The organism is Lysinibacillus sp. Ag94 (genome assembly GCF_023242215.1).
Lineage (GTDB): Bacteria > Bacillota > Bacilli > Bacillales_A > Planococcaceae > Lysinibacillus.
Genome location: NZ_CP096780.1, coordinates 3811059 through 3926401, shown reverse-complemented (window position 1 = coordinate 3926401; position 115343 = coordinate 3811059). Strand labels below are relative to the sequence as shown.

Annotated in this window: 99 protein-coding genes, 1 tRNA gene, 1 other RNA gene, 3 pseudogenes and 1 riboswitch (2 of these 105 cut by a window edge); of the genes and pseudogenes, 78 read left to right on the top strand and 26 right to left on the bottom strand. The window is 36.6% G+C overall.

Translation table 11 applies throughout. The features are described 5' to 3' along the window. Together MY533_RS18410 and MY533_RS18405 are read right to left on the bottom strand one after the other, a co-directional pair. A protein-coding gene (locus MY533_RS18410) for an alkaline phosphatase (protein ID WP_248717087.1) crosses the window boundary here: on the bottom strand, nt 1-1376 show its 5' portion. 265 nt of this gene lie to the left of the window's left edge; the window shows 1376 of its 1641 coding nt (coding positions 1-1376); its start codon is at nt 1374-1376; the stop codon falls past the left edge of the window. Between the two features lie 243 nt (nt 1377-1619). Further along, nucleotides 1620-2864, bottom strand: a complete 1245-nt coding sequence (locus MY533_RS18405; protein WP_248717086.1) for a transglutaminase domain-containing protein — start codon at nt 2862-2864, stop codon at nt 1620-1622. Nucleotides 2865-3429: 565 nt separating this feature from the next. Between MY533_RS18405 and secG the strand changes: the two genes are divergently transcribed. From secG to MY533_RS18375, 6 genes are all read left to right on the top strand, one after another. Continuing rightward, a complete protein-coding gene (gene secG, locus MY533_RS18400) occupies nt 3430-3657 on the top strand; it encodes a preprotein translocase subunit SecG (protein WP_132361958.1) in 228 nt (75 codons plus the stop codon). 807 nt (nt 3658-4464) lie between these two features. Then, nucleotides 4465-5211 (top strand): alpha/beta hydrolase, encoded by a 747-nt coding sequence (locus tag MY533_RS18395; RefSeq protein WP_132361954.1) that lies wholly within the window; start codon nt 4465-4467, stop codon nt 5209-5211. 37 nt (nt 5212-5248) lie between these two features. Beyond that, entirely contained in the window at nt 5249-7783 is a 2535-nt protein-coding gene (rnr, locus tag MY533_RS18390; protein WP_248717085.1) for a ribonuclease R, read from the top strand. 99 nt (nt 7784-7882) lie between these two features. Then, nucleotides 7883-8350, top strand: a complete 468-nt coding sequence (gene smpB, locus MY533_RS18385; protein ID WP_248717084.1) for an SsrA-binding protein SmpB — start codon at nt 7883-7885, stop codon at nt 8348-8350. Between the two features lie 279 nt (nt 8351-8629). After that, nucleotides 8630-8985, top strand: a transfer-messenger RNA (tmRNA) gene (ssrA, locus tag MY533_RS18380). A 1355-nt stretch (nt 8986-10340) separates the two neighbouring features. Continuing rightward, the gene (locus MY533_RS18375; protein ID WP_248717083.1) at nt 10341-11129 is read left to right on the top strand and encodes a hypothetical protein; all 789 of its coding nucleotides are present in this window, start codon (nt 10341-10343) and stop codon (nt 11127-11129) included. 174 nt (nt 11130-11303) lie between these two features. Here MY533_RS18375 and MY533_RS18370 read toward each other — a convergent pair whose 3' ends face one another. The 3 genes from MY533_RS18370 to MY533_RS18360 form a co-directional block, all read right to left on the bottom strand. After that, nucleotides 11304-11780, bottom strand: a complete 477-nt coding sequence (locus MY533_RS18370; protein ID WP_248717082.1) for a DUF3987 domain-containing protein — start codon at nt 11778-11780, stop codon at nt 11304-11306. Between the two features lie 43 nt (nt 11781-11823). Next, a complete protein-coding gene (locus MY533_RS18365; protein WP_248717081.1) occupies nt 11824-12219 on the bottom strand; it encodes a hypothetical protein in 396 nt (131 codons plus the stop codon). 411 nt (nt 12220-12630) lie between these two features. Next, nucleotides 12631-13746 carry a competence protein CoiA family protein gene (locus MY533_RS18360; protein WP_248717080.1) on the bottom strand — a complete coding sequence of 372 codons (1116 nt, stop codon included), beginning with the start codon at nt 13744-13746 and terminating at the stop codon, nt 12631-12633. 291 nt (nt 13747-14037) lie between these two features. Here MY533_RS18360 and MY533_RS18355 point away from each other — a divergent pair, with 291 nt between their 5' ends. The 13 genes and pseudogenes from MY533_RS18355 to MY533_RS18295 all read left to right on the top strand — a co-directional run bounded on the left by MY533_RS18355 (nt 14038) and on the right by MY533_RS18295 (nt 31244). After that, nucleotides 14038-14271 carry a TIGR04540 family protein gene (locus MY533_RS18355; protein WP_248719241.1) on the top strand — a complete coding sequence of 78 codons (234 nt, stop codon included), beginning with the start codon at nt 14038-14040 and terminating at the stop codon, nt 14269-14271. Between the two features lie 28 nt (nt 14272-14299). After that, entirely contained in the window at nt 14300-14896 is a 597-nt protein-coding gene (locus MY533_RS18350; RefSeq protein WP_248717079.1) for a DUF1819 family protein, read from the top strand. Nucleotides 14897-14903: 7 nt separating this feature from the next. After that, nucleotides 14904-15464, top strand: coding sequence for a DUF1788 domain-containing protein (locus tag MY533_RS18345; RefSeq protein ID WP_248717078.1), 561 nt, complete (start codon nt 14904-14906; stop codon nt 15462-15464). A 14-nt stretch (nt 15465-15478) separates the two neighbouring features. Further along, a complete protein-coding gene (brxC, locus tag MY533_RS18340; RefSeq protein WP_248717077.1) occupies nt 15479-19063 on the top strand; it encodes a BREX system P-loop protein BrxC in 3585 nt (1194 codons plus the stop codon). Nucleotides 19064-19074: 11 nt separating this feature from the next. Continuing rightward, nucleotides 19075-22572: a BREX-1 system adenine-specific DNA-methyltransferase PglX gene (gene pglX / locus MY533_RS18335; protein WP_248717076.1), complete on the top strand. Its 3498-nt coding sequence runs from the start codon at nt 19075-19077 to the stop codon at nt 22570-22572. Between the two features lie 97 nt (nt 22573-22669). Beyond that, nucleotides 22670-25228, top strand: a complete 2559-nt coding sequence (pglZ, locus tag MY533_RS18330; RefSeq protein WP_248717075.1) for a BREX-1 system phosphatase PglZ type A — start codon at nt 22670-22672, stop codon at nt 25226-25228. A gap of 15 nt (nt 25229-25243) precedes the next feature. After that, nucleotides 25244-27289 (top strand): protease Lon-related BREX system protein BrxL, encoded by a 2046-nt coding sequence (gene brxL, locus MY533_RS18325; RefSeq protein WP_248717074.1) that lies wholly within the window; start codon nt 25244-25246, stop codon nt 27287-27289. Nucleotides 27290-27446: 157 nt separating this feature from the next. Beyond that, nucleotides 27447-29020, top strand: a protein-coding gene (locus MY533_RS18320; protein WP_248717073.1) for an IS3 family transposase whose coding sequence is annotated in 2 segments (ribosomal slippage) — nt 27447-28089 and nt 28089-29020 — 1575 coding nt in all. Because the reading frame shifts where the segments join, the coding sequence is not laid out codon by codon here. A 69-nt stretch (nt 29021-29089) separates the two neighbouring features. Then, on the top strand, nt 29090-29284 hold the full coding sequence (locus MY533_RS18315) for a hypothetical protein (RefSeq protein WP_248717072.1): 195 nt from the start codon (nt 29090-29092) through the stop codon (nt 29282-29284). Beyond that, complete coding sequence (gene tnpB / locus MY533_RS18310) at nt 29281-29634, top strand: IS66 family insertion sequence element accessory protein TnpB (RefSeq protein WP_248717071.1); 354 nt, start codon at nt 29281-29283, stop codon at nt 29632-29634. The genes MY533_RS18315 and tnpB overlap by 4 nt, the downstream gene beginning before the upstream one ends. 54 nt (nt 29635-29688) lie before the next feature. Then, nucleotides 29689-30048 (top strand): transposase, encoded by a 360-nt coding sequence (locus MY533_RS18305; protein ID WP_248717070.1) that lies wholly within the window; start codon nt 29689-29691, stop codon nt 30046-30048. A 128-nt stretch (nt 30049-30176) separates the two neighbouring features. Continuing rightward, nucleotides 30177-31094: pseudogene (locus MY533_RS18300) on the top strand (IS66 family transposase); the annotation flags it as partial. Between the two features lie 42 nt (nt 31095-31136). Continuing rightward, nucleotides 31137-31244 (top strand): hypothetical protein, encoded by a 108-nt coding sequence (locus MY533_RS18295; protein ID WP_248719240.1) that lies wholly within the window; start codon nt 31137-31139, stop codon nt 31242-31244. Between the two features lie 490 nt (nt 31245-31734). On the opposite strand, the gene MY533_RS18290 is transcribed toward MY533_RS18295, so the two are convergent. Continuing rightward, nucleotides 31735-32643: a GIY-YIG nuclease family protein gene (locus tag MY533_RS18290; protein WP_248717069.1), complete on the bottom strand. Its 909-nt coding sequence runs from the start codon at nt 32641-32643 to the stop codon at nt 31735-31737. A gap of 281 nt (nt 32644-32924) precedes the next feature. Then, nucleotides 32925-34568 carry a competence protein CoiA gene (locus MY533_RS18285; protein ID WP_248717068.1) on the bottom strand — a complete coding sequence of 548 codons (1644 nt, stop codon included), beginning with the start codon at nt 34566-34568 and terminating at the stop codon, nt 32925-32927. Nucleotides 34569-35265: 697 nt separating this feature from the next. Here MY533_RS18285 and MY533_RS18280 point away from each other — a divergent pair. The 3 genes and pseudogenes from MY533_RS18280 to MY533_RS18270 form a co-directional block, all read left to right on the top strand. After that, the gene (locus MY533_RS18280; RefSeq protein WP_248717067.1) at nt 35266-36153 is read left to right on the top strand and encodes a dsDNA nuclease domain-containing protein; all 888 of its coding nucleotides are present in this window, start codon (nt 35266-35268) and stop codon (nt 36151-36153) included. 41 nt (nt 36154-36194) lie between these two features. Then, nucleotides 36195-37085: an alpha/beta fold hydrolase gene (locus tag MY533_RS18275; protein WP_248717066.1), complete on the top strand. Its 891-nt coding sequence runs from the start codon at nt 36195-36197 to the stop codon at nt 37083-37085. Nucleotides 37086-37209: 124 nt separating this feature from the next. Next, nucleotides 37210-37311: pseudogene (locus tag MY533_RS18270) on the top strand (CPBP family intramembrane glutamate endopeptidase); the annotation flags it as partial. Between the two features lie 764 nt (nt 37312-38075). On the opposite strand, the gene MY533_RS18265 reads toward MY533_RS18270, so the two are convergent. Next, nucleotides 38076-38393 carry a helix-turn-helix domain-containing protein gene (locus tag MY533_RS18265; protein WP_248717065.1) on the bottom strand — a complete coding sequence of 106 codons (318 nt, stop codon included), beginning with the start codon at nt 38391-38393 and terminating at the stop codon, nt 38076-38078. Here MY533_RS18265 and MY533_RS22390 point away from each other — a divergent pair. Further along, nucleotides 38368-39022 (top strand): annotated as a pseudogene (locus tag MY533_RS22390) (DNA (cytosine-5-)-methyltransferase); the annotation flags it as partial. The gene MY533_RS18265 and the pseudogene MY533_RS22390 sit on opposite strands and share 26 nt — an antisense overlap. 426 nt (nt 39023-39448) lie before the next feature. On the opposite strand, the gene MY533_RS18250 reads toward MY533_RS22390, so the two are convergent. Continuing rightward, a complete protein-coding gene (locus MY533_RS18250) occupies nt 39449-39925 on the bottom strand; it encodes a hypothetical protein (protein ID WP_248717062.1) in 477 nt (158 codons plus the stop codon). Between the two features lie 154 nt (nt 39926-40079). Then, entirely contained in the window at nt 40080-40679 is a 600-nt protein-coding gene (locus MY533_RS18245) for a hypothetical protein (protein ID WP_248717061.1), read from the bottom strand. Nucleotides 40680-41315: 636 nt separating this feature from the next. Here MY533_RS18245 and MY533_RS18240 point away from each other — a divergent pair. After that, complete coding sequence (locus MY533_RS18240) at nt 41316-42782, top strand: plasmid pRiA4b ORF-3 family protein (RefSeq protein WP_248717060.1); 1467 nt, start codon at nt 41316-41318, stop codon at nt 42780-42782. 58 nt (nt 42783-42840) lie between these two features. Here MY533_RS18240 and MY533_RS18235 read toward each other — a convergent pair whose 3' ends face one another. Together MY533_RS18235 and MY533_RS18230 are read right to left on the bottom strand one after the other, a co-directional pair. Then, nucleotides 42841-43281: a cell wall hydrolase gene (locus tag MY533_RS18235; protein ID WP_248717059.1), complete on the bottom strand. Its 441-nt coding sequence runs from the start codon at nt 43279-43281 to the stop codon at nt 42841-42843. A 130-nt stretch (nt 43282-43411) separates the two neighbouring features. Then, nucleotides 43412-43963 carry an ECF transporter S component gene (locus MY533_RS18230; protein ID WP_248717058.1) on the bottom strand — a complete coding sequence of 184 codons (552 nt, stop codon included), beginning with the start codon at nt 43961-43963 and terminating at the stop codon, nt 43412-43414. A 188-nt stretch (nt 43964-44151) separates the two neighbouring features. Here MY533_RS18230 and MY533_RS18225 point away from each other — a divergent pair, with 188 nt between their 5' ends. From MY533_RS18225 to MY533_RS18215, 3 genes are all read left to right on the top strand, one after another. Then, nucleotides 44152-45000 carry a pyridoxamine kinase gene (locus MY533_RS18225; RefSeq protein ID WP_248719239.1) on the top strand — a complete coding sequence of 283 codons (849 nt, stop codon included), beginning with the start codon at nt 44152-44154 and terminating at the stop codon, nt 44998-45000. A 122-nt stretch (nt 45001-45122) separates the two neighbouring features. Continuing rightward, complete coding sequence (locus tag MY533_RS18220) at nt 45123-45416, top strand: hypothetical protein (RefSeq protein ID WP_248717057.1); 294 nt, start codon at nt 45123-45125, stop codon at nt 45414-45416. A 310-nt stretch (nt 45417-45726) separates the two neighbouring features. Then, nucleotides 45727-46920, top strand: coding sequence for an alpha/beta hydrolase (locus MY533_RS18215; RefSeq protein ID WP_248717056.1), 1194 nt, complete (start codon nt 45727-45729; stop codon nt 46918-46920). Nucleotides 46921-46996: 76 nt separating this feature from the next. On the opposite strand, the gene MY533_RS18210 is transcribed toward MY533_RS18215, so the two are convergent. Together MY533_RS18210 and MY533_RS18205 are read right to left on the bottom strand one after the other, a co-directional pair. Further along, nucleotides 46997-47335, bottom strand: coding sequence for a CHY zinc finger protein (locus tag MY533_RS18210; protein WP_248717055.1), 339 nt, complete (start codon nt 47333-47335; stop codon nt 46997-46999). Between the two features lie 15 nt (nt 47336-47350). Next, the gene (locus MY533_RS18205; RefSeq protein WP_248717054.1) at nt 47351-47929 is read right to left on the bottom strand and encodes a DinB family protein; all 579 of its coding nucleotides are present in this window, start codon (nt 47927-47929) and stop codon (nt 47351-47353) included. Nucleotides 47930-48046: 117 nt separating this feature from the next. Between MY533_RS18205 and MY533_RS18200 the strand changes: the two genes are divergently transcribed. Next, nucleotides 48047-48544, top strand: a complete 498-nt coding sequence (locus tag MY533_RS18200; protein WP_248717053.1) for a GNAT family N-acetyltransferase — start codon at nt 48047-48049, stop codon at nt 48542-48544. Between the two features lie 75 nt (nt 48545-48619). Here MY533_RS18200 and MY533_RS18195 read toward each other — a convergent pair whose 3' ends face one another. The 4 genes from MY533_RS18195 to MY533_RS18180 form a co-directional block, all read right to left on the bottom strand. Next, the gene (locus MY533_RS18195) at nt 48620-48904 is read right to left on the bottom strand and encodes a hypothetical protein (RefSeq protein ID WP_248717052.1); all 285 of its coding nucleotides are present in this window, start codon (nt 48902-48904) and stop codon (nt 48620-48622) included. 561 nt (nt 48905-49465) lie between these two features. After that, nucleotides 49466-49768 (bottom strand): hypothetical protein, encoded by a 303-nt coding sequence (locus MY533_RS18190; protein WP_248717051.1) that lies wholly within the window; start codon nt 49766-49768, stop codon nt 49466-49468. Between the two features lie 78 nt (nt 49769-49846). After that, nucleotides 49847-50020, bottom strand: coding sequence for a YvrJ family protein (locus MY533_RS18185; protein ID WP_016993736.1), 174 nt, complete (start codon nt 50018-50020; stop codon nt 49847-49849). Between the two features lie 41 nt (nt 50021-50061). Continuing rightward, a tRNA-Cys gene (locus tag MY533_RS18180) sits at nt 50062-50132 on the bottom strand. Between the two features lie 76 nt (nt 50133-50208). Between MY533_RS18180 and MY533_RS22385 the strand changes: the two genes are divergently transcribed. From MY533_RS22385 to MY533_RS18170, 3 genes are all read left to right on the top strand, one after another. After that, complete coding sequence (locus MY533_RS22385; protein ID WP_371873270.1) at nt 50209-50484, top strand: glutaredoxin domain-containing protein; 276 nt, start codon at nt 50209-50211, stop codon at nt 50482-50484. A 130-nt stretch (nt 50485-50614) separates the two neighbouring features. Continuing rightward, complete coding sequence (locus tag MY533_RS18175; protein ID WP_248717050.1) at nt 50615-51199, top strand: sigma factor-like helix-turn-helix DNA-binding protein; 585 nt, start codon at nt 50615-50617, stop codon at nt 51197-51199. 3 nt (nt 51200-51202) lie between these two features. Then, complete coding sequence (locus MY533_RS18170; protein WP_248717049.1) at nt 51203-51403, top strand: hypothetical protein; 201 nt, start codon at nt 51203-51205, stop codon at nt 51401-51403. Between the two features lie 105 nt (nt 51404-51508). Here MY533_RS18170 and MY533_RS18165 read toward each other — a convergent pair whose 3' ends face one another. Next, a complete protein-coding gene (locus MY533_RS18165) occupies nt 51509-52408 on the bottom strand; it encodes a 3-hydroxyacyl-CoA dehydrogenase (RefSeq protein ID WP_134022549.1) in 900 nt (299 codons plus the stop codon). 610 nt (nt 52409-53018) lie between these two features. Here MY533_RS18165 and MY533_RS18160 point away from each other — a divergent pair. Further along, a complete protein-coding gene (locus tag MY533_RS18160; protein ID WP_248717048.1) occupies nt 53019-54047 on the top strand; it encodes an S-layer homology domain-containing protein in 1029 nt (342 codons plus the stop codon). A 41-nt stretch (nt 54048-54088) separates the two neighbouring features. Here the strand turns inward: MY533_RS18160 and MY533_RS18155 are convergent, their stop codons facing one another. Next, the gene (locus tag MY533_RS18155) at nt 54089-54775 is read right to left on the bottom strand and encodes a ZIP family metal transporter (RefSeq protein ID WP_248719238.1); all 687 of its coding nucleotides are present in this window, start codon (nt 54773-54775) and stop codon (nt 54089-54091) included. A 330-nt stretch (nt 54776-55105) separates the two neighbouring features. Next, nucleotides 55106-55777: an NUMOD4 domain-containing protein gene (locus tag MY533_RS18150; RefSeq protein WP_248717047.1), complete on the bottom strand. Its 672-nt coding sequence runs from the start codon at nt 55775-55777 to the stop codon at nt 55106-55108. 349 nt (nt 55778-56126) lie between these two features. Between MY533_RS18150 and MY533_RS18145 the strand changes: the two genes are divergently transcribed. From MY533_RS18145 to MY533_RS18105, 9 genes are all read left to right on the top strand, one after another. Further along, nucleotides 56127-56570 (top strand): SACOL1771 family peroxiredoxin, encoded by a 444-nt coding sequence (locus MY533_RS18145; protein WP_248717046.1) that lies wholly within the window; start codon nt 56127-56129, stop codon nt 56568-56570. 578 nt (nt 56571-57148) lie between these two features. Beyond that, entirely contained in the window at nt 57149-57730 is a 582-nt protein-coding gene (locus tag MY533_RS18140; protein ID WP_256469538.1) for a sugar transferase, read from the top strand. Between the two features lie 332 nt (nt 57731-58062). After that, on the top strand, nt 58063-58245 hold the full coding sequence (locus MY533_RS18135; protein ID WP_248717045.1) for a hypothetical protein: 183 nt from the start codon (nt 58063-58065) through the stop codon (nt 58243-58245). Between the two features lie 224 nt (nt 58246-58469). After that, on the top strand, nt 58470-60143 hold the full coding sequence (locus MY533_RS18130; protein WP_248717044.1) for a GNAT family N-acetyltransferase: 1674 nt from the start codon (nt 58470-58472) through the stop codon (nt 60141-60143). Further along, complete coding sequence (locus tag MY533_RS18125; protein ID WP_248717043.1) at nt 60124-60870, top strand: hypothetical protein; 747 nt, start codon at nt 60124-60126, stop codon at nt 60868-60870. The genes MY533_RS18130 and MY533_RS18125 overlap by 20 nt, the downstream gene beginning before the upstream one ends. Continuing rightward, nucleotides 60858-61883, top strand: a complete 1026-nt coding sequence (locus tag MY533_RS18120) for a polysaccharide deacetylase family protein (protein WP_248717042.1) — start codon at nt 60858-60860, stop codon at nt 61881-61883. The genes MY533_RS18125 and MY533_RS18120 overlap by 13 nt, the downstream gene beginning before the upstream one ends. A 326-nt stretch (nt 61884-62209) precedes the next feature. After that, a complete protein-coding gene (locus MY533_RS18115) occupies nt 62210-63202 on the top strand; it encodes an agmatinase family protein (RefSeq protein WP_248717041.1) in 993 nt (330 codons plus the stop codon). 142 nt (nt 63203-63344) lie between these two features. After that, the gene (locus tag MY533_RS18110; RefSeq protein WP_248717040.1) at nt 63345-63890 is read left to right on the top strand and encodes a GNAT family N-acetyltransferase; all 546 of its coding nucleotides are present in this window, start codon (nt 63345-63347) and stop codon (nt 63888-63890) included. Between the two features lie 171 nt (nt 63891-64061). After that, entirely contained in the window at nt 64062-64949 is an 888-nt protein-coding gene (locus tag MY533_RS18105; protein WP_248717039.1) for a 5'-3' exonuclease, read from the top strand. A gap of 152 nt (nt 64950-65101) precedes the next feature. Here MY533_RS18105 and MY533_RS18100 read toward each other — a convergent pair whose 3' ends face one another. Continuing rightward, nucleotides 65102-65323 (bottom strand): hypothetical protein, encoded by a 222-nt coding sequence (locus MY533_RS18100; RefSeq protein WP_248717038.1) that lies wholly within the window; start codon nt 65321-65323, stop codon nt 65102-65104. 175 nt (nt 65324-65498) lie between these two features. On the opposite strand from MY533_RS18100, the gene MY533_RS18095 reads away from it, so the two are divergent. Both MY533_RS18095 and spoIIP read left to right on the top strand, forming a co-directional pair. Beyond that, nucleotides 65499-66038 carry an RNA polymerase sigma factor gene (locus tag MY533_RS18095; RefSeq protein WP_248717037.1) on the top strand — a complete coding sequence of 180 codons (540 nt, stop codon included), beginning with the start codon at nt 65499-65501 and terminating at the stop codon, nt 66036-66038. After that, complete coding sequence (gene spoIIP / locus MY533_RS18090; RefSeq protein ID WP_248717036.1) at nt 66028-66939, top strand: stage II sporulation protein P; 912 nt, start codon at nt 66028-66030, stop codon at nt 66937-66939. The genes MY533_RS18095 and spoIIP overlap by 11 nt, the downstream gene beginning before the upstream one ends. Nucleotides 66940-66993: 54 nt before the next feature. Here the strand turns inward: spoIIP and MY533_RS18085 are convergent, their stop codons facing one another. Together MY533_RS18085 and MY533_RS18080 are read right to left on the bottom strand one after the other, a co-directional pair. Then, on the bottom strand, nt 66994-67497 hold the full coding sequence (locus MY533_RS18085) for a C39 family peptidase (RefSeq protein ID WP_248719236.1): 504 nt from the start codon (nt 67495-67497) through the stop codon (nt 66994-66996). A gap of 152 nt (nt 67498-67649) precedes the next feature. After that, nucleotides 67650-67994 (bottom strand): thioredoxin family protein, encoded by a 345-nt coding sequence (locus MY533_RS18080; RefSeq protein WP_256469537.1) that lies wholly within the window; start codon nt 67992-67994, stop codon nt 67650-67652. A gap of 364 nt (nt 67995-68358) precedes the next feature. Here MY533_RS18080 and MY533_RS18075 point away from each other — a divergent pair, with 364 nt between their 5' ends. From MY533_RS18075 to MY533_RS17980, 20 genes are all read left to right on the top strand, one after another. Next, nucleotides 68359-70743, top strand: a complete 2385-nt coding sequence (locus MY533_RS18075; protein WP_248717034.1) for a 3-hydroxyacyl-CoA dehydrogenase/enoyl-CoA hydratase family protein — start codon at nt 68359-68361, stop codon at nt 70741-70743. Between the two features lie 357 nt (nt 70744-71100). Then, nucleotides 71101-72273, top strand: a complete 1173-nt coding sequence (locus tag MY533_RS18070; RefSeq protein WP_132361843.1) for an acetyl-CoA C-acetyltransferase — start codon at nt 71101-71103, stop codon at nt 72271-72273. Between the two features lie 143 nt (nt 72274-72416). Continuing rightward, the gene (locus MY533_RS18065) at nt 72417-74201 is read left to right on the top strand and encodes an acyl-CoA dehydrogenase FadE (RefSeq protein WP_248717033.1); all 1785 of its coding nucleotides are present in this window, start codon (nt 72417-72419) and stop codon (nt 74199-74201) included. A 343-nt stretch (nt 74202-74544) separates the two neighbouring features. Beyond that, nucleotides 74545-74901, top strand: coding sequence for an arsenate reductase family protein (locus tag MY533_RS18060; RefSeq protein ID WP_132361839.1), 357 nt, complete (start codon nt 74545-74547; stop codon nt 74899-74901). 171 nt (nt 74902-75072) lie between these two features. Next, on the top strand, nt 75073-75453 hold the full coding sequence (gene gcvH, locus MY533_RS18055; protein WP_132361837.1) for a glycine cleavage system protein GcvH: 381 nt from the start codon (nt 75073-75075) through the stop codon (nt 75451-75453). 441 nt (nt 75454-75894) lie between these two features. Next, a complete protein-coding gene (locus tag MY533_RS18050; RefSeq protein WP_132361835.1) occupies nt 75895-76236 on the top strand; it encodes a toprim domain-containing protein in 342 nt (113 codons plus the stop codon). A gap of 15 nt (nt 76237-76251) precedes the next feature. Next, entirely contained in the window at nt 76252-76554 is a 303-nt protein-coding gene (locus MY533_RS18045) for a thioredoxin family protein (protein ID WP_132361833.1), read from the top strand. A gap of 64 nt (nt 76555-76618) precedes the next feature. Further along, nucleotides 76619-76723, top strand: a riboswitch (SAM riboswitch). Nucleotides 76724-76984: 261 nt separating this feature from the next. Beyond that, entirely contained in the window at nt 76985-78013 is a 1029-nt protein-coding gene (locus tag MY533_RS18040; RefSeq protein ID WP_248717032.1) for a methionine ABC transporter ATP-binding protein, read from the top strand. Further along, a complete protein-coding gene (locus MY533_RS18035) occupies nt 78003-78671 on the top strand; it encodes a methionine ABC transporter permease (RefSeq protein ID WP_132361827.1) in 669 nt (222 codons plus the stop codon). The genes MY533_RS18040 and MY533_RS18035 overlap by 11 nt, the downstream gene beginning before the upstream one ends. An 85-nt stretch (nt 78672-78756) precedes the next feature. Next, on the top strand, nt 78757-79605 hold the full coding sequence (locus tag MY533_RS18030; RefSeq protein WP_248717031.1) for a MetQ/NlpA family ABC transporter substrate-binding protein: 849 nt from the start codon (nt 78757-78759) through the stop codon (nt 79603-79605). A 436-nt stretch (nt 79606-80041) separates the two neighbouring features. Next, on the top strand, nt 80042-80926 hold the full coding sequence (locus MY533_RS18025) for a response regulator (RefSeq protein WP_248717030.1): 885 nt from the start codon (nt 80042-80044) through the stop codon (nt 80924-80926). Then, nucleotides 80923-81969, top strand: a complete 1047-nt coding sequence (locus MY533_RS18020) for a HEAT repeat domain-containing protein (RefSeq protein ID WP_248717029.1) — start codon at nt 80923-80925, stop codon at nt 81967-81969. The genes MY533_RS18025 and MY533_RS18020 overlap by 4 nt, the downstream gene beginning before the upstream one ends. Next, the gene (locus MY533_RS18015) at nt 81966-83390 is read left to right on the top strand and encodes a glycosyltransferase family 2 protein (protein WP_248717028.1); all 1425 of its coding nucleotides are present in this window, start codon (nt 81966-81968) and stop codon (nt 83388-83390) included. Before MY533_RS18020 ends, MY533_RS18015 begins: the two co-directional genes overlap by 4 nt. Continuing rightward, complete coding sequence (locus MY533_RS18010) at nt 83387-86566, top strand: hypothetical protein (RefSeq protein WP_248717027.1); 3180 nt, start codon at nt 83387-83389, stop codon at nt 86564-86566. Before MY533_RS18015 ends, MY533_RS18010 begins: the two co-directional genes overlap by 4 nt. A 617-nt stretch (nt 86567-87183) precedes the next feature. Beyond that, nucleotides 87184-88347, top strand: coding sequence for a dicarboxylate/amino acid:cation symporter (locus MY533_RS18005; protein WP_132361809.1), 1164 nt, complete (start codon nt 87184-87186; stop codon nt 88345-88347). 524 nt (nt 88348-88871) lie between these two features. Beyond that, nucleotides 88872-90197 carry a nucleotide sugar dehydrogenase gene (locus tag MY533_RS18000; protein WP_248717026.1) on the top strand — a complete coding sequence of 442 codons (1326 nt, stop codon included), beginning with the start codon at nt 88872-88874 and terminating at the stop codon, nt 90195-90197. 15 nt (nt 90198-90212) lie between these two features. Beyond that, nucleotides 90213-91640 (top strand): polysaccharide deacetylase family protein, encoded by a 1428-nt coding sequence (locus MY533_RS17995; protein ID WP_248717025.1) that lies wholly within the window; start codon nt 90213-90215, stop codon nt 91638-91640. A 5-nt stretch (nt 91641-91645) separates the two neighbouring features. Then, nucleotides 91646-93511: a glycosyltransferase family 2 protein gene (locus tag MY533_RS17990; RefSeq protein ID WP_248717024.1), complete on the top strand. Its 1866-nt coding sequence runs from the start codon at nt 91646-91648 to the stop codon at nt 93509-93511. Beyond that, complete coding sequence (locus MY533_RS17985) at nt 93508-95259, top strand: polysaccharide deacetylase family protein (RefSeq protein WP_248717023.1); 1752 nt, start codon at nt 93508-93510, stop codon at nt 95257-95259. Before MY533_RS17990 ends, MY533_RS17985 begins: the two co-directional genes overlap by 4 nt. 21 nt (nt 95260-95280) lie before the next feature. Further along, nucleotides 95281-96327: a glycosyl hydrolase family 18 protein gene (locus MY533_RS17980; RefSeq protein ID WP_248717022.1), complete on the top strand. Its 1047-nt coding sequence runs from the start codon at nt 95281-95283 to the stop codon at nt 96325-96327. A 1144-nt stretch (nt 96328-97471) separates the two neighbouring features. Here the strand turns inward: MY533_RS17980 and MY533_RS17975 are convergent. Further along, entirely contained in the window at nt 97472-98374 is a 903-nt protein-coding gene (locus MY533_RS17975) for a glutamate biosynthesis transcriptional regulator GltC (protein ID WP_248717021.1), read from the bottom strand. 259 nt (nt 98375-98633) lie between these two features. Between MY533_RS17975 and MY533_RS17970 the strand changes: the two genes are divergently transcribed. From MY533_RS17970 to MY533_RS17940, 7 genes are all read left to right on the top strand, one after another. After that, a complete protein-coding gene (locus tag MY533_RS17970) occupies nt 98634-99170 on the top strand; it encodes a hypothetical protein (RefSeq protein WP_248717020.1) in 537 nt (178 codons plus the stop codon). Between the two features lie 674 nt (nt 99171-99844). Then, on the top strand, nt 99845-100624 hold the full coding sequence (gene sufC, locus MY533_RS17965) for a Fe-S cluster assembly ATPase SufC (protein WP_024362714.1): 780 nt from the start codon (nt 99845-99847) through the stop codon (nt 100622-100624). 18 nt (nt 100625-100642) lie between these two features. After that, nucleotides 100643-101950, top strand: coding sequence for a Fe-S cluster assembly protein SufD (gene sufD / locus MY533_RS17960; protein ID WP_248717019.1), 1308 nt, complete (start codon nt 100643-100645; stop codon nt 101948-101950). Then, nucleotides 101950-103179: a cysteine desulfurase gene (locus tag MY533_RS17955; RefSeq protein WP_248717018.1), complete on the top strand. Its 1230-nt coding sequence runs from the start codon at nt 101950-101952 to the stop codon at nt 103177-103179. The genes sufD and MY533_RS17955 overlap by 1 nt, the downstream gene beginning before the upstream one ends. Next, on the top strand, nt 103169-103597 hold the full coding sequence (gene sufU / locus MY533_RS17950) for a Fe-S cluster assembly sulfur transfer protein SufU (protein ID WP_248717017.1): 429 nt from the start codon (nt 103169-103171) through the stop codon (nt 103595-103597). Before MY533_RS17955 ends, sufU begins: the two co-directional genes overlap by 11 nt. 100 nt (nt 103598-103697) lie before the next feature. Further along, complete coding sequence (gene sufB / locus MY533_RS17945) at nt 103698-105095, top strand: Fe-S cluster assembly protein SufB (RefSeq protein ID WP_068985344.1); 1398 nt, start codon at nt 103698-103700, stop codon at nt 105093-105095. Nucleotides 105096-105501: 406 nt separating this feature from the next. Continuing rightward, nucleotides 105502-106860 carry a lytic polysaccharide monooxygenase gene (locus MY533_RS17940; protein ID WP_248717016.1) on the top strand — a complete coding sequence of 453 codons (1359 nt, stop codon included), beginning with the start codon at nt 105502-105504 and terminating at the stop codon, nt 106858-106860. 505 nt (nt 106861-107365) lie between these two features. On the opposite strand, the gene MY533_RS17935 is transcribed toward MY533_RS17940, so the two are convergent. Beyond that, nucleotides 107366-107839, bottom strand: a complete 474-nt coding sequence (locus tag MY533_RS17935; protein ID WP_132361786.1) for a ferritin-like domain-containing protein — start codon at nt 107837-107839, stop codon at nt 107366-107368. Between the two features lie 503 nt (nt 107840-108342). On the opposite strand from MY533_RS17935, the gene MY533_RS17930 reads away from it, so the two are divergent. The 8 genes from MY533_RS17930 to yunB all read left to right on the top strand — a co-directional run. Then, nucleotides 108343-108780 (top strand): Rrf2 family transcriptional regulator, encoded by a 438-nt coding sequence (locus tag MY533_RS17930; RefSeq protein ID WP_132362088.1) that lies wholly within the window; start codon nt 108343-108345, stop codon nt 108778-108780. A 200-nt stretch (nt 108781-108980) separates the two neighbouring features. After that, on the top strand, nt 108981-109595 hold the full coding sequence (locus MY533_RS17925) for a DsbA family oxidoreductase (RefSeq protein WP_248717015.1): 615 nt from the start codon (nt 108981-108983) through the stop codon (nt 109593-109595). A 76-nt stretch (nt 109596-109671) separates the two neighbouring features. Beyond that, nucleotides 109672-110274 carry a nitroreductase family protein gene (locus MY533_RS17920; protein WP_248717014.1) on the top strand — a complete coding sequence of 201 codons (603 nt, stop codon included), beginning with the start codon at nt 109672-109674 and terminating at the stop codon, nt 110272-110274. Between the two features lie 313 nt (nt 110275-110587). Further along, entirely contained in the window at nt 110588-111445 is an 858-nt protein-coding gene (locus tag MY533_RS17915; RefSeq protein WP_248717013.1) for a DUF72 domain-containing protein, read from the top strand. After that, nucleotides 111445-112266, top strand: coding sequence for a sulfite exporter TauE/SafE family protein (locus tag MY533_RS17910; protein ID WP_248717012.1), 822 nt, complete (start codon nt 111445-111447; stop codon nt 112264-112266). The genes MY533_RS17915 and MY533_RS17910 overlap by 1 nt, the downstream gene beginning before the upstream one ends. 82 nt (nt 112267-112348) lie before the next feature. Continuing rightward, nucleotides 112349-113713, top strand: coding sequence for a bifunctional metallophosphatase/5'-nucleotidase (locus MY533_RS17905; protein WP_248717011.1), 1365 nt, complete (start codon nt 112349-112351; stop codon nt 113711-113713). Between the two features lie 41 nt (nt 113714-113754). Then, nucleotides 113755-114864, top strand: coding sequence for an HD-GYP domain-containing protein (locus MY533_RS17900; protein WP_248717010.1), 1110 nt, complete (start codon nt 113755-113757; stop codon nt 114862-114864). A gap of 43 nt (nt 114865-114907) precedes the next feature. Then, on the top strand, nt 114908-115343 hold the 5' portion of the coding sequence (gene yunB / locus MY533_RS17895) for a sporulation protein YunB (RefSeq protein WP_248717009.1). It continues 353 nt past the right edge of the window; 436 of the gene's 789 nt are visible here — the first part of the coding sequence; the start codon lies at nt 114908-114910; its stop codon lies off the right edge, out of view.

Genomic DNA, 115343 nt, shown 5'->3' with positions numbered 1-115343 from the left:
AAATCGAAGTCCATAAACTTTGCCATCGCATGGGCCAAATCTGTGTTTTCTACAAGGCCTGTAATTATAGATGGCCCGAATGAGTATAAAAATACATCATCACCAGTATGCCCACCGGTTGTAAAGCCAATATTAGCACGGTCGGCAAGCATTTTTACCATTTCTTCGCCGGGGTCTTTAGCTAGCTGTAAGGTTGCAAGCTCGTCCGGAGATAAATCATCCAATCCATAAAGTGCAGCGACTTCTACAATATTTGATTTATCTTCCTTTAATTGGCTTAGTGCACCTTCAACGGTCATTTTAGCTTTCTTTAGAGGGTCGATATAGGCAGAAACAGGTGTGTTGGAATAAGTACTTGTCGTGTTAGCATTACCCATTGTAATCCCACTATTGCCGTGGTCTGTCACAGCAATAACCATAGTATTGCCATCTTTTTTTGCAAAATCAACCGCTTCCTTAACTGCATCATCAAACGATAAAATATCGCTAATCATGCCAATTGTATCATTGGCATGAGCCGCCCAGTCCACTTTACTGCCCTCCACAAATAAGAAGAAGCCATCTTCATCCTTTTTGAGCGTATCAATAGCTTTACTAGTCATCTCAGCAAGACTTGGCTCAGACGCTTTCGTTTTGGCACGATCAAAATCGTAGGCAAGGGCACCTGGAGCAAAGCTTCCCCAAATTTTTGACGAGTTACTATTTAGAAGCTCATCTCGTGTTTTCACGATGTCATAATTTTTTTCTTTAAGGACATCCACTAAATTCTCGCCATCTTTTCGAGCATTTTTAGTTGTACCGGGTGCCAAAGACTCAAAGCCACCACCTAATACGACATCAATGTTTTGATACACCTGCTGCTCAGCAATGTCATCATATTGGCTTCTATTTTTAACATGTGCAGAAAAGCCCGCTGGTGTGGCATGCTGTATTTCCGAAGTAGCAATCAATCCAGTTGCCTTGCCCTGTTGTTTAGCCCCTTCTAAAACATTAGCTACAGGTCTAAAAGCATCCTCTTTAGCAATTTGCTTAAGCCCTGGTGAATTAATAACGGACGGTAATACACCTACATATTTATCATTTGATTTATGGCCAGTTGCTAACGCAGTAGCGGCAGGAGCTGAATCAGTAATAGCTGATTCGGCAGAGTATGTACGCACGCCCCCTGATAAAATTTCATCCATCGCTAAACTTTGACCTTTATACCAACGAGAAAGTGTAACGGCATTATTACTACTCCCATCCATCACGAGCATAATCACATTTGTTGGCTTCTTTACTTGAGCAGCTTCTACTTGCGGCTGAGCGATACTAATCGACGAGAAAGCAATTGCGCTTGCTAGAAACAATGAACTCCATTTTTTTGAATGTTTCATGATTTTCCTCCTTAAGATAAGGTCATTTCACAAGTAAGTGTAAAGGAAGGTTGTAAAGCTACAATGAATTAATTGTTATGATATTGTGTGGATATTGTTATATGTGGTATTTATAACTAACGTGGGGGGTGTTTCCGTTCCGACTGAGCGCTTTCCTCCAGGCTCATCTGTAACCTGATCCCGAGGAGTCGCCCAGTCTTACGAAAACTAAAGGCTGGATATGAAAATAGAATCTAGCATAAGCTATAAATTTTGTGAATGTTTTTCACCATCAATGGTTTCGTATAATAAAACCCCTTTATCATTAATGAACAAATTTTGAACCTCTTCCTCTAACAACACTTCTTCTGAGCCATCTTTAATAAATATCTTTGTTAAAAAGCCGGCATTATCATAATCACTACAATAAATCGAATCGTCAACTGCCGCAAGGAAATAACACGCTGTTTCCGTAACCTGTCTTTTTTGTTTCGTTGCTAAATCATAGGCGTATACCATGTTATCGGCCATGCTATTATAATAAATAACGTTGCCAACAGTATCCGCGTACCACATATCATGCATAAAATCATATGCGTTGCTTGTAGCAGCAAAATAGTTGTCACGTGCCCAAATATGATCTTCACTTAGTTTTTCGTCATTCACTAAAAAATATTCGTAGGAAATAGCATAAGGTTCATCAGGATTAACATCATTCCAAGTCGTATCAACATGATACCAATCACCATTAACACTTACTAAATTCCATGCATGAAGCTGATTATCACTAAAGCCATAAACATATTTAGCATCAAGACCAGCCGCCAAAAATAAACGGTAGGCTAAAAGTGTATAAGCTTGGCAAACACCAGTTTCTTGACTAATTAATTCATAAACAGATTGACCTTCTGACGCATCTTCACCAGAATAAGTGGCTAATTGTACTACAAAGTCATTAACAGCTTTAGCACGATGAAAATCATCCATGTCATTCGTAATATACTTCGTTGCAAATTTCTCTACATAATCATCGACTTTCTTTTCCTTTTTGGCATCTGTAAAATATGTAAAATCAAATTTTATCTCATAACCACTATCTACTTCCCATGCTTCCCAGTTGTAATCTTTGATATATCCTGTTGTATAAGGATTAACAAAATTAAGTATGTTATAAAGATCATTCAGTTGTTCTTCAAATGTATCCCAATCTAGTTTTCCCCTATACATTACTGTGAAATTTGGGTCAAACGTGGATATATGCTTCTCAACCTTTTTGGAAAATTGCAACAAAGCAAGATCTTCCTTAAATAATGTCGTTGAAAAAAGGTCTTCCGCAGAAAACTCCACTGATTGAGCCTTACTAGTAGGCTCCTTAAAGTCCATAGAAGCCTCTTCTTCGGATGCAGGTTCCTCTGGTGCTAATACTTCAACAGCCTTGATAGCAGCTGAACAAGCGCTAAGCATGCTTAAAATAATAAGTAAAAAAATCAGCAATAAACTCTTTTTCATAATTCCTCCATTATAATTATATTTTTAACTCATCACTAAAACGTCAGGTTGATCTCAGCACCTTCCAGGGGGCGGTTCGATATGCTACTAAGAGCAACAGATGTTTATGTGCAAAAGCGAAGCGGTAGCAACAGATGTTTTTGTGCGTTGTGCGAAAGCAAAGCGACAGCAACAAATGTTTTTTCTGTGCAAAAGCGAAGTGACAACATGGTGTTTTGTTTGTGCGAAAGCTGCGGGATGTTGGTCCGAAGGCATGATCAGAGTACGTGATGCGCTTATCCTTCGTTCCTCTATTTTGCAGGATCTCTTCTGTGTCGCTAATCCTCAAAAGTCGTCTGACCTCCACGTCAATTAACTTATATGAATGACGTTTTTTGGAATTTTTGTGATGACTATGCTTTTAACTATTATAGGATAATATGATAGCAAGATGGTATGTTGATTTTTAGAAAAACTAACCGAAAGAGGGAAAATGAGGATATTTATTAATCTCAGTTTGTCAAGAGAACCTTTTTTTGTTATAATATATTACGTTGTGATGTTCGAAGTTCGGGAGGTGCAGTGAATGCATACAGTAGTATTAGTTTCATTAATTATCGTTTCAGTAGCGTTGATCGTTGTAGTATTACTTCAATCTAGTAAAAGTGCAGGCTTGTCAGGTGCCATCTCGGGTGGAGCTGAACAACTATTTGGAAAGCAAAAAGCACGTGGTATGGATTTAATCCTTCACCGTGTTACAATTGTGTTAGCAATATTATTCTTTATTTTAGCACTCGCTATTACAAAAATCTAATAGTTGAAGATATATCGCCTAACCTTTACTGGTTGGGCGTTTTCTTTTATCGTACTAATTATTTGGATGTCATCAATACATAGTTAGTTCAGCATTGTGAATACCCGTGTATGGGGCAGGAAGCGAAGAATGCTCGCGTGAGGCAATGAAATACTCATGGAAGCGCAGTGAATACCCGCGTAAGGGTGTAAATACTGCGAATCGCAAAATGATGGATGGAAAAGCTAAAGGGTAGAATCCTTGAAGTGACGGATAGAATCCTCGAAACTCTTTTATCAGCGATGAAAGAGCTGAAGCGGCGGGATTTCGTGTTTTAGCGGCGATCCTCGCTTGGTTAGCGGCGGAATTTCGTGTTTTAGCGGCGTTCTTCCTTTGGTTAGCGGCGCAACTCACACTTTTAGCGGCGAATTCCAACATAAGCTGGACAATTTGACAAAACTAAAGTCAGAGTTGAAGAACATTGTATAGAATTTTACACAATATTAAGGACTTGACTTCGAAGAGTCAAATTGACGGAGAATCCCCGAAGCGACGGATAAAAGAGTCAAAGTGACGGATAGAAGAGTCAAAGTGATGGATAGACACTCCGAAGCGACGGATAGAAGAACCAAAATGCCGGATAGATTCCTCGAAATGCCGAATAGAAATGCCAAATAGAATTGCCAGAAACATCAAAATGCTGAAAAAGACCATCAAATTAACCGATAAAACCTCATAAAAGATGTAACAATCGCCAAAACTTTTTAGGAAGCTTCAGTATGGCTATAATGGTTATAGTATATGTATTTGGATGAAGGAGGGCGCGCAATGAAAAAATCGTTATCACAGCCTTTTTTCTTTCAGGCAGGACCTAGAGCAGTTTTGTTATTGCATGGGTTTACGGGAAGCTCGGCGGATGTGCGAATGCTTGGGAGATTTTTAGAGAAAAAAGGGTATACTACATTAGCACCTCATTATAAAGGTCACGGTGTGGAACCGGAGGAACTTATTACAACAGGTCCTGCTGATTGGTGGCAGGATGTCGTAGCCGCGTACAAACAGCTGCAGGATGCGGGCTATGAGGAGATTGCTGTTGCTGGCTTGTCATTGGGTGGTGTGATGGCATTAAATATTGCGCTTAATAACCCGGTGAAAGGTATAGTGACAATGTGTGCTCCAATGACGATGCGTACAACAGATGTTATGTTTCAAGGTGTACTGAAATATGCGAGGGACTATAAAAAGTTCCAAGGTAAAGATGAGGAGCAAATCGAAGCTGAGGTTGCGTTAATTGCTGAAAAGGGCATGCCATCTTTACAAGAATTGCGCGAGTTTATTGCCCGGACACGTCAAGAAATTGACATGATATATGCACCAATTTTTGTCGTACAGGCGACAAATGATGAGGTAATTGAGACAGAATCTGCCAACATTATATATAATCAAACTGAGTCACTTGAAAAACAGATTAAGTGGTATGAAAACTCAAAACATGTTATTACGTTAGATCAAGAAAAAGATCAGTTACATGAAGATATTTATCGCTTTTTAGAAAGCTTAAATTGGGCACAATAATAATATAATTAGGATTTTCTCATGAAGGAGGGAAATTATGAAAGACCAGAACAATTCACTACAAAGTCGTTTACTCGATTTTTTCGGTGAAGAAGAATATAAACCATTAACCGTTGGCGAAATCGAGGACGTATTTGGCTTTGAAGATGCTGACGAATTTAAAGAATTAGTGAAAACGTTAGTGCGTATGGAGGGGCAAGGCTTAGTTGTACGTTCTCGCTCCAATCGTTATGGCTTGCCAGAGCGTATGAATTTACTTCGAGGTAAATTTATCGGACACGCGAAAGGCTTTGGCTTTGTGACACCTGATATTGAGGGGATGGATGATGTTTTCATTCCACCGCATGAAATAAATGGTGCGATTAACGGCGATATCGTTTTAATACGTGTTTTAAAGGAATCATTCGGTGATCGTCGTGAAGGTACGGTGACAAAGGTAGTAGAGCGTGGACAAACGAGCTTTGTTGGGACGTTCCAAGCAAATCGAGGCTTTGGCTTTGTTGTTTTAGATGACAAAAAACTACCGATGGACATTTTCATTGCTAAGGGCGATACATTAGGAGCTGTTGACGGACACAAGGTTGTCGTTGAGGTAGCTACTTGGCCAGAGGATTTAAAATCGGCAACAGGCTATATTACAAAAATTTTAGGGCACAAAAATGACCCAGGTGTGGATATTCTCTCTATTTTATATAAGCACGACATTCCACCAGAATTCCCTGAAGAAGTGGTTGCTGCTGCGCAACGTGTGCCAGATGAAATTACAGAGGCAGATTTAGAGGGCCGCCGTGATTTACGCCACGAAACGATTGTGACAATCGATGGAGCTGACGCGAAGGACTTGGATGATGCTGTAACCGTAACGAAAAATGTAGACGGTACTTATAAACTTGGCGTACATATTGCAGATGTTAGTTATTATGTAACACAAGGCTCTGTAATAGATGTTGAAGCATACGATCGTGCGACGAGTGTTTATTTAACAGACCGCGTTATTCCAATGATTCCGCATCGATTATCGAATGGGATTTGTTCATTAAATCCACAGGTTGATCGTCTAGTACTGTCTTGTGAAATGATTATTGATGCAAATGGTAATGTGATTTCACATGAAATTTTCCAAAGTGTCATTAAAACGACTGAGCGTATGACATATAGAGACGTTTACAAAATTTTAGAGGAGCAGGATGCAGAGCTAATTGCCCGCTATGAGCCACTAGTGCCAATGTTTAAACATATGGCGGAGCTGTCTAACATTTTACGTACGAAACGTCAAATGCGCGGTGCTATTGACTTTGACTTTAAAGAATCTAAAGTGATTGTGGACGAAGATGGTTGGCCAGTAGATATCGAATTACGTGAACGTACAGTCGCAGAGAAATTAATTGAAGATTTCATGCTAGCGGCCAATGAAACAGTAGCCGAGCATTTCCATTGGATGAATGTACCGTTCCTTTACCGTATTCACGAAGATCCAAAGCCAGAAAAGCTACAACGCTTCTTTGAATTTGTTACGAACTTCGGTATTTTAATCAAAGGTACAGGAAACACAGTCCATCCGAAAGCTTTACAAGATGTATTAAAAGCGATCGAAGGCATGCCAGAGGAGCCTGTTATTTCAACGATGCTTTTACGCTCAATGCAACAGGCAAAATATTATCCTGAAAGCTTAGGCCACTTTGGTTTATCAACTGATTTCTATACACACTTTACGTCACCGATTCGACGTTATCCGGACTTAATCGTCCATCGTTTAATTCGAACGTATTTAATTAATAAAGATACATCGAAAGAAACAGTGGCACAGTGGAGTATGGCGATGGATGAAATTGCGGATCATACGTCAGAACGTGAACGCCGTGCTGTTGATGCAGAACGTGATACAGACGCACTGAAAAAAGCACAATATATGTCCGATAAAATTGGCGAAGAGTTTGAAGGTATCGTTTCATCGATTACAAACTTCGGGATTTTCGTGGAGCTACCAAACACGATCGAAGGACTTGTCCATATTAGCAATATGACAGATGACTACTATCGCTTTGACGACCGTCAAATGATTATGATCGGTGAACGTACAAATCGTCAATTCCGTATTGGCGATGAAGTTACAGTTCGTGTAGCAAATGTTATTATTGAGGAGTCATCGATTGACTTTGAAATCGTCGGAATGGTAACTTCTTATGGACGAACACGAAAAGCAGCACCTACTGTTATTCACGCTCGCAAAAATTATAGCGACAACAAAGATGGTCGAAATGGCCGCAGAGGTGGTCGCAATGAAGAAGAGCGAGGCGGACGTAGCAGTCGCGGTGGTCGCAACGGAGAAGAAAGAGGCGGACGTGGCAGCCGTAGTGGTCGCGAAGAAGAAAGAGGCGGACGTGGCAGTCGCAGTGGACGCAATGAAGAAGGACGAGGCGGACAAGGAGAGCGACGTGAAAACGACCGTGATCCACGAGGACGCCGCAAAGATAGCTCAAGCCCAGGCCCTAAAAAAGGCGTGAAGCAAAAGCAAAAGTTCTACGAGGGCGTTGCCAAGAAAAACAAAAAGAAAAAATCAAAACGTAAATAAAGTAAAAGTAGAGGTGAAGGCACCAATTAGCGCTTTAAAGCAATTTGAAGCGGGGTGCTTTCACTTTATCAATAAACCCTTTAAGTAGAGGTGAATATTATGGCAAAAGGTACTGGGAAAATATTAGCACAAAACAAAAAAGCCGGGCACGACTACTTCATTGAAGACACAATTGAAGCGGGCATGGTGCTTACAGGTACAGAAATTAAATCCATCCGTGCAGGAAGGGTTCAACTAAAAGAATCTTACGTACAAATCCGCAGCGGTGAAGCATGGATCAACAACATGCATGTCAGCTCATTCGAACAAGGCAACCGTTTTAACCATGACCCACTGCGCGCCCGCAAATTACTGCTTCACAAAAAGCAAATCGGCGAGCTAGTCGGTGCCGTAAAACGTGACGGCTATACAATCGTTCCGTTAAAAATGTACATTAAAGACGGCTATGCCAAGCTTTTAATCGGCGTCGGCAAAGGGAAAAAGGATTACGACAAACGTAACGACATGCGCAAAAAAGAAGCAAAACGCGATATGGAACGTGCCTTCAAAGCAAAAAATCAAGATTAATAGGTTGTTAGAAAGCTCACTATTTTGGATGGTGAGCTTTTATTTAGGTGGAGTGAGTCGGAAGAGATTAAAAATGTAAGATGATGAAATAAGAAAATCATTGTGAGCTAGCCAATTTTTTCTATCATTGCGGGACACTTGAACTATAGCTAGATTTGCTTTATAATAAGTATTACTGAATGCCAGATTACATGGAAGCGTACTTTTAGCTCCCACCGTACTAGAAGAAATTCTAGCTCCTTTGCTTGAACGAGGCTACTTGCTTCGATTCATATTCAAGGGGACGTTACGGATTCGACAGGGATGGTTCAAGCTTTGGTCGCGCGTCGGAGGTCTCGGCTCCGTCATCAACGGAAGTTATATAATAACTGGCAAACAACAAAACTTAGCTTTCGCAGCGTAAGCTCTTAAGCGCTCTGCCTCTCTATCGCCCATGTAGAGAACGTGGGGCCCAACTTTAGTGGGATACGGTCGATGGTGCCACCTGAGTCACCGACAAGAGATTTCCAGGTTAGCGTACAGGACGCCTGTTTGTCGGCATAATGCTACGTGAATCGTAAATAGGCAAACTACACGCGTAGAAGCTGAAGTATTGGAGTTTCTGGACGCGGGTTCGACTCCCGCCGTCTCCATTTTATGGAATCAAATGATTTCACAGAGTGTCAAAACCCTTGATAATACAGGGTTTTGACACTTTTTTAATTTCATTCAATTTCACCTGTTTTCATTCATGCTTTCTGAATAGTTTGTAAAATTTATTTTTATAAGCAAATAGATGACTTTAAAATTATTAAAAAGCTAAAACTATTTGATCTATATTTTAAGATAGTTGATGAAGAGATAAATATGGATTTTAAATATCAAAAAAATGAACTATGATAACATAAAAAAATTAATAAAGATTCAGATTTTCTAATATGTAAAGTTGGGAGATATATGAAGAGATATGAGGAGATAAAGCTTTAAACTCAAAATCATTTTACTTATTTCTTTCTTGGGGTTAAAATTTCTTTTGCAATCATTACTAATAATGTTTCTAAATTAAATACATCATTTTTCATGACAATGTACTGCGTTGAAGCAAACTGTTTTTCTTTGGCATTGAGCTAAATATACGCCTATGTTTCTTGCCGTCTGGCCCTGGTCAAAGAAGAAATATGTTTAACCATCATTCGTTCAATGTCTTCCTCACGATCCGAATACACACCGTCATGGTAGATATGCAACACATTCGCTATTTTACAAATGTTATGTTCATTTATTAAGAAATCACCAAATTTATCATGATGGAATACACCCTTAATGAGAAACGGTTCTTTCATAAATGCATCATCACGTAATATGCTAATTAGCTCATTCTTTTCAACTGGTTCCTCTTATATATAGTTATTGAGAATAGCGATAGCTTCTTTAATATCTTTCTTGGGCTGCGACCGCATTTTTAAAATATAAGTGAATAGTTTATCGTTAAGTCCGTCACCATGGGAACTTAGTCAAGATAGGGGATTTTTCTTATTGTATGGATATAACCAGGCTGCATAGGATCATGTTCTTTTATGGAGCCATTACGAACTTGGCCATTTATCTTTAGTGGATCTGCAGTATTTTTATACCTAACTTGTAATCGCAACATATTCCAATGTTGGAATACCACTTGATTTTATTTGCTGTTAAATCGAAGCCTTTAAAATAAAAATGCATGCCGTTGTTCGTTTGTAATACGGAACATTTAATGTCTTTATCTTCTACTATGTTGAGTAATATTTCAGCTTCATCTATATCATCAACATCAACCATAATAAATTCATCTGCTGAAATACCAACATAGGAATCTTCTTTTAAAGCTGTATTGTAGGAAAGTAACTTGCTACTATCTTTGAATGATGTGGCAGCATGCTTACCATTTCCTTTTAAATATCCCTTGTAAATTGTAATTACCTACATTCATTGATAAAATATTACTTTAGTTATAAAAAAGGATGTGTGTTATTTGCTTAATTTATTTGGCACTATTATTGCAATAGTCTCTGGACTTTTATCAAGCATTCAAATCATTACAAAATTCATCAAACCAGATCCAAACGTAAAAATTCATCAACATAATGAAAATGGAAATAATATTAATATTGATAACTCTACACATATAAATGCTTCAAGACGCATTATTGTTAATCCAGACTACAATAATTCAAACAATGATTTAGTTATTCCTGCGATATTTCTTATAGCTTTAGTCGTCCTTGCTACTATGTTGGCATTTTATCCAATGACTTATATGCTAATTCCTTCATTTTGTATACTATTACTTACAATCAATATTTATAGAGATACTAAAGTGTCCTTCGAAAGTGTTACAGCTAAAATTCAATGGGCATTAAAAAATGTAATATTTCTAATTGTAATTTTTATTTTGTTGTTCACTCCTAAATCAATATTAAATATCATTGATCAAATTCCAGAATTCCATTATGAATCTTTTCAAAGTGTATTAGATTCCCTTATAAATAACATAAAATTTATAAATTATTATTTTGGTATATCTAATCTGCTAACTTTAAATTTAGTTGGTCGAATGCTAGTTACGTTCTTACTTTTTATCCATCTCTTTCAATCAAGTATTGCTAAAAGAAGTATTATTAAAACATATAAAACAAATGATTTATTAATATTTGCATTTGTTACTTTATTGATGTTATTTGGATCAAATATCGAGTTTTTTTGGAATTTAGTCGAACCTTATAGAATCAATATTGCAAACTGGTTTAATCCTCCCCAATAAAAGCATTGATTCGTTGAATAGCCAAATCTAAATACCAATAATCAAGTTTTGTGGGTATTTCCATTTCACTTATATCTTTATTAATTAATAAATTTGCATTCCCTTATTGAGTGAGCAGATGTGAATATGGCAGAAGGCACAGCATGGCTTAGCATACAGAGCAAGTCTAAACGTTTAGGATACAATAGAATATGAATAGCAATAAAGCGGGTTAAATGAGGCAAAGGAGTCACCAGAATAAACCTTTAAATACACATCTAGTTTACTTGCTTCTAATTTAATAGACGATTTTAACCGTTCAAATAAATCTCCTTCTAAAGAAGCTATCGCAATACGTTCAGAGTTTTGGGGAATCCTGGAGACGATTACTTCTTCAGTTGAGTTATCTAAAATGGGGGTTGGAGCTGGCTTTGGTTTTAATTTTTCTCCTAAGGCCCACAAATTTCCCAACTCATCTAACAGCTCATTATTACCTGATTTTGCATATTCATTTTCAAGTTTATCTATACGCTTATTTAGTAAAGATAGTTGTTTTTCATTCTTTATTTGCACTACTTGATGCGATTTAATAAGGTTCGATTCATAATCGAATAAAGGTCTCATCATTAATCCAAAGACAGCCGATTTATGATTTGATGCTTGTAATAACACGGCTGTGTATGTGTTTAAAGGTTCTTTCCAGCCTTCGATTGGTTCAACGTGAAACTTTTTTTAAAACAGATGATAGTACACCAATTAAACAAATCACAGCAAGATCTACTGGAGTCTGTGTAAAGCGACTTACTGCTAAAACCATACTTTTTAAAGTGTTAGGAAAAATATTAACGTCAAATTGCTTTAGAGCTGATTCTTCAAATGTTATTGGTGGTTGCCACTCAAATCCATACTCATCAAGACTATTAATGCTTTCATACAACTCTTCAAAGAGATTATTACTTAATTGAAATACGTCGCTTATAACATTAGGTGAGACTTCAATTTCGAAATTTTGTTTTAATTTAGCTTTAGGTAATTTTAGTTCTGAAAAAGCGTCTTCTACTTCTTGATCTTTTTCTTGTTCGAATTCATTACATTCCTGTTTGTTTTGCATATCGCATTTTCCTCCGTTATTACTAATCTTAATGCCTAGATACCTAGACATTAAAAAATGCATTGATAGCAACCCTTTCGGATAGGGTGCTGTTGAATCCTAGAAGGACTAAAAGGCTTATCCTACTAAAATTTGAAGTATTCTACCAGGGCATTTCAATATTCGAATACCTTTGACAATTTTTTTGAAAAAATTTTTAAATGTAAATGTGCAAGTGAATTGTTTCAAATCTGCAAATCAGTATATCTTTAGAATTTTTAAATTCTTATAGGTCTAAAGAACTTTTTGGAAGGTTATAAAACAGTTTTGAAATTAGCAATGAAAAAAGCAAAAAGGGTCACCCGTTAGGACAACCCTTTTCGCTCCTTGATTTATGATTTGGTTTTAATTGAGGAAAAGTAAATTTTGCATTTAATTATTAGATAGGAAAGCTTTCATTACTAGTTCACGCTTTTTATCCTTATCTGATTTTACATAGTTACTTTGACTATATCTTTCTAAATATGTTTGCTGGTTTTCGATAGCTTGTTTTCTGTTTTCTTCCGCCGTTAACTTAGCTAAAAGAGCCTTTTCTTCAAGTTGGCGTTCAAAAGCTTCCTTTGCCTGTAAAAAATGTTCAGCGTATTTTGATTGATTATTAATTTCGATGTCTAGGTCCGCTAGGCTAAGATTTTCATTGTTTATTTTAAATGCTTGAGAAAAGGTTAGTTTATAAGGCATTGCGAAGAAGTGTGCTCTAGGTGGTGAAGTGTTTGGGTGTTCTAAAACATGGAAAGCTTCAATAGAAATGGCTTCATTAGCCGGGGTAATATACATTATACTTTTCACGTTTAAGTCTGTTTTAGGTAACTTTAGTACCGCCTGTAGCTCCTCTAATTCCCCTAATTGTTTTAAAAAATCTTTCCAATGAATATCGGCTTTTTGATTTGTCAACGCTTGTAGCTCTGTACTCCATAAAACGAGTGATTGTCCATCAATATCAATGCCCAAATGGTTGCGCTCAATGAAAAATAGCGGTTCATAACCTAATGATGCATAATAATTTTTTTGATTTTGAATGGATTTTGCAATAGCTTGATCTGTAGATGCGGTAATGTTAGTGACAACTGTAATTGCGTACTTATAATCATTAATTTTTAAAGTGATGTCTGGGATGTGTTTTGAAAAGTCCTGGTTTAGATATCCGGGATTGACTGTAACGTGTGGATAAACTCTTGCTAATACATTTAATTCGTCGTTTATTAGAGCTACTATGTGTGGTTGCCGTGGTGTGTCATTCTTCTTTTGCTTTTCATACTTGCTATAACGTGCTTCGCTTTGTTTAGACGCTTCACAACTCTCCCCGTGCAAATGTGAAAAGAAATTCCCTAAAATTTCTCCGCTTTTTACATATAATTGCGCTTTGCAGTATGGACAAATAAACGTCCCCTTTTTGGCAATTTGCTTATGATTATCGATTTCAGCTGCGGGTAAATTTTGCGGGATTATGTAAAGTCTATCTTCGTTAATATGCCAAGCTTCTCTCATAATGGACCTCCTACTAAAATGGTGTTTAAAGGTTATACGAATATGAGATGAATTAGTTTCAAATATATAAAAAATAGGGGAATTCAGGTGAAACAAGAAGATCAATAATGCTCTTGTTTTTTACTATGAGTCAATAAATATTCTGGTATTTTTTTAAGAGTATTGGATCATTAAGATATCTTCTTTTAATAATACTAAATTATCCTCTTGTACTATTGTAAAAGTAAGAATAAAGTAAGAATAAGATATAAATACTGTACTAATAATGTAATTGAGGTGTTTTAGTTGGCAGTGAAGCTTTTTTATAGAACGCAGCGTGATCTAGCGAAGGCTATAAACGATTTAGTCGATGCTTATTGGCTTGATATAGTAACTGAAGAAGAGCTTATTTCAAGTGTAAAAAGTATGTATTTAAATAACGAAGATAAGTTTATGAAAGATGGTACTTTCACTAAAATTATTCAACAACAATGCGGAAAGAGACGATTGTTATTAATAAAGAAAATTGTGGGAACAAACGAGTAAATTAGTCTTGATAGAAGGAGCGATATGGATGACAATAGAATCAGAGTATTCTTCTGTCCTAACAGGTGCTGGATTTATGCTTTACGAGGTGAAGCAATTAGCAAAATTAAAAGGGCAAGGTTATTCGGATCAGGAGATTCGTTACAAAGTGTTGGAGGAGAATATTTTTCAATATGACAAGTTATCAAGCGTGAAAAGGGCTTTACCATACATTTTAAAACGTGTTGATTTGTTAGATGATTCTTTACGCCAACTACTAATCGAAGAATCTTATGAAGTAGGTAAGGTTATTAACTTATACGCCATTATGAAGTTTGACCGTCTATTTTTCGAATTCATGCAAGAAGTAATTCAAGAAAAGTTAATTAACAACAACTATTACTTAGACAAAGTTGATATAAATGCCTTTTTTGAAGAAAAGATGGAGCAAAGTGAATTCATGAGTTCTTGGTCAGAGAGTACAGTAGCAAAATTGAAGCAAGTGTTCAAAAAAATATTGCTACAAGTAGGAATTTTAAAAGATTTAAAGTCGGGCGAATTAAGTCGCTTATTGATTGATGATCGAATTAGTGACCATATACAACAAATGGGCGATAAAAACTATTTAAGAGCGATGGGTGAGTGAGGAAAGAATGGCTACTTTAAAAGATCGATTACGACTAATTAGTGAGCGTATAAAAGAAGATAAGTTTATTGAAGGACGAGGCTTAGGGAACGAAATTAGCTTTTATATTTTCGACTATGATCCTAAGGACGAGCTGGAAGTGCGTGACCATGTTGCCAGCCTGCATAAAGAGTTCAAAGGAGGATTATACGATCGTAGAGTAATTGAATTCGATTTATATAAAATGCTCATTGACATTGCGAAAGAGAAAAAAATCTTCGATCGAATTCCAGAAATGGAAACAAGACAAGGTAAAGATGCGCTATTTAAGGCAATGACAACCTTTGCGAAACCTGAGATGTTTTTAGATAAGATCAAAATTGCTGACCACAATGTTGTGTTCATTACGGGCGTTGGGAAAGTATACCCATTTGTTCGCTCGCACAACATTTTAAATAATTTGCAAGAAGTGTTAGATAAAACACCCGTTATTATGTTTTTCCCAGGTCAATATGACGGTCAATCATTGCAGTTATTTAATAAGTTCAAAGACGATAATTACTATCGTGCTTTTCGTTTAGTTGATTAATTGGAGGGATACACATGCAGTTAAAGCAAATGTTTGTAAAAGATATTGAGCGCGATATTCGTGGAGTTATTAAAGTAGCACAAACGAATGAAGCGGATATTTACCAAGAGTTAGACGAGTATGTCGTAACGAAAGAGCTACATACGCATTTTTCAAAGTTCTATGAAAACTACTTAAAAGGTATCCATAACAACACAGACAAAATGGGTGTTTGGATTTCAGGTTTCTTCGGTTCGGGTAAATCCCACTTCCTTAAAATACTTGCGTACCTTTTAGAAAATAGTGTAGTACAGGGAAAAAAGCCTGTTGATTTCTTTGAAGATAAAATTAAAGATGCACTTGTTTATGCCAATATGAAACGTACGGCAGATGTTGAAACAGAAGTAATATTATTTAATATTGATTCAAAAAGCTCTTTAGATAATAAATTAAAAGAAGATGCTATTTTGCGCGTTTTTATGAAGGTGTTTTATGAGCATCGTGGATACTATGGTGACATTCCTGGTGTTGCAGAAATGGAGAAATACTTAGACCAACAAGGTGTTTACGATGCGTTTAAAAATGAATTTGAATCGCTTGCAGGCGAGGCTTGGGAACAACGTCGAAACAGCTTCTATTTCGACCGTGATTATGTTATCGGTGCATTAGTGAAAGCAAATAACATGACGGAAGAATCAGCGAGTAACTGGTTTGACAACGGTGTTAATAATTTTGAAATTAGCATTGAAAAGTTTGCAAAAGACGTAAAGGAATATGTCGACAGCAAAGGTTCTAATTTCCATTTAGTGTTCCTTGTTGATGAGATTGGGCAGTATATTGGAGATAACCGAAATCTTATGCTTAACTTGCAAACATTAACGGAAGATTTAGGAACTTATGCGCAAGGTAAAGTATGGGTTATGGTTACTTCACAGGAGAGCATTGATTCTATTATTAAAGTAAAAGGCGATGATTTCTCACGTATTCAAGGCCGTTTTGATACGCGTTTATCATTATCGTCGATTTCTGTCGACGAAGTTATTAAAAAGCGTATTTTAGAAAAACATCCACATATTCATGATCGTTTACGAGCGGATTTCCCAAATAAGAGCGCGGTACTGAAAAATTTAATTAGCTTTAAAGAAAGTACAGCAGATTTACGTGGCTATGCTGACGATGTGGAGTTTGCAGAAGTATACCCATTTGTACCGTATCAATTTAAATTACTACAAAACGTCTTTGAGCAAGTTCGTAAGCATGGTTCATCTGGTAAACATTTATCAGAAGGTGAACGTTCGATGCTTTCGGCATTTAAAGAAGCAGGTTTACAATATAAAGATGCCGAAGAAGGCGCTTTAATTCCTTTCTATGCGTTTTATGACACGATTAAAGAGTTTTTAAATCCATCAATTACACGCGTAATCGAGGGCTCAAAATTAAATCCAGCTTTAAGCGATGATTTATTTAACACAGACCTATTAAAAGTGTTATTCATGATTAAATATATTAAAGAATTACCTTCAAATATTGATAATATCGCTACACTAATGGTGACACATATTGATGAAGATAAGCTTGAGCTAAAAGATAAAATCAAAGCAAGCTTAATCAAGCTAACAGCTCAAACACTAATCGGTAAAAATGGTGATAACTACATTTTCTTAACGGACGATGAGCAAGATATTAACCGTGAAATTAAACAAGTAAGCATTGAAGAAGAAATAGTAAAGCGTGAATTCTCTAACTATGTATTCAACGATTTATATGAAGATAAGCGTTATTCTTATTCGAAACAATACGCTTTTGCCTTCAACCAAATGATGGATGAAAAGAAACATGGAAGTCAATCAGCTTCTATAGGTATCCAAGTGTTATCGCCTCTTTCAGATCATTATCACAAATCAGAGCAAGAGCTGATGATGCTTTCATCAGGTAGCAGTGAAATATTTGTTAAACTTGGTGGTAATGATGCTTATGTGGATGAAATGGAAGAAGCACTACGTATTGAAGAATATCGCAAGAAAAAAAATCCTATCACGCAGTACCCTGAAAATATTCAAAATATCTTGAACAATAAGCAAGTAGAGGCACGTGACAGACGCAGAAGAGTACGTGAGCTTTTAGAAGATGCCATTAAGGATGCTACGTTTTATGTAAATGGGGATAAGCTGGATGTGAAAGGATCATCGGTGAAGGAAAAAATCAATTCGGCTTTCCAACATTTAATAGAAAACGTTTATACAAAATTAGGCTATGTAAAAGAATTTGTTGAGCAAGAACGTGAAATTATTTCAGTTTTATCTATAGATGAACAGCAAGTGTCATTTGATGAACAAATGAATGTTAGCCCGAATGCACTTGCGAAAAGTGAAGTGATGGAATTTATCAATTTCCAAGAGGAATTACAAAAACAAGTTCGTGTAAAGCTTGTATATGATCGTTTCATGGAAAAGCCCTATGGGTGGAAACAGCTTGATATTGCAAGCTTCCTTGCACAGCTATTAAAAGAACAGCGTATTCGCATTCGTTATAACTCCGAATATTTAGAGCCAGGACAAGATACGAATAAGTTAGTGACGGTGTTTGGTAAAACGAGCGAAGCAGATAAAGGCATCATTACGAAAAGAGTAAAAGTAGACGAAGCTTTATTACGGAGAGCTAAAAGCATCTGTCGCGAAATTTTCCCACCGATGGATTTAGCGGACGATGAAGACGGCTTAATTCAAGCTATTCGTAATTCTATTTCCCAACAGGTAGAAGAAATTAATCAATATAAAGCAAACTATGCCACGGGTAAAAAATATCCTGGGCTTAGCTTATTAGATAAAGGCTTAGAGTTTTTTGGACAGTTCACGCAACAACTGGATAATGTTTCGTTCCTAACGAAATTAAAAAACATGGAAGACGATTTAGCGGATTGGAAAGACAATGTTAGCCTTGTAAAAAGCTTCTTTAGTACAAATCAAAAAGACTTATTTGAGCAAGGTGTAAACGGACTTGCAACATACGAGGAGAACAAAGCGTATTTAGTAAGCAATGAAGTAGAAGAAGCAATGAATATGCTTCGTGACATTGTACAAGACCCAATTCCATACAAAAAAATTAAAGACATTTCGAATTATCTGCACGTTTTAAATAGCGAAATGAGAGCTGTTTTAGTAGAGAAAATGGACAATGCTAAAGAGAAGCTAAAAGCCGATTATGATGAATGTGCACTGTATGCAAAACAGTACGGCGTTACGAATGAAACAAAACAACGTATCGAAATGTATTATAAAGACTTAAATGCAAGACTTGTTCACTTTGAAGACATCTTCAAAGTGGATGCAACGATTTCTCAAAGTCATAGCTTTAAGGAAAAAACGCTAAAAGATATTCAGAGAGAAATTACGGATTGGAAACGCAGAAAAGAGGAAGAGCAAGCGACGATTGGTGCAGCAGAAGGACCAGCAGAGCCACAAGTTGTAAATGAAGTTGAAAAACTAGTGGTAGATGTTAAACGATTAGTAAATATAAAGATACTATCTTCTGAAGAGGAAGTAGATCAATACATCAATACGTTATCAAATAAGCTAAAACAAATTATTAAAGCAAATAAGCAAATTGAGTTTATGGATTAGGAGTGAGTTGAGTGAATAAAAGCGCACTAAAAAAGTTCGCAACAGAAGCACGTAAAGAACTTTTAGAACGTGTAGTGCTTCAAGCAAGAAAAATCGGGATTACTGCTGACTCCATTCAAAAAGCAACAGTAGAAAGTTCGGATGCCGTCTTCATTGACGGCAAACAGCTTTCGGATATTGAAAGACGACAAAGGAATAAGTTGATTAAGCGTATCGAGGAAATTGGATTTAATCATGTAATGGAAGAAACAGCATACACATGGTTTAACCGCTTTATTGCATTACGCTTTATGGAAGTAAACGATTACTTACCTACAAAAGTACGTGTATTGTCGTCATACAATGCTGATAGTGCAGAGCCAGATATGATGAAAGAAGCACTATCCCTTGATTTAGAATTGGACAAAGAGTACGTATATGAGTTGAAAATGGCGAATAAAACGGATGAACTGTTTAAGTATTTAATTAAAGTTCATTGTAATGATTTGAACCGCTATATGCCATTTATGTTTGAAACGATTGAAGATTATAAGGAGATCTTATTCCCAGAAGGACTACTTGGGACGGATTCGTTTGTACGTCAGTTAACAGACACTGAATTGATTCCAGAGGACAACTGGGAACAGATTGAAGTTATTGGTTGGCTTTATCAATATTATATTGCAGATGAAAAAGACCGTGTATTTAAAGCGAAATCAAAATATAAAGCGGAAGAAATCCCTTATGCTACACAACTCTTTACACCTGACTGGATTGTACGATATATGGTTCAAAATTCACTTGGACGTTATTGGACAGAGGCACATCCAGAGCATGAAGATTTAATTACGAACTGGGAGTTTTTCTTAAAACATCAGCAAGAAGATTTTCAAGAAAAAATTGCTCCATATGTAAATAAAGAATTGAATGTAGAAGACATTAAATGTTTCGACCCAGCTATGGGAAGTGGACATATTTTAGTTTACATGTTTGATGTTCTTTTTGAAATCTATAGTAAATGTGGATATATGGAAAGAGAAATTCCACGTCTTATTATTGAGAAAAATCTATATGGTTTGGACATTGATGATCGAGCGTACCAATTAGCGAGCTTTTCGATTGTGATGAAAGCACTTCAATATAATCGTAGATTCCTTAGAAGTATTGAGAGAGACCGTTTAATTATGAATTTAGCTTCTATTCAGGAAACGAATGGATGGTCAGATGAAGCGATAGCATATGTAGCTGGTGTGGATAAAGGAGGAAAGTTTGAGTCTACAAAAAATTTCTTTAATCAATTTATAAATGCTAAAACTTTTGGATCTCTTATTAAACTAAAAGAAGCTAATGTTATTGATTTAAGTATTCGATTTGAAGAAATTATAGGGAACCCCGCAAGGGATTTATTCTTTGAAGATAAACGAGAACAAACAATAAATTTACTTCCCAAACTTATTCTACAAACAAAAATAATGAGTCAAAAATTTGATGTTGTAATTATGAACCCACCCTACATGGGGGGAGGAAATATGAATAAAGAGTTATCCTCTTATTTAAAAGCAAATTATCCTGATTCAAAATCTGATTTATTTGCATCCTTTATGGAAGTTGACCATTATTTAAAAGAAAATGGATTTTATTCAGCTATAAATCAACACTCGTGGATGTTTTTAACAAGTTATGAAAAGTTAAGAAAAAAAATAATTGGGAATAAATTTATAGATACTTTGTTACACTTAGGATCAAGAACATTTGAAGAAATTGGTGGAGAAGTTGTACAATCGACTGCTTTTGTTCTAAGAAATACTTTTTTAAATAAAATTAGTGGATGTTATTTACGATTAATTGATACAAAAACTGGGGATGAGAAAAAATTAAAAGCTATAAAGGCAGTACAAAATTCTTCGGCACAATATGTCTATATTTTTAATCAACATGATTTTAATAATATTCCTGGGAGCCCAATTGCATACTGGGTAACTAATGATTTTTCATCGAATTTTGGAAATGAGAATCTCTTAAGAGAAGTTGCCAAGCCAAGAAAAGGGTTAGATACAGCAGATAATGATAGATTTTTAAGAGAATGGTTCGAAGTTAATTTTTTAAATATTGGTTTTAATTTTTCAAGTAGAGAAAAAGCAAAATCAAGCAACTATAAATGGTACCCTTTGAATAGTGGCGGAAAGTTTAGGAAATGGTATGGTAATTTTGATAAAGTTATAAATTGGGAAAATGATGGTATGGAAATAAAAGGGTATGATAAAGCTTATATTAGAAATCAAGATTTTTATTTTAAAGAAGGAATATCCTGGACAAAAATTAGTTCATCTAAATTAGGTGTTAGATTTGCCCCAAAAGGATTTATTTTTGATTCAGCGGGACAAACGTTATTTCCGCAAAGTAATGAAGTTTATTATATTCTTGGGATGCTTTGTTCTAATGTAGCATTTGAAGTTGTAAAAGTACTGAATCCTACAATGAATTATCAAGTTGGCGATATTGAAAGAATACCAATAATAAACTCACAAATCTATAAAGAGAAAGTTCAGCAAATATCTAAAAGTTCTATTGAAATTTCTAAAAAAGATTGGGATGCGTTTGAAACTTCATGGGATTTCAAAAAACATCCTTTGATAAGTGGAAATAGATTAAAGTTAGCTTATGATAATTGGATGAAAATGTGTGAGCATTATTTTAAAGAGTTAAAGAAAAATGAAGTAGAGTTAAACCGTCATTTTATTGAGATCTACGGTTTACAAAATGAATTGACTTCAGAGGTTGATGATAAAGACATTACTATTCGCAAGGCTGATTTAGAACGCGATGTTAAATCATTAATTTCTTACGCTATTGGTTGTTCGTTTGGTCGTTATTCACTTGATGAAGAAGGTTTAATCTATGCTGGGGGTGAATTTGACGCTTCTCATTATAAAACTTTCTCAGTGGACGAAGACAATATTGTTCCAATCTTATCAGGTGCTTATTTCGAAGATGATATTGTAATGAAGTTCGTAGATTTCGTACGCGTAACGTTTAGTGTAGAAACACTGGAAGAAAACCTGAATTTTATTGCGGATGCGATTGGACGTAAAAAGTCTGAAACAGCAAGAGAAGCAATTCGCCGTTATTTCTTAAATGATTTCTTCAAAGATCATGTCCAAACGTATAAGAAACGACCTATATACTGGTTATTTACTTCTGGTAAAGAAAAAGCGTTTAACTGTCTAATTTACATGCATCGTTATGATGAAACTACGCTTTCTCGTATTCGTACAGATTATTTACATGAAGTGCAAATTCGTATGGATGCGGAGAAGAAAGATTTATTGTCGATTATCGAAGGCGACTACACAACAAAAGAAATTAACGATGCGAAAAAAGAGCTAAAATCGCTGGATAAGAAAATTGATGAGCTAAAAGCTTACGATGAATTACTACACCATATGGCAGACCAGAAAATTACAATTGACTTAGATGACGGTGTAAAACATAACTATGACTTATTTAAAGGATTAGTTGCAAAAATATAATCAGAACTGAGGGGCGAAAATTTTTATATTTTGCCTCTCGTTTTCATTAGTAGGTTATAATTGATAGGAAATTAATTAGAAGAGAAGGTGCAGATAAATGAATATCGAACAAGTAACATCTGCATTACAAGACATTTTCAATGAGCCGTTAAAAGACGGAGAACAGCGGAAAATTGTCTTTTGGGTAGATAAGGAACGAGAGTTTATTGAGGAAATTGATCAATTCGTTTTGGATGGAGTTAAAGTCCAAACATTATTGGATAACAATCAATTTTACATGAAATATTTATTAGAGGAAGAGGATAAAGAGTCCCATTATTTAATTTATACGAACGTTGATTTAGGTTTAGAAAATAATTGGTTAGCAGATACAGTGTTATATTCAAAAACGTTTTATGCGGACCGTATTTCGCTTATATTAAATGACCTTCAAATTGATTCAGCATTACGTGGTGTCGTAAAAAAATATGAGCGCTTCTTCCAAAATAAAGAGCGTTACCGTAAATTCCAAGCAATTGATATCGAAGTATATAGTGAAGAGTCTATCGAACTTGCGATTATGAGTGTTTTATGCAACGTGAAGGTGCCAGACTTTGAAGAGATTTTAAAAACGGTATTAACGGATACACTGGAAGATGAATACAATAAATACTTATCACAAATGGACAAGTTCTTTGATGTCGATACGTTTTGGAAATATGTTGCCAATATGTACGGCTATGAACGAGAGAGTAAAACATTAAAGACATTGCTCATTCATTTAGCGGTTACTGCGTTTAGTCATAGCGTGCCAGAGCAATATTTAGCGACTGTGAAAGACTTTGTTGCGGTTCGTAGTAAAACGAATGCGCTTGTCCTCATGGACCACTGGATGCACCATAAAACAGATTTTGAGCTATACGATCAATATGTTGAAATCGTAGAGCAAGAAATCCAACTTTCGAAACTTTTACAACCAATTCCTATCGATGAATTTAAGCAAGCGGATACATTCCCATATGTCGATAAAGCAATCATTATCTATATTGCGAATAGTCTTTTAGAAGGACGCGAGGATTTTGAAGAGTATATTAAGCTCATTAAGCTAAGAAGAGCGAAGCATTTTTATGAGCGTTATTCCTCGATTTACGAAGCGTTGTTTTTTAGCGTGAAAATGCAGGCGTTTTATACTGAGCATCGCCACGGCATTCCTTCAGGTCAAGCATCAGAAATCTATAAAGCATACGAAAGTAAGTATTATGTTATGGATACATATTACCGAAAGTTTTATGTGGCGTATGATGCAGAGAACAATAATGAGATTTTGAAAAAGTTAAAAGATCTGGTGGAACACCTATATACACATTGGTTTATTGGCGAGCTAAGTGTTAACTGGTCACAAGCTGTAAAGGCTGAGATGACAAAAGAGTGGTCATTGCCAGGTGTCATGAATCAGCAATCGTTCTATTCTTCTACAGTGGCACCGCATATGCGCAATGGTGACCGTGTATTTATGATTATTTCGGACGCTTTCCGCTATGAGGTTGGTGTTGAACTATCTGAGCGTTTAAATTCAGAAACAATCGGTTCTTGCGATATTCAAACGATGTTGAGTGTTATTCCTTCGATTACAAAGCTCGGTATGGCATCGTTACTTCCGCATAAGACAGTAGATTTTGATGCATCGACACAAGTTTTAGTAAATGGTAAAGATTCATCTGGCTTAGAAAATCGTAAGGCAATCTTAAAATCAGCAGTTGAGGAGAGCATAGCCGTTCATTTGCAAGAAATTATGGATATGAATAAGGCTGGTAGACGCGAAGTTTTCAAAGGCAAAAAGCTGATTTATATTTATCATGATACGATCGATGCAATGGGTGATAAGGCGTCTACAGAGATTTATACATTTGATGCAGTAGAAAAAGCGATGAACCAGCTTTATGATTTAGTAAAAATTATTCGGGACGACTTAAGTGGAACGAATGTTTATATTACAGCAGACCATGGCTTCTTATATCAACGCGAATCGTTAAAAGAAAGCGATAAGCTGGAAAAAGTTAAAATGGATACACTGGAAGTGAAGCGCCGTTACATTTTATCGAAAGAAGATCAACAAATTGATGGACATATTAACATTGATTTATCATCGGTTGTGCAAAATGAGCAACAGCTTCATGTATATGTACCCAACGGAACAATCCGTAACCGTATGCAAGGCCCAGGCGTGAACTTTGTACATGGTGGAGCAAGTTTGCAAGAAATCACGGTACCGCTTCTGTCGTTTAAAAATAAACGTGCAGGGCAAAAAGGTGTGCAACAAATTTCAAAAGTTGATATTAAGCTTACAAGCACGATACGTAAAATTACAAATCGTATTTTCAATTTGAACTTTTTCCAGACAGAAAAGATTGGCGATAAACTAAAGCCTCGAATAGTAGTAATTTACATGGTTGATGAAGATAACAATGTTTTATCCAATGAGGAAACAGTAATTGGGGATCGTTCATTCGATAATCCAGCTGAGCGCACATTTAAGTTGAGATTTGCGTTGAAAAATATTCCATATGACCGTAGTAAGACGTATTATTTAGTTATTAAAGATACGGAAATTGAGATGGAAATTGAACGTATTCCATTTACGATTAATTTAGGTATCGTAAGTGATTTTGACTTTTAATAGTGAGGTGTGAACATGGAAGAGGTTTCGACACTTAATTTAGATAAAAAATTAAATGAGCATTTTGCCGGTCGTGTTGTCCGCAAAGATTTAACAAAGCTTATTAAAGAAGGGGCAAATGTTCCAATATACGTCTTGGAATATTTGCTTGGAATGTATGCTGCCACGGATGATGAAGTAAGTATAGGCGAAGGTGTAGAACGAGTTAAAAAGATCCTTGCAGAAAATTTTGTACGTCCCGATGAAGCGGAGAAAATTAAATCTCGAATTCGCGAACTTGGTCAATACTCTATCATCGATAAAATTACAGTTGCGCTTAATCCTAAAAACGATACGTATGAGGCGGAGTTTTCTAATCTTGGTTTAAAAGGCGTACCAGTGTCCTCAAGCTATGTAAAAGAATTCGATAAGCTACTTGTTGGTGGTATTTGGTGCATGGTGAAAATAGATTACTTCTTTGATGAGGAAGTACGCAATATGAATCCATTTTGCGTGAGCAATTTAAAGCCAATTCAAATGCCGAATATGGATATTAACGAAGTATTTGAAGGTCGCAAGCGTTTTACAAAGGAGGAATGGATTGATGTATTAATTCGTTCAACAGGTATGGAGTCAACTCAGCTAGAAGAACGTGTGAAGTGGCATTTGCTGCTACGTTTAGTGCCTCTTGTAGAGAATAACTATAATATGTGTGAACTTGGTCCGCGTGGTACTGGTAAGTCACACGTTTATAAAGAAATTTCACCGAACTCGATTTTAGTGTCAGGTGGCCAATCAACAGTAGCAAACCTTTTCTACAATATGTCTACTCGTAAAGTAGGACTTGTTGGTATGTGGGATTGCGTAGCGTTTGATGAAGTTGCTGGGATTCGCTTTAAAGATAAAGATGGCATTCAAATTATGAAAGACTATATGGCATCAGGTTCATTTGCACGTGGTAAAGAGGAAAAGAATGCTTCTGCATCAATGGTATTTGTAGGAAACATTAATCAAAGTGTCGATGTCTTATTGAAAACGTCGCATTTATTTGCACCGTTCCCTGAAGAGATGGCAAATGATACAGCATTCTTTGACCGTATGCATTATTACATGCCAGGCTGGGAAATTCCAAAAATGCGACCAGAGTTCTTTACGGATAGATATGGTTTTATCGTAGATTACGTTGCAGAATTTTTCCGTGAGATGCGTAAACGTTCGTTTGCAGATTCAATTGATCGCTACTTTAAACTAGGTAACAATTTAAATCAACGTGATACGATTGCAGTACGTAAAACAGTTTCAGGCTTAGTGAAGCTATTATATCCACATGGTGAATTTACACGTGAAGATATCGAAGAAATATTAAAATACGCTTTAGAAGGTCGTCGTCGTGTAAAAGAGCAGCTAAAGAAAATCGGCGGCATGGAATTTTACGATGTGATGTTTTCTTATTTGGATAAAGAAACGATGTTAGAAGAGTATGTTTCTGTACCGGAACAAGGCGGAGGTAAACTGATTCCTGAGGGAATGTTAAGACCCGGACACGTTTACTTAGTTGGCCAGTCGCATACAGGTATGATTGGCGTGTACAAGCTTGAAAACCAAGTAGTAAGTGGTACGGGGAAGTTTGATAAATCAGGCGTAGGTTCTTCACGTGATACAAAAGAAAGTTTAGACACAGCTTTCCGTTTCTTTACAGCGAATAGTAAAAGCGTAAGTAATTCGATTAGTACGAAAACGAAGGATTATTTAATGCATATAACAGACTTACAGGGAATTGGATTAACGTCAGAGTTAGCTATTGCAGAATTGATTGGTCTTTGCTCAGGTGCTTTAGAAAAACCTGTGCAGGAAAGTATGGTCATTATCGGTAACATGACGGTTGGTGGAACAATTGCGAAAGTAGAGGAATTCGCGAATGTCCTACAAGTTTGTGTAGATGCTGGTGCGAAGAAAGTATTAATACCAGCAGCTTCTGTTATGGATTTACAAACTGTTCCACCAGATTTATTGGTGAAGGTGCAGCCGGTGTTTTATTCGGATCCGATTGATGCTGTTTTTAAAGCTTTAGGAGTACAATAATATATTAACTTAGGGAATAGTGGGAAAGCCATTATTCCGTAAGCCCGTAATCAAATAACACATATAAACAAACAGGCACCTCCGGTACGATAATATGCTCCCCATTAGGTAGACAGATTAAAAAATAAAATCTGTTTATTAAATGGGGAGTTTTTTTATGACGAAACAACTAATAACACCTGAAATGAAATTGTTAGCTCTTCAATATGTAGAGGAAGAGCTTTATTCTATTCGAGAAATTTGTGAAAAGTACGCTATTTCGACTTACACATTTAAAAGCTGGCGTACTAAATTTAAAACCGGGGGAATTGAAGCATTAACGCCAGCTAAGAAAAATAAGTTTTACTCCAAAGAACTAAAAGAACGAGCAGTAGCAGACTACTTAACAAAAAAGTATTCAATGTACGAAATCCTCTCAACATATGAAATTAGCAGTTGGTCGTTGTTCAAATCATGGTTAAAAACCTATACTAGTCATAGTGAATTAAAAGATTCGGGTAAAGGAATGAGCCAAACTATGACTAAAGGAAGAAAAACAACCGTAGTAGAACGCATTGAAATCGTCAAAGCCTGCCTAGCAAACGCGAAGAATTATCAAGAGACAGCAGCACAATATGAGGTATCTTATCAACAGGTGTATCAATGGGTACGTAAGTTTGAACAAGATGGGGAAAAGGCCCTTCAAGATCAACGAGGTCGTACAAAACCAGCAGAAGAACGCACACCAGAAGATGAATTACGCTTAAAAATTCAACAGATGGAGCGCGAAAATGAACGATTACGTGCAGAAAATTTACTACTAAAAAAGTTAGAGGAAATCGAAAGGAGGTATCGTTAAGTAAAGTTCGCATTCAAAGCCTCTATTTCGCGATCCAAGAGCTAGCGAAGCATGAAAACTTATCGATTATTTTATTATGTAAAATCGCCAAGGTATCCCGTGCAGCTTATTACAAATGGCTCAATCGTCAACCCTCAGCACGGGAATTGGAGAACCAACAGCTAATGGCGTCTATCCAACACTTATATACACAAATAGATGGCATTTATGGCTACCGCCGTATCGCAATGACTATCAACCGCCAACGTGAAAAAGAAAACTTAGCGAAAGTGAATAAGAAGCGTATTTATCGTCTAATGCAAATTTGTGGTTTAGAGGCGGTGATTCGCCGTCGTCCGAAAAAGTACATAAAGGTGAAACCGGATTACGTAGCAGAAAACGTGTTAGCACGTATGTTTACAGCCGAAAAGCCGAATCAGAAATGGTGTACAGATGTGACGGAGTTCAAGTATGGTAACGGTAAGAAGGCTTATTTAAGTGCGATTATCGATCTTTATGATAAGTCCATTGTGAGTTACGTATTAGGTCATTCAAACAATAATGACCTTGTTTTTGAGACGGTAAGACCAGCTATTCGTCAACTGTCAAAAGATGAGTTTCCGCTTTTACATAGTGATCGTGGGTATCAATATACATCTAAAGAATTTAAGCGAATTATGAAGAAGGCAAAACTAACACATAGTATGTCGAGAGTCGGCCGTTGCATCGATAATGGGCCAATTGAAGCGTTTTGGGGGACACTGAAAGTAGAAAAGTATTATTTACATAAGTTTGAGACGTTTGAGGCATTAAAACACGCCATTGATACGTACATCGAATTCTATAATAACGAACGTTATCAAGAAACATTAAACGGCTTTAGTCCTGTAGAATTCAGGACTAAAGCCGCTTAAAGCATTTTTATTATTTCCACTGTCTACTTGACAGGGAGCAGTTCAAAAGATTAGAGGAGGTGCTTCTTTATGTCAACTACCAAACTAACAATTGTCCCTGTGACACTAAATCCCATCACTGACAACTCATCATCAACAACTCCACCACAAAACTCTCCTGAGCCGAGCTGCATCATTAAAACAACTAGTACTGAAATTTCCTTCTTTAATGGCGTAGATGAGCGCATTATCCAAACGATTATGAAGGGGTTGAATAATCAATGAAGCAAGATTTTACGAGTGTGCAGAACATCTACATTATTTGCGGTAAGACCGATATGCGTAAAAGTATTGACGGTCTCGCAACACTCATTCAGGATGCTTTTAAACTTGATCCATATAGTGATTCCATCTTCTTATTTTCTGGAACGAGTAAAGACCGTTATAAATGTTTGTATTTTGATGGAGATGGATTCGCCATACTTTATAAACGATTAGATAATGGCAAACTGCAATGGCCAAAAGATGAAAAGGAAGTACGTAACCTTTCACAAAAGGAACTTCGCTGGCTTTTAGAAGGTTTATCGCTTCAGCAGCCAAAAGCAATTACGAAATCTACAAAAGGTGTCTTTTAAACTCACCTATTAAGATGTTATAATCATCCATAACTTATACTGAACGGAAATGTGATGAATGATTTGACGAACGTTCCTAAACGAGAAAATCAAAATGAAAGATTAATTCGAATGCTTGAGCAACAATTAGCTCAGTCAAATCGACAAATCGAAGCTTTGACTGAACAAGTTCGCCAATTAACCAAGGCTTTATATGGTTCAAAATCGGAAAAATCAAAGTATCAAGCGCCAGACGGACAAGGCTCTTTATTCGATGACGATCCGTATTTTAACGAATCTGAGCACACAGAAGAACAAAGCACAGCGACGATTACTTATACTGTTAACCGTAAATTACATAAGAAAAAAAGGAATGATTCTTTTCATGATGGGATTGAAATAGAAGAAATTCACCATCATCCCACCAATACATAATACGACTGTTGTCTTGGCCCAATGACCGAAGCCGGTACAACTATTGCGCGTGAAGAAGCCAAATTCATTCCGGCAAAAATGATGCGCATTCAGCATATTGAACATGCCTAAAGTGCAAGCACTGCAAAATGGATGCCACACAAAAAGCACAAATGAAACGTGGGAAAGCCCCACAAGCTGCCATTCAGCGAAGCATTGCGGGACCTACCGTTCTAGCAAAACTCATCTACGATAAGTTCATTCAATACTTGCCTCTTTACCGTCAGATAAAGGAGTGGGAACGATATGGCCTGCTTACGAATGATAAGAACTTATCGAACTAGGTGATCCGTGCAGCTGAAGATTGGCTTCTACCGGTTCATGAACAGTTGAAGCAGACATTAACAGCAAAATCTGTTCTGCATGTAGATGAAACCTACGCGCAAATAATCAAACGTTCAGACGGAAAATCCGGTCAATCAAACGCCTATAATTGGGTGTTCCGAAGCGTGCCAAGTCAAGGACCGATCATCGTTCTTTTTCAAAGCGCTTTATCGAGAAGCCGTTCTGTATTAGAAGATTTTACAGCTGGTTTTCAAGGAACTGTGATTTGTGATGGTTATTCTGCATACGGGAATCTACCTAACGTTACGTTCGCCAACTGTTGGGCGCATGTGCGGCGCTATTGGCTGAAAGCTGATAGTAAAAACGGCAAAATTGGCGTCAATTATTGTGATCAACTATATGATTTAGAACGCCAATTTAAGCATCTGTCACCAGGTAAACGCAGAAAAGCAAGGCAAAAACATTCAAAGCCGATTGTAGAGAGATTCTTAAAATGGGTGGATGAATCACCTTTCTTCGGAAAAAATGCCTTAGCCAAAGCCGCAGAATACACATTAAATCGTATCCACGGATTAAAAGCTTTTCTGTTCGACGGTAGGATTGAAATCGATAATAATCCAGCTGAAAATGCGATTCGTCCAAATGTGATTGGTCGTAAGAACTGGCTTTTCTCTGTTAGTGAAGCAGGCGCTAAAGCAAATGCGATCTGTTTAAGTTTGGCTGAAACGGCAAAAGCAAATGGCATCGATTTCTATCAATACCTGGTGACATTAATGACAGAATTGCCAAATTTACCAATTCACCAACAACCAGAGATTTTAAATAATTACATGCCTTGGTCGGAAAAAATCCAAGTCACATGTGCAAAATAGCCATCTATCCGAAAAAAATAGGATAGATGGCCATTCGTCGTGCGTACCGAGAAGGTGCGCTTATTTTTTATATTTCGGGCTTACCATTAAAATTCTTCAAGTTGATTATTTATAGGATTTAACCTAAAATTCCACCCTTTTATTATATTTACTTATCCAAATATGAAATTGAATAAAGTGAAATAGGAGATTTGTTCCTGTAGGTAGTAAGTTTTTTATTCCTTTCCTCGTTATATCCATCCAACTTGATTTAGAATGGATAGTAAGTCGTCATTTTTGATTCAATAAAATAATTTTATAATTAATATTTAAAATAATTATGCATATTGTGAAGTAGTCGCGTGGTTGGAGTTAAAATAATGATTGAAACCCTTGGAAGTGGCTAATTGACGGAACTTTCAAGGGTTGTTTTTATACTAAGATTTATGGTTGTAGGAGTATACCACATTATTATATTGAAGGGTTGTGGAGGAAAGTTAGAAATATGAAATTATTCTTTGCTTTCATCATTATGTTCTATCTCTTTTAATGTTTTTCCATCTACTGTTTTCCATTCAGTTAAGCCGTTTGCGTGACCACCAATAACAAATGCAGCTGCATAAGAGGGACTGCGGAAAAGAACATCTTCTTGCAAAATACCTTTTTCATCGAATGGAGCTTTGTGACGTTTATCTTTGATTCCAGGTGGTATACTGTCAGAATCGATAGTTTCAATATGGCTGCCTTTGAGTACAACGAACCCTTCTGTAGTTTGTTTGCACTTAGCTTCAATGGTGATACCACTTTTTCTGCTCTTACGCTTCAAGTATAGTAATAACTCATCATTGCTAAAGGTATCTGATATTTCACTTTGCGATTTTATCTCAGTTAATTTTTCAAAAATCTTGTGACCGAGCGTACCCATAACTAGTTTGGCGTAATCAATGAATTCCTCAAGTTCACTCTCTTTTTCCTCTGTGATGTTCCCAGAGGTAGGATCATTTCCGTTTTTGACAATATACCGTTTGGCATCCATAGCCATTGCACAGAAACGGTTCTCAAGATAACTTATTTCTGTGGGACCGAAAGAGTTATTTGAGGTCGTAAATACTACCGATTCTGTCCAATAATCTTTTTCTGGATTCCGTTTATGTTCCTGTAGGCGGTATAGAATTCCTTCTCCATTTTTTCTCACGCCAGCTTGACCAATATAGATCACATTTTCCCCGGTTTCTTCAGATGTACCAAATAGAAAATATACCCCGCTTTGTGATAGGTCGTTTCGTCCTTTGCATTTGTCAAGGTCTGTGCGAGGAATTTTATACGCGACTCCCGTCCAGTTAGCAAGAGTACATTTGATACGGCCATTTGGAGTGCCATCCATTAAAAATAAATTAATGCTTTTTCCACGTTTAGGCAAGGCTATTCATCTCCTTGAAATGTTGTTGTTAATTAATATCTGAACATAAAACTATGTAAAAATCACTGATCAAAACATTAACTATTATATCATGCAAAGACAAAGGATACTCTGCAATGGTATTCATACTATAGAAGGAAATTATATTTTTTAAATTTATAATTTCAAAACGTTTGTTCGTAGTAGTAAGTTAAGAAATTGAATATTCATTATTAGAATTTTTAACAATATTGAGGATTAATTTAGAAGTTCATAGTGATGAATTACACTAACTCACTACCTTAATTAAATTTTACTTCTAACAGTGCAATAAGTGTATCAAATACTGCCTGTGAAATAAATTCACCCTCTAGCACTAGGCGATTTAAATAATCGATAAACTCTTTTTCATGTGCTTCTAATTGGATAGAATGGTTCAAGGCAGTTTGTTGAAACCATTCGATTAAACCTTCTTCAATATGAAGAGGGGATTCCATTCTATTAATTACGAGATTTTGATAATAGTTCACAGCTTTTTGCAAATCCTTTTGTTCCTCACTGTTAATAAATACACTAATAGTATAGTAGTCACCCCATCCAATCTCTAATAGATTAAATTCAGAAAAATATAAGCCGACATTTACATTAAGTTCTTTATTATTAACGATTGGTAATACATTGTTTTCAATTGTGAATGGATGAGTATACTTTCGATAAAATGTTTTTTTATCCAAAAATCCACTCTTCTCTAGGAGAACAAGATAGCTGTGAATTAAAGTAGCAACTTCTTTACTGTCTGCAATATCATATCTGAGTTGTGCCTTTATATCCTGAAATAAATATTTAGAAAAGATCAATTGTTTTTTACTGTAATTATGCTTAATAGCTTTATGAAATACGAGCAATTGCCACAAAGGATAAGGTGTATGAATAAATTTATAATCTTGCATTTGAATATTGAAGATGCCAGGGAAATTTGAATCGGTCAAACCATATTCCTTTATTAATTGTTTAAATAGAACTTGTTCCCTATGTGACATCCGCTGCAATACTTTTTCTATACTAAAGTTATTCAAATACTTTTTATATAGATTGAATCTCTTTCGCTGCTCTTGTCTTTGCTGGATTCTTTGCATTGTTATGGCGTTTTGCTTCTTACGTTCATGCCATAGTTCTGCTGCTTCCTTGGTTCTAGCTATAAAATATTCTTGAAGCTTTTCATATGAAAGTTTATTTCCTAAAACGTATTTGCAAGGTGATGGGATCTTATAAATTTTCATTTCATTAATAGGGATTTGCTGCATTTTTATAGAAGCTCTTGTTTCGGTGCGATAGGAAATACCGAAAAATTTTCCTATATGTTTTACGAGATTATTTTTCACATCAATAAAGTAAACACTACGCTCTTTTTCATTAACAGTTTGCTGTAAGTACTTTAATCGGAGAACAATTTCGCCTTCCTCAATATCTTCAGAATCAATTTCTTTATAATAATTAGCACCAAATAGCCATATGTCTGTTATACCCGCTATTGCATAGAGTTTACGACGTTCTAGCCACTTTTCAGCTGTTTGCTCTGCGCACTGTACCTCAAATGCAAACCTGTGATCATTACCAAAATCCGCATATACATCCGCAATTTGATTTGTCTTAGTGATTCGTTCTTCTAATGCGACATAGGCATTTGGATATTGCTCTTTTAACCAATTATAAATTGCTAATTTACCTCCAAGATGTTCCTGTGTTTCAGGCTCCCCAACAAAACTACATTTAACATGAGCTTCATGGTAAAAGTGATGTATACGCTTTGGCCCTCCACGAAAGAAGACTTGCTTTTGGCAGTTTGGACAATAAAGTTTTTTTGTAGCGGATAAAGACTTTAAGCGTACCTTATCATCATGAAAGGCAAATTGTTTTTCCCTGTTTTGATCGATTGCTACGAACATTTGCTCACCTCAAATAATAAGACAAATTAGGTTCTTCTAATATGAAAAATGGTGCATGATTAAACTAAATGGGATTATCTACTTGTATCTTGTAAGTACGTGTTATAGCGAAAGTAATTAATAGAAAACCTAAGAGGGCTAAGACTTGAATTATGCTTTTATTATATATTAAGTATAAATATGGTAAAATATAATTATGAATTTATGTCTATTTGAAAGTAACTTTGCCTAAATCCATTTTATAAACTTGGAGTGATATTATTGAAAGCCAATGAAACAAATCTACAAGAAATAATTGAAGGCTCGAAACAATATATAATACCGATGTTTTAAAGTACATATATTTGGGATAAAAAACAATGGCTGACATTTTGGGAAGATTTAATGGAACTAGTTGAATGACATTTTTCGTGTAAACTTGTCCATGCGATTGTCCGTTATTTTGGATTTGGATGGATTATTACCACCCAGCCATTATAAAGGATTTTTTTATGCGCTAAACACTTTACAGAAAATTAGGTTAAATATACGATGTTAAATTCTTTTAATGCGACACTAATGAATTTAGTTAAAATTATTAAACGTTTGTTCGGAGGTGAAAAATAAAAAATACTGATAATTCGAAAGCGGTATAGTGTCTTGTTTTATAGCTGCATTTATTTGGCCAACAAATTTTTAATTCTTGGAGGAATTGCTCATGCAGACGATATTGAATAGTAGCTTAAGAGAAAAAGCTGGCTCTGATAGCTATAACAGGTTTGAATATCAAGCTCATTGGATTGTATATCATATGATACAAGAATATAAAAATGGAAATGATTATATTATATTTTGTGAATTTCATGATGATATGGCTAAATCGAAACAAGGTGAAAGTTGTGCGGGATTTTTTCAAATAAAGACATCTGCGAAATATAAAGAATGGTCTTTTTCACGTTTATTTAATAGGACAAAAAAACAAGATGGAAGTTATAAACACTCATTTCTAGGGTTTATATTTTATAATTTTTTAAACTTTAAAAATGAATGTAACAAATGCCACTTTGTTTCTAATATAGGAATGGATACTGAAGTTTCTACGTGGCAATCCGTAATTGAGGACAATAAAGAATTGAAAGTAGTAAATCCAGATTTATATAAAAAGATTCGAGAGTTGCTTTTATTAGAGTATGCGAATATAGAACCAGATATTTTTAATGTATGCTTTGAAAGTTTTGTTCAAAATACTTTTTTATATCAAGGTGATTTATCTTTGGACAACTATGAAAAAATAGTTGCTGGAGAATTTTTTCAAGCATTAGATAACAAGGATATATACACTTCAAACAGTAATAAAATTTTGAGAGATATAATAGATGAAGTTAGAAAGAAAAGTAAAACTCTCATTAAAATGCCCATTAGCTATACAAGTCTCGTAAGGAAAAAAGGGGTTTCCTCAGAGGTTTTTTCTAAACTGAAACAAGTTATGTCAAGTTCGGCCAGAGCAGCGCGGAGTCGTTTCTTGCTTTTTCAAGTCATCAAGAGTACATGGCCGGTATCGGGCATCGTACTGCAGCGATCGAAGATTCACGCCTTCTGCCTATAACAGAACTTCCGATATCGAAATAAAAGGAGAAGAACATAATTATGAACATTCTGAAAATAAACGACGTTGAATTGGCCTATGACAGTTTCGGTAACGAAAATGACGAGGCTATTATCCTAATCTCCGGGCTTGGAAGCCAGATGATCCGATGGACGGATTCGTTTTGTCGGATATTAGCAGCGCGGGGCTTTCGCGTAATCCGCTTTGACAATCGCGATGTAGGTTGCTCGACGCACTTTAGCCATTATCCGACACTGGATTTTAACGCACTGGCTACTGCTCTCATGTCGGGACAGCGACCAGACATCCCTTACACTCTCTATGACATTTCCAAAGACGCTATCGGACTGCTCGACGCACTATCAATTGACCGAGCACATTTCGTTGGCAGGTCGATGGGCGGAATGATCGCTCAGATTGTAGCCTGTGAGTACCCTGAACGGGTTTTATCACTCACGTCCATTATGTCCAGTACCGGTAATCCCGCTCTTCCGCAAACTTCCCCAGAAGTCATGGCGATGATGACTAAACCTGCGCCGAACCCATTTGAGGATGAAGAAGGATTTTTGGCGCACAAGCTCTCTTTTGCCAAACGCATCGCCGGCACCGGATATCCGTTTGAAGAGGATGCTCATCGGGCGCTCATTCTAGAGGAAGTTCAGCGAGACTACGATCCAGGCAGTGTCGGACGACAAATTGCTGCTATGGCTGTCGCCGGTGACCGTCGTCCGCGGCTTGCAACCATAAAAGTACCAGTACTTGTCATTCATGGGGTGGATGATCCCCTAATCGACCCGGCGTGTGGCGAGGACACGGCTTCTGCCATCCCTGGTGCCGAGCTAATGTTGGTTGACGGTATGGGACACGATCTGCCGCCCCAACTGTACAAAGTAATCGTTGATGGTATAGAGCGAACGGCTCGTCGCAATTGACACGCGCTTCCTGAATAGCAACTAGCCAGAGTTTTGTGGTGTCCAAGGGGGCTGAGCAGGCTGAGGGACGCAGCATTATATGGATGGCTTACGAGGGCTTTGCTAGAAGATCGTTGAGCTGTTCATTTTTGCTTTAGCGTATGAACGAACTAATTGGATCCAGTCATCAGTTATTATTCATGGATTAACTAATGGAATTATGGTTTTGTTGTTTAGTTTAGTATAAAGATATTGTTACAAGTAGCCGGAACATACAATGCAAACAACCAGATACAAGAGCTGAAAAAGACTGTTACTAGCAGTCTATTCATTTTGCGGCTTTCGGGCAACATTCCTGTAAAATATAATTAATAATATAAAATCAACAAAGTATGATAAGGAATATACTTAAACTAACGGCTCTGCAAATATTAAAGGGCAGATAATCCAAGATAACAGGAATAAAATAACTCGATTAAGATATTCGTGTAATACCACTATGATTGATATCGTTAATTTAATCTTTTAGATGGATTAAACCATAAAATTTCCTAAGGTAAAAAAATAAAGCATAACACTTCCTAAAGTAAAATAAATAAAGCATAAGATTTTCTAACGTTAGGATTTCTTTTGAGATAGTATCTATAATCATATATAATTTCCAACTATTTATTGCTATAAGCCCTTCCTACTCTAAGCTTGGAAGTTTTATGGTTTATTTTTCGGAAATTTTATGCTTTATGTCACAAACGTAAAACCCATGTATTAAGTTTTTTTTATTTTGCCTTATGTCATATAGTTTCATTGAGTATCGATCGAACGAAGTCAAAGCGTAGTCGCTCAACTACATTTTCAATGTGGTTGGCGAACTTCTGTTAGCTTCTTCTTTCGTTTTCTTCGTAAAGTGTGCATAGATGTTCATTGTGGTTTGTACATCGCTATGGCCTAAACGATTGTTGTAGCTGCACCAATACACAATAAATTGCTCTCTTAAAGATTGATACCCAACAACTATTCATTATCTTTCCAAGCAATTAAAGACTCAATAAAATTTAAAACGGCTCTTTGCTCTTTCTTAGAACGACCTTCTAACAGACGTACCATTTCCTCTAATTCAAAGCAAAGCACTTTTTGATGGCTTTCTTTATCATCAAATAGCTCTTCTAATGTAATTTCTAAAGCCATGTATATTTTTGTAAGGCTTTCAATTGTAGCGTTCTTTTCTCCACGTTCAAGTTGTCCAATATATGTGTTATGCAAGGAAGCACTATATGCTAGTTCTTCTTGGCTTACATTGTCTGATAAAGACATCCTAAACGAAGAGTACATCGTAGACATCTCTGATAATTTCACAGGAACTATTTGGAATACTGGTATTATGCGTTACGGTCAATACTTCACGATTGATACGGAAGCTATTAAGGAATCACCAAAGACATTGGGTGAAGTTGTTCGGGAAGCGAAAGAATACTTTGTGCGCGAATTTGGTGAAGAAGAGTACAGCAAATATATCGCAAATTATCAGTTGGACGATGACGATTCAAAGCTTAAGAAATTTGAATATTTACGTGGTCCTAAAAAAATTGAGCGTGTTGCTGATAACGGTCATAAATATGCCTTTAGTAGGTGGGATGAGCCCGTATGATTCTCTCGACTTACCGGGACGCACAATGCTTACAAGTGAAGGTTCTGTAAACCGTTCCACACATTTACTTAAAGTTGATGGAAAGTACCGTATGCTTACACCGATTGAAGCTGAATTATTGCAAGATTTCCTACCAGACTGGACAAAATTCAAAAAGGATAGTCTTGAAAATGTCCATGAGGTTTCAGACCGTATGCGTTTGTTCTTCATGGGAAATGCATTAGTTACAGGAATCGTTGAACGTATAGGAATTGAGTTAGGAGAAATCGTACGTGAGTACAATACAGAAGAAGTTAAGGCTGTGTTAAGTTAATAATGTTTGTTTTTTAAGTAATTAATAAACAAATACAACAAGCAAAAGGACTCATAATCGAGTCCTTTTTGTTATCGAAACAGTTTATTTTCTAAGGTCAAATGGCTTATGGTTCAACTAAAAATCGGTTGTAAACATAAAACATAAGCTGAAGCAACTAAGTTCGCATATCCATTAAGAACGGCAGTCAAATATTCCAAAAATGATTACTGCAATAAGCAGCAACCTTCAAACAAGCTTGGGGCAATAATATTATTTATATAGTTGTAATTATAGCTTTCTAAAATTTACATCTTTTTTCTCTATATTATAGAAAGAAGCCATTCATTATTCTTTTGAATGACTTTTTAAATAATTACACCGAAAAACAATAAAAAATAACAAACCTTATTTGTTCTGTGTTTTACGAATATACTTTGTTAGAATTTAGAAGTCATCCATTTCTTGTTTTAAACTATTTACAAACTCAGTGATTTGTTCCATTTTCACTATTAGACATAATGAAGGACCACATCCTGTTGCACGAAGATGATTTTTATAGCCTGCATCTAATACAAAAATTAATTTAATACGAGGTTCATTTTCTTGTCTTTCCTGCTCCGGAATTTGAAAAAGACCATATCCGGGAAAATGGTAGGTACCATATTCAGGAATATGATAAATGCACAATCCAGGATCAAGAAATTCTAGCATACTTAGATGGATATTATCAATATGCTGTAGATCATCTAATAACTTTAAGAAGTCCCTCTTTAAACAAGCTATTTCCATATGAGCCTCTGGAAAAGCAGGACCGGAGCGTAAATCAATGCGAAATTCAATGCTTTCTTCATTAACTAACTTTAAATTTATTTCAACTTCACAATTACTAGGTACAGTAGAATAGTCTTTTAATATGGCCATAAATTAAACCCCTTTTTACTTTTTAACACTACAGTATAACTAAATCCATGACAACAGCCCACAGTCACTATACTATGGATTGTTGTCGGTCTATGTGAATTTTGGATAGAATCTGTTAATACAATAGAGCTTATACCTAAATATTACATTAAAATTATTTTATATCCCCTATATATTGCCAAGAATTTTTAAACCATTTTAATTTTTGGGAAGTTGTATCATAAACAGTTTCAATTACATCTGAATTTTTATTAAGTAAGACTGCAACTTTATTGCCGTTTGATGCCCAAGCAACCCTTTCACCGCTTAGGATATCTACATATTTTGTACCATTAGCTAAACTCTGATCTATCATTTTTGCAGTAATCTTGCGCTCTACTGCTCGTTCAGCGGCATGTGCTGATACTCTAACTACATTTCCTGTAGAAGTTCTTGCAATAAATGAAACCCCAGACCTAATTACAATACCTGCCAATAACGGAATAACTGGAGCTATACGTGGTTGGATTTCAAATTCATCTTCTAAATTGATTCTTGGATCATTGAAAGAATCTGAAGGCGTATCTAAAATTTGATTTAGACCATCTGTTTCGCCATCTAATTCATTAACTGCAAGTGTTTCTTCTTGATTAATGGAATTATTTATTTGTAAATCCTGCGATTCATTTGCCTTAGCAAGCCTTGGGGAAATGATACTGAAAACTAATGTGAAAAAAATCAATCCTATAATACTTTTAATTAAGTTATTCTTCACAATTAATAACCTCCATTATTCTAGATAAATTTAAAATGTTATAGCAATCCATTACTCTCGAATCATTACTATCCTACGATTACCACTGATACTAATTTAACGGAGAATTTACGCCATTTTTATTTCCACTACTTTTATTACATATTATTTGACATTCAACTAAAGTGAATAACCATTGAACTTTTATTATTCAAATAATAATTTTCGAATAAATTCTCTATTAACATTCACGTACTTTGTTAATCCAGTATTGGACAACAAAATCAAAGAAGACTAGGATGGTCCTTTGCTTTTTCCCCGGGTATGTTAATAACATATCATTAGCTATAAAAGTTTCAAAATCAATCATTGTTGATTATTAAAGCACTGTTACTAGAAAACCCTCAGGGTGTTTTACACAAATTATATGGAAAGTATTAAGTTATTTGATGATTGATGAGGAGTGAATTTTGAAGTGTTGCAGAACGGGTAAGTTGTTAGTAAAGTGAATAGAAAGTGGTTCACTTTGAAAATAGTTACAAAGTAGAAATATTTAATAAAGAGATGGAGTAAGTAATTATTGCTCGTATGCTTTAATAAAGATTAAGTCTTAGCTTCATCAGCATCCTTTAACAAATAAAAGAAGGAGGATAAACAATGATACAGCTGCATATTGAAAGTCAGAAAAACCCAGAGATTTATCGAAAGTTAGTATTACCGAAGAACAGTAGTTTTTCCTTGCTAGATGAAATGATATTACTAAGCTTTGATTTGGATGGGGCGGACTATTTTAATTTTGAAATGGTTAAAAAAGATGGACGGGTATGTAAAGAAAAGATTTGTTTTTTACCTAAAAATGATACGGATTTAGATACAGATGAAGAGTTGGTTGACGAATGGCTTCGAAAATCCGGTGATGAAGCCATTGCCCATATAATTGATAATAGTGAATCGTTTGTTATTCGATTAGAGAACAATGAGGATTTACCGACGAACTCTGAAACTCTTTTATGTATTGCGGGAGCAGGTAATATTCATACGGGTAAAACGGACAAGATTGATTTGGAGGAAATTAATGAACGGATAAGGGAGGATGAAGAGGCAAATAGTTTACTAGAAAACCTAGAGCCAGATTATCTTACTTTATTGGAGCTTACCAATTACCTGAAAAAACTAAAGCCATGGCAATATTTTAGTGATGATGAAGTTGTTGGCATTCATTTTGCAGATGTAGATTACAAAGTACTTGTTTCTGTTATGGGAGCGGGTGGTGAAGAGTTTGGGTTAATGATTTTTGACACGGAGCTTGGCTATCCTAGCTTAGCTAACATTCTTTATGAGAAAAATTTATCGAGCGATTTCTCGTATGGTTTAAATGCTTTAACTGTGAATTTTGTTGATAGGGAAGAGTTAGACCAAGCAGATTATCTATTAATTAAAGATAATGGGCTGTCGTATAGAGGGAAGAAGAACTGGATTCAGTTCCGTAGCTATCTGGAGGGAACGCATCCTGAAAGACCAGATTATTTAGAGGTAGTGCTATTAATTGATGTTATAAGTAGGATGATTAATATTATAGAAGCTCGGAAGGATGGCTGGGAATATCCACAGCTAGCTGCACATCAATATCCAATGTTTAAAGTGCAAATGGATGGTGAGTTACAAGAGATCTATATTTTGCAAATAAATATGCCCAAGCCAACGTTTGAGTGCTATGAGGAAATTTCGATGTTTGAAAAAGCAAAATATAAGAAAAAGCCTAAAAGCGCGCTACAAGTAGAATATGATGTATTTTACATGCCTTTTGGCGTAGAGTCGGAAGAAACGAGCCGCACTGTTTATCCGCTTGCTGGTATGCTTGTTGAACGAGGAAGCAATTTGATTATTGAACATGAATTGTTCCCGATGCCTAAAACGCCACCAATTGCACAAGGTGTGTTATGGGCATTTTTACAGGGCTTAGAAGTAAGACCAAGTAAAATATTTGTCTCTAAAGAGTTAAGACCGATGCTTCAGCCACTTGCAAAAATTGTCGGGGTAGAGCTTGTAGAGAGTGAACTTCCTGGCATTCGAGAAGTTAGAGAATTTATGAAAGACATGTCAATGGATTTAATTGAAGAATAGTGAATAAGAAGACCACAAAAAATCCCACTGAAACTTTCCGTGGGATTTTTTGTTATACCTATCCTCGATAAACACTTTCACATGTATCAGGTGCTGGTTCATAGAAGCAATGATTTTTAAATTGACCAGTAAAAGGTTGATCGTACCATGTTGGCGGACATGGTGCGTATGGATTGAAATACCAAAGTGCGTATTTCGCGGGATGATCTCGCCAATAATCCAGCGTCAGTTTTGCTAATCTTCTTTCATTAGGTCGCGCCCTTTGGTAAAACATATTGCCTTTTTGAACAGCTTCAAAAGAATAATTTCCTCCCTGTACCTGATAAATAACATCATTAATCGTTCTTAAATCTTTAAAGTCTGGACATTCTGCTATCACACGATTCACAATGACATTGCCAACATATAGCATTCCTTGGTTTCCTTCACCTTCTGCTTCTGCTCTCATCATCCTTGCCACTAGGTCAATGTCGGAATTTATATACTTTACTCTTGGCATTTTTTCACCTCCACCATATAGTATGAAAAAAAGCCTTCATTATTGTCATGTGAAATTCTAACAATAGTTTTATAATTAAAAAAAACGCCATCGATGCTGTTGGCAAAACAGGAAGATGGCGTGATTATTATTAGAAATTCTTTTTGAAGTACGGTGTTTTTTTCATCACGATACATACTGGAATTGCGATCATTAATCCAACAACATTTTGGATTAAATCTCCTGGAATGGATGCCATCGGGGCAACCCAGCTTTTGAACATAATCGCTTGCCCGATATAGTAAACGCCCATCATCACGGGCATAGCAACAACGGCTGCTAAAATGTTTAATCGGATGTCGTCGCCTCTATGACCTTTAGACCAAGCGATTTTCCCAACGATGGCGCCTTGTAATGCGCGGGAGATAATTGTGGTTGGCGCCCAAATTAACCAACCACCTACGATATCGAATAAGCCCATTCCGATTGCTCCAGCAAGTGCCCCTTTTTTAGGACCAAATAAAATCGACGTGATCAAAAGCATGGATGTTCCTAAGTGAATAAGTCCACCTTGCCCGAATGGTAGCTTTATATTAATAAACATTGTCGCGACGAAAACTAGTGCTGCAAGAATGGAAGTAATGACTAAATCAAATGTTTTCGTGCGTGGTTTTGTATAGGATTGACTTTGTATATTTTGCATTTGCGTGTCCTCGCTAGGATGAATTTTTTAATAATTTTTACTTTAGCAAAGGACTGACTATCGTAAAAGTGCCAATTTGATAAAAATATTTAAGGTCAGTTTGTTTTTCTATAACGGAGTGCATTTTCGCATCTAGCTAATTATGATACGATGAGAGAACAAGCAGGATTAGTTAGGTGGAGAGTATGATGAAAAAAGTTGCTGTAATTCAGGATATGTCATCCTTTGGGAAGTGCTCGTTAACGGCTGCGATGCCTGTGCTGTCAGTGATGGGTGTTCAGGCGGTGCCATTACCAACGGCAATTTTAACGGCGCAAACAGGGTATTCGAGTTTTTATTGTGAGGATTTAACGTCAAAGATGGACTACTTTGTGGATGAGTGGAGCAAGCTTGGAGCAACCTTTGATGGTATTCACACAGGTTTTGTGACAGGGAAGGAGCAAATCGATAATATCTTTCGGTTTTTAAACGTCTTTCACTCGAGTGAAACAACGCTGCTTGTCGATCCGGTAATGGGCGATTTGGGCGAGGTGTATAAAATGTATACTGGCGAGTTGCTTGATCGTATGAAGGCGCTCGTGAAATGTGCAGATATTATTACGCCAAATATTACAGAATGCTGCTTGCTTACGGGTTTGTCATACGAGAAGCTAAAGAGCTATCAGGACGATTCTGATTATCTTCAGGCGATAGAGGAAGCGGGCCATCAGCTGCAGCAGGAAACTAAAGCGAACGTTATTATTACTGGTTTGAATCCGCCGCCAGCAGATGTAAATAAGCGCTATGTAGGCAATATGTATGTCGATGCACATCGTTCATTTTCTAGCATCCGAGAATACAATGGTGAGAGCTATTCAGGCACGGGTGATTTGTTTGCATCCGTCATTATGGGTGGTATGATGCGTGGACAGGATTTAGTTGAGTCAATGAAACTTGCCGAGACATTTTTGGCTGCTTCAATTGAAGCGACATCAAAGGCGCAAATTCCACGTGAAGCAGGCGTGAACTTTGAAACGTTTTTACGAATGCTGCTTTAAAAAATGTATGACAGGATTTTTATAACTGCGTTGTGACATGAGTATTCATCCATTTATTGATAAGGGATGGATTTTTTATGAAAAGAGGTAATAATAAAAATCATGAATTAGGGAGGTGTATAATGGATTCAATTAGATATTATGTAGTGCAAGTAGATAATCGCTATTACCAGGGGGAAATTGACCTTCTTACATTTACCGATGACGAAGAACAAGCCTTTGCGTTTACAGATATTGTGGCGGCAAACGAATTGGCTAATGAGGTCAATGGAATCGTCCTGACAAGAGAAGTCAGTTATAAGGAGCTAGAAGACTTTTCAGCACAATATCTGGTTGAGTACGAAGCATTGCCAAAAGAAGAGCGTGACACGATAGAATCATTTTGTAGGGAGCTCAGTATAGGAATGTTTGAATAAATGCCGAATCGAATCTTTTCGGCTCTTTTTTATGCAGTTTTTGACTGAGCTTAAGCATTCTACCTTTCTAAAACATGGCACTTTCTCAATTTATTCAATGAAATAGTGAACAGCCCGTAGCCAAGTTTAATGGTTGCGGGCATTTTTTGTAATATCAAGTGTGATTTGTGCGTGTACAATTAACATGTGGTGACAAAATTGCTACTAGATGAACTTGGGCTGCATGTTTAAATGGGAGTGATAATAACATATCGTATGTGTTAAACCATCGTACGGGTGAAGTTCTTTGGAATAGGGGAGGTTTTAAAAAATGAATCAGTCAACAAATTGGCGACCTAGAGGTTTTCTTCAATGGCTACTCACAATCCTCTCTGTGATAGTATGTTTTATTATTATTATAGTGGCCTACTATATTTTTAACCCGAGTAATATGGATAAAATAATGAGTCTCCTTGCATGGGGAGCTTCTATATTTCCGGTTATTCTAGTAGTGACAGCATTAATGATAATCGTTTTGTTAGCTCTTTCTTTTTGGAAGAAAACCTTCATTGCTCTTACAGTGTTATTTCCTATTTTGTTATTATTGATGTTTTTAACTGTGCAGCCAATGAGTAATATGAAAAGCTATGCTAAAAGCGAGAATGTATCGGTTGCTCTTAGCTCACATTTTTTCTATAAACAAACTATCTCAACAAAACCTAGTGTAGATGTGGTGTATGGGAAAACTACGGACGGCATCGAACTAAAGCTTGATGTGTGGACAGCGAAGAAAAAATCAGAGGATGCTTTAACACCGGTCATTGTTCAAGTGCATGGGGGTGGTTGGGTAAGTGGAGATAAAGGCCAAGTGCAAGACTGGAATCAGTGGATGAATGATCAAGGGTATACTGTTTTTGATGTCCGATATCGTATGCCTCCTGAAGCAGGTTGGAAAGATGAAGTAGGGGATGTTAAATCGGCGATTGGTTGGATCGTGCAAAATGCAGATACGTATAAGATTGATCCGAACAGAATCATTTTAATGGGAGAGTCTGCTGGGGGGAATCTAGCTATGCTTGCCGCATATAGTTTGGGAGATAAGTATTTACTGCCATCAACGGATGTTCCGGATGTACCGATCAGGGCAGTAATTAACATGTATGGGCCGTCAGATATGACTGCGTTTTACACGAACAATCCAAGTAAGAATTATGTTCAAGATGTTATGGATAAGTATATCGGAGGTTCACCATCCGATTACCCTGAGCGTTATAAGATACTTTCCCCTATAAGCTATATCCATGAACAAACGCCCCCAACTATTATGTTTTTAGGGACGGGTGATCGTATTGTTCCTGTAGAGCAGGCGAACGTCTTGGATGAGAAACTGACTACAAGCGGTGTAGCGCACGAACTTTATCTTCTTCCAAAGGTCGATCATGGCTTTGATGCAAATCCAGGTAGTTTGAGCACACAATTTGCCAAGGAGAAAGTAAAAGTATTTCTTCAAAAATATAATCAATAATCATTACACGTAGCTCCAGTTATAGTAATAGGAAAAGCCTTTGCAGGAATTAATCATCCTTCAAAGGCCTTTATATTTAGAAAGTACATGTAGGATTATTATTATCCGTCTCAAAATATATATGAAAATGCTTACTGCAATTTGGATTGAAAAGAGTATGACAATGTTTACAGTTTTTGTGATTCATATAGTCATGAATCGTTAATTCACTTTTACATACACCACAAAATATTGCCTTTTCATGAAAGTCTTCTTTCTTCCATGGCTGAATTTTATGATTTGAATTTTCCTCATGACATTTATAGCAAGGATAATACTCCCCACAACATTTAAATTTAATTGAAATGGTATCTTGCTTTTTAAAATAGTGCTTACATCTTCCTTGATCATCAATAATATTTCCTAGAATCTTCATATTTCAAGCCTCTTTTCATTTTAAACTTAAAACTTCACTTGATGCAATCAATCGATTATATTGCGCCGTCATTATTGTAAAATGATGCTTTTCATGGATGGCAAGTAGCTGGATAGATTGAATAAGGTTAGGGTAGTGAGCAATAGGGTCTGGAAAGACAATATGCCCGGCAATATCCTCCTCAATATTTTTTACTAATTTTTGCATTGCGCTCGTTTCGTTTACTAGTAATTGTTCGATGTCGTCGCTACTTAGCGTAAAACGTATTTTGGAGGGAGGCACTAATATTCCTGGTGCTCTCATGCCGCTTCCTTTTTTGTTTTTATATTCCTCGTATATATCATGTATTTCTGTAGCGAAAGGCTTGTTTCTTCGCATTTTTGCGTAAGGCGTCAGTAGTAAGGAAAACTTTGTTGCTGTTTTTAGCATTTTTAAGATTAGATAAAGGTGATAGAAATGTTCACCGATAGACCATTTTTCTTCTTTTTCGCGGTGCCATAGTTGTTCCTCTTGGAGTGAATAAATGCAAGGTACATAGTGAACTCGTTGCTCTTGTAATAGATGAAAATGATGCGCCATGCTGTTCGATTTCATATTTTAACCTTCTCCTTTGTACTGTTATTTCCATTTTAGGAAACTATCTTGTGGAAGTATATAAAAAACGATTAAGAATTGGCGATAAAAATGGAAAGTATCGTAGGAGGGATAAAAATGAATAGTAGACTTTTAATAGCTGCAGATGCTGAAGCCTATCGGAATTTAAGATTAGAAGCGCTACAAAATAATCCTGAAGCATTTGGCTCTAGCTTTGAGGAGGAAAAGGATAATCCGATTGAGCTGTTTGCCAGCAGATTTGAATCACAAGGCTCTTTTACGTTAGGGGTATTTGATCAGGAACAATTAGTGGGCGTTGCGACGCTAGTGCAGGAAAGTAAGCTTAAGTTAAAGCATAAAGCGAGCATCTTTGCGGTGTATGTTTCTCCGAAAAAGCGCGGGTTTGGTATTGGTAAGCGTTTAATGGTCGAAGTAATTAACAAAGCGAGGGAGTTAAAGGGAGTTGAACAGCTTCATCTAACGGTTGTATCAACGAATGCTTCAGCAAAAGGACTGTATTCTTCTTTAGGGTTTGAGGTTTTTGGAACAGAGAAAAGGGCATTAAAAATAGATCAGCAATATTTTGATGAGGATTATATGGCTTTGTTTCTATAACTTATTTCAGTGGATGTTTGAACAGCCATTTAAGCGAAAACTCCAAGAGCTTTTCCCCTTGGAGTTTTTTGATTTTTATGGCGTGGTCCAATGAAACAATAAAAATAAAGCAATGATTAAAAGAATGACAGCAATCGTAAAAGTGACGTAGCTACTAGCATTACTCTTTTTATTTTTCAGTAGTTTTAAGCTCAGTACTATATTGATGATTGATAATGGGAATACTAGCCAAAATCCTAAATTGCCTAAGAGTTCAATTTGAATTGGTGCATTGTTGTAAAAATAATTATAGGTGATACCTAAAGCAAGTAAAATTGCCAGCACAATATTGACCTTTGCAATTTTATTGTTGCTAATCATAATTGCCTCCAATCGATCCCTTTATAGTTGTATAGTATGCTTAAAATAAAAATCTGATAAAGCATGTAAGCTTCCAGGATTTAATCACATTGCTTAGTTTATTCATCTGAATATTCAGTAAAATGAATGTATAAATCTTTAGTTTCTAGGACCTATTCTTCCACCTTTCGTTAACCAATTCCAACATATCTCGAAAAACTTTACCTTTTCTTGTAGTAAATAAGGAAAACCAATAAACAACCAATACAAAAAAGCAAGAACCAATACCCCAGTTAATATACTGTTCACTTGTGTTGCAATAAAAATGCTAAGGAACATAATAAGAAAATATAGTACAGCAATTCTCCTGTAGGCTATCATAAATTTCCCCTCCCATTATTTACAATCATACAGAAGAGATAACCTTTTTAGCAATTAATTATATGCTGGTCAAAATAAAAAGTGAAAGAAAATAATATACCCACCAACGCGAGTTAGTAGGAAATCAAGCGTAAGTCAATTACCTGCACAATAATAAATATAAGCGTTAAATGAAAGTCATATGAAAAGCAATAAAAGCTGTTACGCATCCGTTGGCTTAATAGATTTAGCTTTCCCTTTTTTAAAAATTCCTAAAATAAGAAGCACAAGTCCAGTTAAAAATAGAAGTGGAAACATGACCATCATTAGTGCGACCGCCGCAAACCCCTCACCTTCATATCTCCCATACAGAATAGAAACAACCCCTGAGAATAAAGGAGCAATAACTAACATCATAGTTATTCCCCAAATTATATATTTCTTTTTATTCGATTTACCAAGACTTACCATAAAAACTACTCCTAATACCAATACTAATCCCAAAGCAACTAATCCAATTCCCAATTTAGACCCTCCCACCCTTCATTTAAATTTTAGCAGATGTTTGAACACCCGCCATTAATTTTTCAATTTCCATGTGGTTCACCCTCCTTTTTTGTAATTAAGAGATTTAATAACTTCAGATAACTCCATGATGACCGCTTCTAATTTATCTATTTTCCTTTCAAAGCGAATGAATAGATAGACTGTAATGGCAATAGGGAATCCAAAATTTCCTATTAGGCTAATCCAAATTGGAACATTTTCTGGTGTCATAATGTAAATCAACCTCCCTCTTACTCCAAATTAGTAATATAAGGTGATACTCGGATTCGAACCGAGGATCCAAGTTTTGTAGACCCTTGCCTTACCGCTTGGCTATATCACCGAAATTGTAACTGTACTATGTAAAGAGGATCCTTCTGTAATAAAAACAACCTTCCTGTAAAAAAAATTATTTTGTCATGGTTTCCATTTCTTATGTTTTAGACCTCTTTAAGGTCTCTAAGATGAAATATGATATAACGGAATATTCAAGCGAGGAATGTCACTATTGTGTTAGGTTAAAGGAATGGTTACAAGAAAATAATATTACGTATATTAATAAGGATATTAATGAAGAGCACGTATTAAAGAGTTTAAAGCATTTTAATAGTAGTGCTATCCCATTAATAGTCGCTGATCATAATTCAGCCAGAAAAAATAAAAGCTATTTTAGATATTTGAAAGAGTTGGATTAAATCACCTTTTTTGTATAAAAGGTGTTTTTTTTATTCTTTTTAAGAACATTTGTTCCTATTTTGGTTTATAATATAGATACAACATTCACTTTAAATAGAAAGAAGGCGGAAGTATTGGAGGGATAATTAAATGGAGAAACAAAAAATAGAGGAATTCTTCTATAGAAATAATGCGCAGGTTAACAATCCAATCATAAAAAGCTTTTTGTCGGATTCCAATAATCTTTATTTGGTGCAAAAGGCGATCTTATATCCAACCGAACAAAATAAGAAACTTGTCGATGAATCTTTCCAATCCCACTATATAAATGTTAGGAAAATCAAATATGTCAGTAATTTAATTTATTTTTTTAGCTTAGATTTTGATAAAAAAAGGAGAAGGCTACAAAATCGTGCTTTATTAATATTAGATAAGGGCTTATCAGAAGAAGGTGGCACGACCGCGAAAGAGCAAATAGAAGATGCAAGCGTGGGAATAGAACTGGATCATATAGTTGATGGAGGATTATTTGACAATATTGAAGATGAACTGCTTTTAAAGTCTTTGAAAAAACTAACGGTTAAACAACTTCAAATATTAGAGATGATTTATGTAAAAGAGCTTTCTATAAAAGAAATAGCTCACACATTACAAACTACACCGCAGAATATATCAAACCTTCATAGGAAGGCTTTAAATAAACTCAAAACTACACTCAGTAAAAAGGGGGAATAATATATGGCAATTTTGGAAAATCAATACAATGAAGAGGCGCTAACGATTATTGAAAATTTCATACCGAAAATAAAACAATGTTTGCACAATACAGAATTTCAGGAAAGGGAAGACTTGGAACAAGAAATTAAATTAAAAATTATAGAGAAGCTTGCAACAGTAGAATTTCAGGATGCACCTAGTTTTTGGGATTTTTTCTCGTGAACATTATACCCGGTTGTTTCGGGGCTACCCGGCAACCTAAATTCCAACACCTTGAAATAAAAAACGATGCACATAGTGAAGACACTATGTACATCGTTTTATTAATTAGCCTTTTAGGAAATCAGGCTTTGCGAAGTTTGGGTTTGGATATTTATAGAAGCCTTCGCCTGTTGCACGACCTAGTTTGCCTTTATCGATATACTCTGTTTTTAAGAGATTGGCTAATTTTTTAAAGTTTTCTTCACCAGTAGCAGCGGCTTTTGCCTCAACAATGTTGAAGGCAGTGTTAATGCCGACAATGTCAAGGATGGCGAATGGACCTAGTGGTGCTCCTGTTCCAATCATCCATGTTTTATCGATTGTTTCTGGGTCTGCTACTTCTTTTACTAATAGTGATTCAGCAGCATCTAAAAATGGAACTAGTAATGAATTCAAAATATAGCCTGGTTGTTCTTTATATAATGGAAGTGGAACCATGCCGATTGCACGTGCAAATTCTACGACTTCATCGAAAACTTTCATATCAGTGCCTGGATGCTTCATAATTTCGGCTGTGTTGTTCTTCCAAATCGTATTTGCAAAGTGAAGCGCTATAAACTTCTCTGGACGACCAGTTGCTTCAGCAAATTGGCTTGGTAATAATGTAGATGAGTTTGTCGCAAAGATTGTTTTAGCAGGGGCAACTTTGCCAAGGTTTGTGTAAAATTCCGTTTTAATTTTAACAACTTCAGGTATCGCCTCAATTACAAGATCGGCATTTGCAACCGCTTCTGATAAATCACTTTTAAATGATAATCGTGCATATGCAGCATCAACTTCTTCTTGCGTCGCGCCTAAGTCTTGTTGGTATAACGGTTTTAATTTTGTGATACGATCTTGTGCATTTGTTAAGGCCTCATCATTAATATCGTATACGGTTACATTAAATCCTTTAAAAGCTGATTGATAAGCAATTTGACTACCTAGAACACCGCTACCTGCAACTGTAATATTTTGATAATTCATCCTAAATTCCTCCTTCGATAATGTTACATTAATATAATTGTAAGGGTATGTGTTGTATCCCTTGTTACACCTCCATACTACTTCTTCTAATATTAAAAAATCAAATGAAAGCCTCGATTGTTATAATGATATAATGACTTCATTAATTTCCCCAAAAGTAAAAAACGTCACCCGAGAGAGTGACATTTAATGTTCAATAGCTGCTAATGCTTTGTCCATTTGGCGTTCATTATATTTTATTGCATGACTATTAATGGATTCGAGTCCTTTAAAAGTATAATTTCAACGGCTATCTACTTTATACCTACTAAAGAATAAACTAATTTACTAATTTTTCTGCATAAATAAAAAGAGGCATAAAGCATATTTATGATAGGGTGTTTATTCCAAACGAGGAATAATGGTACATTTCGTTGGATTTATTGAAAAAAGTACTTAATGCATTGTAGAAATTAGGTAATATACTTCCCGATAGTTTTGGAGATTTAGTAATTTTATATTTCTAAGAAAATAGGACTTTTTTATAATTTTGAATAATTTACATATTTTTATAGATTTACTAACAGTTGTTTTAGTACACTGAATTTATGAATGGAAAGGGGCAGGTATAATGAAAAAGACGTTTTTAGCTGGTGCGCTTAGTATTGCATGTTTTACAGGAGGTTTTGGATTACAAGCAAATGCTCAAGAAACTGTAGATGTTTCTAGTATTATCCACCCAAAACAGGCAGTTGCAGCGACTAAACAGGCGCAATCGATGACATACCAAGATCTTTATAAAACACTAGTAATTTCTAAATTATCTTATGAAGATAAAGAGATGACGTTAGTAACGACGAAAAATAATATGACAGTAAAGATTTCGTTACAAGCACTATTGAAAACTACTGAAATGAGTGCACAAGAACAAAAAGAATTTAAAGAGCTTTTCGGTGACTCTATTCAAATGAGATTTACTCCATCTGGAAATGCATTTAAGGCGGAAGTTTATGCTGAAGGGAAATGGCAAGCTTTTGCTGATGAGGATTTGAATGATTTTATTGGATCAATTCAGGAAAATGATCTTGTGTTAAAACCAGGTGGTTACTTTACGGATACTATTGGACATTGGGCAGAGGGCTATATCCAATTATTATTCCAATTAGACATTATTAAAGGTACATCTGCTACAACATTTACCCCAAATGGTCAAGTAACACGCGGACAATTAGTTACTATGATTTTCCGTGCTTCAGGATTAGATGTGAAGGAAGATTATGAAGGTCCTGCTACATATAAAGATTTAGCTAAATACCCGGGTGCGAAGGAAGTAGCGATTTTAGAGGAATATGGCATCATTGATATTTTTGATGGTGATAATTTTGAGCCGTATAAACCTGTTACACGTGAGGAAATGGCATTTGTAACTGCAAGATACTTAGAAGGAATGGAATTTGATGTAAGTAAGGTTAGCAAAAATAACCCATTTGCAGACAAAAACCAAATGCGTAAGGAAACTGTTGAATCAATCGGATTATTAAAGCAATTAGGTGTAATTGATGGAGCAAACGGTCAATTTAATCCAAAAGGTAATCTTTCACGAGCCCAGTTTGCTAAAATCCTATCACTAACATTAATGTTAATTGGTGACGAAAAGTAATTAAAAAAGAAGCAATCCACAATATGGGGTGGATTGCTTTTTTATTCGACCAGCATATGAAATAAGTGACTTAATAAATAACCTAATAAAACGAATGCTATAAGTGATTTTATTGATACTGACCGAATATGATGCAAAATAAATTCTGAAATACTGGCTGTTGCTATTAACCCAATCGATACGCCCATTAGTACACCTTGTGCCTTATCAGATAACTCCCAATATTGGCCGATCTGTATGAAAATACTAAAGAAAATCGAAAATGCTATAAAATAAATAAAGAGTCTCCAAAGCCGTTCTCCTTGTGATAATAATGCTGTAGAAAGTGCAAAGCCTTCTGGTAGATGATGTAGAATAATAGAAGCTGTTATGGCAACACTTAGTGAGGCTTTCCCTAACAGCTGTCCGACAGTAAGACTCATCGGAATAGTGTGGATAATGATAGCGATTGCCAATAGTGATACTGAGGGATTTTGAGTATGAGAAGTGTGAAATAAACTATTAAGAACTTCAAACATTAAATAGCCTAATAAAATGCCAAGTAACAGGCCAAATGATTTGTATATTTGAAAAGAAGAAGGAATGACGTCTACAACAAGTAAGCCAACTAAAAATCCACCACATAATAATGATAATCCATGAGTTGTATGCTTGAATAGCCTAGAGAATACCCAAGCTAGAGCTCCTCCAATGCTAGCACTAAAAAAAAGAAAGCCACCAAGTATCATCGCGCTCAACTGCAAAATTCCTCCACCCTATATATTCTTTAAGCTGTTTTTAAAAAATATATGCTAAGTAGAAATGAATATGATAGTCGTAAGTTTTAGAAAAAGGTCCGTTGTATGAATTACTAAAAAGTAAGAGGTTAATTTATCGATAAATCTATTATTAGGGGCTTTATTATCGAAATCTGCGTGATCAAACCGGAATAGATATTAATCGCAAATTATAATAGGTTTCTTTCCATAATTTAAAAACCCTGAGCGTCAATGTATCGACGTTCGGGGTTTTTAAATCAATTATGCTGCTGCAAATTTTCGTGACACTCACTAAAAGGGTTAAAAGTGAATACCTGGTTTATCGCTTAGCTTACAGCCTGTACCATATTTCGCTTTTAAGGCACCTTTAAAATTAGTTTGTTCAAGTTCAGGGTATGCCTGTTTCCAAAGTTCAAAAACATTGTGACTTGAAGCAGTACCCTCTTTTGTTAGTCGAACAATATGGAAACCATATTCATCGTTGCATCGAGCTAATGGGCGATTTTCACGTACTGTAATGATTCGACCGCTCGCCGTAATATCATATAAGCCCTCGTAACCTGAAATAGCACGTCTTTCTTCATCGAAGTCAGCTGGTTTTTCTACTTTTTCTTTTTTTGCTTCATTTTTTTCTGCAGGTTTAGCAGTTTCTTTAATCTCAGCTTTCTCTGTAGACTCCACTACTTCTTTGATGTCATCTTTCTCTACAGATTCAGCCTCTTCTTTATTTTGAGTTGAAAGCTGTTCCACAATAACGAAATCCTTGTTAGAAGCTTTGTCGCTCATTGTCGCCATGATGTTCATAATAGAACCTACATAACGTACTGGTTTATCTTTGCCTTCTTCAAATACAAAAATATTATAATCGGTTTTATTCATCTTCTTCATAATAATATTTCCTGTTTTAGTAGTAAAACCGATAAATTTGTTCTTTTTAAGTGCTTGTATTGCTTGTTGCTTTGTTAAAGTCATTTTTTAAATCTCCTAAAGAATTGTTTTTTCTATTTTACCATAAAATTAGTTTTCCTGTTTTTCTTAAATATTGGATGTTTTATTATTGTACTGAAAATTTTTTAGGCCAAGGGAAGAATTGTGTTTGTCGCTAGGGTGATTTCCGTTCGGGTTGGGCGTACGATGATCCGGAAGGAGCGACTATCCTCCATTTCCATAAAATTAGAATTGTTCAAGTAACCTTGCAAACTGATTAGACAGATAATAGAATTGGTCGGTAACGAAGAAAACTGAGTTAAGTGATGGAGCAAAAGGTCCCTAAAGTAAATGCTCTACTCGTACCCTATATAATCAAAAGGAGGATTTATTTATGGTTCAACATTTATTTACTATGAATTTACAATGGTCGGAGGGGAGAAATGGGACGGGTACTATTGTTGCAGACAATCTAAATACGAAAATTTCTATTCCTCGAGAAATGAATGGGCCAGGGATGGGGACAAATCCTGATGAAATGCTGCTAGGAGCGGCAGCAACCTGCTATTTAATTACACTGGCTACATTACTTGAAAATTCGAGGATTGCTGTGTTGGATTTGTCTATGCAAGCTGAAGGCTTTGTTGATGTCACGAACGGAGTTTTTACTTATGAGAAAATCGTCCATAAGCCAAAAATTATTGTACAAAATTTATCTGAGCGAGAACGAAAAAGAATTAATCGCTTAGCTGAGAAGGCAGAACAAACATGTATGATTAGTAAAGCGTTAAAAGGAAATGTTCAAATTACATGCGAAGTACAGATTATACAAGGGTAAAAGGGAACATCTCTATTCATGCTAAAATAGGAGGAGTTATTCAAAAATGATTTTGAAATAACTCCTTTTTTTCATGTATGCATTTTTAGTAGTCATATTGGAGTGAAGACTTTGCGTCTTATTGACTGACGCTTCACTTTTGCGCAGATAAAACATTGCCGCTGACGCTTCGCTTTCGCACAGACAAAACATTGCCGCTGACGCTTCGCTTTCGCACAGACAAAACATTGCCGCTGACGCTTCGCTTTCGCACAGACAAAACATTGCCGCTGACGCTTCACTTTCGCGCAGTCAAAACATTGCCGCTGACGCTTCGCTTTTGCGCAGTCAAAACATTGCCGCTGACGCTTCACTTTCGCGCAATAAACCTTGTTTCCCCGACATCCCCAAGAAAGGCCTAACTGTTATGGTGATGCCCCTTTTTTCTACATATTATTATAAAATTGCTTCTTCAAAAGTAGTTCTATAAATGGCCCAAATGAATATATAAAGTTAAGTGGTAAAAAAATGCGAAGGATGATGTGTTGCACGAGCAGTCAGCTCAGACTATTAAATTTTATAGTCAGTACGGGAAAAGAATGTTTGATATTGCGGGGGCACTCCTATTACTTTTCATTACCATTCCTCTTATGTTAGTAGTATTCCTCGTTTTACTTATTAGCACAGGCCGCCCCGTTTTTTTTAAACAAATCCGTACCGGACAGGATCATCAGCGCTTTGTTATTTGGAAGCTGCGGACAATGACTATACAAGCAGTTCCAGTGAATATGCCTACTATGTGTGCAGACGGAATTCCGGATGAATATTTTTTTAAAACTGAACAGGATGCACGAATCACAAAAGTTGGGGCCGTTCTTCGCAAGTTCAGTATTGATGAAATTCCACAGCTCATTAATGTTTTAAAAGGAGATATGAGTATTGTTGGACCACGTCCAGAAGTTCCGACCATCACAAATGCTTATAACACTTTACAGGCACGGCGTTTAGAAGTAAAGCCTGGTTTAACAGGACTTGCTCAAGTTAACGGCCGCTCTAGTATTTCCCACGGGCAAAAAATTTCATATGACCTAGAATACATTGATCGTTATTCCTTTTGGATGGATTTTAAAATTATCATCAAAACAATTTTCGTAGTTTTAGCTCGAACAGGTGCTTATTAACAATTAAGGAGTGTTAAGTTCTGAAGATCTTTCACGTATGGATAAGATTGGAGGAGCGTAAAAGCATATGGAGGCACTCGCCATAAAATTAAAGCAAGACAGTCACGAGGTAACTATTGTAGCAGGCCTTTATGATCCGTCACTGTGGCGCTTCAGCTATGCAGCGAAATTGCTCCTGCTCATAAAATGCTGACATTCATAATGGCATCGATCAAATAGAGAAGCACGTAGCACCTATAAAAGAGAATGAGGAGCATCCATTAATCGTGATGGTTGCTCGTTTTGAAGTGCCAAAAAGACAGGATTTATTCTGAGTACCTTGGCGCTTGCAATTGATCGGTGATAGCTCACTGCGCCCTCGTTTAGAAGAATTTATTGCCGATAAAGGTTTAATAAATCGTGCCTCATTTTTGGGCAATCAATTGGATGTCACATCCTTAGTTGAGGAAAGTCATGTATTTGTCTTGTTATCAGATTGGATTATTGAAGCAATCCCTAGCAGGACTTCCGATTAACTCCTACGAATGTGGGCGTTGTCAATGCGGTAATTTCTGAGTATGAGAATGATTTTTAATTAATCGAGATGATAAAGATTTACTAAAGAAAAGGCTTAAATATTATGAGAGCTTACGTCAAAAATGGGGAACGCAAGTGAACGCCGCGTTTCTACCAATGTATCAGAAAACGCTATTTATCTACGAACAGGCTGTATTTAAATCGGCTAAGAAAGGTGATTAATTTGCAATTAATTCGCATTCGAACTGATGATGAGCTTATGTGGTACAAGGATATTTGGGATGAAATTTTAGCATCTGAGGACAATGATAATCCATTTATAGAATTTGCTTGGTTTTATAACTGGTGGCAAATTGTTGGACGAAGAGAGCGTGTCGAGCTCTATGCTGTTGAAGAAAATGGTACGATTATTGCCTTTTTCCCCTTCATAGTTCGACTTCGATGGGGAATACGAATTTATGCCTTTGCAGGAGAAAATATGGCGAATTATTCAGGTGTTGTAGCGAAAAAAGAATGGCTGTTGCCCGTTATAACCTTTGTGTTTGATCAGCTCATTGAAAAGTATAAACATCTACTATTTTCATTTCATGGATTATTGGAAAGCAAAGACTCTACAAAGGTCATTGAGCAATATTTTGTTGAAAGGCAGTTACGTCCAAGTATTTTTCGTGTAGTGACTCCGTATCTTGCCTTTCATGATGTAGATATTCCTAACTACTTCAATCAACGTAGAACAATGCATGGTATGGACAGCAGAGAACGGAAGCTACAAAAATTAGGCTCCTTAACGAGGAAAATCCCTTCGCGAGATGAACTTTGGCAAATGTTTAGCTTATTTGATCGACAGTGGGCAAAAAAAATAGATATAAGTGATTTTACGAAAGGGAAGAAAAAGGACTTTTTCGAACAGTTAACGCTTCTTAAAGGGGAGGCATTGCAAGTTGAGGTTGATGCACTTGTTTTTGAAGACCAATGGATTGCCTTCACATACGGAATTTGCTGTCGTGGACGTTATGTAACTTACGCACTTGCACATGAGCCAACATTTACTATATTCGGGCCTAACAGATTAGTGAATCAAGAAACGATTAAGCGAGCCTATTCTGAAAACTATCGCTTGTTCGATATGAGTATTGGCTATGAGCCGTATAAGTTCGATTGGCGCTCTAATATTGATTTTACGAGGCGTATGCTCGTAAGCGGTGGAACGAAGCGAGCAAGGCTATTGGCAAGTAGCTATACGCTGAAGGAACAGCTCAAGGAATTTTTAAAAGGTAATCATCGTGTCGTGGAATGGAAACGCAATACTCTAGGTCAATTACGTTACTTAGTAAAGTATGGGAAAGTAAAAAATTGGCTAGAATATGGACAACTATTCGTAGAAAAATTTATTCGTTTTAAGCAAGTGAATTTGTATGAATTATCCCCATCAAATAATGTTACACCGCAACGACCTGTAGGAGATTTGTTTGAGGAGTTGTCGATACAGGAGGCGATGCAACTTGATAAGGAAGAAATTATTTCTCTATTTTATAAGGGATACACGATTTACAAAGATTCTTATGCAGAAACGAATAAACCTGCGTTTGCATTACATGCGATGAACTGGCATGTAGATGATTTGCAAATTGTTGAAGCATTGCCAAAGCAGACATATTTTTTAACCTATGATGTTTATAAAAATATCGATATTATTACAGCCTTTTTCCAAAAAATGAAACCTGCACAAACACTTTGGATTACTGCGAGATTTTGGCAATGGCGAAAGCGTAAACAATTATTGCAGCTAGGCTATAAACGTATTTCTCGAATGAAACATTTTAAATGTGCTCGTTATGAGCGAAATCATGTAGAAAAATACACAGAAAGTGGGGGCGATGTTCATTCTGTCCATTAAAAGTAAGCGATGGAATATCGCAATGCAGCATTTTTATTTCGTAGAGAAGCCAGCTAATGTTAGAAAATCAATGAAGGTTATTGGCTATACAAATTCACTTGTACCAAGCCGTAAGCTTGTTAAAAGTAAAACGGTTCATATTCACCTTACAGATAGTGAGTTATCATTATATCTTGCTCTTTCAGAAAGTAATCGGAAAATTCTTCGTCGTGCACAAAAAGAGTCCTATCAAGTTTTTATTTATAAGGAACCATCAGATGACAATTTACGAGCCTTTCAACAGTTTTATAATAACTTCGCAAAAAGAAAAAAACTCGAGCTAATTAGTAAGTCTCAAATGGAAGCTATTACGCTTTTAAAAAATAAAGGAGCACTATGGCTGTCTGAGATTCGCAGCTTTTGTGGACAAACACTATGCTATAGACTTGATATTATATACGCTAAAAAAGCGATGTCCTATTATGTAGCGACTTGTCATTTACAATCAATGCCAGAGCATTTAATACGACCAATTCGATATGCAAATCGTTTCTTACTATGGCATAATTTATTGCATTTAAAGGAGCAAGGCTTTGTGTTATATGATATGGGGAAGCTGACAGATGATCAAAATGTTCGCGCGTTTAAACTAGGCTTCGGTGGACAAGTCGTCGATGTATATTCTGGTTACATTACCCAATCCAAAATACGTGCACTGTTACTGGGCGTGCAAAAATGGAGGAAGTAGTTATTGAAGTAAATCGTGGAGGTCTTGTCATATCATTGGATTTTGAGCTAAATTGGGGTGTCCACGATGTATTTAAGCACGGACAATACAATAAAAATTTATATGGCGTCCGTGAAGCATTGCCTAAAATACTAGAGTTGTTTGAACAGTATGGCATTCATGCAACTTGGGCAACAGTAGGTCTATTGTTTGCAGAAACAAAAGCTGAAATGGCTCACTACTTAAGAGGTATTCCAATAAAATATAAAAACATGCGCTACGCAGCACATACGCAACTTGCAAAAGTAGGAGAAAATGAGCAAGAGGACCTTTTACATTTCGGCAAATCCTTAATTGAGAAGATTAAACTTACGCCGCATCAAGAAATAGGCAGTCATACATTCTCACATTTTTACTGTTTAGAAAATGGACAAACTGAAGCAAATTTTCGTGCAGATTTACATGCTACTGCCATGATTTGTGAGGAAAATATCGGACCAATGAAATCGATTGTCTTTCCGCATAATCAAGTGAATGAAGCCTATTTCCCAGCATGTAAGGAAGTAGGATTTGTATGCTATCGAGGAAATGAAAAACATCCGTTGTACGATCCTCAAAAATTTACGAGAAAAGGTCGGCTATTAGCTGCAAAAAAATGGCTGGATAGCTATGTTAATATAACGGGAAATCATCTAGTAACGCTAGAAGAAATGCAAAAGGACTCCTTTATTAACATTCGTTCAAGTGCATTTTTAAGGCCCTATTGTAGACCTTTGCGATTTTTTGAAGGCTTAAAAGTCCAACGTATAAAAGAGGGAATGCATGCAGCTGCAAGGTCTAAAGCCTTTTATCATTTATGGTGGCACCCTCATAATTTTGGCAAGAACATCGAAAAAAATTTAGCGATGCTTGAGGAGCTTTTACAGTATTATCAGGAATTGCATCATCAATATAACTTTCAAAGCTATACGATGCACGAGGTCGCAGAGCTTTGCCAAACTTTATCCCGCAAAAGCACGATAGGTGAAGACTAATAATCAGTGGGGGAAGAAAACCCTGCTGAATCAAACATAAAAAGTAGCAAACTAGAAAATTGCCTAGTTTGCTACTTTTTGTGTGAAAAGGGGTAAATGGAGTATGTAGATTTTTTAAGAAATTAAGAGGGAAAATACCGAACTTTGACGAAATTGTATGTACTAATGGTACTATTAATGTGGAAAATATTTTACTAGGTATATTTATAGGATCAATAAAAAAGTATAGGGCAATTGACTTTAATTCGACATTGGACGCCCAACTGATATGAATTGGGAATATTTAAAGATAGTATATAAAAATGACGTAAAGGCGGTCGGTTAACATGTTTATTCAACCAGAATGGCAGTATAAGCAAGAAAATGGTTCAGCTATGCATCAATGGGTGAAGCAAAAAGAAAATCCACTTCCAAATGATGTAGATATTATTTTGTACGGTGCTTTATTATCGTATGCTAGTAAACGATCCGAAAAGGCGGTGTATCCAACAGCATTTCGAAAGGCTTGGCCAAGTTTTCAATCTTATAATTTAGATGAGCAAGTAGATTTGCGTACGTTAGCAGTCGTTGATGTAGGTGATGTGGCCATCCATGGGACGGATAGAATGCTTTCAGAGTCTGCTATAGAAGCTGCAGCTGAAAGTTTAAGCACCGCATATTCTAAAAGTTTCACGTGTCTGATAGGTGGAGATCATGCGATAACAGCTTGCTCTCTTAGAGGAATAAAGAATGCTTTTCCAAAGGATCGCATAGGGATTATTCAAATTGACACGCATTTGGATGCTCGGAATCAGGAGGAAATTGGCTTAGCTATGGATTCTCCAATACAGCAGCTCATTGCAGCAGGCGTTGTAGAGGGGAAACATGTTTATAATGTCGGGTTACACGGCTTTTTTAATTCACCAGAAATGATTCACTACGCGAAAGAACAAGGGATACATATGATTACGTTAAAGCAAATGCGTCGAGATGGCATACAATTAACGATTCGTGAAATGCTCCGTCAGCTTATGTATGAGGTAGATCGTATATATGTATCTGTTGATTTGGATGTGCTCGATATTACATTCGCCCCAGATGTACCTGCTGCAGCACCAGGTGGTTTAACGGCCTATGAATTATTTGATATTCTAAAGCTCATTGGAGAAAATGAAGGAGTCCGCCATATTGACTTTGTCTATGCCGATCCAAAGGAGGGGGACCTACGCCCCGAAACAGTGAAAATGGGTGTGACAGCATTTTTACAATGGCTAACCGGTATTCGACTGGATTACCGCAATCGTATTCAAAAATATAACGTCCATGGTGTCGGTAAATAATCTAGTAAAAGTCGGCATCTCACGCAGGTCGTAAAGTGTGGTGGAATCAACTAAAAATTTTTATGGCCTATAAAAAGCTGTCGTTTTTGCATAAAAATTGTCCAGAACAAGGGGGCATATTGATAACAAAGGGGGAGGAAATATGGTGATAAAATTAGAATCCGAGCGTCTATGTATAGAGCCTTTTACTATGGATGACGCAGTCAGAATCAAAGAATTGGCTAATGATAAAAGATTAGCCAATATACTTGGGCTTCCGTACCCATATGAATTGAAGTTCGCACAAGATTGGATTGATATGCATCCAGAACTTCTAAAACGGGGAGTCGAATACCCCCTAGCACTTGTTTCAAAAGAATCGAGAGAAATTATAGGTACGATTACGTTAAGAATTGACAAGGTAAACAATAGAGGTGAACTTGGCTATTGGCTTGGTCAGGATTATTTGGGGAAAGGTTTCACAACTGAAGCTGTAAATAGCATGATTCATTTTGGTTTTATCGAACTAGGTCTTAACAAAATTTGGGCATCTGCCATTTCTAGAAACAAACCATCGACTAGGGTGTTAGAAAAGTGTGGATTGCGCAAAGAGGGAACATTGAGACAACATAGATTTTTAGTGGATACATATGAAGACATTGGTGTTTATGGGCTTTTAAAGACAGAATACCCCGTCTCGGCTCTCTAATAAAATGATGATTATGCCGGGCGTAATTGATGAAAGTTTAGGTACTGCATAAAATTAACACTATGCTATATATTGTAGATGTTCTCATATAGTTTGCTATAATAGACAATGCTTTATAAAAGTATGATAGATAAATACAATTATTGTATTGTAATAGAGAGGACTATTTATATGACAACAAAACCAAAACTTTTAATTGTGGATGGCATGGCGCTATTATTCCGTTCATTTTTTGCATCGGCTGCGATGGGGCATTATATTCGCCTGGCGGATGGGACACCTTCTAATGGTGCCCAAGGATTTGTACGTCATGTATTAACGGCACAATCTATTATGAAGCCAACCCATCTTGCTGTTTGTTGGGATATGGGTGCACATACATTCCGTAACGAATTATTTGATGGCTATAAGGCTAATCGTCCATCACCACCAGAGGAAATGCTACCGCAATTTGATATGGCGAAAAATTTATCGCAACAAATAGGCTGGCAAAATTTTGGTGTTAAAGGAATGGAGGCAGATGATTTAATTGGCTCAATGATTACAAAGTTTCAGGATGAGGCTGACATTACAGTAATTAGCGGAGACAAGGATTTACTGCAACTTTTAAGACCATCAGCGGAAATTGCTTTTACGAAAAAGGGCTACACAGAATATGACGTTTATACACATACACGCTTTCAGGAGGAATATGGCATCGAACCTATTCAATTTGCGCAGGTCAAAGCGTTTATGGGGGATACGAGTGACGGTTACCCAGGCGTTAAAGGTATTGGACCAAAGCAGGCACTTACGTTAATTCAAACATATGGTTCTATCGAAAATGTTCTTACGTCGATAGACGAATTAAAGCCAGGTCAACGCACGAAAATTAAAGAGAATATAGACATGTTGAAATTGTCACACGAGCTTGCAACAATTCAAACGAATGTACCAATCGAGGCAGATTTAGCGAGCTTAGTATTACCTAATTACGAGCCTCAAACGTTCAAAGAAATAGAAGAACGTGGCTACACATTAATCGCCAAGCAGGCACGCTCATTGTATTCGCTTATTTAACTTCTTTCAGCGGGATGTCCAAACATCTGTACCTGTTGCTATGCTTTCGGTACAAAAAACATTTATTGCTACCGCTACGCTTTCGTACAAAAAACATTTGCATGCCTAGCACAAAGCGGAATTTGGGCACTATTATGTCGAGGCATAATTGATTAACAAACATCATGGTCATCAACGCAGAGTATAGAAATATGCTCTGCTTTTTTATTGCTCATCATCATAAGTTGGGATGACATTTTGCTAATACGTATGTCATGTATAAGTTGATCTTCGTTACGACTGGGTGACTCCTTGGGATTAGAAATAGAGGGACGAAGGCAAAAACCATCACGTTCTGTGATAACGCCTTCGTGACCAACACCTTGTTGCCCCAAGCTACTCATCAGACCCCTCAGGAAGCTCTGCTCTGCTAAAGCAAAGCGACAGCAACAATGCGTCCAGTCGGAACGGAAATCAACCATACGTTTTGTGAAGCAACCTTATAATTTTTTGTAACCTTTTCCTAACCTCAAACGAATTATAAGCAAATAAGTAAAAGGAGGGGAAAGATTGATTGATTCAAATAACTTAGAATCAAGAATAGTTGAAATTTACAATTTGTATTACTTAGACGTTTATAGATTTCTAGTTTGTTTTACGGGAAATCAAAATGATGCTGAGGATTTGACCCAAGAAGTATTTATTCGGGTATTAAAAGGGTTATTGAATTTTAAAGGTAACTATCATTTAAAAACATGGATTTTTTCAATCGCAAAACATGTAGCAATAGATCACTACAGAAAGAAAAAGTTTGCCTCACTATTTAAGGACGCTTTTTTTAATCAGTTATCTTCGAATGAAAAGAAACCTGATGAGGAATTTGAGGTAACAGAATTAAAACAATGTATTCATGAAGCTATTGCTAAATTAAAACCTAATTATAGAGCAGTAGTCATTCTTAGAGGTATTAATGAATTTTCCATAAACGAGACTTCGGAAATTCTTCAATGTAGTGCGGCGAAAGTAAAAGTTGATTATCATAGAGCCCTAAAAGAGCTTAAAAGAAAACTGAATATTGAAATAGAGGGGGTTTTGACAAATGCAAAATGAAAAAGACTTATTTGACATGCTGAAAGAAATGTACCCTCAACATCCTAGAAAGGAATTTGTTTCTGCAACTGAAAATACTCTTAGACAACGAGCACGAAGCTTGGGTAAAAAAAGGATCTTCACAAAATTCTCTGTGATTACAAGCGGTGTTTTAGTTTGTGCATTTATTTTTTCATGGCTAATCTCTTTAAATGGGAGTGGCATAGTTTCAAAGGTAGCCCAAAGTGATGGAAGGGGGGCATTGTCTTATGCAATGGAAGAAAAGAAACCTGTGGTCTATATTTATCAATCACATAACAGGGAATCATTTTTCCCGGAGCTTCCTAAACAGCGGGCGTATAGAGAGCAGCCACCGTATAGTAATACTAAAAATGTAACACTGGTAGGTAAAGAGTTAAGTAGAGCATTAAAAGAAATGGACATTAATTCAATTCATGATGAGACAGATATAGACGGAATCTTAAAACAAAGGGGTTCATACTTTCCAGATTCATATAAAGTGTCACGAGAAAATTTACAGAAAGTTTTAGCTGAAAATGACAGCATTCGCATGGTTTTTGATATACATCGAGATTCTCAAAAAAGAAGTGAATCCACAATTGAAATGAAAGGGCAAGATTATGCAAAAATTAAATTTGTCGTATCAAAAACGAGTGGAAACTATGAAACGAATAAAATATTTGCCACTCAGCTTCATGAACAACTAGAAAAATTATATCCGGGACTATCCGTAGGTGTAATAGAAAAAGGGATTGATCCCCAAAATACTTATAATCAAGAACTCCATGATAATTCAGTATTATTAGAAGTTGGAGGTATAGATAATACGTTAGAAGAAACGTATAGATCAATGGATGTTTTTGCACAAGCTCTAAAAGTTATTCTTGAGAAGAGTAAATAAGCCTTGGTTATTGATGAAAAAAGAGCATGTCTAACATTGCAGGCACGCTCTTACTTAGTTCGGTGTAATTTTCACGAAGCTCAACACTTTTTCATTATCTTTAAAAGGAGCCGTTCGAATTTTACTTTCACGTTTAGGGCCGCCGTTATCATGGAGTATTAACCATAGCTCATCATTGCGTATTTCATAGCCAATGAGGGGAACCCAATGATAGGCAAAAGCAGATTTTTTATCGCACCAATTTAAGCTGAAATAGCGGTCAAAGCGTATAGCGACAGGGCGACCTGCATCGATTTCCTGCATAGCCTCCTTTAACGTACAGTCACGAATATCCCATGTCGGACGAAGCCGGCGCAGATTGCGAATTAGACGCCATTTAAATAACCCGATTTTGGTGCCACCGAGAAGTTTATAAAGCTTATTTACTGAAGGAGCTTGGTCCTCTAAATAATTTAAGACTACGTGTACAGTTGTAGGACCACAAGCTGAATTATGGTATTTTGGTGAAATGGATGCATCGTATTGAGACTTTCCAAGTAGCGACAGTTGCTGGCGCATCATATACTCCTTTTAAAAAGAGCCGCATTTCAAAAAGAAATGCAGCTCGTTTTTCCATTATTTTTTGTGCAGATAAAAATTCCGTTACTTGCGGCTGACGCTTCGCTTTCGCCACACATTAGAGCTGTTCTACGCTATTTTAGCCTAGTTAATTATTGTTGAGCAGATAAGAATTCTATAACTTGCTGAGGTGTTTTAGCATTTGCACTATGTAAGTGTGCTAATTTTTCACCGTTTTGGAAAATTAGTAGGCTTGGAATACCCATTACATCATATTTGTCCGCGATTTCTGGAAGCTCATCACGGTTTAGTTCATACCAGTCATATTGGTTGTACTCTTCGATAATTGGATCGATGAACATATTCATGCGTGTGCAATCTGGGCACCATCCAGCGTAAAATTTCACTAGAACTTTTTGATCACCTGAGATCAGTTCATTAAATTGTTCAGCAGTTGTAATTGTTTTCATTAGTATTTCACTCTCCTTGCTTTCCATTCTACACATTTTTTCCTCAACCTGAAAGTTTTCTGTTTGGCATTATCGCTATCTACTTATTGTTATGTTTTCGCTCGTAAAAAACAAAAAAAGTTGTATATCGAAAAAATAATTGGTGAAAAAAGATTGCTAAATGAGACAAAATAATCTAAACTAAAAACAGAAAAAGTAGTTTTATCTTTATTCAGCAGAAGATATTAACCTCTAATCCAAAATGGTAGCTGAATGAAGATAAGCCTCAGTCGTATGTCACAGATTACGCGTAAAATGATCTGGACAAAAATACACTAAGGCAAACTTGAAATTTTTTTGGCCAAAAAATGAATGGCTATTCATTCAATGGGAGAATAAGGGGGAATTGCTTGTGACTTACAATATTAAAAAAGCTGCTGTTCTAGGTTCTGGAGTAATGGGTTCTGGAATTGCAGCACATTTAGCAAACATCGGTATTCCAACATTATTATTAGACATTGCACCGAAGGAACTAACAAAAGAGGAAGAAGCGAAAGGTCTTTCCTTAGAGCATCCTGCTGTAAGAAATCGTATCGTTAACGGAGCGCTTCAAAAGTTATTAAAGCAAAAGCCAGCACCACTTACTTCTAAGAAAAATTTATCACTACTAACGGTTGGTAACTTTGAGGACGATTTAGAGCAATTAAAAGATGTAGATTGGATTATTGAAGTTGTCGTTGAAAATTTAGCGATTAAACAAAGCCTATATGAAAAAATTGATGCTGTACGTAAGCCTGGCACAATTATTAGTTCTAACACATCTGGCATAAGTATCGATGCAATGGCAGAAGGGCGTTCAGAGGATTTTAAAAAGCATTTCCTAGGAACTCACTTTTTCAACCCGCCACGCTATTTGAAATTACTTGAAGTCATTCCGGCAAACACAACAGCGCCTGAGGTTGTAAGCTTTATGAAAACATTTGGCGAAGATGTGCTTGGAAAAGGTGTCGTACTTGCTAAAGATACACCGAACTTCATTGCCAACCGTATCGGAACGTACGGTTTACTAATTACTTTACAAGAAATGATGAAGGGTAGCTATTCGGTTGGTGAGGTAGATTCTGTAACAGGTCCACTAATCGGTCGTCCAAAATCTGCAACATTCCGAACGCTGGATGTTGTTGGTTTAGATACATTTATCCATGTAGCGAAAAACGTTTATGATCAAACAACTGGTGAAGAGCAGCAAGTATTTGCAGTGCCAGAATTCCTACAAAAAATGGTCACAAACGGCTGGTTAGGAGCAAAATCAGGTCAAGGGTTCTTCTTGAAGCAAGGTAAAGAGATTCTTGAAATTAATCCAGCTACACTAGAATATAGCCCAGCAAAAAAATTAAAAACACCTTCTATTGAAATGGCAAAACAAACTCGTGGATTAGCCAATAAAGTAAAAGCACTAACTTATGCGAAAGATCGCACAGGAGAGTTGTTATGGGGTATTTTCGCTCCAACGCTAATTTACTCCGCGCAGCTACACGGTGAAATTGCTGATGATATTGTTGCAATTGACAATGCTATGAAATGGGGCTTCGGCTGGCAGCAAGGGCCATTTGAAATATGGGATGCAATCGGTGTCAAAGAGTCCGTAGCTAAAATGGAGGCTGAAGGTCGTGAAGTGCCGGCATTTGTCAAAGATATGTTAGCAAGCGGCTTTGAAACTTTCTATTCGGAAATTGACGGTGATCTAGCGTATTATAATGGCTCTGAATATGTAAAAGTGCCGGTAAATGAAAAAGAAATTAACTTAAAACGTTATAAGAAAAAGCACGGCGTTATTAAATCAAATACAGGTGCTAGTTTAATAGATTTAGGTGACGGAATTGCCTTACTTGAATTCCATTCCCAATCAAATGCAATTGGCTTGGACATTATTCAAATGATTAACTTTGCAGTCGATGAAGTAGAAGCTAACTATAAAGGCTTAGTCATCGGTAACCAAGGGAAAAACTTCTGTGTTGGTGCGAATCTAGGAATGATTTTAGTAGAAGCACAGGATGATAATATTTTTGAGCTAGATTTCGTTATTAAAGCATTCCAAGATGCAATGCAAAAGATTAAATACTCTCGTAAGCCTGTTGTAGCAGCACCTTTTGCTATGACACTTGGTGGAGGAGCAGAGGTTTGCTTACCAGCTGCACATATTCAAGCAACAATGGAAACGTATATGGGCTTAGTGGAAGTCGGCGTAGGATTAATTCCTGGCGGCGGCGGTAATAAGGCACTGTACCAAAAATTCATCAAAGGCTTACCAAATGGTGTTGAGGTAGACTATCAACATATTGCTAATAAAGTATTTGAAACAGTTGCGATGGCAAAAGTTTCGACGTCTGGCGAAGAAGCACGTGAAAATAACTTCTTAAACTTTGCTGATGGGATTTCTGTTAACCCAGATCATCAACTATATGATGCAAAACAAGCTGCACTAGCGCTTTATGAGGCAGGCTATCAACCACCTGTACCTGCAAAAGTTCCTGTAGTCGGTGCATCAGGCTACGGTACGCTATTAATCGGTGCGCAAGGATTGTTTGAATCAGGCTATATTAGTGAACATGATTTAAAAATAGCTAAAAAATTAGCGTATGTCATTGCTGGTGGTAAAGTTCCGTATGGCACATTAGTAGACGAACAATATCTATTAAACCTTGAGCGTGAGGCGTTCCTAAGCTTAGTTGCAGAACCTTTATCTCAACAAAGAATGCAGCACATGCTTTTAAAGGGTAAACCACTACGTAACTAAATTTAATTTCTTTCAGCAGGAGCCTCCTAACTTTATAAGTGGTGAGATGAATGCGAATTTAAGTCACTTTTTAGCGGGTATCCAACGTCCACTGAAATAGAGGAACTCAGTCTAAGAACGCCACGTCCTGTGGCAATGATTGAGTGACCAACATCCTGTCGGCCTAAAGCTTCGGAATCGGAAAGGCGTTAATAAAGGATGTTAGCCTAAAATCATCGCATCCATACGATAACGGCTAACTAACCTGCATCACGCAGGCCTAAGCACAAAGCCGATTCCGGACGCAATTATGTCCGAGGCATATTTGATAATACGAAATTAACCATACTTGCACATGAAACAAAGGGGGATTAATACATGCGTGAAGCCGTTATTGTAGCAGGAGCACGAACTCCGATTGGAAAAGCGAAGAAGGGTTCTTTAGCAACAGTTAGACCAGATGATTTTGGAGCGGTTGTTGTCAAAGAAACATTAAAAAGAGCGGGCTATGAAGGTCCGATTGACGATTTAATTTTAGGGTGTGCAATGCCTGAAGCTGAGCAAGGCATGAACGTAGCACGTAATATAGGAGCGCTTGCTGGGTTACCAGATACAACACCAGCGCTGACGATTAATAGATTCTGTTCATCAGGTTTACAAGCAATCGCTTTTGCAGCAGAGCGTATTATGCTAGGACATTCTAAGGCGATTCTTGCTGGTGGAGTCGAGTCTATGAGTATGGTGCCAATGGTAGGTAATACACCTCGTTTAAATCCAACGCTAGCAGAAACTGCTCCCCAATATTATATGGGGATGGGGCACACAGCGGAGGAAGTGGCACGTCAATACAATGTAAGTAGAGAAGACCAAGATGCATTTGCTGTTCGTTCACATGAGCTTGCAGAAAAAGCGATTAAAGAAGGTAAGTTCAATGATGAAATCGTACCAATTGAAGTAGAGCAGCATTATGTAGATGACAACAACAAGCCACAGGTGAAAAAATTCACGTTTAGCATGGATGAAGGTGTACGTCCAGGTACATCTGTAGAAGGTTTAGCGAAGCTTCGTCCAGCCTTCCATGTTAAGGGCAGTGTTACAGCTGGTAATGCCTCTCAAACTTCGGACGGTGCGGCGGCAGTACTTGTAATGGATCGTGAGGAAGCAGAAAAGCAAGGGCTGACACCAATGGCGAAGTTTTTAGGCTTTGCAGTTGGTGGTGTACCTCCTGAGGTGATGGGTATTGGACCAATCGTGGCAGTACCTAAAGCACTTGAAATTGCAGGGCTAGCAATTGATGACATTGATTTATGGGAAATTAATGAAGCATTTGCGTCACAATCCTTACAGGTCGTACGCCATTTAGGCATCGACCAAAATAAAGTAAATGTCAATGGTGGAGCAATTGCCGTAGGTCACCCACTTGGTGCAACTGGAGCCATTCTAACATTAAAGCTTATTCATGAATTGAAGCGTCAAGGTAAGAAGTATGGCGTCGTAACAATGTGTATTGGTGGCGGAATGGGTGCTGCAGGGGTATTTGAAATTTTATAATTCAACGTTCAAAGAAATAGAGATAGTTGCTAGATCAGCTTGGAGTGCAGCGTTTCCGGTTGCCTCCGAACACAGTGCTTCAAGCTTTTCTATATATAGGGGATTAAAGCTATTAACAATAGATAAATAGGGAGGAATTTAGCATGACAGAAAAAACAACGGATTTTATTAAAGGCGGCGGATTTATTATTGAAGATGTGGAATTAGATCGTGTATTTACACCAGAAGATTTCACAGATGAGCATAAAATGATTGCTAAAACAACTGAAGAGTATGTAGCAAATGAAGTGTTACCAGTCGTTGAAAATTTAGAACACCATGAATTTGAGCATTCGGTTCGTCTACTGAAAAGTGCAGGCGAACTCGGCTTATTAAGCGCAGATGTACCTGAAGAATATGAGGGTCTAGGATTAGACAAAGTTTCTTCTGCATTAATCGCAGAAAAAATGTCTGTTGCTGGCGGCTTCTCTATTACACATGGTGCGCACGTAGGTATTGGTTCTTTACCAATCGTACTTTTCGGAAATGAAGAGCAAAAGCAAAAGTATTTACCGAAGCTTGCGTCAGGTGAATTAATTGCTGCTTACGCATTAACTGAGCCAGGTTCAGGTTCTGATGCATTAGGTGCAAAAACAACTGCGAAGTTAAATGATGCAGGGACACATTATATTTTAAATGGAGAAAAGCAATGGATTACAAATGCAGGCTTTGCAGATGTATTTGTTGTCTATGCGAAAATCGATGGTGATAAATTCACGGCATTTATCGTTGAACGTGACTTTAATGGCGTTTCAGTTGGACCGGAAGAGAAGAAAATGGGTATCAAATCTTCTTCAACTCGTACATTAGTGCTTGAAGATGCAGAAGTACCTGTGGAAAATCTACTAGGTGAAGTGGGCCGCGGACACGTAATTGCCTTCAATATTTTAAATATCGGGCGCTATAAATTAGGGGTTGGAACAATTGGTGGCTCGAAGCGTGCATTAGAGCTTGCCATTCAATATACAAACCAACGTCAGCAGTTTAAAACGAAGCTGTCTGATTTCAATCTAACAAAAGAAAAACTATCAACAATGGCATCGCAATTATATGCATCTGAGTCATTAAACTATCGTACTGTAGGTTTATTTGAGGATCGTTTAAGTCAGCTAAGCCCAGATGAGCAAAAGCAAGGAAAAGTGATTGCTGGCGCAATTGCTGAATATGCTATTGAATGTTCTATTGCTAAAGTATTTGGTTCTGAGACGTTAGATTACATTGCAGATGAAGCAGTTCAATTACACGGTGGTTACGGCTTTATGGCTGAATACGAAGTAGAGCGTATTTATCGTGATTCTCGTATTAATCGTATTTTTGAAGGTACAAATGAAATTAACCGTATGATTGTACCAGGTACATTTATGAAGAAAGCATTAAAAGGTGAATTGCCATTGCTACAAGTTGCTCAAAACTTACAACAAGAGCTTCTTATGCTAATGCCTGAAGATGTAGGCACAGAGCCACTAGCACAGGAAAAATATCTTGTGAAAAATGCGAAGAAAATTGCTGTATTAGCAGCAGGCTTAGCAGCACAACGCTACGGCGCGAAGCTTGATCAAGAGCAAGAGGTATTGGTGAATATTGCTAATATTGCAAACCAATTATTCGCGATGGAATCAGCTGTATTACGTACAGAAAAAGCGATTGCTCGTGACGGTGCTGAAAAAGCGCATCAAAAATTACTATACACTCAAATCTTCTGCCAAGAAGCATTTGCAGAAATTGAAAAAGAGGCAAAAGATACGATTCTTGCTTCAGCAGACGGCGACGCTGCACGCATGACATTGTCTGCGCTCCGTAAATTAACTCGCAACAACCCATACAACTTAATCGCGAAGAAACGCGAAGCTTCTGTTAAATTAATTGAAGCAGAAAAATTTGTAGTTTAATATGACAGCTTTAACCTAGCTATCCACAGAGATGTGATAGCTAGGTTTTTTGAAAATAAAGTAAAGCAAAACGAGGGTTTTCCATTCCGGCTGGGCGCTTGGTGCGATTGTAGGCATTTTATCAGCGATTCTGAGTATCTTATCAGCGCTAGCATTTGGGGCGTCTAGCCACTCTTCGCTTTTGTTGCGGCTCATCGGATGCTAGTGGCCGGGAACTCCGATTAACCCACGCTTAGCATGAGGAGTTTCATTTTGGTTCGTAACGGTTATGATGGTATACTACAGAAAATGAGGGATACACTGAAAAGGTAGTTCCTAAAAATGATAGTAGAGGAGCCTATAAATGACGATTCAATTTATTCAATATCCGAAATGTACTACTTGCAAAAAAGCTCAAAAATGGCTAAATGACAATGGGGTTTCATACGAAGAGGTACACATTGTCGAACAACCACCTACAAAGGACGAATTATCAAAATTATGGCAAGCTAGTGGACAACCTTTAAAGAAATTTTTTAATACTTCTGGTATGAAATATCGAGAGCTTGGCTTGAAAGATAAACTCGCTACAATGACTGAAGAGGAGCAGCTTGAACTGCTGGCATCAGATGGTATGTTGATTAAACGTCCGATAGTAACTAATGGAAAAAAAGTTACTTTAGGGTTTAAAGAATCAGATTTTGAGCAAGCTTGGAAATGACGCTTTTAACTTGTTTCAGTAAAGGTTGTATGTAGTGAAAGCGAAGCGTCAGGTTAGAAGTCTTCACCTCTTTAGGTTTGAGATGAATGAGCATAATTGATTCTTGTTTTTATGGTAGAAGTATGGCACACTGAAAATGAATATATTACATATTTATGGAGGGGTTTTTGCATGAGCACACCTAAAGACTTACGTTACTCTGAAGAGCACGAATGGGTAAAAGTAGAAGATGGTAAAGTACGTATCGGTATTTCTCATTTCGCACAAGCTGAACTTGGAGATATCGTTTTCGTTGAACTTCCACAAGTTGGCGACGAAATCAAAACTGATGATCCATTCGGTAGCGTAGAATCTGTTAAAACAGTTTCTGAATTATACGCACCAATCTCAGGTACAGTAGTTGAAGTAAATGCAGATTTAGAAGATAGCCCAGAATTCGTTAATGAATCACCATATGAAAAAGCATGGATGATCGTTGTAGAGCCTGCTGATGCTTCAGAAATTGACAAGCTTATGACAGCTGAGCAATACGAAGAAATGATTGCAGAATAAGACAAGCCTTTAGCTTCTTATAGCAGGTGCCTAAACATTAGCAACAAGAAGTTACAGCCTCCGGCGGATGTCACGGAATCGGAAAGGTGTGCTTAAAGGATGTTAGCCTAAGATCATCGCATGCATGCGATTATGGTTAACTGACCTGCATCGGTAAAAATACCACGTCCTTGTGGTTTTACCGAAATGAACGACATCGCGTCGGCCATCGTGTAGGCCTAAGCGCAAAGTCGATTTCGGACGCAATTATGCCGAGGCATAATTAATTAGAAAAACGTCGGAAACTACCGACGTTTTTTTATTATCCTCATGCATTCTCCCACTATTGTTGGTGAAGTAAATGCAAGTATATTTCTTTATTAATAGGTATCTAACTGTATCAACGATAAGGTTTATTGATATAATGAATTATAAGGGCTATGTCTAAATGGGGGTGGCGTGATGTTCGAGGGAAAATGCTTAATTGTAGAAGGCCGATCGGATAAACTTCAAATCGAACCTATTTTAAATGAAGACGTAAAAATACTTTGTACAAATGGTACAATTGGTGTGCATCAATTAGAAGAGCTACTCGATCCATATGAGGGTTGTGAGCTTTATACATTTTTTGATGCAGATACATCAGGTAATAAGCTACGGGCATTAATGGACAGACATTATCCAGAGGCTGAGCATTTACGAACGATGCCAACATATAAGGAAGTTGAGACAACTCCGAGGAAAGTGTTAGCGGCTATATTGCTTCGTGCACATTTCTCAATCCATAATGAGTATATTTTGTAAGGTTGCGTGAAAAAGATGGAAGAATGGTCAACAGAGCAGTGGAACGCGGCTATCCAGTCCGGTGAAAAAGCTGCCTTTTATTTATATACGCCAATGTGTGGAACGTGCGCAGTTGCATCGAAAATGATGATGGTAGTTGAACAATTGTTGCCACAACTACAGATTGGTAAAGCGAATATAAATTTTATAGAGCAAATAGCTTATGATAATAAAATCGAAAGTGTACCATGTTTACTCGTATATGAAGGCGGAGAAATGACAGCAAAGGTTTATGCCTTTCAATCTGTACCGTATTTATACGAATTGTTAAAAAATTAATTGACGGAATATTAATCGCGTGGTAAAGTAACAAATATATTAAAAAAACAATAAATATATCGAACTCTTATAAAGAGCGGCGGAGGGAAGTGCCCTATGAAGCCCGGCAACCATCACAAACGTGAAAAGGTGCCAAATCACCCAAAGATTTATCTTTGAAAGATGAGAGAACGGTTTAGCGTATAAGTTACGTGACCCCTTCTACTTGTCTATAAGTGAAGGGGTTTTTTTAATAGAGGAACTCAGTTCTAAGAATGTCATGTCCTGTGGCGATCAAGCGAAGCGACAGCAACACGGTTTTTATCTGTGCGAAAGCGAAGCGACAGCAACACGGTTTTTATCTGTGCGAAAGCGAAGCGACAGCAACAACAAAAAAACGACTGAGTGACCTTAACGAGGCATAATTGATATGAGAAAAGGAGAATTCGCTATGATTAATCTTCAAAATATTACGAAGAAATACAAAACTACGAATGGCGAATTAACAGCAGTTAAAGACGTCAACCTTTCTATTAAAAAAGGTGAAATTTTCGGCATTATCGGCTATAGTGGCGCTGGTAAAAGTACAATGATTCGCTTGTTAAATGGGTTAGAAAAGCCTACATCTGGTACGGTGACGGTTAACAATCAAGAGTTTTCATCCATAAAGGGGCAAAAGCTTAGGGATGCTAGACAAAAGGTAAGTATGATTTTCCAGCATTTCAATTTACTTTGGTCTAGAACTGTTGCAGAAAACATCGCTTTCCCACTCGAAATCGCAGGTGTGCCAAAGGCAAAACGTGAAGCACGTGTGAAAGAATTGATTACACTAGTTGGCTTGGATGGGCGCGAAAAAGCATATCCATCACAACTATCGGGGGGACAAAAACAACGGGTAGGTATCGCTCGTGCACTTGCTAATAATCCAGAGGTATTGTTATGTGATGAGGCAACATCCGCACTCGATCCAGAGACGACAGATGCTATTCTTGATCTACTTGTCGATATTAACGAACGATTAGGTTTAACGATTGTCTTAATCACACATGAGATGCACGTTATTCGTAAGATTTGTCATCGTGTAGCGGTTATGGAAGCTGGAGAAATTGTAGAACGTGGCGAAGTATTACAAGTATTCCAAGCTCCACAAGCTGCCATTACGAAAAAATTCGTTTCTCAAATTACAGATACGAAGGAAACACAGGAAACTGTGGCACAAATTAAAGCAAATTATCCTAATGGACAACTTGTTAAGCTAATCTTTGTAGGAGAAAAAACAGAGCAGCCTGTCATTTCACATCTTGTGAAACAGTTTGATGTAGAAGTAAGTATTGTACATGGTAATATTTCGCAAACGAAAAATGGAGCGTACGGTACACTTATTGTGCAAATTGATGGCTTAGGTGCCAATGTTGCTGCTGCACTTAGCTACTTAAATACAGTCGAAGTACAAACGGAGGTGATTGCAAATGCTAACTAGTCTTTTTCCGAATGTCGACTGGGAAAAAATGTGGGACGCTACGTATGAAACATTGTACATGACAACAATTTCTACGGTTATCACATTTATACTTGGATTAGTAATTGGAATCTTATTATTTTTATCAAGTCCCAACCAACTATGGGCCAATAAAATTGTGAATTTTTTAACAGGATCAATCGTTAATATTTTCCGTTCGATCCCATTTATCGTCTTGATTATTTTATTAATTCCATTTACGAAATTTTTACTCGGCACAATTCGTGGCGCAGATGCGGCTTTACCAGCATTAATTATTGGGGCTGCACCATTTTATGCTCGTATGGTATTAATTGCTTTACGCGAAATTGATAAAGGTGTTATTGAAGCGGCTCGTTCAATGGGTGCCAAAACGTCAACGATTATTTGGAAAGTATTAATTCCCGAATCGTTACCAGCGCTTATGTCTGGTCTTACTGTAACGGCTGTAGCGCTTGTTGGTTATACTGCGATGGCCGGTATTATCGGTGCAGGTGGTCTAGGAAACTTAGCATTCTTAGATGGCTTCCAACGTAATCGCTCAGATGTAACTTTAATGGCGACTATATTAATCTTAATAGTAGTATTTGTTATTCAATGGATTGGCGACTTCATTACAGCGAAAACAGATAAACGCTAAAAAGAGCATCACACTACTAACATTTGGTTATCTCGGTTTTATACCGCTAACATATTTAATATAAGTAAAAAGGGAGAGTAATAAAATGAAGAAGTTATTAACAGGTTTATTTTTATCTGTATTAGTACTAGCTCTAGCCGCTTGTGGGGCTGGTAAAAAAGAAGAAACAGGCTCAAGCTCATCATCTAGTGATAGTAAAGAAAATGTAACATTAACAGTAGGTGCTTCGAATACACCACATGCTATTATTTTGGAAAAAGCAAAACCAACTTTAGCTAAAGAAGGTATCGATCTTAAAATTGAAAAATATCAAGACTATGTATTACCAAACCAACATTTAGAATCTGGCGAACTTGATGCGAACTACTTCCAACATTTACCTTACTTAGAACTTAGCATGAAAGAAAATGGCTATGACTTTGTAAATGCTGGTGCTATTCATATTGAACCAATCGGAATTTACTCTAAAAAATATAAATCTCTTGAGGATCTTCCAAAGGGGGCAACAATTTTACTTTCTAGCTCAGTATCAGACCACGGTCGTATGCTTTCATTGTTAGAAGCTAAGGGCTTAATTAAATTAAAAGATGGTGTTGATAAAACAGCAGCAGAAATAAAAGATATTGCAGAAAACCCTAAAAACTTTAAATTCGATGCAAATACAGCGCCTGAAATGCTTGTACAAATGTACGAAAATAATGAAGGTGATGCGGTTCTAATCAACTCGAACTTTGCAATCGATAATGGCTTAAATCCATTGAAAGATGCAATTTCTCTTGAAGATAAAGAATCTCCATATGTAAATATAGTCGCTGTGCGTGCAGGTGATGAAACAAAACCTGAAATTAAAAAATTAATAGAAGTATTAAAATCTAAAGAAATCCAAGACTTCATTATTGAAGAATGGAAAGGCTCAGTTGTACCAGTTAAATAAATAGAATTTACCGAAAAAGGGTATGTAAGTATGAAAAGCTTACATATCCTTTTTGCTTGTCGGAAAAGAATAAATCCGTATAGCTCTGGGTTCGTTCATAGCCATTTGCTGTATTATCCTCTATGAAATACTGTTACTTTTCGTAATGTTTGTCAAAAAAATACTATATCATTGCGGTCTTAAAGGGACCTTTTTTTGTTGTTTAAAGAAAGGTGTCTTTTATCAGAAAAATATAACTTTTTATCAAAAGAAGTCTTCTTTTGTATTTTATAACAAAAATATAATATATTTTAAAAGTGACTGATTTACCAATAATTTTGTATAGATATTGTTGAGTAATATTTATTACTATAGTTGATGTGTTTATAGATCAAAAGAATGATAGAAAAATAATGGAGGAGAATAAATATTTCTTACATCACTGGAGTGGACATAAATGAATAAATTAATCATTGTAGAAGACATCATGCAGGAGCATGATGTGAAGGGTTATTTTGAAATTTTGCGTGAGAGTGTTATTCGCTCGCGTTTAACAATGACGGCAGTCTTTTTTAAATTAGCTAGTTCCCCACAAGGAACTGATATAGAACGTAATCAAGTGAATCCTCAAATTTCAGCTTTTCTAACATCCAAAATACGAAAAACAGATTTACTTTTCCAATTAGCGGATGGCGTACATTGGGGAATATTTTTTCTGCAAAGTAGTGAAGTCGAGGCAAAGGCGTTTTTAAAAAGGATTTTTGCCATTCTTAAGCGAGAAAGGGAATATCAGCAAATAGCTTTAAAAGCCTCTATTACTGAAATAAGAAATAATAGCGTTAACTTTGAAACGTTGTTAGACAAGAATAAGCAAACACTAGCAAATGACGAACAGCCGATTTGGTCGATAGAACAGGTTACAGATTATCGTGTACAACCGATGGAACAAGTAAAGGTTAGTATTATTGAACAAAATGCAATCTTTAGAAAAGTGCTAGAAACAACGTTCACTCACTTAGACATCCCTCATTTTACGCTAGACGTTGCTACTTATGACGATGGCTATAGTTTTTTACAGTCCGAAACTTATAAAACAGGCCATATGCATTTAGTTATCATGAACGATATTTTACCACGTAAAAATGGCTTAGAAATTTTGCACATTTTACGAGAAATGCCGAATGAGAAAAAGTTCATCATTTATATGATGTCGGAACGAAACTCAGAAGGGGCGACACTTAATGCTTATGAAGGTGGAGTCGATGAATTTATCGTAAAACCATTTAATTTACGTTTGTTAGAAGCAAAAATCAGGAGAACATTTGCGAGGTTTTGGCTATGATCGAGCTATCGATTTCTTTTCTTTTAACGGTCATCGTTGTTTTATTAGTTATGTTATTTTTATTTACCATATATCTACTTTTGCAACATGAGCGGGAGATTCGCTTTGCAAAAACGCGTGATACTTATTTACAAAACTATTCACAGCACTGGTACAACTATTTGTTCAATGATGGAAATTTCTCTATGGTGCTTGTACCCCGTGGAAGAGCTCAAGTAGCAGCTATCGAAATAATCTTTTCATCGTATTTGAAAAATATAACGAATGAAAAAGTTGAACATAAAATCAAAGAGTTTTCTAATCACTATTTAAAAAAGTTTTATGACAAGGATTTAGCAAGTAAACGTTGGAGCATTAGGATGAATGCTTTATATCGAATTGCTGATTTACAGATAGATGAATTATTAGATATTTGTCAACAATTCGAGAAAACCAAAATTTCGGAGGAAGAATATTTTCAGTTGTTAAAAATATACTCTATTTTCCGACAAGAATTGTTTATCGAAAAAATTAAAGAATCGAGCATTCATTATTCTGAAAGCGAATATAGAAGATTATTTGTATTGTTAGACGATTCTGTATTTATTCGATTGTTTGAAGACTTTAATAGCTGGACGAAAAATATTCAATTCGCTGCAATTGATACTGCAGCTGTCAAAAGAAATATGCAATATATTGAGAAATTAAAACAGCTATTAACATACGAGGAACCAGAAATAAAAATAAGAGCATTAAAGGGTCTTTATGAAATTGGTGTCATTGATGAAATCGATCCTTATGTGCCATTTGTGGCATCAGATATGTGGGAAGTAAGATTAATGATTGCAAAAATCTTTAAGCATGTGCCGCTAGAATATACCTATGCTTATTTAGAACAGCTTCTTGAAGATGACAATTGGTGGGTACGATCACAGGCAGCAAAAACAATTGCGGAAAATAGGGAAGGAATTGCAAAATTACAGCAATTTATGGAGTCTTCAAACGACCAATATGCAATTGAAATGGCACAGGAAACAGTAGTCAGAAGGCAGGGGATCAAATGAAATTAATGTTAGATTATTGTATGTGGTTCTTTGGCGGCATTATTATGTTTTATATGTTATTCGTTATTGTTTCCTATTGCGCAATGTTTGTAATTGCCATGCTAGATTTACGCAAACGCTATAAATTAGATCCCTCAGAATATGATGATGCGCATATCGATGCCTTCTACTCAAAACCAGTATCCTTACTAGTCCCTGCTTACAACGAAGAGGTTGGAGTTGTAGATACAGTCTATTCTTTGTTGAATTTACGATATCCGCAAACAGAAATTATCATTATTAACGATGGTTCTACCGACACAACACTGCAAACTGTCATCGAGCATTTCCGAATGAAACCCGTTGATAAAATTGTTCGTACAAATATCCCTACAAAAGAAGTTAAACAAATTTATGAGTCAGAAATCTATAAAAATTGTATTTTAGTAGATAAAGAAAATGGTGGTAAGGCAGATGCATTAAATGTAGGTATCAATGTTTCGCAATATCCTTATTTTTGCTCTATTGATGGTGATTCAATTTTAGATGAAAAATCGTTACTTCGTGTAATGAAGCCAATTATTTTATCTGATGGTGAAGTGATTGCGGCAGGAGGAAATATTCGAATTGCCAATGGAGCGACAATGCAGCTTGGTTCTGTTACTGAAACCCACTTACCGAATAACTACTTAGTCATCATGCAAATAATAGAATATTTGCGAGCTTTTTTAATGGGGCGAATCGCTTTAAGTAAATTTAATCTTGTGCTTATTATTTCCGGAGCATTTAGTGTCTTTTCGAAGGAATGGGCTGTGGAAGCGGGCGGTTATTCAACGAATATTATTGGAGAAGACATGGAGCTTGTCGTGAATATTCACCGTTTGATAAGAAAGAAAAAAGAAAAGAAACGTATAGAATTTGTACCAGATCCTGTGTGCTGGACGGAAGCACCTCAGACATTAGGGGTTTTGCGAAATCAACGTAGACGTTGGCATCAGGGATTATTTGAAAGTCTTTGGAAACATAAAACGATGACATTCAACCCCAAATATGGCTTGTTAGCGTTTATTGCATTGCCTTATTTTTGGCTTGTAGAATGCCTAGGTCCAATTGTTGAGCTAGGTGGTTATATTTATATCGTAGTAGCATTCTTCTTTGGGAAAATCTATTATGAAGTAGCGGTAATATTGTTGTTGCTCTTCGTTATTTATGGAGTAATTTTTTCAATTGCATCTATACTATTCGAGGCATGGACAATGAACACGTACCCGAGAAAGAAAGAGCTATTACGAATGATACTTTTAGCATTTACTGAAATTTTTTGGTATCGACCACTCACTCTTTTATGGCGCTGTGAGGGATTAGTTCGGTTTGTGCTAAGAAAAAGCGATTGGGGCAATATGAAGCGTGTCGGCATTGCTGAAAAGGAGAAAAGTGTATGAAGCGAATATATATAGGGGTCATAGCTACTCTAATTCTCATTGTTACACCTATAGCATGGTGGTATTTGAGCGATGAAAAACCGCTGAACGTCGCGATCCTAGATAAAACGGTTCCGAACGAAACCTATCGAGAGCATTTAGGTGTGAACTGGTTTTTAAACCATTATAAATACACAATTGATCATCAACCATATGATGCACAAAAAAATTACTATGGTACGATTCCGAATGATAAAACGAAAAGAGTATCTGAAAAAAAGTTTCCGACCGACTATAGCAATTATGATGTTATTTATTTGGCAGATATGTATGGTGTTTATAAGGATGATTTAAATGAAAAAAAGCGTTTAGGTAAACGCTCAGAAAAAATTGTTGGTGGCTTAGAAATGGAAGAATGGCAATCAATAGTAGGTCGTTTAGCAAGCAACAAGAAAAGTATGCTTATAGCTGAATACAATACATTTGCGTCACCAACATCAGAGGCAGTTAGAAAAGAGCTACAAGACTATTTAGGCATATCATGGTCTGGATGGATTGGGCGTTATTTTGATGAGCTTGATTATCATAAAAACTCAGAAATCCCACAATGGGTCATAGATGAACATGGTGATAATTGGCCATATAAGGGCGGTGGCTTTCTTTTATTTAATGAAATTACCGAAAAGCTCATTGTGCTGGAACTGGACAAGCATGTAAAAACAGAAGGTATTCAGGTGCAATTTACGGAAGAAGGGCAAAAATTTTTTAATACCTCCGCTAGTGCAGAATATGGCTATTGGTTTGATATTATCACGCCTAAATATGCGGAGGATGCTCTTGCTAATTATAAATGGGACTTAACAAAAGGTGGAGAAAAACTATTAAAGGACAACGATATTCCGCAGCAATTTGCGGCTATCGTTTCACAGGATAAACGTTACACGACAAGCTATTACTTTGCTGGAGATTTCAACGATATGTCACGGGTACCGAACCTTTATAAAATAAAGGGTTTACCGACTATTTATAAATATGCTGAGAAGTATGCAGATAGTTCATTTTACTGGTCGATTTATATACCAGTCATGCATAAAATTTTTGAAACGTTTGAGCAAAAAGAGGTTAAGGAAAACGTTAATCATGAAAAACAAAATTATAATGCACGTATTAAAGGTGAATCATTTGAAGTCTTACACGATGGGAAATGGGAGCCGCTAGTCTTTAAGGGCGTTAATATCGGTATGGGGAAACCGGGAGCATTCCCTGGCGAGGCGGCAATTACGGAAGAAGAGTACTATCGCTGGTTCCGTCAAATTGCTGAGATGAATGCCAATACGATTCGCGTCTATACATTACACCCACCAGGTTTTTATCGGGCACTTGCTAAATACAATGAGGAAAACCCAGATAAACCATTGTATGTATTGCATGGTGTGTGGATTAATGAGGAAGGCTTGTCAGATTCACTAGATGCCTATGATGAAACTACCTTAAAGGATTTCCAAGTAGAAATGAAGCGCATGGTAGATGTTATCCACGGTAATACTTATGTGAAGCCAGTAGCAGGACATGCTTCAGGCTTATACGATGTTGACGTTTCAAAATTTGTTATTGGCTGGGTGCTAGGAATCGAATGGTATCCGCACATGGTAGTCGGTACGAACGAAAAACACGCTAATATAGGCGAATACAATGGGACGTATTTTGAAACGAAAAATGCTGCACCATTTGAGCATTGGTTAGCGGAGCAAATGGATCTTATTACTACTTATGAAAAGGATAAATACAATTGGATTCGCCCAATGAGCTTCACAAACTGGGTAACAACCGACTTGCTAGACCATCCTTCTGAACCTTCTGAGGATGAAGATTTGGTTGGAGTCAATCCAAATGTCATTTATACGAAGGGTGAAATGCAGGCGCCAGGACAATTTGCTTCTTATCATGTGTATCCATATTACCCTGACTTCTTTAACTTCGACCAAAAATATTTAAATTATAAAGATTTCCGGGGCAATAACAATAGTTATGCAGGATATTTAAAAGACTTACATCAAGCTCATCGTATGCCTGTCCTTATTGCGGAATTTGGAATCCCAGCAGCTCGCGGGATGACACATGAAAATGTTTATGGCTGGAATCAGGGGCATATGTCCGAACAGCAGCAGGGTGAAACACTTCAACATTTATATGAAGATATTATGCATGAAGGCTTGCTAGGAGGTCTTATCTTTACATGGCAGGACGAGTGGTTTAAGCGAACTTGGAATACGATGGATTATGATGACCCGAATCGTCGACCATTTTGGTCCAATGCACAAACGAACGAACAGCAATTTGGCGTGCTAAGCTTTGATAGATTTAAAGTAAAAGTAGACGGCAATACAACAGAGTGGAAAGGTACACAACTGTACAATACCTCACCTCCAGATACAACAGATTTTGCTGTCGATTATGATGAAAGATATTTGTATTTCAAATTAAAAAGTGATGTTTTAGAAAAAGCTTCACCTCGTATTTTACTTGATGTAGTACCAAATCAAGGGAATACTTCGGCGACATCAATAAAAGATATGACATTTTCAAATGGTGTAGATTTTATGGTGGAATTAAATAAAAGTGAAGACTCTCGAGTTGTCATAGATCAGTACTATGATTTTTATGATTATTTTTACGGTCACAATTTAAAAATGATTCCGCCTCGTATGGCAGCTGTGACAAAAAATAGTGGTAAGTTTGCACCGATTAACTATGTGCTAAATAAACAGCTATATTTACCAGAGCAAAAAATTACAACCGATTTTAGTTATTATGAAACCGGGAAGCTGCTTCAAGGGAACGCCAATCCAAAAGCAAAAGATTACAATTCGTTAGTGGACTATACGTGGACGGATGATAATGTGATTGAGCTAAGAATTCCTTGGCTACTAATCCAAGCAAAAGATCCGAGCCAGCGTGAGTTTATCGGAGATCTATATAAGGATGGGAAGGAAGCTTCGACTAAAGTCGATAATATTTATATTGGTGCCGTTTTTGTAGATAAAGACGGTAAGGTTGTAAAATCTTTACCAGAGACAAATGGTCAAGTCTTACCGAAACTTTCACCTTATACTTGGGAACCATGGCAAACACCTAAGTTTGAAGAGCGTCTAAAACAATCATATTATATTTTACAAAAATTATTTAAAGCATATTAAATGAGAGCTTAGGATAGGTAAGTTTTTGCCTATTCTAAGTTTTTTTGTTTATTACTAAAATTTGGGATGATCGTTGATAGAGTGGGGACTAAGCGACTCCTTGGGGATTAGCAATAAAGGAACGAAGGCTAAAAGCATCACGGCCTGTGATAACGCCTTCGTGACCAGTTGGCCCGAGACCCTGGAGCGAGCATCGCGAGTGAAGCAGCTATCGGACGCCCCCAGGAAGCTTGCTCTGTAGCGACAGCAACAAATGTTTTATCTGTGCGAAAGCGAAGTGACAGCAACAAATGTTTTATCTGTGCGAAAGCGAAGCGACAGCAACAAATGTTTTATCTGTGCGAAAGCGAAGTGACAGCAACAAATGTTTTTTGTAGCGAAAGCAAAGCGGCAGCAACAAATGTTTTCTGTAGCGAAAGCAAAGCGACAGCTACAAAGCCCCCCAGTCGAAACGGAAATCAACCCCACGTTATGGTGACGAACTATTTTGTTCGAAAATATAAAAATATTTTATAATTCCGACTATTTATCAAACTGTATATTCTCACGATTGTTTATGTTAAATTACTACTAATACATTCTAGAAAGACAGTTGTATTTTTAAGGAGGACAATATAATGAAGCTTAAATTTGGTCTATTGGCAAAAATTATTGTTGCTATTTTGTTAGCGGTAATACTCGGAAGCTTTATGCCAGAGCCAATTGTACGTATATTTGCAACATTCAATGGCTTATTCGGTAATTTTTTAAATTTTGTTGTACCACTTATTATTATTGCATTTATTGCTCCGGGCATTGCTCAGCTTGGGAAAGGCTCCGGGAAATTATTAGGTTTGGCAACATTCTTTGCTTATTTCTCAACAATCATTGCAGGAATATTTGCCTTTTTGGTAGCGCGAAATGTGTTACCCAATTTCATATCAAGTGGTGCTATGGAAAGCATGAAAAACCCAGAGGAATTTTTAGCACAGGCATTCTTTAAAGTTGAAATGCCGCCATTAATGGGTGTTATGTCAGCATTAATTTTTGCATTTATCGTAGGAATTGGAATGACAGCCATTCAAAGTGATGTGATGAAACGCGGTTTTGAAGAGTTTAATAAGATTATTGAAAAATTAATTTCATTTGTTATTATCCCACTTTTACCATTTCATATTTTTGGTATCTTCTTGAACATGACGTTTGGTGGGCAAGTCGCAAAAATTTTATCTGTCTTCGCAATTGTCTTCGTACTTATAATTGTGATGCATTGGGTAATATTGCTAGTGCAATACACTGCTGCGGGAGCTTTAAATAAGAAAAACCCATTTATGTTACTTCGAACAATGCTGCCTGCGTATTTTACAGCATTGGGTACACAATCTTCAGCTGCAGCTATTCCAGTTACATTGCGACAATCGCAAAAAACAGGGGCTTCAGAAAAAGTAACGAATTTTACAATCCCACTGTTTGCAACCATTCATTTATCAGGTAGTACGATTACAATCGTCACTTGTTCTTTAGGTGTTATGATGATGAATGGTATAGATATAGGTTTTGTACAATATATCGGCTTTATCTTTATGCTAGGTATTACGATGGTTGCTGCACCAGGTGTTCCAGGAGGAGGAGTCATGGCAGCAATTGGTTTACTGCAATCAATGCTCGGCTTCGATGAAACAATGGTTGCACTTATGATAGCATTGTACTTAGCGCAAGATAGCTTTGGTACGGCTACAAATGTAACTGGAGATGGCGCATTATCTATGATTGTTGATCGTTTCAACAAAAAAACAAATTAATACAGGATGAGTCATGGACAACATCATCTAAGCAAAAAAATCGCCTGCTACGGCGATTTTTTTTTCTTAGGATTTAGCTGTTATACAGATGTTGGAGTTTTCTTAAAGATTAATGACAGAGTGCATGGATTTACTAATAATTAAATAGCCCTAAAAGAATAGTGAATTTTTTTGTTACAAATTATTACAGTTTGTGCTTACTAAAATTCAATAAAATTTCACGATTATGTAGGGAGTTGTTGAAAAAAATGTAGTGCTAAAGAATTGAATTTAAAATTTTGTTAGAAAAAAATGCGATAAGATAGTTATTTTTTCATTTTATATGGAATTTGTTTAGAAAATGTTTAGTTTTATTTAGTACTATATGTGTGAAGAGATATAAATTTCAAATTTGTGGATTATATTACTGAGAATGGGTGTGGGAATGAGGGTAATTCATAATACAAAAGAATGAAGCGTAAAAAGAATTAGCAATTGAGAAGTAGTCTTTGAATTTAAAATAACTTAGACAGGAGTAATTGCTTATGGGAATAAAAATTGAGTCACCGATATTAGCTTTATCAAAAAAAATCAAAACAGGAAGCGCTGTAATTGGGGTTATAGGACTTGGCTATGTGGGGCTTCCATTAGCCTTAGAAATCGTCAATAAAGGTTTTGAAGTAATTGGTTTCGATAAAGACAATGAAAAAATTTCTAAATTAAAAAGTGGTGTTAGCTATATTGCTGATATGTCAAATGCAATTATCGAAAAAGCAATTTATGAAGAGAACCTTGAGCCGACAAATGATTTTGCTAAACTTGCACATGTAGATGTCATTATTATATGTGTACCGACACCTACGACCGCAGATGGAGCACCTAATATCTCGTATATTGTTGATGCAGCTAATGCAATCGAACAAAACATGTCCCCTAATACTTTAATAATTCTTGAAAGTACAACTTACCCCGGAACAACCGAAAAAGTAGTTCAACCAATCCTTGAAAAAGGTAACTTCGTAATTGGGAAAAATATATTTTTAGCTTATTCTCCTGAACGTGTGGACCCTGGAAATTTAAATTTTTCAGTTTCCAATACGCCTAAAGTAGTTGGCGGCATAACAGCAGCTTGTTTAGAAGTTTCCAAGCTTTTTTATGAAAAAGTAATCAATACAAATGTGTTTGCTGTAACAAGTCCAAACGTTGCTGAAATGGAAAAGTTACTAGAAAATACATTTCGGCAAATTAATATTGCCCTAGTTAATGAATTAAGTCAGATTTGCCATAAGATGGATATTGATGTGTGGGAAGTGATTGAAGCCGCCTCAACAAAGCCTTATGGTTTTATGCCATTTACACCTGGCCCTGGAGTTGGCGGTCATTGTATACCAGTAGACCCTAAATATTTATTATGGGCTGGCCAGCAGCATGGTATTTCTGCAACATTAATTGAGGCAGCAGATAAAATTAATGATTCCATGCCGAACTTTGTAGTTGAAAGACTAGAAAATTATTTACATGCACAGGAAAAAGAAATAAATGAGGCAGAGATTGTAGTTATTGGCATTACTTATAAGCCTAATATTAATGATTTCCGAGAATCACCAGCACTACATGTTATTAGGGAATTAAAGGAAAAGCAGTGTGATCTAAAGGTTATTGATCCATTTATCAGAACATTTTCAGTTGATAATGACATTTTTAACACTGTTTCACTAACACGAGAATTAATTCAAAAGGCTGATGCTGTCGTTATTTTAACGAATCATACAACCATTGATTATTCCTTAATTGATCAACATGCTGCTTTAATTTTTGATACGAGAAACACCCAATATCTATTTAAGAATGAAAATTATTACAAATTATAAGGGGATTCTTTAGAAATGATACGACTAAAATTATGTAGTCTATTCATCATTTTATTTTTAGCTGGGTGTCAAGCGTCTACTCAAAATCAGATTAAACCAGTTGATTCAACAATTGAGGTAAAGGAACATGATGGGACGATGAGTGATACTTATAGTCACATAGGCATTATTAGTCCAAAGGTAGCATTAACCTTTAATGGGCTTGCGGACAATGAAACAATGCAGCGTCTATTAAAGGTATTGGATCAATTTAACATGAAGGCAACATTCTTTGTAGAAGGTACACGAGTAGCGCAAGATCCGGAGTTAGTGAAGGACATTTTAGCTAAAGGTCACGAGGTAGAAAACGGAACATTAACATTTACTGAAATGACTGATTTAAATTATGAAGAAACGTATAAAGAAATTTATTTGGCGAATGAAGTTTTTGAAGAGCAATTAGGTTATACACCGAAATACGTTCGTAGTCGTTCCGGTGACTCAACTGACAATATGCGTTTAGCGGCTAAAACCCTCAATATGAAGGGAGTTGTAGAGTCTTCTATTAATCCGAAAGATCGCAATATGCAAAGTGCTGAGGAAATTGTGGATTATATTCATCGCTTTATCAACAGCGGATCTGTTATTCATTTAAACACATACATTAATCATGCGATTATAGATGTTATACCACTACTGTCGAAAGTAGGGGAAGAAAGAGGATACGTTTTCTCTACATTAACGGATGTCATAGATGAACAATATTTAGCAAAATCGTTAGAGGAAATTGCAGGCTATGATGCTATTAAAATGAACCCAGATTACAAAAATGTTAAACCCAATATGTTCTACCGTAAAAATACTTCAAAAAAGGAAGTTGCTTTAACCTTCGATGATTGGGCAAGTGAGGAGAGAATTAAAGAAATTTTAGATGTTCTTGATAAGTATCATGTTCAATCTACATTCTTTTTAATTGGCAAAGGTGTAGAAAAAGACCCGCAATTAGCACGATTAATTGTTGAGAGAGGACATGAGGTCGCAAGCCATTCTTACAATCACCTTGATGTTACGACAATGACACCAGAAGAGTTACAAAAGGATGTCGTGATGGCACATAGGGCGTTAACATATGCCTTACAGAAAGAACCTTTGCTGTATTTCAGGCCTAATAAAGGTGCTATTAATGAGGAGTCAGCGAAAATTATTGCCGCTACAGGTATCAAATCTATTGCTATGTATGATATAGCATCATTCGATTGGAATTTAAAATATACCGTTCGAGATATTTATAATCGTGTGATGACTAGAATTGCTCCAGGAAAGGTGATTGTTATGCACATTTTAGACGGTACAAAAACAGTTGAGGCATTGCCATTAATCATTGAAAAGTTGCAAAAAGATGGGTATAGTTTTGTGAAAATGTCGACTTGGATTGAAGAAGATTCAAATAAGAAAGTGAATTGATAATCATGAATAAGAAAAAAGAGATATTAACGATACCACGCTCTGATCGACGCATTTTATCGAATATTCCTGACCCAGAACATGTACGAAGTCTCGTTAATCGTCGAGGTGCTTCGTATCAAAAGGAAGAAATCGATCCTACAGATGTCAATGAAATATATCGCTTACAACTGTTAAGTTTACGCTATGAAACGAATTTTGAAGTACAAATTAAAAGAGCAAAGCAAAAGGGAAGTGACAAATATTATGCGGAGGATATCTCGGTTACAGGTATCCTTGTATTTTCCAATAGTCCTACTAATTTTTTAATAGATGAAATTATTACGATGAAATTTACTATACCTGGTGGTGCGATGCCGGAGGGCTATGAATCTAAGGTAAAGGTAAAAGCGAAAGTTGTTCGTCACTTTACAAAAGAAGTAGATGGTGAAACTAGATGCTATTATGCATGTGAATTTTTACAGCCTTTAAATGACTATATGTTAAAAAAACGATGGGGACTATCAATCTTTATGGCAAGTATTTTTTTATTGATAGTTTCTCTAATCGTTATGTTAATGCGGGCTGAAAGTGTCATTTATTTTAGATTCAATAAATTCTTATATCTATATAGTATTATTGCTGCAACTTTTCTTTTAAGTAGATATTTATTTGGTATTTTCTATAGGAATGTTCCGATAAACCCTAAGTTTGAACCAGGCGTTTCTATTATTATTCCAGTATTTAACGAAGAACAATGGATTCATAGAACAGTGTTAAGTTGTATTAATCAGTATTATCCTGTAGACAAACTAGAGGTTATTGTTGTAGATGATTGTTCGACAGATAGAACTGAGGAAAAAGCAAAAGAAATGATTGACCTTATTCATAGCGAGGGTGAGCGTTTTAAAACGGAGGATCGTTTAAGCTTCTATAAACTACCTCAAAATGGGGGGAAACGTGAGGCTTTAGTGGCAGGAGTGCATCTTGCTAAACATGATTTAGTTGTTTTTGTAGATTCTGATAGTTTTTTAGAACCTCATGCCATTCGAAATTTAGTACAGCCTTTCCAAGATCCTAAAATGGGTGGTGTGGCTGGAAGAACAGAAGTGGAAAATAAATTTACAAATGCTCTGACAAAATTGCAAACAGTTCGCTATTATATAGCCTTTCGGATCATGAAAGCTGCTGAATCTTGGTTCGATACAGTCACTTGTTTATCTGGACCTTTAGCATGTTATCGAAAAGAGCTTATTTTGAAGAACGAGACAGCATGGTTAAACCAAAAATTTCTTGGACAGCCTGCGACATTCGGGGATGACCGTAGTATGACAAACTATATTTTGAAAACACATCGAACGGGATATCAGGACAATGCTGTATGTTCTACAATTGTTCCATCCGATACAAAAGTCTTTTTATCTCAACAAATGAGATGGAAACGATCATGGCTACGCGAATCATTACGAGCATTTTTATTTATGTGGAAGAAGGAACCTTTTATGTTTCTTTTCTTCATCATCGGTTTAATCGTACCAATAGCAGCGCCTATTGTTGTTGTTTACAATTTAGTTTATGTACCAATTATGCATGGCATTTTTCCAACTACATTTTTAATGGGCTTGTTATTGATGGCAATGTTAATGAGCTTGGCCCATCTTTTCTTTAGAAAAAGTAAATTGTGGACGTTTGGTTTTATCTTTGTACTTTTCTATGAATTTATTTTGCTGTGGCAAATGCCTGTTGCATGGGTAACATTTTGGAAATCAACTTGGGGAACGAGAGAAACACCTCAAGATGTCATCGCTAAAGAAAAGAAATTAGAAAAACAAAAATTACGAAAATCTCGATTTTCGATTCTAAAAATTAGCAAAATGGGTGAGAAGGAATGAGTGAAAAAAATGTTGCATTAAATCCAGCTAAAAAGAATCGAAGGAAAATAATACGATCAATTGTTCAAACGATGATCGTTGTATTTTTAGCTGTTATTTTAATACGTGTGGTATTTTTAACGGATAAAAGGGTAGAGGAAACGGTTCCTTTAGTGAATGAAGATGGTTTCATTGCATTATCATATTTTGGAGTGAGCAGGGGTGAATCTCCTAAATATGTATCTAAAGAGAATTTGAGAAAGCAACTAGCACTGCTTGAAAGTCAAGGCTATAAAACCGTTACTCAGCAGGATATTTTAGATTTTTATCAGAAAAACAAACCATTGCCAGAAAAGGCGTTGTATTTATCATTTGAAGATGGACGTACAGATTCTAGTATATTTGCTCAAAACATCATGGAGGATCTCAATTATAAAGCTACCATGTTTACGTACGCCAATAAAATGGATACACGGGACAACAAATTTTTAAAGCCGAAAGACTTATTACTCATGAAGAAAAGTGGCTATTGGGAGTTGGGCTCTAATGGGTACCGTCTGACATATATTAATATGTATAACGATAAAGGACAGTCGTTAGGTGTAAAAGATGAAAATAATGTACCGAATAAAACGACTATCGAATATTATAATCATTATTTAATGGACTTCATTCGCAATCAATATATGATTCCAAGTGAAACGCGACAAGAAATGGAAAAGCGTATCCGAAAAGATTACAAGCTAATGCATGATATTTATGAGGGGGAATTAGGAGAAGTTCCAAAAGCCTATGCTATTATGCATGCCAACTCACTTTATAATAATATGGATTCGTTAGTTGAAAGTGCGAATAATAAAGAAATTAAGGATATGTTTAAAATGCATTTCAATTTGGAGCTAGGGGCATATAATGATGCGGATACTGATCTCTATAATTTAAGTAGATTACAAGTATCCCCCTATTGGTCTACCAATCATGTGATGATGAAAATCCGCCAAGCGAGTAAGCAAAATGTAGCATTTGAAGTCGGAGATTCTGAACGTGCCAAAGAATGGTCAGTATTGAAGGGGGCAGCAGAATTTGAAAATAATGAGATTACAATAACATCGGAACCTTCTAGTGAAGGACGGATAATATTAAAGGAAACTCTGCCAGAGAAATATAATGTAAACTTTGCCTTTAAAGGGAATGTCGTAGGACAACAATCTATTTATTTAAACTATGATGAAAAATATAATAGCTATATTCGGGTGGCATTAATCGATAATGAGATTGTTGTTTCTGAAAAATCACCACAGGCAAGCGTTATTGAAAAAGAACGTTTCCCGTTAAACGAAATAAAGTGGAATGAAGAAGAGTATGCATTTAATAAGGCTACTGTATACGATTATCTGGATACGCAAAAAGGCTCTAGAATTGACGAGGAAGAGTATCCGCGAAACTTAACAAAAAAGAGAGTATTTAACATTAATGTAGAAAATGGTAAAATCGACATAAGTGTAGATAATGTATTATCCAAGACAATTCAAGTAAATCCTGACATTCAAGGATCTAAAATTGGATTTGGTGCGTTGTTCAGTAAAAAAGAAACATCGCATGAACAGTATGCAGATGATATTTATGATACATTCATCGAAGATATTTTGATTACAGATGTTAACGATCAGACGCTTTTTACTAACCAATATACGAATTTCGATAAAGTAAAGCACAAAACATTGACTTTATTTAATAATGTTGTTGATTTCTTTATTGAAACCTTCTAAAACGGGGGGAACTAAATTCAAGTGAAAAAAATTTTTCTGTTTATCTGTATAGCACTGCTAATTATCACAGCTTGTAGTAATAGTAAAGAAGCACCTGTTCAGGCAAGGGAAGGTTTGAAGTACAAAGACAACCTTCAATTATCGATTTGGTTACCTGAATGGCAAAATAAATCTGCCATCGAGGATGTGAAAAATTCACAACAGGGCTTACAAGACATTCACGTTTTTGGAGCTTATTTTAATAAGAATGACCAATTATTATTAACTGAAGATGCAATAGAAACATTGAAACAAACACAACAACAATTTAATGAATCACATCATGTAATACTCACGTTAATTAACGATTACGTTACAGATAACGCCCCAATTGTTCAGAAGGATAGTGCGTTATTACATCGGTTGTTTAAAGATGCATCATCAAGGCAACAACATATTGATAATATTATGCAGGTTGTTGAACAATACAATGTGAATGGTATCGAAATTGATTATGAAAAGGTTGCGAAAGAGGATCTCTCTAGGTACGTCCAATTCATAGAGGAACTTTATGAACAGCTATTAAAAAAGGATGTTTCATTACATGTCGTACTAGAGCCGGAGTTTCCATTTAATATTAAATTACCGAGTGGGCCTAAATATACAGTGATGGCTTATAATGTGCATGGATATCATAGTGGCCCAGGTGCAAAGGCGACCTATTCATTTTTAAATGAATTAGTAAAAAAAATTAAAAAGTCTAATCAAAAATTAGCGATTGCCTTCTCAACTGGCGGATTCCAATGGATAAATCAAGGCAAGACGGTTGCTTTAACGGAGGTTGAGGCAGAGGACTTACTAAACAAAACGAAAGCAGTTAAACAACGCGATCAAGCAAGTGGTGCGGCTTACTTCACTTTTTTAGATGAACAAAATGTTAAGCATGAAGTTTGGTACGCCGATCAAGAAACACTTAAAAAATGGACAGCGCACGTGCAAAAAAGAAGCTACAATGAGGTTGTTTTATGGCGTGCCGGAGGTCTAAGCTCAAAAACATTACAATGGATTAACGAACAATCAAAGGAATGATTGAAAGAATTGCCGGAGTGACGGATGGAAGAGCCGATGCGATGGATGGAAAGGCGAGAGCGGCGGAAAGAAAAGCCGAGGTGACGGATAAAACCAGCCAGAACAGTCAAACTCGCGGATAGAAACGTTAGAATCGTGGATAGCACAGTCAAAGTTGCGGATAGAATTGCCGATGCGACGGAAAGAAGAGCCGAAGTGACGGATAGAAATCAGAGCGATGGAAAGAAGAGCCGAGGCGACGGAAAGAATCGTCAGAGCGACGGAAAGAAGAGCCGAAGTGACGGATAGAAATCAGAGCGATGGAAAGAAGAGCCAAGGCGACGGAAAGAAGAGCCGAGGCGACGGAAAGAATCGTCAGAGCGACGGAAAGAAGAGCCGAAGTGACGGATAGAAATCAGAGCGATGGAAAGAAGAGCCAAGGCGACGGAAAGAATCGTCAGAGCGACGGAAAGAAGAGCCGAAGTGACGGATGGAAATCAGAGCGCCGGAAAGAAGAGCCGAAGCGCCGGAAAGAATCGTCAGAGCGACGGAAAGAAGAGCCGAAGTGACGGATGGAAACCAGAGCGACGGAAAGAAGAGCCGAAGCGACGGATAGAAATCAGAGCGATGGAAAGAAGAGCCGAGGCGACGGAAAGAATCGTCAGAGCGACGGAAAGAAGAGTCGAAGTGACGGATAGAAATCAAAGCGACGGAAAGAAGAGCCGAGGCGACGGAAAGAATCATCAAAGCGACGGAAAGAAGAGCTGAAGTGACGGATGGAAATTAGAGCGACGGAAAGAAGAGCTGAGGTGACGGAAAGAATCGTCAGAGCGACGGAAAGAAGAGCCAAGGTGACGGATGGAAATCAGAGCGCCGGAAAGAAGAGCCGAAGTGACGGATAGAAATCAGAGCGATGGAAAGAAGAGCCAAGGCGACGGAAAGAATCGTCAGAGCGACGGAAAGAAGAGCCGAAGTGACGGATAGAAATCAGAGCGATGGAAAGAAGAGCCGAGGCGACGGAAAGAATCGTCAGAGCGACGGAAAGAAGAGCCGAAGTGACGGATAGAAATCAGAGCGCCGGAAAGAACAGCCATAACCGTGGATAAAACAGCTCTGAAGAATGGAACACCTTAGACCAAAAAAATCGCCAACTTCGGCGATTTTTTTATTGGAATTGAGAAAGGCGTGAAAAGAAATTTGTTACGAAGTCTAAAAATATTTTTTCTGATGGTGCAATTTCACGGTTTACAGGTGAAATAATACCGACTGTTCTTGGGATCACTGGTGCTTTAATTGGTACTTTTACTGTGAAGCGGGCAGCTGAATCATACAATGAGCTTTCTGGTAATAAGCTGACCCCGATGCCTGCAGCGACAAGACCCTTTAGTGCATCTAAGTCTTCACCCTCGGAGATGACGTTTGGCGAGAAGCCTGCAGCTCGGCAGGCATCCATAGCTACTTTATGTAATATGTATCCATCTGGGAATAATACAAATAAATCGTTACGTAAATCGGCAAGCTGAATACTTTCTTTTTTGGCTAATGGATGTTTTGCTGGCAGTAATGCGGCAATATTTTCAGTAAATAATATTGTTGAATGGATCGATTCGTCCCTTGGTGGAAGAGGGCCTAAAAAAGCTAAATTTAACTCACGATTTTTGACTGCATCAATTAAAAAACGATAGGAGCCTTGGCGGAGCTGGAATTGTAAATCTGGATATTCGCGCTTAAAGGCTGAAATAACAGTTGGTAATACATAGCTAGCCAAGCTCGTTGGAAAACCGATTTTTATTGTACCTTTAGCAGGATCTAAATATTCTTCAACTTGTTTTGCGGCAAAATCGATGGCTTTTAAAGCAGTAATTGTGTGCTCGAGAAATATTCTTCCAATCGGTGTCAATTTAACATTTCGTCCGACACGTTCAAAAAGTGGTGTGCCTAATTCATCTTCTAAATTAGCAATTTGTCGGCTTATTGCAGATTGAGCAACATGAAGATGTTCGGCAGCTTCTGAAATGTGTTCACGCTCAGCAACTTCAACAAAATAACGTAATTGACGTAACTCCACTAGATATTCACCTCTATTAATCGAAAAATACGATTGATTATACCTTAATTATATACTATTTAAGATGAAAAATGATTGTCAATAAACAAATGATGGCTAGCAAGCTTTAATTGGAGCTCAAGGAAGTAAGGTGAAGATTATTTTCTCAAAGAGTGTTGCTAAACGAAAGAGTTGAATATTGTTATATTTTGGATTTCAGTAATAGGCGAATGAAATAGTATAATTAAGCATGATTTATCTTTCGTAAGAGGTGTAGCATTTGTTTAAAAAGAAAATATTGATTGGACATTCAGAAGATACTGTCCTGGCAATTATCGAACACTTAGAGAAAAGTAACATTCCGTTTGAAATAGGAATCAAAGATGTTTTAAAGCGGTCGTCTGAAGAATACGAAGGTTTTTATATGGTTAAAGTTCAAAAGAAATGTGCGAAACAAGTAGAAGCCATTGTTGCGCAGTACGTGTCACAAGAAGATTTGAAACATTGGTATAAAGTAGAGAAAAAGAAAAGTAGAAAATTAGAGAGGAAGGAAAAAGCTTTTTATTTGTTTGCAGCCTTTATATATTTTATAGCGGTAGTGGCGATCGAAATGGGTAAAGCAATAGAAGTGGACATTGTTTCGTATTTCGGTTGCGGTGTGTTATTGCTGGGCGGCGTGTTTATGACGACATATTATTACAAAGAGATGAAAAAAGAATCGGGTGATTTGAGAGAAATCAATAAACAGTCGATGATTTTCCCTATTTGTATAATATTTTACGCCGTTTCTTCTTTTATATCTGTATTTTTATATTAATTACTTTCTTCTTTTAGATAGAGACTTTGTGCTTCTTTAATTTAATACTGCTTCATACATATACAAATCTCCACATTTTGAAAGCCTCCTGAAACTGCATTATATCCAAACATAATCGTATACGAAAACAGCAAAAGAGAAAAATACAGTAAAAAATGCATTATCTACATTTATAATTTTGCCCACCTGAAATTTAGAACGACATTGGTTAAAACTAATACCATGTTTAATAAGTTGATTTCCGGTCCCCATGAAAGCGCCAAGCCAAAAAGGAAATCAACCCAAGTTATACTAGCTAGTACTCTCGAGAATCTTTCTTTTATTTGATTCCATTCTAATAAAAAAGGTTATAGTATTGGTATTGATATTTATACATTTTTGTCACAAAACAGCTACAATTCGCACTTTCTGCGGGGTTTTCACTATGTAGCTAGATGAAACTGATTCTCAATTAGATTTATTTCATTGAAAATGAGGAAAGTTGATTCTCATTGTCAATGACGATTAGCAATAATCTGAAAATGCTTGCAAACTCTTTATTATTAAGGATTGTTTCAGATGAAAATGAAAGTGATTGAAATGGTTTGCATAGAGAACGATTTTCAGTTAAGATTAGAATGATGATAATTAAGGAATGGTTCACCATTCACTGAACACACTATGGAGGTATTTTCATGTCAACTTTAGTTATTAAAGATCTTCACGTTGAAATCGACGGGAAAGAGATTTTAAAAGGCGTAAACCTTACAATTAATACAAATGAAATTCATGCAATCATGGGACCAAACGGAACTGGTAAATCAACACTAGCTTCTGCGATTATGGGTCACCCAAAATATGAAGTAACTTCTGGTACAGTAGAACTTGATGGCGAAAATGTACTAGAAATGGAAGTAGACGAGCGTGCTCAAGCTGGTTTATTCCTAGCAATGCAATATCCTTCTGAAATCGCTGGTGTAACAAATGCTGACTTTTTACGCTCAGCTATTAATGCACGCCGTGAAGAGGGCGATGAAATTTCTTTAATGAAATTTATCCGTGAATTAGATAAAAACATGGAATTCCTTGAAATGCACGAAGATATGGCACAACGTTATTTAAATGAAGGTTTCTCTGGCGGTGAGAAAAAACGTAACGAAATTCTTCAATTAATGATGATTAAACCAACTTTCGCCATTTTAGATGAAATTGACTCTGGTCTTGATATTGACGCACTTAAAGTTGTTTCTAAAGGAATTAATGCAATGCGTGGAGAAGGATTCGGCTGCTTAATGATCACTCACTACCAACGTCTACTTAACTACATTACACCAGACCATGTACACGTAATGATGCAAGGTCGCGTTGTTAAATCAGGTGGAGAAGAATTAGCACAACGTTTAGAAGCGGAAGGCTATGACTGGATTAAAAAAGAATTAGGTATCGAAGAAGAAACTGAAGAACAAGAAGCATAAGAGGGAGGACGAACTAGCATGACAGTGGAACTTAACTTGCCTGTAACAGTACAGGACGTGCGCTCGTTCTCAGAAGCAAATGGAGAACCGGCTTGGTTTACAGAACTTCGCGCGGCAGCACTAGACAAAGTAACTGGTTTAGATTTGCCAAAACCAGACAGAACAAATATTACAAAATGGGATTTCGTAAATTTCCCAACTCATACAGTTGACAGTGAAGGATTTGCTTCACTTGATGCATTACCAGAAGAAGCAAAAGGTTTAATTGATTTTGAGGCACAAGAAAATCTTTATGTTCAACGCAATAACACACCAGCTTTCATTAAAACATCACAAGAATTAGCTGATAAAGGTGTTATTTTTACAGATATTTTAACAGCGGTTCGTGAACATGGCGACCTTGTTAAAAAGTACTTTATGACAGAAGCTGTAAAAGTTGATGAGCATAAATTAACAGCACTTCATGCGGCACTTGTTAACGGTGGTGTGTTCGTATATGTACCTAAAAATGTCATTATCGAAGAGCCGCTTCAAGTAGTATTCTTAAATGATAACGCAGAAGCCTCATTATATAACCACGTATTAGTTGTTGCTGAAGCAAATTCAGCTGTAACTTATGTTGAAACATATATTTCAACAGTTGAAGAAGCAAAAGGTCAAGCAAACATTATTGCTGAAGTAGTAGTTCAAGACAATGCACAAGTTACTTACGGTGCGGTTGATGTACTTGCAAAAGGATATACTACTTATGTAAATCGTCGTGCACGACTAGCTCGTGATGCGAAAGTAGATTGGGCTCTTGGCTTAATGAATGACTCAGATACTATTTCTGAAAATATTACACATCTAATCGGTGACGGTTCCCATGCTGATACAAAAACAGTAGTTGTTGGTCGCGGTGAACAAAAACTTAACTTTACTACTGAAGTTCGTCACTGGGGTAAGAACTCAAATGGTCATATCTTAAAGCATGGTGTAATGAAAGATGCAGCACAATCAATCTTTAATGGTATTGGTTACATCGAACACGGTGCGACAAAAGCAGATGCACAGCAAGAATCACGTGTGTTAATGCTTTCTGAAAAAGCTCGTGGCGATGCCAACCCAATTCTATTGATCGATGAAGACGATGTAACAGCAGGACACGCAGCATCTGTTGGTCGAGTAGATCCACTACAACTTTACTACTTAATGAGTCGTGGTATCTCGAAAGCAGAAGCAGAGCGCCTTGTTATCCATGGATTCCTTGCGCCAGTTGTTACGCAATTACCTATTGAAGGCGTTCAAAAGCAACTGACGGAGGTTATTGAAAGGAAAGTTCGCTAATGATGAATAAAGACATTAAAAGCTATTTCCCAATTTTAGATCAGGAAGTAAACGGTCATAAGCTTGTTTACCTTGATAGCGCAGCAACTTCTCAAAAGCCTATTCAAGTGATTGAAGCAATGCAGCATTATTATGAATTCGATAATTCTAATGTTCACCGTGGTGTGCATACATTAGGAAACCGTGCAACTGACAAGTATGAGGGTGCGCGTGAAAAGGTTCGTAATTTTATTAATGCGACATCAACACAAGAAATTATTTTTACTCGCGGTACTACAACTGCTTTAAATACAGTTGCATCAAGTTATGGTCGTGCTAATGTTGCTGAAGGTGATGAAATTGTTATTACGCATATGGAGCACCACTCTAATATTATTCCTTGGCAACAACTAGCAAAGGAAAAAAATGCAACGCTGAAATATATTGAGCTTGAAGCGGATGGCACACTTAACCTAGAAAAGGTACGTGCGACAATTACACCTAAAACAAAAATTGTGTCGGTGTCAATGGCTTCAAACGTCCTTGGAACGATTAACCCGATTAAAGAAATCGCTCAAATTGCACATGCTAATGGTGCTGTAATGGTAGCGGATGGTGCACAAGCAGCACCACATATGAAAATCGATGTACAGAATTTAGATGTAGATTTCTTAGGGTTCTCGGGTCATAAAATGTGCGGACCAACTGGAATAGGTGTACTATATGGTAAAAAGGAACACCTTGAAAAGATGGAGCCAATTGAATTTGGTGGCGAAATGATTGACTTTGTTGGACTTTACGATTCAACGTGGAAGGAATTACCGTGGAAGTTTGAAGGTGGAACTCCTATTATTGCAGGTGCAGTAGGTTTAGGAGCCGCTATTGATTTCTTAACTGAAATTGGGTTAGATAACATTGCGGAGCATGAGCATAAGCTTGCAGGCTACGCGATGAATCAGCTTGAAACAATTGACGGACTTAAAATTTTCGGCCCACGTGATCCAATGAAGCGTTGTGGACTTGTAACGTTTAACCTAGACGATGTACATCCACATGATGTGGCAACGGTTCTTGATATGAATGGTATCGCTGTTCGTGCAGGACATCATTGCGCTCAGCCACTAATGAAATGTCTTCAACAAGTAGCGACAGCGCGTGCAAGCTTCTATCTGTATAATACGGAGGAAGATATTGACCGCCTAGTTGCGGGGTTACGTTCCGCGAAGGAGTATTTTGGCGATGTCTTTTAATAATTTAGATCAACTATATCGTTCAGTCATTATGGATCACTATAAAAATCCTCGTAATAAAGGATCTATTGAAGAAGATGCTGTTACGATCGATATGAATAATCCGACTTGTGGAGACCGTATTCACTTAACGCTAAAAGTGACTGACGGTATTGTAGAAGATGCGAAGTTTGACGGTGAGGGCTGTTCCATTTCAATGTCTTCTGCTTCTATGATGACGCAGCTTATTAAAGGGAAAAAAGTAGAGGAAGCATTAGAGCTTGCTGACATTTTTTCTAAAATGATGATGGGCGAAGACTATAGCGAAAAATATGACCTTGAGGATGTTGAGGCACTGCAAGGTGTTTCTCAATTTCCAGCACGTATTAAATGTGCGACATTAGCTTGGAAAGCGATGGAAAAAGGTGTAAAGCAATAATATCTAAATTTGAGTGAAAGTCACTATTGGTGCTTTCACTCAAAGCAAGATAACTGAGCTTGAAACAAGATAACAATAATGCATGAACGGAGGAGAAACGATGGCTAAAAAAATGCCTGATATTGGCGATTACAAATACGGATTCCATGACAAGGACGTATCAATTTTCCGTTCAAAACGTGGTTTAACTGAAGAAATCGTCCGTGAAATTTCAACTATGAAACAAGAGCCAGAGTGGATGCTTGAATACCGCTTAAAAGCACTTGAAACGTTTTATACAAAACCAATGCCGCAATGGGGTGGCGACCTAGGAGATTTAGATTTTGATGAAATTACGTATTACGTAAAACCATCAGAAGCTACACAAAAATCTTGGGATGAAGTACCTGATGAAATTAAAGCTACTTTTGATAAATTAGGTATTCCAGAAGCAGAGCAAAAATACCTAGCAGGTGTATCTGCTCAGTACGAATCTGAAGTTGTTTATCACAACATGAAACAAGACCTTGAAGACCTTGGTATTGTGTTCAAAGATACTGACTCAGCATTACGTGAAAATGAAGATATTTTCAAACAATACTGGGGCAAAGTGATTCCTTACACTGATAACAAATTTGCTGCACTAAACTCGGCTGTTTGGTCAGGTGGATCATTCATCTATGTACCACCAGGTGTAAAAGTGGAAACGCCATTACAAGCTTACTTCCGTATTAACTCTGAAAACATGGGTCAATTCGAACGTACGTTAATTATTGTAGATGAAGGTGCTCACGTACACTATGTTGAAGGTTGTACAGCTCCTGTTTACACGACAAACTCTTTACACTCGGCTGTAGTAGAAATTGTTGTACGTAAAGATGCGTACTGCCGTTATACAACGATTCAAAACTGGGCAAATAACGTTTACAACCTTGTAACAAAACGTACAGTTGTTGAAGAAAACGGTACAATGGAATGGATCGATGGTAACATCGGTTCTAAGTTAACAATGAAGTACCCAGCTTGTATCCTTAAAGGTGAAGGCGCTCGTGGTATGACATTATCAATCGCTCTAGCAGGTAAAGGTCAACACCAACACGCAGGTGCAAAAATGATTCATATGGCACCAAATACATCTTCAACAATCGTTTCTAAATCGATTGCTAAACAAGGTGGTAAGGTAACATATATGGGTCAAGTTCGTTTCGGCCCTAAAGCAAGTGGTGCACGTGCTAACATCGAATGTGATACGTTAATCATGGATAACCAATCTACTTCAGATACAATTCCATACAACGAAATCTTAAATGATAATGTTTCTTTAGAGCATGAAGCGAAAGTTTCAAAAGTATCAGAGGAACAATTATTCTACTTAATGTCTCGTGGTATTTCTGAAGAAGAAGCGACAGAAATGATCGTAATGGGCTTCATCGAGCCATTCACAAAAGAGTTACCAATGGAATACGCAGTAGAAATGAACCGTCTTATCAAGTTTGAGATGGAGGGGTCTATCGGATAATACGCCGATAAACGAGGTAAATAAGGGTTTTAACCCCTTATTGTCCACAAATTTCTTTTATAGAAATCGAGTGCAGTGCACTCGATTTTTTTTATGCGGATGTTGTTCACATAGCTTTACCACCCCTTTTTTACGTGAATAAAAACTTGTGGAGAAGATCATAAATTGATAAATTTTAATTTGAATATTTTATGAACACTCTTGTAAAATCTATAGCTTTTTTTAATGAAAAGGCACATTATTATAAGATAATTACTATATTTAGAGCTATTAATATACATCTTTTGTGAAAAAACATAACAGTATAATGCGACTTTTATCACATTTATACATAGTTTGCTTAATTTTAAATCCATAGCTATCATACGAGTAGAAATACATTTTCAAAGAAAAGGAGACTACTTCTATGAATACTAAATTCGCAAAATTAAGTAAAAGTAAAAAGGGTATAAGTGCTGCCATATTAGCGGCTGGAATTATGGGGATGGCAATGGCGCCAAATGCATATGCACATGGGTTTGTTGAAAAGCCAGCTAGCCGTGCCGCTTTATGTAACCAAAATTATGGTGGTCTTAACTTAAGCTGTGGAAACGTTATGTATGAGCCACAGAGCTTAGAGGCACCAAAAGGATTTCCACAAGGTGGACCAATTGATGGTAAAATTGCATCTGCAGGAGGTCTGTTTGGTGGCATCCTCGATCAACAATCCGTAAATCGCTGGTTTAAGAATACGATTACAGGTGGACCAAATACCTTTACATGGAAATACACTGCGCCGCATTTAACAAGCAAATGGCACTATTATATTACGAAAAAGGGATGGGATCCTAATAAACCATTAACCCGTGCTGATCTTGAGCCAATTGGAACTGTTGAACATAATGGTACTGCTGCATCAAATAATTTAACTCATACAATTAACGTGCCAACTGACCGTAGTGGCTACCACGTGATTCTAGCTGTTTGGGATGTAGCTGATACTACAAATGCATTCTATAATGTAATTGATGTTAATTTGATGAATAATGTGGATGTGGATAAAGAAGCTCCAACTCAACCGAATGGCTTGCAAGCGATGAAAGTGACTTCTAACAGTGTTGAGCTAAAATGGAATCCTTCTACAGACAATGTGGGGGTAAAAGAATATCAAGTATTCCGTGATGGTAAAGCAATTGGAACTTTACCGGGCACAACATTCACAGATAAAAATTTAACAGCGAATACAAAATATACATATACAATAAAGGCGGTGGATGCTGCTGGAAATATTTCGAAAGAAAGTGAGTCTATAGCTGTAGAGACAATGAATGCAGTTCCGGACACAGAAGCACCAACGCAACCAACTTCACTTCATGCGATGGGAGTAACATCCTCAAGTGTAGACTTAATGTGGGGGGCATCAGAGGATAATGTAGCAGTTGACCACTATGTTATATATCGAGGTACACAAGTAGGGCAACTGACTGTAGTTGGAACATCGAAAACTACTTCCTTTATGGATATGAATCTACAATCCAATACAGCATATACGTATGCAGTTACTGCCGTTGATGCAGCAGGAAATGAATCTAATAAAAGTTCCATTTTCACTGTAACTACAAAAGAGCAAGGGTCGTCTTATGAGCAATGGAGTCCATATAAGGCGTACACAAAAGGTGATAAAGTAGAGCATCAAGGTAAAATCTATGAAGCTGTGCAAAGTTATCAAGGATATGGAGATCCGAATTGGATATTCGCATTGTCTTTATGGAAAGAAAGTAAATAAAGTTCTTAAAGAAATTATGTAATAATATTTTTTGGCTACAAAGGTAAAAAATCTGCATAGCATTTTGATTGAAGGAGACGAACTTTGAAAATCGTCTCCTTCTTTTGATCTTCAAGGTAAGTACCTAATGTTGTTTTTATGGTTTAAAGAGTCATTATAAAGTTGAGGGAAAACAGTTGGAAAACCTGTATTAGGAATATTATAGGCAATAAAGGTTTCGTACATAGATACATTGTCTTTTTCCTTCTGACTCCTAGCGACATAGGCTATTTTATTGTTTTCTAAGTTTGTTACGAATACCTGCGATTCGTCATTAGAAAACGGTAGCCAATTACGTTCGAAAAATGGCAATAAAGCATTTATATGCCCAAATGTATTATTAAAAAAGTTAAAGTTTCCTAGAAAATGATTAAAAATAGATTGAGCTAAGTTTTCACCTAACAGTTGATGAGACGTCAATGTAGAAGGCAGTAATGTATCTTGATCACTGACATTTTGAGGTTCCCTATTTATCTCGGGGCTTTTTGAAAAAAAAAAACAAAAACCATACAGCGTGATTTTGCTCGTCCGCTGCTGCACGACGAAATCTTTCTTTAATCATCGGATCATTTGCTTTATCTGCTATATCTAAATAAGAATCAACAGCTTCTTGTTCATCTTTAAAAGCAAATTCGATTCCAGCCCTATAGTTGTCTGGACATTCCTCAATTATTTGATAAGAAGGCTTTCTTCCTGTTAAATTCGTGTAAAGTTTGCTAAATTCTTCGAGGTGGCGTAGTTCATCCTTCCGAATCTCAAGTATTCGATTCTTTTCATCCTCAGTAGGAGCCATCTTAGCTAATTTCTCATAACAAGCAATGGCACTATATTCAGCGTTAATTGCCTTCTGAATATCATTTACAAGTTGAGCATCGTTTAGCATAGGATAAGTACCATTATGCTGTGGAGCATAATGATAATAGTATTGATTTGGATACATCGTTGTCCTCCTTTTGTTTAACTCTTCTTTCAGCGGGTGTCCAAACACCTGTACCTGTCTTAGTTTTCGGTACAAAAGACATCCGTTAAAAAGAAGCTAAAGCCTCCGGTGGATGTCACGGAATCGGAATGGAGTTAATAAAGGATACTAGTCTAAAATCATCGCATCTATGCGATTACAGTAAATGAACTGCATCGGTATCGTTGTAGCTACGCCTTCGCCCAAAAAATAATTGCAGGCCTAAGCATAAAGCCGATTCCGGACGTAAGGTTATGCCGGGGCATAATTGATCCATCAACTTATCTTATGCTTTGTGTATAGGTAATTGTGCAAAGCTATTTCATTTTTGGCTAGCCAGGTTGTTATACATAGTTGCCTGGCATTTTATATAGGTTTGAAAAATACAGTAAAATATAGTTTATCAACATGTCTGATTTCTTTATAAAAATAGTTGACTTATTTTCTTGTTGTAACTATAATGGTTACAGCTGGAGGTGATGAAGATTAAAATTAGCAGTCGTTTTACAATTGCTGTTCATATTTTATCAATCATCAAACAAAATCCATCAACTATTTGTACATCAGAATTTATGGCGGAAAGCGTAAATACAAATCCTGTAGTGATTAGGAAAATAGTATCCTATCTTAAAAAGGCAGGTATAGTGCAAGTACGTAGGGGAACAGGTGGAGCTTCTTTAGTTAAAGATCTGGATGCTATCACTTTATTGGATATTTTTCGATCAGTAGAAGTTGTAGAAGAAGATCAGTTATTTCATCTACATGAAAATCCAAATCCTGATTGTCCTATTGGTGCAAATATACAGTCTGTGTTAGAGCTAATTTTAGTGCAAGCACAAGAAGCAATGGAACGAGTATTGGCTAATATTACTATGGAACAAGTGATTACATCTTTAGTCCATGAAATTCAACAATCAAAATAATGCATTCCTTAGATAACGGCTAACTAAACTGCAGCGGTGTTGGTTAGCACTGCGCTTTTGTACAAAAGACATCTGCAGGGCACAAAGCCGATTTCGGACGCAATTATGCCGAAGTATAATGGATCTGAATGCATTATTTATTTGACTTAGTTGTAACTATTGTGGTTACAACAAAAAGAGAAAGGGAGGTTGTTAATTGGATGCCCCTTAAAATAAAAGCATTTTCGGATTTTATTTGTCCTTTCTGTTTTTTAGGGAAAGGGCCATTAGATGAAATTGCAAAAGAAAAGGGTATTGAAATAGATTGGATGCCGTTTGAATTAAGGCCTGAACCGTATCCTAAAATTGATCCTTGGAAAGAGCCTGCTAAATTAGGTTCGTGGGACTCCTATATTCTCCCTACAGCTAAAAAGCTAGGGATTGATATGCGATTACCGCGTGTATCTCCACATCCTTATACAAATTTAGCTTTTGAAGGCTATCAATTCGCCAAGGTATATCAAAAAGGAAATGAATTTCATCATAGAGTTTTCACAGCGTTTTTCCAAGAGGAACAAAATATTGAGGATGTAGACGTGTTAACTCAATTAGCAAATGAGGTAGGTCTGCCAAAAGAAGAATTCAAAAAATCTTTGCTTTCAGGTAAATATCGTGAAGTACATCAAGAGGCTCTAAGGCATGCATATGAAGAAGCAAGTATTACGGCTGTTCCTACACTAATTATTGGGGATGAAATAATCCAAGGGTTAGCTAGTAAAGAAAGAATAGCGCAAGTCATCGAACAGCAATTAAAAAAACAGAAAATGGAAATTTAGATTTAAACAGTAGCCAATTGAAGGCTGCATGGAAAAGTCTATAAATAAATTTTACTAAAATTTGGAGGAACTACAAATGTCAGTAACAACAACTAATTTAAAAGAAGCAATTATTAATCGCCGTTCAATCCGTAAAGTGAAAAAAAACGCTGCGATTACAAAAGAAAAAATAGAAGAGCTATTAAAAATTAGTGTACATGCACCATCTTCATTTAATATGCAAAGTGGACGATTAGTAGTTTTAATGGATAATGAGCATGAAAAGTTTTGGGATATTGTTAAGGAAACATTACGTGCGCGTGTTCCAGCAGAAAATTTTGCTGTAACAGAAGAGCGTTTACATGGCTTTAAAGATGGAGTAGGAACAATTTTATTCTTTGAAAGTCAAGCAACAATCGAACAAATGCAAGAAAATGCTCCTTCTTATAAAGAGCAATTCCCTTTCTGGTCTCATCAAGGAAATGCAATGCTACAATACGCAACATGGATGTCTTTAACTAGTGAAGGAATTGGCGCGTCTATTCAGCACTACAACCCAATTATTGACGAGGAAGTTAAAGAAACTTGGAATATTCCTGCAGAATGGAGCCTTGTAGCTCAAATGCCATTCGGTGAGCCAAATGAGCAACCCGGAGAAAAAACTTCTTTACCTTTTGAAGATGTAGTGAAATTTTATTAATTCAATCAATAATAAACCTGGTTAAGTGGACGTGATGCACTTAACCGGGTTTTTAATTTTTCGGGAAATTGTATCCTACATAGTTAAAACATTTATTTTCAGCTACAGCTATACCATATGCTTAGGTTGTTGGGAGTGAAGGATGGGCGACTCCTTGGGGATCAGGCTTCACTTTCGCGCCCCTAGAAGCGGTTCATCGGACACCCTCAGAACAACCCCACGTTTGGCGAACCCTATATTTTATATGAAAATATCCATATGCATTTCATTAGAAAGTATATGCTATGATAAATATACATAGAGGAGGGGTCACATGATTATAGTTGGATTAACTGGTTGGGGTGATCATCCTTCGCTTTATAGTGAAGTGACTGCCTCAAAGGACAAATTATTCGATTATACAGGTCACTTTTTAACGGTAGAAGTAGATACTTCTTTTTATGCAATACCTTCTAAAGAGAATGTTCGAAAGTGGTGTGAGGATACACCCGAAAATTTTCGTTTTGTTGTGAAGGCCTATCAAGGAATGACTGGTCATTTACGTGGCGACATACCGTTTGAATCAAAGAATGACATGTTTAATGCCTTTATCGAATGTGCCAATGAATTTAAACGTCATGGGAAGCTGGCGATTGTACTAGCACAATTCCCGCCGTGGTTTGATTGTCAGACAAAGAATGTACAATATTTATTGTATATTAGGCAGCAGCTCAAAGGCTTTGACGTAGCTATTGAGTTTCGCAATCGAACATGGTATGCGGACAATGTAGTGCAGCAAACAATGGATTTTTTACGAGAGCACCAATTCATTCATACAATTTGTGATGAACCACAGGCAGGCGTGGGCTCTGTACCATTTTATCCTACGGTTACTGCGACGAAGGCACTTGTACGTATTCATGGACGTAACATTCATGGCTGGCGTAATACTGGTAATGCCGAGAACTGGCGGAAGGTTCGCTTTTTATATGATTACAATAGTGAAGAATTGCAGCAGCTTGGACAGCATTTGAAACATCTCCACTCAGAAGTACAGGATCTATATGTATTATTTAATAATAATTCAGGGCTTCATGCAGCGAAAAATGCAAAGGAATTACAAGGTATTCTAGCGATTAAAGACATAGGGTTAGCGCCTAAACAATTAAACATATTTGAAGGGGAACTATAATGGAATTTTTTGCTTTAGTTATTATAGCATTACTATCTGGGATAATTGGCTCGTTGGTTGGGCTTGGTGGAGGAATTATCTTAGTTCCAGCAACTTTATACGTTGGGTTAAATTTAGGGATGATACCAGATATCACTCCTCAAAAAGTAGTTGGTTTATCTGTTGTCATGATGATTTTTACTGGACTTGCCTCTACATTAAGCTATATGAAATCTAAAACAGTGGATTATAAGAGTGGTTGGATATTCTTTATAGGAAGTATACCTGGAACAATGCTGGGTGCATGGGTAAATAAGGGGCTAGATGTACCATCATTTAATTTGTATTTTGGTATTTTACTAATCATTTTAGCGACGATATTACTTGTACGTGATCGTTTGAAACCTGTAGAATGGTTTGTAAAAAACGGCATGCAACAGGAGTTCAAAGATAAAGAAGGAAATACCTTTATCTATGGGTATCCCATTTGGTTTGCGATTGCATTAACATTTGGCATAGGCTTTGCCTCTGGATTATTTGGTATCGGTGGAGGCTCGATGATCGTACCTGCCATGATTATTTTATTTTTATTCCCACCGCACGTTGCAGTGGCAACATCGATGTTCATGGTGTTTTTAACGTCGATTGTTAATTCAGCGAGTCATATTTATTTAGGACACGTTCCATGGCTCTATACGATTCCTGTTATTCCAGGAGCTTATATTGGAGCAAAGCTAGGGGCCGCATTCAATAAAAGAATTAAATCAGATACGCTTGTAGTAGCACTTCGAGTTATTTTATTATTATTAGGAATTCGTTCTATTATCGAAGGGTTATTGTAATATTAGGTTCGGAAAGTGAAGATGATTTTGCTAGAAAGTCTTCTACAGACATAGAAGCTAATTTAAAGAAGAGGTGGCTTAATTGCTGGAAAAAATTCATATATTTCATACGAATGATTTGCACAGTCATTTTAAGTATTGGCCACGAATGCAAACCTATGTGGAAGAAATGCGTACGAAGCTAACAACCATGGGAGAAACAAGTTATTTATTTGATGTTGGCGATCATTTAGATCGTTCAAATATTTATACGGAAGCAACAGTCGGTAAGGGCAATGTGAGATTATTAAATGAAGCGGGCTACGACGTAGTGACAATTGGTAATAACGAAGGTATAACATTGTCCCATGAGGAGCTATACCATTTGTATGATGAAGCAACTTTTAACGTAGTAGTTGCTAATGTGAATGCCTCTCAAGTTCCAAATCCTGCGTGGATGAAGCCGTATGTTGTATTAACAACTGCTTATGGCACAAAGATTGCAGTCATTGCAGCAACGGCTATGTTTGAAATTTATTATAACGAATTAGACTGGGAGATAGATGAGGCACGAAGTTCACTCATTCGCTTAGCACTTCAGCTTCGCGAAGAAGTAGATATAATTGTTTGTTTGTCACATTTAGGGATAACAGAGGATGAGCTTTTAGCTGAGGAATGCCCAGAAATAGATGTTATATTCGGCTCACATACACATCATGTTCTCCCTAATGGAAAGCTAATTAATGGCGTTTTATTAACGGGTGGAGGGAAATTTGGACAATATACCGGCCATCTTATGTTAGAATATGATACAAAATCTAGGAAGATTGTTGAAAAAAAGGATACATTAATTCATAATAATGATTTGCCTGCGATTAAAAATGAACATGAAATCGTTCAATATTTTGAAAAGGAAGGCAAACGATTACTTGATGTTCCCGTATTTACTACGGGAAAATCGTACAACAAGGAATGGTTCCATTATTCACAATTATCCGATTTGTTTGCACGTGCAATTTTAGAGAAAAGTGGTGCAGATTGTGCGTTATTTAACGCGGGTATTTTTTTAGATGGTTTACCTAAGGGAACAGTGACAGCACTAGATTTGCATAGAATTTTCCCACATCCTATAAATTTATGTACGATTGAATTATCAGTTGCTGAAATGAAAGAAATTTTTCAGCAATCTAAAAATGAAGAATGGCCATATATTGAGCTAAAAGGATTAGGGTTTAGAGGCGTTATTTTTGGGAAGATGTTAACTTATGGCTTTTCGATGAATGAAGATCGCCAATTACTGATCAATGGGAAGCTTGCGGATAATGATCGAATTTATAAATTAGTAACACTTGATTTGTTTACGTTCGGTTATTTTTATCCAAGCTTTAAATATGCTAAGAAAAAATATATTCTACCAGAATTTTTACGAAACATTATGATAGATTATGGTCAAAGATTCTTTCAGTAATAGTAGATAAAACGCTTTAAGAATGGATTGGGGAAAAGGTCATGCGATTAATTTCAATCGATGTATTAAAAGAAGGAATGGTATTAGCAAGAACCATTTGGAATGAGGCAGGGCATCCTCTTTTAAAGAAAGATGTTGTCATTAATGAACGTATCATACAAAGGCTTCAACAATTAAATACGCATTATTTATATATTGACGATAAAATTTCAAAGGGTATTGAGGTACAGGAAACAGTGCCAACTGTTATTCGAAATAAAGCAATTTCAACCATTAAAGATTCTTTCCAATCAATCAATGGTTTAAATCCAGTAAATGCCTCTTATGTGCTTGACCAACAATCAAAAGCAATTGTCTCAATTGTAGACGAGTTACTGTTGGCAATAAAGGGGAATGATGAAATTTTAACAATACTAACAGATGCGTATTTGTTTGATGAATATTTATATCAACATTCCTTTCAAGTCACACTATATTCGATAGCGATTGCAAAAGAGCTTGGATACTCAGTAGAGGATTTACGTTTAATTGGGATTGGCGCTTTGCTACATGACATTGGGAAGCTTATGGTACCAAAGGAGATCCTCACAAAGCCTGAGCGCCTAACGTGTGAAGAGTTTGAAATGATGAAGCAGCATACTCGATATGGGTTTGACTTGTTACGTAATTTACATTCCATATCATTGATTGTTGCACATTGTGCTTTCCAACATCATGAACGGATTGATGGGAGTGGTTATCCAAGGGGCTTGGTGGATTTTGAAATCCACCCGTTTGCCAAAATTATTGGTGTGGCAGACGTCTTTGATGCGGTGACTACAAGTCGTGTATATCGAGAAAAAATGCTACCTTCTCAGGGTCTAGCCATTTTAGAAGCAGGCGCTGGAACAATATACGATGCACGTATTGTCAAAGCATTGAAAAGGTCTGTTGTACATTATCCAAATGGTGTTATTTTAAAATTATCGGATGGGCGCCGAGGTATTGTATCGAGACAAAATGCATTGAATGCCGCATTACCTTGGATGCGTATTTTTGAGGAACAAAATCAATTATTAGCAGCTACATATGAAATTAATTTAGTGGACTACCCAACCGTAATAATAGAAAGCGTTGAAGTAGATTATGTTGTACCAGTGAAAATCGAATAAAAATCTCCTCCTGTTCATACGTTAAGGAACAGGAGGAGATTTTTTGTTTTTCCCTCGAAAAAGAATGAAATTACGATCATATAGTAATCATGGCACCTATAGAAAAAAGGGAAGTCGATTGAATCGATTAACCCTAGTAGTCGTATTTATGATTATCGGTGTTTTTTTATTTATTTATTATTTAAATGCGAAGCTTATGCCGACCTACTTAGATTATGCTGAAATACAAACGGCTAAAATTGCATCTTCCGTTGTGAGCAAAGCGATTGATTCTCGTACATCAAGTGTTATGGATGTTAATGATATTCTTGTAGAAGTATCCCCTGGGAACCATGCTGATTTGAAAGTTAATACGGAAACGATTAATCGAGTTCGAACAGAAACGGTCAATCAAGTAAAATTGTATTTAGAGCAGGCAGAGCAAGGCGAGTTGTCGCATTTGCCAAATCTTGATAATGTTGAATATGATTATAATAAGA

Coding starts and splice junctions, on each gene's coding strand:
- MY533_RS18405 (WP_248717086.1), bottom strand. CDS start 2,864: ATGAAAAAGAGTTTATTGCTGATTTTTTTACTTATTATTTTAAGCATG.
- secG (WP_132361958.1), top strand. CDS start 3,430: ATGCATACAGTAGTATTAGTTTCATTAATTATCGTTTCAGTAGCGTTG.
- MY533_RS18395 (WP_132361954.1), top strand. CDS start 4,465: ATGAAAAAATCGTTATCACAGCCTTTTTTCTTTCAGGCAGGACCTAGA.
- rnr (WP_248717085.1), top strand. CDS start 5,249: ATGAAAGACCAGAACAATTCACTACAAAGTCGTTTACTCGATTTTTTC.
- smpB (WP_248717084.1), top strand. CDS start 7,883: ATGGCAAAAGGTACTGGGAAAATATTAGCACAAAACAAAAAAGCCGGG.
- MY533_RS18365 (WP_248717081.1), bottom strand. CDS start 12,219: ATGCAAAACAAACAGGAATGTAATGAATTCGAACAAGAAAAAGATCAA.
- MY533_RS18360 (WP_248717080.1), bottom strand. CDS start 13,746: ATGAGAGAAGCTTGGCATATTAACGAAGATAGACTTTACATAATCCCG.
- MY533_RS18350 (WP_248717079.1), top strand. CDS start 14,300: ATGACAATAGAATCAGAGTATTCTTCTGTCCTAACAGGTGCTGGATTT.
- MY533_RS18345 (WP_248717078.1), top strand. CDS start 14,904: ATGGCTACTTTAAAAGATCGATTACGACTAATTAGTGAGCGTATAAAA.
- brxC (WP_248717077.1), top strand. CDS start 15,479: ATGCAGTTAAAGCAAATGTTTGTAAAAGATATTGAGCGCGATATTCGT.
- pglZ (WP_248717075.1), top strand. CDS start 22,670: ATGAATATCGAACAAGTAACATCTGCATTACAAGACATTTTCAATGAG.
- brxL (WP_248717074.1), top strand. CDS start 25,244: ATGGAAGAGGTTTCGACACTTAATTTAGATAAAAAATTAAATGAGCAT.
- MY533_RS18315 (WP_248717072.1), top strand. CDS start 29,090: ATGTCAACTACCAAACTAACAATTGTCCCTGTGACACTAAATCCCATC.
- tnpB (WP_248717071.1), top strand. CDS start 29,281: ATGAAGCAAGATTTTACGAGTGTGCAGAACATCTACATTATTTGCGGT.
- MY533_RS18305 (WP_248717070.1), top strand. CDS start 29,689: ATGAATGATTTGACGAACGTTCCTAAACGAGAAAATCAAAATGAAAGA.
- MY533_RS18285 (WP_248717068.1), bottom strand. CDS start 34,568: ATGTTCGTAGCAATCGATCAAAACAGGGAAAAACAATTTGCCTTTCAT.
- MY533_RS18280 (WP_248717067.1), top strand. CDS start 35,266: ATGCAGACGATATTGAATAGTAGCTTAAGAGAAAAAGCTGGCTCTGAT.
- MY533_RS18275 (WP_248717066.1), top strand. CDS start 36,195: ATGAACATTCTGAAAATAAACGACGTTGAATTGGCCTATGACAGTTTC.
- MY533_RS18265 (WP_248717065.1), bottom strand. CDS start 38,393: ATGTACTCTTCGTTTAGGATGTCTTTATCAGACAATGTAAGCCAAGAA.
- MY533_RS18250 (WP_248717062.1), bottom strand. CDS start 39,925: ATGGCCATATTAAAAGACTATTCTACTGTACCTAGTAATTGTGAAGTT.
- MY533_RS18240 (WP_248717060.1), top strand. CDS start 41,316: ATGATACAGCTGCATATTGAAAGTCAGAAAAACCCAGAGATTTATCGA.
- MY533_RS18235 (WP_248717059.1), bottom strand. CDS start 43,281: ATGCCAAGAGTAAAGTATATAAATTCCGACATTGACCTAGTGGCAAGG.
- MY533_RS18230 (WP_248717058.1), bottom strand. CDS start 43,963: ATGCAAAATATACAAAGTCAATCCTATACAAAACCACGCACGAAAACA.
- MY533_RS18225 (WP_248719239.1), top strand. CDS start 44,152: ATGAAAAAAGTTGCTGTAATTCAGGATATGTCATCCTTTGGGAAGTGC.
- MY533_RS18220 (WP_248717057.1), top strand. CDS start 45,123: ATGGATTCAATTAGATATTATGTAGTGCAAGTAGATAATCGCTATTAC.
- MY533_RS18215 (WP_248717056.1), top strand. CDS start 45,727: ATGAATCAGTCAACAAATTGGCGACCTAGAGGTTTTCTTCAATGGCTA.
- MY533_RS18210 (WP_248717055.1), bottom strand. CDS start 47,335: ATGAAGATTCTAGGAAATATTATTGATGATCAAGGAAGATGTAAGCAC.
- MY533_RS18205 (WP_248717054.1), bottom strand. CDS start 47,929: ATGAAATCGAACAGCATGGCGCATCATTTTCATCTATTACAAGAGCAA.
- MY533_RS18200 (WP_248717053.1), top strand. CDS start 48,047: ATGAATAGTAGACTTTTAATAGCTGCAGATGCTGAAGCCTATCGGAAT.
- MY533_RS18195 (WP_248717052.1), bottom strand. CDS start 48,904: ATGATTAGCAACAATAAAATTGCAAAGGTCAATATTGTGCTGGCAATT.
- MY533_RS18185 (WP_016993736.1), bottom strand. CDS start 50,020: ATGACACCAGAAAATGTTCCAATTTGGATTAGCCTAATAGGAAATTTT.
- MY533_RS22385 (WP_371873270.1), top strand. CDS start 50,209: ATGGTTTCCATTTCTTATGTTTTAGACCTCTTTAAGGTCTCTAAGATG.
- MY533_RS18175 (WP_248717050.1), top strand. CDS start 50,615: ATGGAGAAACAAAAAATAGAGGAATTCTTCTATAGAAATAATGCGCAG.
- MY533_RS18170 (WP_248717049.1), top strand. CDS start 51,203: ATGGCAATTTTGGAAAATCAATACAATGAAGAGGCGCTAACGATTATT.
- MY533_RS18165 (WP_134022549.1), bottom strand. CDS start 52,408: ATGAATTATCAAAATATTACAGTTGCAGGTAGCGGTGTTCTAGGTAGT.
- MY533_RS18160 (WP_248717048.1), top strand. CDS start 53,019: ATGAAAAAGACGTTTTTAGCTGGTGCGCTTAGTATTGCATGTTTTACA.
- MY533_RS18155 (WP_248719238.1), bottom strand. CDS start 54,775: ATGATACTTGGTGGCTTTCTTTTTTTTAGTGCTAGCATTGGAGGAGCT.
- MY533_RS18150 (WP_248717047.1), bottom strand. CDS start 55,777: ATGACTTTAACAAAGCAACAAGCAATACAAGCACTTAAAAAGAACAAA.
- MY533_RS18145 (WP_248717046.1), top strand. CDS start 56,127: ATGGTTCAACATTTATTTACTATGAATTTACAATGGTCGGAGGGGAGA.
- MY533_RS18140 (WP_256469538.1), top strand. CDS start 57,149: ATGTTTGATATTGCGGGGGCACTCCTATTACTTTTCATTACCATTCCT.
- MY533_RS18125 (WP_248717043.1), top strand. CDS start 60,124: ATGTTCATTCTGTCCATTAAAAGTAAGCGATGGAATATCGCAATGCAG.
- MY533_RS18120 (WP_248717042.1), top strand. CDS start 60,858: ATGGAGGAAGTAGTTATTGAAGTAAATCGTGGAGGTCTTGTCATATCA.
- MY533_RS18115 (WP_248717041.1), top strand. CDS start 62,210: ATGTTTATTCAACCAGAATGGCAGTATAAGCAAGAAAATGGTTCAGCT.
- MY533_RS18110 (WP_248717040.1), top strand. CDS start 63,345: ATGGTGATAAAATTAGAATCCGAGCGTCTATGTATAGAGCCTTTTACT.
- MY533_RS18105 (WP_248717039.1), top strand. CDS start 64,062: ATGACAACAAAACCAAAACTTTTAATTGTGGATGGCATGGCGCTATTA.
- spoIIP (WP_248717036.1), top strand. CDS start 66,028: ATGCAAAATGAAAAAGACTTATTTGACATGCTGAAAGAAATGTACCCT.
- MY533_RS18085 (WP_248719236.1), bottom strand. CDS start 67,497: ATGCGCCAGCAACTGTCGCTACTTGGAAAGTCTCAATACGATGCATCC.
- MY533_RS18080 (WP_256469537.1), bottom strand. CDS start 67,994: ATGGAAAGCAAGGAGAGTGAAATACTAATGAAAACAATTACAACTGCT.
- MY533_RS18070 (WP_132361843.1), top strand. CDS start 71,101: ATGCGTGAAGCCGTTATTGTAGCAGGAGCACGAACTCCGATTGGAAAA.
- MY533_RS18065 (WP_248717033.1), top strand. CDS start 72,417: ATGACAGAAAAAACAACGGATTTTATTAAAGGCGGCGGATTTATTATT.
- MY533_RS18060 (WP_132361839.1), top strand. CDS start 74,545: ATGACGATTCAATTTATTCAATATCCGAAATGTACTACTTGCAAAAAA.
- gcvH (WP_132361837.1), top strand. CDS start 75,073: ATGAGCACACCTAAAGACTTACGTTACTCTGAAGAGCACGAATGGGTA.
- MY533_RS18050 (WP_132361835.1), top strand. CDS start 75,895: ATGTTCGAGGGAAAATGCTTAATTGTAGAAGGCCGATCGGATAAACTT.
- MY533_RS18045 (WP_132361833.1), top strand. CDS start 76,252: ATGGAAGAATGGTCAACAGAGCAGTGGAACGCGGCTATCCAGTCCGGT.
- MY533_RS18040 (WP_248717032.1), top strand. CDS start 76,985: ATGATTAATCTTCAAAATATTACGAAGAAATACAAAACTACGAATGGC.
- MY533_RS18035 (WP_132361827.1), top strand. CDS start 78,003: ATGCTAACTAGTCTTTTTCCGAATGTCGACTGGGAAAAAATGTGGGAC.
- MY533_RS18030 (WP_248717031.1), top strand. CDS start 78,757: ATGAAGAAGTTATTAACAGGTTTATTTTTATCTGTATTAGTACTAGCT.
- MY533_RS18025 (WP_248717030.1), top strand. CDS start 80,042: ATGAATAAATTAATCATTGTAGAAGACATCATGCAGGAGCATGATGTG.
- MY533_RS18020 (WP_248717029.1), top strand. CDS start 80,923: ATGATCGAGCTATCGATTTCTTTTCTTTTAACGGTCATCGTTGTTTTA.
- MY533_RS18015 (WP_248717028.1), top strand. CDS start 81,966: ATGAAATTAATGTTAGATTATTGTATGTGGTTCTTTGGCGGCATTATT.
- MY533_RS18010 (WP_248717027.1), top strand. CDS start 83,387: ATGAAGCGAATATATATAGGGGTCATAGCTACTCTAATTCTCATTGTT.
- MY533_RS18005 (WP_132361809.1), top strand. CDS start 87,184: ATGAAGCTTAAATTTGGTCTATTGGCAAAAATTATTGTTGCTATTTTG.
- MY533_RS18000 (WP_248717026.1), top strand. CDS start 88,872: ATGGGAATAAAAATTGAGTCACCGATATTAGCTTTATCAAAAAAAATC.
- MY533_RS17995 (WP_248717025.1), top strand. CDS start 90,213: ATGATACGACTAAAATTATGTAGTCTATTCATCATTTTATTTTTAGCT.
- MY533_RS17990 (WP_248717024.1), top strand. CDS start 91,646: ATGAATAAGAAAAAAGAGATATTAACGATACCACGCTCTGATCGACGC.
- MY533_RS17985 (WP_248717023.1), top strand. CDS start 93,508: ATGAGTGAAAAAAATGTTGCATTAAATCCAGCTAAAAAGAATCGAAGG.
- sufC (WP_024362714.1), top strand. CDS start 99,845: ATGTCAACTTTAGTTATTAAAGATCTTCACGTTGAAATCGACGGGAAA.
- sufD (WP_248717019.1), top strand. CDS start 100,643: ATGACAGTGGAACTTAACTTGCCTGTAACAGTACAGGACGTGCGCTCG.
- MY533_RS17955 (WP_248717018.1), top strand. CDS start 101,950: ATGATGAATAAAGACATTAAAAGCTATTTCCCAATTTTAGATCAGGAA.
- sufU (WP_248717017.1), top strand. CDS start 103,169: ATGTCTTTTAATAATTTAGATCAACTATATCGTTCAGTCATTATGGAT.
- sufB (WP_068985344.1), top strand. CDS start 103,698: ATGGCTAAAAAAATGCCTGATATTGGCGATTACAAATACGGATTCCAT.
- MY533_RS17940 (WP_248717016.1), top strand. CDS start 105,502: ATGAATACTAAATTCGCAAAATTAAGTAAAAGTAAAAAGGGTATAAGT.
- MY533_RS17935 (WP_132361786.1), bottom strand. CDS start 107,839: ATGTATCCAAATCAATACTATTATCATTATGCTCCACAGCATAATGGT.
- MY533_RS17925 (WP_248717015.1), top strand. CDS start 108,981: ATGCCCCTTAAAATAAAAGCATTTTCGGATTTTATTTGTCCTTTCTGT.
- MY533_RS17920 (WP_248717014.1), top strand. CDS start 109,672: ATGTCAGTAACAACAACTAATTTAAAAGAAGCAATTATTAATCGCCGT.
- MY533_RS17915 (WP_248717013.1), top strand. CDS start 110,588: ATGATTATAGTTGGATTAACTGGTTGGGGTGATCATCCTTCGCTTTAT.
- MY533_RS17910 (WP_248717012.1), top strand. CDS start 111,445: ATGGAATTTTTTGCTTTAGTTATTATAGCATTACTATCTGGGATAATT.
- MY533_RS17900 (WP_248717010.1), top strand. CDS start 113,755: ATGCGATTAATTTCAATCGATGTATTAAAAGAAGGAATGGTATTAGCA.